This is a genomic window from Paenibacillus pinisoli, from assembly GCF_003605435.1.
In the GTDB taxonomy this organism is placed as follows: domain Bacteria; phylum Bacillota; class Bacilli; order Paenibacillales; family Paenibacillaceae; genus Pristimantibacillus; species Pristimantibacillus pinisoli.
Window position 1 is genome coordinate 173,015 of sequence record NZ_QXQB01000004.1, and the last position, 115,343, is coordinate 288,357.

Here is a 115,343-nt window from a genome sequence, read left to right on the forward strand (position 1 = left end):
TAATAAGCCCAGGCCAAGCGTTGCGCCATACGTATATTCCATGGCTTTTTTTGACCCAAAGCGATGGACAGTAGACAGGATGACGATATTCGTAGGACCCGGTGTAATAGTAGCAATTATACAGTAAATCAAAAAAGATGTAAGACTCATGAGAACCCTTCTTTCTGGTATTCTCACATCCTACATCTATAAATAGAAAAGCTATAGTATATTATTGCAGATTCAGCGCATCACGGCCTTAATAATGTGTATATTGGTGCATGTTTCTTTCAAGATGAACCAATAGGAGTGAAATTTTTAACAAAAAAAGGGTTTCGAGTTTAAGCTGCAGAAAAGTATTCTATACGCCAAATTATGCAGTGTATGAATGAATAATATTGTCGTTATCGGAATGTATCGTCGTTACCGGAGTGTGTTGCTCTGGCGACGCACATCTTATGGTTGGGGGAATTGCATATGCATCAATGGAAAAGAAGGAGGATACTGAGCGGTTTTATAGCGTTATTGCTTGTGCTCAGCATATCTCCAGTTCAATCAGCAAGCGCAGGCGCGCTTAATCCGCTTGGTCCGAATTATGAAATGACGGCCTATCCGGATTGGCCTAGCGGAATGGCCATGAACTATTCTCTCTTTGGCGGTGGAGTTTTTGACGGTCAAGATATATGGATGATTCCTGCGGAAACGGATAGAGTGGTGAAGCTTAATCCCGAGACAGGGGTGATGACAGGTTATTTGAACTGGCCTGCCGGGTTTACGAAGAGCAACGGAGCTTTCAGCGGAGGCGTATTTGACGGTCAGCACATATGGATGGTCCCAAGCCTTGCGGACAGGGTAATCAAGTTGGATCCAGCAACGGGAATCATGACAGGATATAACGATTGGCCAGCTGGCTATCAGAGTCAAAGTGCGGCATTTTCCAAAGGAGTTTTTGATGGGACTTATATCTGGCTAATTCCAGTCAATGCCAATCAAGTGATTCGAATCGATCCGGCAACAGGCGAGATGACGGGTTATGATCAGTGGCCGGCCGGGTTCCAAAAGGAAAACTATGCTTTCGCCGAGGGCGTGTTCGATGGCACCTCAATTTGGATGATTCCGTCAAGAGCGGACCGGGTAATCCAATTGAATCCGGCAACCGGTGAAATGACAGGATATAGCGACTGGCCTTCAGGATTCAATAGCACAGGCTATGCGTTTAAGGGCGCTGTATTTGATGGGAATTCGATATGGATGCTTCCATATAGCGCTAATCAGATTGTGAAATTGGATACGGCCACGGGCGATATGACTGGATTTGACCAATGGCCTAGCGGGTTCGATAAGAGCCAAAACCTGTTCACGAATGGCGCGTTTGACGGCGAGCATATTTGGATGAAGCCATCCAGGGATTCGCGTATTTTGAAGATTAATCCGGCAACTGGAGCTATAACAGGATTAGAGCCATGGCCAGTTGGTTTCAATGGAGAGTCTAAATCCTTTAATGATGCCGTCTATGATGGGCTCAGCGTCTGGTTTATTCCTTCCAATGCGGACCGGGTTTTTCGTTTGACAAGCGTTCCAGAACTCAGCGCGGTTACAGGGGGAGATGGCCAAGCGACAATCTCGTGGCAGCCTGTACATGGAGCGACGGGTTACCATGTCTATCAAAGCCTGACGCCTGGAGGCAGCGGAATAGAGATTGCCGCGGTAAGCGGAACGGAGAGTTCTCATGCGGCAACGGGTTTATCGAATGGAGTGACCTACTATTTTACGGTAAAAGCTGAATATGCTTGGGGAGAAAGCGCGGCGTCCAATGAGATGAGCGCCACGCCAATGAGCAGAACGATCCCGGTCTCGGTGCCATCCAAGCCTTACATTGACAATAACGGCATATGGGTAGACCCCGATTCGCTGGATAGCGCAAAACCATCTATCGTGCTGGAATCGGATCCAGGCGGCAAGGGCAGCATCTATGTCACTCTTCCAGCTAGTGTGCTGGAGAGCTATAGGAGCAAGAACGACAGTCTAATCATTGAGGTCAAAGCAACCTTTGGCCGCATTCATGTCCCGGTTCAACTGGCATCCCTGCTGCCGAAGATGAATGAACAGTTAGCTTCAAGCCATACGAATGTCGGCGATGCAGGCTTTAAGATCACGTTGACTGACAAGTCGGGGGATCAGAACATTCGTACAGCCTTATCCGGCCAGTATCCGCAAGTCCAGCTATGGGATGCGATGGCTGATTTTCAGATAGAGATCATGAACCTTGCAACGGGGCAAAGGATCGGGAAAGCTGAATCAACCAGTCTAGCGCTCACCAAGCTTGTTCCAATTCCCAATGAGTATACGGCTATACCGGTATTATGGGGCGCATTCCGTTATGAGGAATCGACCAAGACCTTTGCTTATGCGCCTGCGCGAATCATAACGATTGACAGCAAGCCTTATGCGGAGATACGCTCCTATGCCAATACGACATATGCAGCAGGCAAGCATGAGGTCAGCTTTGCCGATGCGCAATCCCATTGGAGCGAGCCGTATGTCGAGCTGGCAGCTGCGAAAGGACTGGTGGAAGGCAATGGAGAAGGCCGATATTATCCTGATCAAGCTGTAACTCGTGCCCAATTTGCTGCGATGCTGGTGCGTGCGTTGGGACGTAGTACGACTGTGGATAGCATCGATTTGCCTTATCAAGACGTTCGCGCTGACTCATGGTATTTCAGCGCAGTGGCAGAGGCGAAGAAGCTAGGGCTTTTGGGCTTCGCCGGCAATCAGCAATTCCAGCCGGGTCAGGCACTTTCCCGCGAGGAGATGGCCGGTATGCTTGCGGCAGCGTTGAAGCTGGAAGGAATAAGCGGATCTAGCGCTGACTTAGCAGCATTAAACCATTATCAGGACGTAAAGCACATCGATCCCGCAAGGCTGCAGGATGTACGAATGATGGCGGAGCTCCAGATTATGAACGGAACAAGCGAGGAATGGTTTAGTCCGAAAAGCGACATTACACGGGCGCAAGCGGCCACGGCGCTGATTCGTGCGCTGCAAGTGTTGGGCTGGATCAATAAATAAGGCCTTGCAGGTGCGTGGACGGCTGATTGCCGTCCATGCGCCTTTTCTTTTTTTTCAAGGGACGTACAGGCATACGAATGATTATATTTATTCGATTGGAGAAATAAGGTATGATCTAGCTAATCAGCAGGATTGCAAGAGATGGTGGTGAAATGGATGTACGAGGAACAGACGTTGCGTTATAAGGACCTGCTTATTCTGAAGACAATCGCGGAAACCTTGAACCGGAACCATGATATGAGGCTCATGCTTCAAAGCACGTTGGAGAAGCTGCTGGAACTGACCGGGCTGAAGACAGGCTGGATCTTTCTGGCGGATGATGAGCCTATCTATCATCATGCAGCAGATCATAATCTGCCGGCAGCGCTCGCGAGGAATGACAAGGAGCCTTTGCGGGGCGAAGCCTGCTTCTGCCTTCGGCTCTATTGGAGAGATTCGCTCAATCAAGCAGTGAACATCATTGAATGCGAGCGTCTCCATGATACCGCCACGCAGTCGCTTGGCGATATGAATAATCTTACCCATCACGCCACGGTGCCGCTCACGATATGCGGGGAGCGATTCGGGCTGCTGAATGTAGGATCGCCTGGCAAAGAACATTTCAGCGACGAAGAGCTTGCCCTTCTTGAAGGAGTGGCCTATCAGATTGGTACAGCGGTGGAGCGTACCCGGCTGCTTGAACAAAAGGAGAAGCTCGCCGTTGACAATATCGCGCGCTATATCGTGGATTATTATAACAGCACCAATGAAGTAACGCGGCATATCTGGACGATCAATAACTTGAGAGAGCTGCTGCTAACGGTTGTGTTGAATATTGGCACGTATTTCGAATGGCCGACGGTAGCTATTGCCGTTCATCAAGGCAACCGGCTGATGCTTAGAGCACTCTATGACAACGAGAATGCACGAATCTTGAATGAATCCAGGCTGCATCTGGAGGAAGGAACTTCAGACATTATTCATCAAGCTTACAGAGAACAATCCGTATGCCAGAGCAGGGGTACCCCCTTTGCCTTTGCCGCCCTTCAGTCAAGCCAAAACATGTATTCGATCGCAATTCCGCTGCAAAAACAACAGCCGTTGCTAGAAAACGAACCGTTCGGTGTGCTGCTTATCGGCAGAGAGTTGTCCACATTCAGCGAGCTGGAAATCAAAATTTTAACGACGCTGGCGGATCATATTTCACTGGCTATGGAAAGAATCCGCTTATACGACGAATGGCAGGATCTGCTGTTATCGGAAGAGAGGAACAGGCTCGCGCTCGACTTGCATGATTCTGTCAATCAGAAGCTGTTTTCGCTGTCGCTGACTGCACAGGGCATCAAGGAGCTGCTAAGGGACGAGAACCCGCTCGTCGCAGACGGAATTGGCGATATTCAGAAGCTGTCGCAAGAGACATTGTCCGAGATGCGCACCTTGATCTGGCAGCTTCGCCCTTATAGTGCCGAGAAGGGAATGCTTGTTTCTTTGAAGGAATACGCTTCAAAAATCGGCATCCATGTTACCTTGCAGATGAAGGATGATGTGCAATTCACCGAGAAGGTAGAAAAAACCTTGTGGAGGATCGGTCAGGAAGCGATCAATAATGTGAGCAAGCATGCGCGTACGAATCGCGCTACGATCACTATTAAGTCGATTGAAGACCAAATTCAAATGAGCATCATCGACCATGGCTGCGGGTTCGTACTGGAGCAAGCAGAGACGAAGCTCGCGACTCTGGGGATCAGCAGCATGAGTGAAAGAGCGGCGCAAGTCAATGGAAGGTTGAAAATCAACAGTACGGAAGGCAAAGGAACGATCGTTACCGTTATGGTGCCGCGTTTAAGGGAGAATTGACATGAAGACGATAAAAGTGCTGATCGTAGACGATCATTTGGTTGTGTTAAGGGGACTTCGCTTCTTCTTGCAAACCCAGTCCGCAATTGAAATTGTCGGCCAAGCCCAGAATGGCGAAGAGGCTCTCCGGCAGGTGCAAGAGCTGAATCCCGATATTGTGCTCATGGATCTCATTATGCCGGGAATGAGCGGGATTGAGGCCACAAGGAGAATAAAGGAGCAGCATCCGAAGGTGAAAGTTATCATTCTCTCGAGCTATTCAGACCGCGAGTCCGTGCTGCAAGCAATCAAGGCAGGCGCCATCGGCTACCAATTAAAAGATGTTAGACCGGAAGCGCTGATCGAATCCATACAGGCAGCTATGGATGGCAGGAAGACGCTGCATCCCGAAGCAACTCATCAGCTGATGTCCCACGTAGTCATGGAGAATGAAGAGGAGAAGCGAATTGACGTTCTTACTGCGAAGGAGCGCGTAGTCTTGCAGCATATCACGCTTGGCCAGAGCAACAAGGAAATTGCGGCAGATCTTCATATTTCCGAGAAAACAGTAAAGACCCATATCACGCATATTTTGGCCAAGCTTGAAATGCAGGATCGTACACAAGCTGCGCTGCTTGCGACCAAAAACAATTGGTTCGGCTAATGGGAAGGTCTTAGTCCAAGGTCTTATCTTCGGATAAGACCTTTTTCTTATGTGTTTATTAGACGAACGCAGGACGCTATGACTTGGGAATTGATGTAAATTTAGAGATGTTCCATAAACCAATTAGCGATTCGGAGGAGGATGTATACAGTTGACTATTCTAGTAACAGGCGCAACCGGGAATGTTGGACGGCATGTCGTTGATCAGCTTGTCCGTTCGGGTGCTCGCGTCAGGGCTCTTACGCGCAATCCTGCAACTGCCAATCTGCCGCAGTCCGTGGAGGTCGTATACGGAGAGCTAACCGATCCTCAGAGCCTTGTTCCGGCACTGGAAGGAGTAACCGCCATGCATTTAATTACATTTAATGGCGCCGACTCCGCTCCGCTGCAGACCGGGGCTGAAATTATAGCGCTGGCCGAAAAAGCCGGCGTACGAAAAGTGACGCTATTGTGGAGCGGCGAGAGAGGTCCGGTAGAGGCGGCGGCAGAAGAAAGCGGATTGGAATGGACCCATCTCCAGCCGCCTGTTGAATTTATGTCCAATGCACGGGAATGGGCGGAATCTATTCGATCTGAAGGTGTAATCAGAGGACTGAACCGCGAGGTATTAAGCGCCATGATTCATGAAGCGGATATTGGCAGCGTCGCTGCAACGGTGCTTATGGAGGATGGCCATGCTTTTAAAAGCTATACGTTGACCGGGCCTGAAGTGCTGTCCGTATCCGATAAGCTGCGTCACATTAGTGCCGAGATCGGCCGGGAGCTTGAATTTATCGAATTAACGGAAGCTGAAGAGCGGGCCAAGATGCGCCAAGCCGGCATTCAGGAAGACGTCATCGATTATGTCGTCGGCTGGCATGCCAATCCGCCCAAGGAGTCCTATCAGGTATGGCCGACTGTTGAGCAGATTACGGGTCGTCCCGCTCGCACATTCGCGCAATGGGTAGCGGAAAACAGAGAGAAATTTATATAAAAACGGAGATGAAACAAATGAACGAGCAGCTTAAGATCGGCATTATATTGGGGAGCACCCGTCAAGGAAGGGTGAGCCCGCAAGTCGGCGAGTGGATTAAAGGCATAGCAGACGGGCGCGGGGATGGACACTATGAGATCATTGATATAGCCGAATATAAACTTCCCTTTATGGGAGAAGGCGATCCGGAAGATGCGGGCGTAAAGTCATGGGCGCAAAAAATCGATGAAATGGATGGATATGTATTCATCGTTGCTGAATACAATCATAGCATAACAGGGGCTCTGAAAAATGCGCTCGATTCAGCCTATCATGAATGGAACAACAAGGCAGCGGGAATGGTGAGCTACGGCTCGACAGGAGGCGCCCGTGCAGCCGAGCATTTGCGGGGCATATTAGGCGAACTGCTGGTAGCGGATGTACGCGTTCATCCTACCTTGTCCATCTTCACGGATTTCGAACAATTCCATACCTTTAAGCCTGCGGAGCTGCATACGAAAACCGTTCAGGATATGTTGGATCAAGTGACAGCTTGGAGCGGCGCATTGAAAGGATTGCGATAATTCCGGGCAGCAAGGGGATAGCGTATGATGAAACAACAGAGCAAGGACAGTGGGAGCTATTGGTCGGCCGCATTTCTTAGCATCTGTATAAGCAATATGTTCGTATTTTTGTCTTTTCAGATGATGCTGCCCACGCTTCCCGTCTATCTGACGGACAGCGGTGTAGAACGGTCTGCCGTAGGGCTTGTGGTCGCTATTATTACAGTTGCAGCAGTCCTTGTACGATTATGGACGGGATATGCGCTGGATCATTGGAATCGCCAACGGATCGTTCTCGCGGGATTACTGGCATTTATAATCGCATCACTTGCTTACATGGCATGGCCATCGTTAGGCTGGATTATCTGCTGCAGCATCGTACTCGGCATCGGTTGGGGCATCTTGACTGCCGCTTACGCAACTCTCGTGTCCGATCTGATTCCACCGGGCCGGCAAGGAGCGGGCATCGGCACATATATGTTGTTCAGCTTGGCCAGCATGGCGGTCGGTCCGTACGCGGGCGGATGGATATACGGACAATTCGGTGCATTGGCATTGTTCATGACGGCTTCTGCAGTCGCCGTGCTTCCGCTGACGCTGTCCTTAAAGGGACGGTATGCAGGGACGGCCTCGTCCCAAGAGGCTGCTTCGTCCGGACACCGTTCACATGCTTTGCTGCCCAGCATGTTTGAGCGCTCCGCCTTGCTTCCGGCCGCGCTGTTGATGTTATTCACATGCTGTTATGGAGGCATTCTGACTTATGTTGTATTGTACGGGCAGCAGCTAGGCATCGCGAATGGCGGAATATTCTTCCTGCTGTCTAGCGGCGCCTCGATTCTAGTAAGGCCGCTGGCAGGAAAGCTGTTCGACAGGAGAGGGCCGGCGTATGTTCTTGTACCCGGCATTATGCTTGGCATTGCTGCTTTATCTATGCTGTCGGCAGCAACAGGCTTCTTGTTATTTGCGCTATCAGCCTTTGTTTATGGCTTGTCGTTCGGAGCCGTCCAGCCTTATATGCTGGCATGGACGATTCAACGGGCGTTGCCTGAGAGACGCGGTGCAGCCAACAGCACTTTTTTGATCGGGATGGATATCGGTATCGCAGCAGGCTCGGCTTTGCTTGGTCTAGGGGTCAAGAATGGCGAATATGCCTCCATGTTTGGCCTTTCTGCCGGTATTCTTGGCGTGCTTCTCCTTCTGTATATCGCCAGTCTCGTCTATGTGAGGCGGAGTCCTCGTTAAGACGCAAGAAGGGAGTCCCTTAGTTATCTAGCGTACCTGTTGGGACGCTCTCATGTGATCCGCGAGATAAGCTGAGCTGTAAGCCGAGAAACTCGGCATAGAGAGTGCGAGCGAGCGGAAAGTGGAGCTGCAAGCTGAGAAACTCGGTCTAGGGCGTGCGAGCGAGCGGAAAGTGGATCTGTAGTCCGAGAAACTCGGCCTAGGGCGTGCAAGCGAGCGGATAGTGGAGTTGCAAGCCGAGAAACTCGGCATAGAGAATGTGAGTGAGCGGAAAGTGTAACTGCAAGCCGAGAAACCCGGCCTAGGGCGTGCGAGCGAGCGGAAAGTAAAGCTGCAAGCCGAGAAACTCGGCCTAGGGTGTGCAAGCGAGCGGAAAGTGGAGCTGTAAGCCGAGAAACTCGGCATAGAAAGTGTGAGTGAGCGGAAAGTGGAGCTGTAAGCCGAGAAACTCGGCATAGAGAGTGTGAGTGAGCGGAAAGTGGAGCTGTAAGCCGAGAAACTCGGCATAGAGAGTGTGAGTGAGCGGAATGTGGATCTGTAGTCCGAGAAACTCGGCTTAGAGCGTGCGAGCGAGCGGAAGGTGGATCTTTAGGCCGAGAAACTCGGCTTAGGGCATGTGGGGCGAGCGGAAAGTGGAGCTGCAAGCCGAGAAACTCGGCCTACGGCCTAGGCAGCCAGTAATGCTGCAAGGCGTGAAACACGGCTTAGAACTGCCATGAAAGAAGCCTTCAAACCCACTTTGTGGTGGTTTTGAAGGCTTTTTGTTTGGGAGATGAATTAACAGGTTGTTTCCCTTTTGGGACAGCGACGTTTTTTGCCTGCTACGCAGGGTCCTGCTTCTGGCACATTAGAAGCCGATTAGCTTCTAACCAGGCTTGCCGCATGAGTGGCCTGATTCCTCCCGCTGCTCTTCGAAGCATACAGAGCCAGATCAGCTTGATTCAGCAGCGATTGATCAGTATCTCCATATGTTGCGGTAGCAACGCCGATGCTGATCGTAATCTGGTATTCGCCCAGCATGGTCGATGCAGCAGTGGCGCAGTATCGGTCTGCGATGGACAGACCCGTCTCTTGGTCCGTATCCGGCAGGATAGCTACGAACTCCTCGCCGCCGTAACGGGCGACGATGTCATTCTCCCGAGTCATGGATTGGAGCAAGCGGGCCAGATTGGTCAGCACCTGATCACCGACTGGATGACCATACGTGTCGTTGATATTTTTGAAATGGTCGATATCGATAATGAACAATGAAAACGGCACGTTATTCTCCCGATAGGAGGCGAGAGCGGCCAGCAGCTTTTCCTGAAAATACCGCCGGTTCCCAAGCCCGGTTAATGTATCCGTCCAAGCCATTGCCTCCAGCTGATGATTGATCCGCAGAAGCTCCTGCTGCTTGGTCTCATACTCCGCATGAAGCAGCTCCAGCTTCCGGTTCGCTTCGTTCGTCTTCTGATACAGCTCCTCGAGCCTTGCTTTGCTTTGAAGCACGTCCTTCTCATGCTCGATTCGCTTGCGCATCGCAAGCACGACGCAGTCGATAAAGGTCTCGCTGTCCCGCTGCTGGCGAACGCCGTTCAGCAAGACGGGCACATCCTGCCCCGTGCTGGTCCGGAAGGAGACATACATCTCATTCACATGCCCGTGCAGCTGAATATAAGGATAGAAATAGGTGTGAAAAAACAGCTTGTTCGTCACGGACATCGCGGATTCAATATGCCGTCCCAATAGCTCGCCGCGCTCATAGTCCAGCATGCTCAGCAGAGTCCCATTCACAGACTGGATGATGCCTTCGCTTGAGATGGAGAAGTAGCCGCATGGCGCCGTATCTAATTGTATATTCATTTTCCTACCGACTGCCTTTCTTCATGAGTTAGCCGTTTGCCGCCAAATATTCCTTGATCAGCACCGTCGTTTCCGCCGGATGGCTTAAGTGCGGATAATGGCCTTTGGCCGTCATTTGCCGGAGCGTGCTGTTTTTCAGGTGGCTATGCAGATAATGCCCGACTTCGACGGGCGCGATGCTGTCTTCCGAGCATTGAAGAATCAGCGTCGGGATCGAGGCTGAGTCCAAGTCCTCGCGGCAATCGGAGTAGAAGGTCACTTCGGCGAATTGTCTGGCGATATGCGGATCTCTGGAGCAGAAGCTCTTCTCCAGCTCCTCTGTCAGCTCGCGCCGGTCCGAATTCATGACGATGGGCGCCAGGTAGCTGGCCCAGCCGATGAAATTCATTTGCATCATCTGCAGCAGCTCGTCAATATCGGTGCGCTCGAATCCGCCGTAATAATTCGGCATATCGTTGACATAACATGGGGAAGGTCCCAACATGACGATACGGCTGAAGTGATGGGGCGCGCGAATGGATGCCAGCATGCCGATCATGCTGCTGACGGAATGGCCGACGAATATGGCGTCCCGCACATCCAGCGCCTCCATAATATCCAGCACATCTTGGGCATATCCTTGCAGGTCATTATATTTGTGAGAATCATAGCAATCAAGTTGAGAGTTGCCCGAGCCTACGTAATCGAATAAGACAATGCGATAGTCGTCCGCAAAGCCCGGCACAATAAAGCGCCACATATCCTGATCGCAGCCGAACCCGTGAGCGAGCACCATGGTCCGGCTTCCTGTGCCAAGCACCTTGACATTATTGCGTTTCAATACATTAACGGTCATAGGGAATCCCCTCCGGGAAATAGATGATCAATGACGGGGAGAAGCTTATTCCTATTATAACGAATATACAATTGAAATGAAGGACAAAAAATTACAAAATTCGCCATAGAGGTTGTTTTTTTGCCTACGTTATGCCATATCGTTCTAATTTTATTTTAAGCTTCCTCGCTTATACTTTAAGCATTCTCAGACTCGGAAAGGTTGGAAGGGTATGCAGGTGCTGGTAATAGAAGACGATGTGTCATTAATGCATGCCGTCTCCAGCGTATTTCGTGAAGAAGGCTTCAATGTGCACGAATCGTTGTGCGGTGACGAAGGTCTATTCATGGCAGAGCAAGATATATACGATCTGATCATATTGGATGTAATGCTGCCGGGGATGAGCGGCATTGCGCTTATTCATCATCTCAGGGCGCAAGGCATTATGACGCCAATTCTGCTGCTTTCGGCAGTGGATGTGATTGAACGCAGGGTGCAGGGGCTCGACGCGGGTGCGGATGATTATGTGGTCAAGCCCGTTGCCTTCCCTGAACTGCTGGCCCGTTCAAGAGCGATTCTGCGCAGGCATGGCAAGCTGGGCGAGACTGGTGACATTAGAGTCGGAGGCGTGATCCTCCGGCCCAGAATTCAAGAAGGCTTCGTCAGCGAAGTTTCGCTGAAGCTCTCGGCCAAAGAATATGAGCTGCTGGAGTTTCTGCTTATTAACCGGAATCAGATTCTGACCCGCGAGCAGATTTTGGACCGTATATGGGGATTTGATACAGATTCGGGGGCAGGCATCGTAGATTTGTACATTCATTATTTGAGGAAGAAGCTGACGGCCAATGGTTGTTCTGATCTGATCCAAACGGTTCGTGGCATAGGTTACATGGTAAAGGGGAAAGCCGATGTTCCGAAAAACGAAAACTAGGCTGACGCTGCTGAACGCTTCCGTCATGTTCCTTATTCTCGCTTTGCTGGGGTCGAGCATGTATGTGTACTTGCGCACCGCCATTATAGGGCAGATCGATCATGCCCTGCAAACGCGGGCAGCTGAATATACATTTCAGAGACCGCAGACGGCGGTGCTCTTCAGTGAGGGAGTTGCCGCCGGCATTGCCTCCATCGGGACCTTTAACGTGACGTCGCGCGCTTATGAACGTTCCATTAATACGATTGTGTGGGATGAGGAGCTTACCCCCTTAACCACGCTTATACCGGAGAGGTATCCCGTCCAGCTAGTAGAGAAGCTGAAACGCTCTATTCATCTGACGGACCAGTTCAATATTCGGCATGACGGATTGGTCTATCGGGTTATGAATATCAAGATTACGGAAGATAATGCAAAGGCGCTCAGCTATATTTCCATAATGGATCATGATGGCTACATACAATTAATTAGCGATATCAGCACGGAGACAGGCATGCTGAATGTGGTGATGGGACTTATCGTCATAGGCATCGTATTCGGCGGCGGGTTATCGATCTTTGCCGGCCTGTATCTGGCTGAGCGCGCGCTGGTGCCTATCCGGCTGTCGTGGGAGAAGCAGCAGCAATTTGTAGCGGACGCTTCGCATGAGCTGCGGACTCCGCTCGCCGTCCTGCATACACATACCGAGCTGCTGCTTCGCCATCCAGACCATACGATCGAGCAGGACAGCCGTGAAATCTCGACAATCCTTAATGAAATACGGCGAATGAAGAAGATGGTCAACGGGCTGCTGACATTGTCGCAGACCGATGCGGACAAGCTTGAGCTTCATATGAAGCCGGTTCTGTTGGGGCGTCTATCGGAGCAAGTGTTAAAGCAAGTCATGCCGCTTGCTTCTCTTAAGGATATCGATTTATCCTGGCAAGTGAAACCTGATATCGTGGTGCATGGGGATGAGGAACGGCTTCAGCAATTGCTCATGATTGTATTGGATAATGCGATCAAATATACACCTATAAACGGAACCGTCCATCTCACATGCAAGGCTTCCTCCGGATATGCCGCCTTGACAGTCACTGATAACGGAAACGGAGTTGACGCCGTGGATTTGCCGTATATCTTTGACCGGTTTTATCGGGGAGACAAAGGCCGTACCCGCACGGAAGGAGGGGCTGGACTTGGCTTATCCATTGCCAAATGGATCGTTACGAGACACAACGGCAGGATTGAGGCATCCAGCGTCCAGTATCAGGGGACGAAGATTACGATTGCACTGCCAGCCTTATAGTTATTCATTTTGCCTATTGTCGCAGCGCCTTTATATTTTTTGAGTTTATGCCTCCATTCGTGGAGGCTTTTTTTGTTTGTTTGCCGCTACCATTGAATTGCCATCGTCTTTTAAGCTTCGTTTAAACTTCTCTAAGACAATTCTAAGAGAACTCCTTCATGCTGACCAATGGATAACCATTAAAAGCTTGAAAGGGGAAAGAAACGAATGAAGTATACGCTGCGGAGAGGGTTTATCTATTGGATGCTGCTCTTAATATTTTTAGCCGGTTGCAGTTCGAAGAATGGAGACGGACAATCGCAGGCCATCGACCCGGACAAACCGGTAACGTTAAAGGTTGCTTTTATTAATGAACAGATGTTCTACCAAAGCTACGGCAATGTGTTCAGCGCCAAATATCCGAATGTGCAATTCGAGGTCATCTCGACGATGGATGCAGCCATGAGCAAGGATCCTGCGCAAGCGATGATCGACCTGGTTGACGAGACCCAGCCGGATGTCGTGATGCTGACCATGGCGCAATATGAAGCGATGGCTGCGGACGGCCGATTATATGAATTGGATTCGATGGTCACGCAAAGCGGATTCCAGTTGGAGCAAATGGTAGAAGGAGTGGTTCAACTGCTGCGCGATGCAGGAGGAGGCAAGCTCTACGGACTTGCACCTACCTTCAATACCAACGCACTGTACTACAACAAAGATTTATTCGCGAAATACGGTGTGCCGGAGCCTACGGATTTCATGACCTGGGAAGAAGTGCTCAAGCTGGCTGCGCGTTTCCCGACGGACGGGGATGACAACTCAAGGATTTATGGCCTTGCAAGCTCCATGTTTGCCCAAGACCCGTTCCAACTCATAAAGGACATGGCGGCTGCCAAAGGCTTGAATTATTTGAATGCGGATGCGACAGAGCTGACTATGTCGGAGCCGGAATGGAGAGAGATCTTCCGTGAGGTTGTGGAGGGCTATCAGTCCAAAACCGTTCATCAGCCTGTACCGCCGCAAGGAGACGGGGGGATGATGTTCTCAGCGGACAGCATGCTCTTCAACAACGGACGGGCAGCGATGGTTATCGATAACTCCAGCATGATTAATTTCATGGGCGGAGGCATGGCGATGGTCAGTTCGACAGACGGCTCCGACACGTCCAGCAGCCAGCCGGAGAAAGTGAACATGGGGATCGTGACAGCGCCGGTTGATGCTGCTACGCCGGATATGACAAGCGCTTATACGGTATCGCAAATTTTCTCCATCAACGCCGCATCGTCCCAGACGGATATCGCGTGGGCCTTCATCCAGTATGTTCATGGGGATGAAGCCGCCAAAATCAGGTCGAATACAGCAATCGATTTGCAATCGCGCCTCGGATACGAGACGAATGCCGATGGCGTTAATCTGGAGCCGTTTTACAAGCTTAAGCCTCTGCCGATGGAGACGACAAGCTGGTATCCTAAGGGCTTCCGCAGCAGCTTCGGCAAAATTGCGAGTGAAGAGATCAGCGCAGCATCAAGCGGAAGCAAAAGTGCGGATGAAGCTTTCGATTCGATTATTAGCAGAGGAGCGGAAGCGTTAGCGGAAGCTAATCTGAGCGGGGAGAAGGAGCAAGGAGGCGGAGGTGGCGGATTTGGAGCAAGCGTCATGTTCGCAGGATAGCCTCGAGGAGAATAGTCAAGAACGCGAAAAGAGTGCTTCGTATCCAGAGCCTATTGTCAGCTTATCTGGCATTTGCAAAACATTCGGGTCCGGTACTACGAAGATTCATGTGCTGAAGGGGGTCGATATGCGCTTGAACATGGGCCAGCTTGCCATACTGAAGGGAAGATCGGGTTCTGGCAAAACAACGCTGCTGAACATAATTGGCGGGCTCGATATGCCGACCGAAGGGGATGTTCAGGTCGGAGGCCACCACTTTCACCGCATGGGAGACAAAGAGCGCACCCGTGTCCGCAAGTGCGAAATCGGGTTCATCTTCCAAGCCTTTGCGCTTCACCCCTTGATGTCGGCTTGGGAGAATGTTGAATTGGGACTGCGGCTATCCGGGGTTTCATCTGCTCAATGGACGGACCGCATTGCCGATTGCTTGGAGCAGGTTGGCATGACGGGGAGAGCGCAGCATCGTCCGTATGAGCTGTCAGGAGGAGAACAGCAGCGGGTGGCAATCGCCAAGGCGATCGCCCCCCGGCCTAAGCTGCTGCTTGCGGACGAGCCAACTGCCGAGCTAGATACCCGCATGTCGGAGCGGATTATGGGACTATTCGAAAGGCTGCGTTCGGAGGAGAGGATGACGATATGTATGACAACACATGACCAAACGATGCTGGAGGTGGCAGACCATGTCTACGAAATGGCGGATGGAAGATTGGTTTAAGCGCCAGAGCCGCGTGTTGCTGATCGGTGTATGCTGTGCGGGGCTCATCGTGTCGATGTCTGCTTGCAGCTTCTCTTCGCAGTCGGAGGAAGCAGAGCTGATTGAGCTGATCCAGTCTCCCAAAATTTCCAAGAAGCCGGAATACAAAGTAGCCAAATCGACGATAGAGCTCAAAGTGAATGCGACCGGCAAGCTGATGTCGAAGAGGCAAGAAAGTTTGCATTTCCTTTCTAATAGCGGACAAATAGTTGAAGTGCTGGTAGAGCCCGGAGAGAAAGTGTCGAAAGGCCAGCTGCTTGCAGTCATCGATACCGGCAATCTGGAGAATCAGATCAAACGCAAGGAGATTGAAATCAGGCAAGCCGAGCTTAATATGACCGAAAAGATTAGAGCGAATACCCGCACCGAGGTTGACGACTTGAACTTTGAGCTGCTGAAGAGCGAGATGGAGGAGTTGAAGGCGCAGCGAGAAGCCTCTCGGCTAACCGCGCCATTCAGCGGCACGCTTGTTTCCTTCAATAAGAAAATTGGCGATGCCATCAAGGCGTATGAGCCGGTGGGGGTATTATCGGACATGAGCGCGCTAACTGTAGCAGCCAAGTTTTCTGCCTCTGATCTGGAGAAGATCGCTATAGGCATGGAGGCAACCGTCAACATCAATACAGCTGGCACCCATTCCGGCAAAGTCGCCCGATTGCCCCTCTCCAGCGAATCCAGCGGAAAGGATGATTCTTTGGATTTGTATGTGCTGATCGAGCTGAATCCTTTTCCGGCTGATGTACAGGCGGGCACTCCGCTAAGCATATCTGTCGTAACTGAACGCAAGCAAGATGCGGTGCTGATCCCTCCTTCCGCGCTGAAGAAGGCATCCGGCAGAAATTATGTGCAGGTTGTGGATGAGAACGGAAATAAACGGGAAGTGGATGTTGAAGTGGGCCTGACAACCGCTACTGAAGTAGAAATCGTCAAGGGGCTTGAACCGGGTCAGAGGGTGATCGGTCAATGAAGCCGCTGCTTCGATTTCTTCGGCGTAAAATGTGGAACAACCGCCCGCTGACGGTCAGTTCTTTTATTGGGCTGCTGCTTGCCGTTTCGTTTACTAGCAGCATTCCCTTTTATACGGACCACGCATTGTCCAGGATCATCTCCGCAACGCTCCATGAAGAGAGAGCGGGCTCGCCGCCGGGCTCGCTGCTGACCAGGTATCAGCCTGCGCGCAACGATCCTGCCGAGCCAGAGTCGCTAGCTGCGCTGCACGACTATATGATGAACAAGCTTCCAGAGCGAATCGGCTATCCGCTACTGCAATCCATTGCCACTTATTCCGTTGCGCAATCACAGCTTCGGCAAGACGCGGCGGCGGGCGGCGGGGATAATCGCCGAAGGCAAATGTCGCTTATGGCTCAATCGGGTTTAGCGGAAGAAATAGAGATAATCGATGGGGCGATGTACGGAAATTCATCAGACAGCGACGGCATTATTGAAGCGGTTGTCTGGGAGAATGCGCGGAGCCGGAACTATCTGGAGGTCGGGGACGTGTATCAATACACGCTGCCAACAGCCAAAGGCAATAAAGTCTTGAAGATTAAGGTCGTAGGAGTGTTCCAGCCGAAGGATGCGAATTCGGATTATTGGTATCAGGGGCTGGATGTTTTCTCCGGCGTACTGATGATCAACCCGGATATGTTCGCGGAAGAGGTGATGAAGGGCCTGTCAGCTTCGGTCAATACAGTGAATTGGTACGGGCTTTACGATCTGCAGGAACTGCAAAGCAGCGACTTGGGCAGACTGGAGAAGCTCTTGCAGAGGCTGGAGCCGGATATGTTCCAGATGCTGCGCAATAGCCGGGTCGATCTAAGCTTCCTGGATCTGATTAGAACATTCAAGAAGGAAAGCCAGCAGGTCCAAATGACATTATTTACGCTTGCTGCGCCGATGCTTGCATTATGTTTTTATTTTATCTACATCAATGCCAGACAATCTCTTGAGCGTCAGCGCAATGATATTGCGGTGCTGCGCAGCCGAGGGGCGGAGATGCGGCTCATCTTTGCCATCTTCCTGCTGGAGGGGGCGCTGCTCGGTGCAGCCGCATGGCTTCTTGGCATGTTAGGCGCAGCGGGAATGGCCCGGCTTATGGTAACTACGGATGGATTCATGCAATTTTCGATTGGCAAGGATGCGGCTATCGGTTGGAATAATGCCGCCGGTGCCTATGGACTCGCTGCCGTTGCGGCGGCCATTCTTGCCGGACTGCTGCCTGTTGCAGGTTATGGCAAGAATTCGATCGTCGGGCATAAGCAGGAGCTGGCAAGAGCCGATCGTAAGCCTTTTTGGCAACGCTGGTATATCGATATTGTTCTGCTCCTTGCTTCTGGCGCAGGCTGGTATCTCTTCCAAAGCGGCCAGTTGAATGCAGGCCAGCAGTCCGACTCCGGCAGCCTTCAGGTTCATCCGGCGTTTTTCTTCGTCCCGGCTGTTGCGGTCTTCTCCGCCGGGCTCGTCAGCCTGCGGTTGTTCCCTTTGCTGCTGAAGCTGCTTCATAGGATGCTGCGGAGATGGCTGCCGGTTACGTTCCACCTTGCGCTCGTCCAATTGTCCCGTTCCCAAAAAAGCTATTTCCCATTAATGCTCCTGCTTGTTATGACGATGGGATTAGGCATCTATCATGCTTCGGCGGCGCGAACGATCGACAGGAATGAGGGAGAGAGAATCATGTACAGCAACGGAACAGATGTCGTGATTCAGCCTGTATGGGAAGGCAAGCTTCAGCTGTATGACGAGAATGGCAATTATATACCAGACGATCAGCCGAGAGAGACGATCTATACGGAGCCGCCGCTCGCCCCTTTTGAAGAGATGCCGGGTGTGAAGTCGCATGTCCGTGTGCTTCAAGCCGAGGGCGACTTAACTGTGGCGGGCAAGTCGCTTGGGAAAGGGCTGCTGATGGGCATTGATAATGTCGCCTTTGCTTCCAGCGCTTGGTGGAGGCATGATCTGTACAAGGGGGCGCATCCCTTTCAACTGCTGCGCTGGATGGGGGATTACGAGCAAGGAGTCATTGTGTCAAAAGCTTTTGCGGACCGGAATGCTTTGAAGCAGGGCGATCTGATTCAGATGACGGTACAAAAGGTTCCGATCGAATTCGTCGTTGTCGGCATATCGGAATATTGGCCGTCGCTGTCCCCGCAGCAGTCCTTTGTTATTGCCAATCTCGATTATGTATATGACCTTATTCCGCTAATGCCTTATGGGCTCTGGCTGGATATGGAGGATGGCGCCAAAGTAATGCCGGTTGTAGGCCATTTGCGCGAGCATGGCATTGAGACCGCCAGCTTGCGGGATGCCCGCAATGAACGGATTCTCCAGAAGCTGCTTCCTTCCAGAGAGGGGACGTATGGCATTCTGACGCTTGGCTTTATCGTATCGGTCGCTGTATCTTTTATTGGCTATTTGCTCTTCTGGATCTACAGTCTGGCGAGAAGGACGGTGCAGATGGGCATATTGCGCGCTACGGGTTTGGCGCGGGGCCAGCTGACCTTCATCCTGCTGCTGGAGCAGCTGCTTACAACAGGGCTCGCCATTGGGCTTGGACTTGGGATCGGCCGGCTGGTCAGCAAGCTGTTCCTGCCGCTGCTGCAGACTAGCGGAGGAGCGCAAGTGCCGCCGTTTATGATTGTTTTCGAATGGAGGGACACCGTACAGCTGCTTGTTATTGTACTTGCCATGCTGTCCGTCGGAGCATGCGTATTGACCGTTCAGATATGGCGTCTGCGCGTCCATCAAGCTGTGAAGCTGGGAGAAGAAAGGTAGGGATCGCATGATCGACTGCGAAGGACTGGTGAAGATCTACAAGTCGGACGATGTGGAGGTCGTGGCTCTCCAGGGGTTGAATTTGAAGGTTGCGAGCAAAGAGATGATCGCCATCATCGGCAACAGTGGCAGCGGAAAGTCGACGCTGCTTAATATATTGGGCGGTCTGGATCGTCCGTCCGCAGGCAAAGCCGTCGTAGGAGAATGGGATCTGCTGCAGATTAATGAGAAGGAGCGGGTCGCCTACAAGCGGAATACGGTCGGTTTTATATGGCAGAACAATTCGCGAAATCTGCTTCCTTATTTGACTGTGCTGGAGAATGTGGAGACGGCTATGATGGTTGCCGGGAAAGTCGACGGCGCGTATGCCAGGCAATTGATTGAGTGGGTAGGGTTGACGCATCGCATTAACAATAAGCTGGTTCAGCTGTCCGGCGGGGAGCAGCAGCGAACGGCGATTGCCATCTCGCTCGCCAACCGGCCTTCCCTGTTGCTGGCGGATGAACCGACAGGCTCAGTCGACGCCCAAACCTCCGATCAGATTATGAATATATTCCGCAGCTTGAACAGCGAGACTGGAGCGACGATTGTCATCGTAACACATGATCTGTCCTTGGCGCGCAAGGTTGACCGTGTCGTGGCGATCAGGGACGGGATGACGAGCTCGGAGATGATCAAGCGTTCTGCATCGGAGCAGGAACAGTCGGCGCTGGCAAAGGAAGAGCACGAGGAATATGCGGTTGTAGACCGGTTCGGCAGGCTGCAAATTCCAGAAGAGCTGAGGCAAAGGCTGGGCATTCAAAATAAAGTAAAGCTATCCGTAGACGACGCCAGATTAATGCTGGAAGTGCCGCATACGAAATAGAAAGGAGACTTGCATAATGTCCTCCTCCCATTTTGAAACGCTCGTACAGTCGCATTTGCCAGAATTGCGCAGGTACTGCTACTACTTGTCAGGCTCCGTATGGGATGGCGAGGACCTGTATCAGGAGACGCTGGCCAAGTCATTCAGCTATTACGCTAGAAAGGGCGACATCAAGGAGGTAAGACCTTTCTTGTACCGGGTAGCCAAAAACCGGTGGCATGATGAATACCGGCGAAGCGGGCCGGGGGAGCGGGAGCTGGCTGCGGCAGAGGCAGGCAGTGCCGCCGATGCGGACTATGCAGAAGTGCTGGGCTGGATGGAGTGGGTAGCCCGATGTATGCCGCCCAGACAAATCATAGTATGGCTCTTGGCCGATTATTTCGGCTATACGATGAAAGAAATCGCAAGCGGTCTGCGTACGACCATGTCGGCGGTCCGCTCCATCTTGTTCCGTGCAAGGCTAAGGCTGCGTGAATGTCACGCAGCTCAGCCCAATGCAGCATTCGCGGCAGACCGTAAATCTATGAAGGAGCTTTGCTTTCTGGTGGAGCGATTGGTCTATTGCATAATCCGGGACAATCCGGAGCCGTTGTTTCGGTCAAGGGTCGGTTGGGGAACGCGGCTAAAGTAAGACGCAGATGGAGAGAGTCGGTGCTGCTGCTATGAGCAGCTTTATTGTTTTGGCAAGGGAGCTGACCCAAAAGGTGAAGTAGTAGTGCAACACACCGCTAAGCAAGCCAAAATGGCGGAATCGTGCAGATAGAGTTGCAGAGAAACGTTAAAGCTTGGAGTCGTCCCAAGAGCGGCGCGGGCTGCAAGCCGTAAAAAACGGCTTAGAGCGTGGAAAGTTACTGCGGCGAGCTGTAGAAGACGGCTTACAGCGTAAAAAGTAGCGATGGCGGGGGTTGTAGGCCGAAAAAATCGGCGGAAAGAGCGATATAGCGCCGCGAGGCACCGCTGCAGGTGCAAAATCGGCGAATAGAGCGAAATAGCGCCGCGAGGCACCGCTACAGGTGCAAAATCGGCGAATAGAGCGAAATAGCGCCGCAAGGCACCGCTGCAGGTGCAAAATCAGCAAATGGAGCGAAATAGCGCCGCGAGGCACCGCTGCAGGAGCAAAATCGGCGGATGGAGCGAAATAGCGCCGCGAGGCACCGCTACAGGTGCAAAATCGGCGAATAGAGCGAAATAGCACCGCGAGGCACCGCTACAGGTGCAAAATCGGCGAATAGAGCGAAATAGCGCCGCAAGGCACCGCTGCAGGTGCAAAATCAGCAAATGGAGCGAAATAGCGCCGCGAGGCACCGCTGCAGGAGCAAAATCGGCGGATGGAGCGAAATAGCGCCGCGAGGCACCGCTACAGGTGCAAAATCGGCGAATAGAGCGAAATAGCACCGCGAGGCACCGCTACAGGTGCAAAATCGGCGAATAGAGCGAAATAGCGCCGCAAGGCACCGCTGCAGGTGCAAAATCAGCAAATGGAGCGAAATAGCGCCGCGAGGCACCGCTGCAGGAGCAAAATCGGCGGAAAGAGCGAAATAGCGCCGCGAGGCACCGCTGCAGGTGCGAAATCGGCGAATGGAGCGATATAGTACCGCGAGGCACCGCTACAGGTGCAAAATCGGCGAATAGAGCGAAATAGCACCGCGAGGCACCGCTACAGGTGCAAAATCGGCGAATAGAGCGAAATAGCGCCGCAAGGCACCGCTACAGGTGCAACATCGGCGGATGGAGCGAAATAGCGCCGCGAAGCAGGTGGGGGAAAAGTCGTTGAATTCGACTGAAATGCAGTTTGCACTGCAACTAAATTGTAGAACTACCCGAAAGCCAAAGATGGCGGTGCCGGGACTGCGTCCTGGCGCGGCCATTCTTCATTTTCGCTGGTCGTTTTCACAACATAAAGCGTATTGTGGCAGCCTCTGAGGCTGCTTATTTATTTTGACACTACAAGAAAATATTGTGTATTCTTGATGGACAGCGGTATAGGAGATCGGTTGGTCCGAGGGGGAGAAAATATTGTTAGCGGCACTTAGGGATTATCCGATGGTGAGTATTGCAGCAGGAGAGGTCGCCTTAAGGGATGACCGGAAAAAGACGCAATGGACGGAGCGGGTGGATGCCTTTATGCTCGCACCCATTCCGGTTACGAATGAGTTATATGCTGCTGTTGTGCAACAGCCGATTGAACCGGATGCGCTTCTTCATGCTCCGGTCGTAGAAGTGTCATGGGATGAGGCCATCCTTTTTTGCAATTTATTATCTCGGCATTCGGGTTTGCAAGAATATTACGTGATAAGCCAAGATGGCGGGCAAATCGAATGTCTCCGTGGAGCTAATGGCTATCGCCTGCCGACGGAAGCGGAATGGCAGTATGCGTGCAAAGCCGGTGCAGACGGGTATCGCTATGGGGATCTAGATGCGATAGCATGGTACCGGGACAATGCGGAGGGCAAAGTGCAGGAGGCAGGCAGGAAGCAGCCCAATGCTTGGGGGCTTTACGATATGCTGGGCAACGTGTGGGAGTGGTGCTGGGATCTATATGATGTGAATGTATACGGCACCTATAGGGTATTCCGCGGAGGGAGCTGGGCGGAAGAAGCCAGAGGCTGCGGAGCGACATGCCGCCGGCGCAGCCATCCGACGTTCCGCATAGATGACCTCGGCTTTCGACTTGCGAGATCCATATAGAAATGAAGGTGATTCTATGAGGAAGATATTCATCATAGGAATCGTAGCCAGCGGAAAAACGACGTTAGCCAAGCAATTGTCCCAAACGTTACATATCCCATGGCATGAACTGGATTGCGTGGTATACCATCAGACGCCAGAAGGGCGGGTTAAGCGTACAGCAGCAGAGCAGCTTGAGGTCATTGAAGAAATTGACAGCAGTGAAGCTTGGATATTCGAAGGTGTAGACCGCGATTCCTATCAATGCCTGTTCGAGATGGCGGACACGATTATTTTTGTGGATCCGCCCTTGTGGAAACGCAGGGTCAGGATTGTGAAGCGGTTCGTGAAGCAAAAGCTTGGCATTGAGGCATGCCACTACCAGCCGGATTTGAAAATGCTGTATATGATGTACGTATGGACCCGGGACTTCGAGCGGGGGCGGGCGAGCTTTGAAGACAAGCTGCAAGGCTATTCATCCAAGCTGGTCAGGCTGTCCAATCATAACGACTTGCAGAAGCTGCTGAAGCAATAGATCGGCGGCTTTTTTTATGATGATCCAATTGATTGCAGGAATGACGAGATTATATATACCTTTTCCATACATCGGGATGGTACTATTTAACTAATTATATGAAACGGATTACAAAAATGATAAATTTTCGCCGCCAGTGGCATCAGTAGTTGAGAGGGTCAATTTCATAGCAGCCAAGAAGGAGTGGGATGGAATGGAAACAAGCCATGCAAACCCGATAATAGAGGTTTTTCGCGAGGCGCTTGAGAGATTTGTAGAGAAGATTAAAAGCGATGACCAAGTGATTGCCGCGATTCTCCTCGGAAGCATGTCCTACGATCAAGTATGGGAGAAGTCGGATATCGATATCAAGCTGATCGTCCATGATCAGAAGCTGGAGATTGGCTATACCTGTTTTGTCGAAAATGATATTCCGATCAATGCAAGCATTCAGACGCGCAATGAGTTCAAGCGGTGGATAGAGCGCTCGATGCAAAGCGCCTTCAGCCACTCTATGCTGGTGCGGAGCACGCTGCTGTTCACAAAGGATGATTCGATAGCCGAATATATGGACCAAATCCGCCATGTCGGCAAGCGGGACCGCGAGCTGCATCTCGTCATGCTAGGCTGCCATGCCTTGGGGCTGCTCGCCAAAGCGGAGAAGTGGCTGTACGTTAAGGACGATATGATCTATAGCGCCGCATGGATAATCAAGATGGCCGATGTGCTGGCCCAGATCGAAGTGGTCCTACAAGGTGAGGTTCCTATGCGCGAGGTCGTTCAACAGGCGCTCCGCTGCAATCCGGATTTTTTCAATGTTGTCTATACGGAGATGATAGGCGGCGATGTGAATCGAGACAAGGTAGAGTCGGCCTTGCTGGGGATTGACGATTACTTGAAGCAGCGGTCCGAAGCAATGTTCCAGCCTATAATCGCTTACTTGAAGGAAGAAGCGGACATCCGCACCGTAACGAATCTGGTTATGAGATTCCGCATGCTTATCCCGGTAGAGGCAGGCCCTATGGCATCTGCTTGTGACTTGCTGGCGGAGCAAGGCCTGATTACAAAGTGGGAATCGGAGACGAAGGCAACGCCGAAGAGCAGGGTGCCGCTGCTTGAGCCTGCTTATGCGTGCGATAATGACGAAATGGAGATGTGGGGGAACGGATGAAGACATTCATTGAGGTGCGCGGAGCAAGGCAAAACAATCTGAAAAATATCGATGTCAATATCCCGAGAGACAAACTCACGGTCATTACGGGCGTCAGCGGCTCCGGCAAATCGTCGCTTGCCTTCGATGTTATCTATGGCGAAGGACAGCGGCGGTTTCTGGACTCGCTGTCCACGTATGCCAAGAGCAGAATGAGCCAAGTGAAGAAGCCGGAAGTCGACTTTGTATTCGGTCTCTCACCGGTTATTGCCATCGAGCAGAAGAAAGGCATTCTCAATCCGCGCTCTACAGTGGGAACGATGACGGATATTTATGATTTCTTGCGGCTGCTGTTCGCCTCGGCAGGCGAAGCGAGCTGTCCGCTGTGCGATCATCCGATTCCAGTTCGTTCTTCCTTGCAGATGATTGAGCATATTCAGAAGCTCCCAGAAGGGACGGAGCTGGAGGTGCTGGCGCCGGTATACAAGCTATATGGCGAGACGTATGAAACGACTTTTGATGAGATTCGTGCCAAAGGGTTTCGAACGCTCCATATTGACGGCGTACGCACCAATCTGACCGATCACGTCGAGCTGGAGGAGGAAACGGATTGCCGAATTGACATTGTAGTCGATAAGGTTATCGTGAAACCGGATATTTACAAGGTGCTGACCAAAACGATTGAAAACAGTTTGAGCCTAGTCGGCGAAGGCTTCATCCGCTTCGAAATTGTATCGGTTCCAGACGGCGCTGTGTTCGATAAGGAGAAGTTTTACCGCCAATTTGCCTGTCCGGAGCATCATCTGACGATGGGTGAGCTTCAGCCCCATTACTTCTCCTTCAATGATAGCGACAGCGCATGCCGAACCTGCGGCGGCCTTGGCACCTTTATGAGAGCGGAAGCAAGGTTCCTGGTTCGGGATAGGAACAAGAGCCTGCTGGCTGGCGCCATTGAGCCCAAATTGCTAAGTACGGGCACCAAAGGCACATGGATCTGGGGACTTGTAAAGAGCATGGCGAAGCATTACGGCTTCGATCTGACTGTGCCTTTGGATGACATGCCCGAACCTGTGCAGGAGATGCTGTTTTATGGCACCAAAGGAGAGAAGTTTCCGTTCATCCCCGACGAGAGCTCAGGCAAGTCGCAGCACAGGCATGCGGGCAAGCTGATGACCTTTGCTGGATTTGTACATATCATCAATTGGTGGTACAAGCTGTTCCTGAAGCGGCAAGGCAGTCAGGGCGAAGCGGATTTCTACAAAAAAGTGATGATCGAGCATACCTGCCCGGATTGCGAAGGGAAGAAGCTGAGGCCGCAGCGGCTATGCGTCCGCGTAGGCGGGACCGATATTCATCAGATGAGCGTAATGCCGCTTAGCGAGCTGAAGCTATTCCTGGAGCATTTGACCTTTAGCGATACGAAAGCCAATGTGGGCGGACAGATTACGAAGGAGATTCTGACGCGTCTGGACTTGCTGCTCGATATCGGGCTGCATTACCTGAGCTTGGGCCGTCGCTCCGATACGATATCGGGCGGAGAAGCGCAGCGAATTCGGCTATCCACGCAGATCAGCTCGGGGCTGATGGGAATGCTGTATGTGCTCGATGAGCCCAGCATTGGACTTCATGCGAGAGACAGCGGCCGGATGATCAATACGCTGAAGAAGCTGCGCGATCTGGGCAACACCATTATTGTTGTTGAACATGATATAGATACGATACTTAGCGCGGACCATATTATCGAGATCGGTCCGGGGCCGGGAAGGGAGGGCGGAGGGCTGATTGCAGAGGGCAAGGCAGAGCAGCTGGCGGCATCGCCAGAATCGGTCACAGGCGCATTCCTCTCCGGTGCGCGCATGATTGGGGTTCCAGCCGAACGACGGCCCTTGACGGGGAAAGTCATTCAAATTCGTGGTGCGCGAGCGAACAATCTGCAGCGGGTGGATGTCGATATCCCTCTCGGTGTTCTCGCCTGCATTACGGGCGTGTCGGGGTCAGGCAAGAGTACGCTCGTGAACGAAGTGATGTGCAAGCAGCTGTTCTCCATCTTCCACGATGCCAGAATCAAGCCGGGCGAGCATGACTCGCTGACAGGGCACGAGCATTTGACAGGTATTATTACAATTGATCAATCTCCTATCGGCCGGAGCACACGCTCTAATCCGGCGACCTATGTCGGGTTGTTCGACCGGATACGCGAGCTGTACGCCGAGGCTGCTGCGGCGGCAGGCAGCAGATTGTCCAAAAACGATTTCAGCTTCAATCAGAAGAACGGCGGACGCTGCGAGAATTGCCAAGGCGAAGGCATCGTTGTGACCCAATTGCAGTTCATGCCGGATGTCGAGGCGATCTGTCCGGTGTGCAAAGGAACCAGATTCACGGATGAAGTGCTGGAGATCAAGCTGAAGGACAAGCATATCGCCGAGGTGCTTGATATGAGCATTGAAGAAGCGGTGGTCTTCTTCGAGGGGCAGACCTATGTTCAGCATAAGCTGAAGGTGCTGCATCAGCTAGGCCTAGGCTACTTGAGACTGGGGCAATCCTCGACGACGTTATCCGGCGGCGAAGCGCAGAGGATCAAGCTGGCCTACGAGCTGGGCAAGCTGAAGCGGGGCAGCCATAATCTGTACGTGCTGGACGAGCCAACGACCGGCCTGCATCATAGCGACATTCAGAAGCTGGTCGATTGCCTACAGCAGCTCGTCGATGCCGGACATTCCGTTCTGGTCATTGAGCACCATCTGGATTTGATCAAGGTTGCAGATTATGTAATCGATATGGGGCCTGACGGCGGAAGCAACGGAGGCCAGGTTGTGGCAGCGGGCACGCCGGAGGAGGTAGCCGGTGCGGAGCGATCGCTGACGGGCAAGTTTTTGGCGAAGCTGTTGGCGCCGCAGGAGAGGAGCGGTGCCGCGCAAGCCGGCCTGCTCATCCATTAGCAGACATATTCCAGAACGGAGGCGTCCTACATGCCAGCCAAAAGAAAGGAAGCCGGTTCACCCGGCGGAAGCAAATCGAGGTTGTCCGGTACGGAGCTAGTGGAAGCGTATATGAGGGAGCTGGAGCATCCCCTCAAGCTTGAGGCAGAGGCTGTCCGCAGCATCATATTGAACGCGCGCCCGGGAATCGGGGAGCATATCAAATGGAATGCGCCGAGCTTTCATATAGAAGGCGAGGACCGAATTACGTTCAACTTGCGGAAGCAAGATTGTCTGCTATTGGTGTTTCATACTGGAGCGAAAGGAAAGGACAGAGCGGGAGGCCGGCCGATTATTGAGGACACCACGGGGCTGCTCGAATGGGCTTCCCCCGACCGGGCGCTGGTTAAGCTGGGGAATATGGATGAGATCCGCGCGAAGGAAGCGCAACTGGTTGAAGTCATTCATAAGTGGCTGGATGTGAATCTATAGACAGTCTCGTGAGCGTGTACAAAAATCGATCCGCCAAGGATCGATTTTTTGTTATATGATGAATGCAAAAAAATATTTTGACTGTTTGTCGATTTCATCGTCAATCATTCGTCGTGTACATAGAAGCAGTACTTTAGCTCAGATTTGGGGAGGAATACACATGCATTATGCTATATCGAAGGACGGAACCAGGATTGCTTATGATCAGACAGGCCAGGGGCCGGCACTTATTCTGGTATCAGGCGCGTTCGGATACCGCAAGTTTGCCGGCGTAACCCAGCTTGCAGCCTTATTGTCAAAGCGATTCACCGTCTACAACTATGACCGCAGAGGCCGCGGCGACAGCGGCGATACGAAGCCTTATGCCATTGAGCGTGAAATCGAAGACTTGGAAGCTATGATTCAAGGGGCTGGCGGAGCGGCTTATGTATGGGGGCTGTCCTCCGGCGCTGTTCTATGTATGCTGGCTGCAGCAAGAGGCGTGCGGATGAAGAAGGTAGTCTTGCACGAACCGCCGTTTGTCGTAGAGAAGGCTGACAGGATCGTGCCTGAGCGCTTCGCCAGCCGCCTGACGGAGATGATTGACGAGGGGAAGCGGGGAGAAGCGGTCAAATATTTTATGACCAAGGGGATGGGTGCGCCTTCTTTCATCGTTGGCATGATGCGGCTGATGCCGGGCGTCTGGTCTTCGCTGACGGGTCTGGCCCATACGCTTCCGTATGATGCGGCATTGCTGGATGGTTATATGGAGGGCAAGCCGCTGTCGCCTGCGATGTGGCAAGGGATTGCGATGCCGGCTCTGGTGCTGGAGGGGACGGAAAGCCCTGCCGGCTTGCGCCATGCCGCCAAAGCGGTGGCAGACGTTCTGCCGAATGCGCAGCTCGTCAGCAAGAAGGGGCTTGGCCATACCAAAAAGCTGAATGCTGCGATGATTGCTTCGGAGCTGGAGGCATTTTTGCTGGCCTAATAGATTCGCAGAGCTGAAAGCTAGATACAAGAGCTGAAAGACATAGTAACATAATGGTAGAAAAAAACTTTTTGAATCTGTCGATTCGGTCGAACTTGATTCGTTGTGTAGATAGAAGCGCGGTTGATCGCCAGATGCAACAATCTGGCTCAGGCGATGCTGATCCCATTTTAGGAGGAATAAAGACATGAGATTTATGATGATTGTGAAGGCGACATCGGATTCGGAAGCAGGCGCAATGCCAAGCCAGGAGCTTATCGACGCTATGCAAAAGTACAATGAGGAGCTGGTGAAGGCCGGGGTGCTGCTGGCGGCAGACGGCTTGCAGCCTAGCTCGAACGGGATCCGCATCTCGTACCCTGAGCCAGGCGGGAAGCCGAAGGTGATCGACGGTCCTTTCACCGAAGCGAAGGAGTTAATCGCGGGTTATACGCTGATTGAGGTGAAATCGCGCGAAGAGGCGGTCGAGTGGGCGCTGCGCATGCCGGACCCGCATGGATTCGGGCAGGGAGAGATTGAGCTGAGACAGGTGTTCGATGTGGAGGACTTGATGGAGGACCCTGATACATTGGCGAAAGAGGCAGCGCTTCGGAAGCAAGTGGAGCAGCAAAGGAAAGCGTGAGCCGCGCATCCGCACACCGCACGGCCGATGCGATCTGGCGCATGGAATCGCCTAAGCTGATAGCGAGTCTGACGCGAATGGTACGCGATGTCGGGTTGGCGGAGGACCTCGCTCAGGACGCTCTGGTTATTGCGCTTGAGCGGTGGCCGGTGACCGGCATTCCGGATAATCCGGGAGCCTGGCTGATGACGACAGCCAAGCGGCGCGCCATCGATCTGCTGCGCAGGAACAAGGTTGGCGAGCGAAAGCATGAGGAGCTTGCCCGTCATGCGGCTCTATATACAGAGGCGGATATCGATGGCGCGATAGACGGGGAGGTCGGCGATGATCTCCTGCGTCTGATCTTCCTCACCTGCCATCCCGCGCTATCGGCCGAGGCTCGCGTTGCGTTGACGCTGCGGCTGCTTTGCGGGCTTACGACGGATGAGATCGCCCGTTCTTATCTTGTGGCTGAGCCGACCATTGCGCAGCGCATCGTTCGGGCCAAGCGGACGCTTAATGCCAAGGGCGTCCCGTTCGAGGTGCCGGAGGGCAAAGAGCTTAAGGAAAGGCTTGCCGCTGTGCTGGAAGTGATCTATCTCATGTTCAATGAGGGGTATTCGGCAACGTCGGGGGAGAATTGGACAAGGCCCCTCCTCTGCCAGGAAGCGTTAAGGCTGGGGCGTGTCTTGGCCGAGATTGCGCAGGATGAGCCGGAGGTGCACGGACTCGTCGCTCTCATGGAGATTCAAGCCTCGCGTTTGAAGACCAGAATAGGCGCGGGCGGAGCACCGATTCTTCTCAAGGATCAGAATCGCGCATTATGGGATCGCCTGCTGATCCGCCGCGGATTTGCGGCACTGGAGCGCAGCCGCAGGCTTGGCAGAGCGCTGGGGCCCTATTCTCTGCAGGCGGCGATTGCCGCATGCCATGCTGAGGCCACATCGGTGGAGGATACGAATTGGGTCCGCATTGCAGCACTCTATGAAGCGTTGTCGACCCTCTCGTATTCGCCGATTGTAGAGCTGAACCGCGCAGTTGCGGTATCCATGGCTTTTGGCCCCGCATTCGGACTGCAGATTGTCGATGCGCTTCATGGCGAGCCGTCGCTGCTCAGCTATCATCTGCTGCCAAGCGTTCGCGGCGATCTGCTGATGAAGCTGGGGCGGTATGGGGAGGCTGCAGGCGAGCTAGAGCGCGCAGCGGACATGACGAGGAATGAGCGGGAACGGGAGCTGCTCTTGGGCAGGGCAGCCGAATGCAAGGAGAAGTTAAAGCCAAGCACGGAATAAAGGCGGTGATGAAATGCGGTTTATGTTAATGGTGAAAGCGACGGGCTATTATGAGGCAGGCATAGATGGCGGCAAGGAGCTATACGCAGCGAGAGCCGCCTTCCAAGATCATATGCGGGCAGCAGGCATCCTCCAGTCAAGCGAAGAGCTTCTGCCTAGCGCCAGCGGCATCCGAGTTGTATTCCCGCCGGGCGGCGAAGCGCCGGCGATGCTGCCGGGTCCTTTTTCGCCGGAGCAAGAATGGATTGCCGCTTATACGGTTATTGATGTAGAGACGGAGGAAGACGCGCTGAAGTGGGCGCTTCGCATGCCTCTACCTCCGGGGCAGGGCGAACATATCGTTGAGGTGCGCAGGCTGGCATCCACGGTGGCAGATACAGCTCTTGATGCGAGAACTAAGGCGCTCAGCGCCGATCTGCAAGATCATTTAAGCCTGCTGAATTCATAATAGCTAAGGAGAGAGAATAGATGAATCAAGAGATTAAAGATTTGATTGACGGACTGAAGGAAGCCTGGCAGCAGGAGCTGTGCGCTCAATTGCGCGACGTTGTATATGAAGCGATACCGGAAGCGCAAGAGAGATTGCAGTATAAGAAGCCGCATTTTCTGAAAAACGGAAAATACGCCGCTGTGATCTCGACCTCCAAGGACGCTGTAAGCTTCACCATTTTCCATGCCGCTGAGCTGGAGCTACCGGAAGGCGAGTGGGACGGGCCGGCTGAGCGGAAGACGCGGAAATTCCGCAAAGGGGACGCGGTTGAAGCGAAGCAGCTCGCCGCATGGCTCGCGCAAACTTCCTCTTCTATTTAAGAGGCAGCGCAAATGGCTGGATGCTTTCCTTGAGCGGAGTAGCAGGGCGCTCCATCAGCCGTACCAGATCGCCGGTTGTGGAAGCCGTATTGATGCTGCGGAGGAAACCGAACATCCAGTGCTGAAGCTCAGTATCCTGGATCAAAGAGACCGGTTTGCCCGCAAGCTCAGACAATGCGCCAGCAAGCTCCTCGAAGGTCCATGCTTTCGGCGCGGTCAGCTCATAGGTTTGCTGCTCATGGCCTGGACTAGTCAGAGCTGCGGCAATGGCGACGGCGAGATCGGGGCGGATAACGGAATTAAAACGCCAATGGCCGGGCTGAACCCGCAGCTCGCCCTTCGCAACAGCTGAACGGAGATCTAGAACCTCTACAAAGTCGGAATAGATCGCATGGCGGAATATCGTGTAGGGAACGCCAGAGGCATGAATGGCTTTTTCGGTTGCGGCATGCAGCCGGGTTAAGGATATGGCGCCGTCTTCGGGAAACGCAAAGCTCGTATAGAAAAGCTGTCCAATCTTTGATTGCTTGGCGGCTTCGATTACGCTCGAATGCTGGAGCAGGCGCAGGCCATCATCATGATGCGGGCTGGAGATGAACAGCAGGCGCGATGCGCCATGAAAGGCTTGCTCCAGCGTCTCTGGCCGGTCATAGTCGCAGTGGCGAACGGCAATCCCCAGTTTCTCGAAATCATGCCGATGCTCCGTATTGCGTATGCAAGCCACAAGCTCAGCCGCTGGCACGCGTTGCAGCAGCTCCTGAATGACAAGACGGCCGAGCTTTCCGCTCGCTCCTGTAATTGCGATAGGCATAGTGAATCTTCCTTTCCATGCGATAATAGAATTTAGTTAAGGACTTAACCAGTTGGATAAAAAAGAGCTAAGCTCTTTTCAGCTTCTGCAGCAGCGCCTGGAGCTGGTTCAACTCGGCCTCATCCAGCACGCTCATCCTTTCGGCGATTCGTTCCCGATTGCGGGGCAGATGCTGAAGCAGCAAACTTTGCCCTTGCCCGGTAATCGTTATGACCGATTTGCGCCCATCCCTCAGATGCGGCTCCCGCCGGATAAGGCCGTCCTTCTCTAACGGTCCGAGCAACAGGCTGATATTGGCCTTCGTGACCCCGATTTTTTGCGCCAGCTTCGAAGGAAGCAAGGTGCCCCCGTCCTTCATCAGCTCCACTAATATCCGTATGCGGGCTCCGTTCACGCCTTGCGCCTGCCAATACGATTCGGATACGTCGACAAGCTGCGCCGTCGTTTCGACCAGAGCAAAGAAAACCTGATTATGCAGAGGCAAATCGATGACGTATTGCTGCAGATCCTTCAAGCGAAACTCTCCTTCTTCAAGGCATTTGGTTAAGTGCTTAACTATAATAAATGTAAAGCGTGCCAGGGCGGCTGTCAATATCGGATTCTCGAGCCTGCTAGAGCACAACGGAGCATAAGAGGTCGTCTCCTTGGCTAAAGTAATCGTTATACTGGCAACGAAGAGATAATCCTGTCCTATCAAAAGCTGTTTGAAATTTGGTAACAGTACCAAATCGGTGATAATTAAGTAAAAAGGAAGCAAGATTAGCTCGCAATCTAAGTAAACACTTTTAAGGAAACAGCAGTGGCATGGAGTGCGATAATTGCGAGGGAATCCAGATTCTATAAGGAACAATCGTGTTGCCGTTGACACAATCGCATCCATTTGTTATGCTCCAATTAGTAGACATCAGTTATAGCATTGAATTTTGGTAACGTTACCAAATTGACATCCGAGTGTCAGGGGGAATGGCAAGTGGCATCCAAACCGTTGGAGAAAGAAATTTTGCTGTCGAATATCATTCATAAGCCGCTTAAGATTGACGAGAGAGCATCCCTTGAAGCGGACAGCCTGAAGAAGAAGGTGCTGGAACGTGTTGTCATATTGGACTCGGAACAAGGCGCCGATCAGTGGCGGCATAGAGGCGATGGCGAGTCCCGTTTTATCGATGGCATGCTGGAGCTGTCCTCACCGAATCTGATGGATCATTGGCCGGAAGGCTCGCCAAGCGATGGCGATTACAGCACATATGGGCCTGTAGCGGCATACCGTTCCTTCGACCATGAGAGCTGGGAGAGCTACAACCGCATATCCTTCGAGATTTACCCCGATTGCAGCGGCATGGCGAATCCGCATATTAAGGTAGCTATTCGCAATGACGGCAAAATCAAGATTCCGGATATGTATTTTCGTGAAGGCTTTAACGTCATTAATCTGAAAAACAAACAATGGAATCAGTGCTCGATGGAAATCCCTGATCTGCCGAGGGATGAAATTACGGAACTGAGCTTCAAATACGATATGTACGGCAAGGACCGGGCAACTGGAGATACCGTAAAATATTTCATCAAAAACGTGCATTTGGAGAAAGTAGAGTACCCGAATATCTCCAAAGGGTGGCAGCCGCGCCACAAGGATGTGATCTTCTCGCATAACGGCTATCATCCTGACCATGCCAAAACGGTTCTAATCGCTGGCAAGCGCGAGGCTTCCTTCAGCGTCATGCTGCTGGAGACCGGGGAGGAGAAGTTCAGCGGCCAGGTGCAAGCGGCTGAGACGACGATCGGCTCCTTCTCGGTTGCTGACTTCACACCGCTTGCGGAAGAAGGAACCTATGTCATCCGCATAGGCGACCTGATCTCGAAGCCGTTCCGGATCGGCTGCAGCGTCGACCGCTGGGAGGATTCGATCTGGAAGTCGCTCAACTTCATCTATTGCGAGCGGTGCGGCTGCCCGGTTCACGGCATTCACGGGTCTTGCCACGCGGATATTACCGCGAAGCATGATGGCGGCATGATTATTTTCAACGGCGGCTGGCACGATGCCGGCGACGTCTCTCAGCAGCTGGTGCAGACGGCTGAAGTGGCATTGTCGCTGTATGAGATGGCGGAGCAGGTGAAAGAGCATAATTTGCCGCTGTATCTGCGTCTCGTAGAAGAAGGGGAGTGGGGTGTCGACTTCCTGCTTAAGACAAGGTTCGGAGACGGCTACCGGGCGACAAGCGCCGGCATCCGCATCTGGTCCGACGGCATTATCGGCAATATGGACGACATGTATGCCCGTGTGCATAACAATCCTTATGAGAACTTTATCTGCTCCGGTATCGAAGCGAAGATCTCCATGCTGATGGAGGAAGGCAATATTCTGAAGGACAAGCTGGCGCAGGTTGCCTTGCAGGACTTTCAATATGCCGTTGAAGAGTTCGAGAAGGACGGCTTCTCCAGGCAGCCGATTTTCTGGGAGCATACTTATATGACGTCTGAGAGCTTATTCCTGGCTACGGCATCATGGGCGGCATCCTTAATGTACAACCTGACCGGCGAAGAGGAATATGCCCGCAAGGCTGAACGCTACCTGGACGATGTCATCGCCTCTCAAGAGGCGGAAGGCATCCGTACCGATGCGGGAGAGATGGTGGCAGGCTTCTTCTATCGCAATCCAGAACGGAAAGTAGCCATGCACTTCAACCATCAGGCCAGAGAGCATCTGTATCTGATGGCGTTCAGCGAGATCCTCGGGACGCAGCCGGATCATCCGAAGAAGGCGCGCTGGATGGAAGCCGTAGAACGATACGGTTCTTATATCAAGTTCCTGACCGCTTATACAGCGCCTTATCCGATGCTTTCGAGCGGCATCTATCATATTGACGAGCATAAGGACCAAGCGAGCTTCGACGTTCAGCATTTGCTTGTCGGCGACAAAGCGAAGGAGCAATATGGCGAGCAGCTTCGGCAGGGCGTTCGATTGAACAACGAGTATTATTTGAAGCGGTTTCCGGTCTGGTTCTCCTTCAAAGGGAATAACGCGATCGTGCTGTCCACAGGCAAGGCGGCGGCGCTGGCCGGTCTTCTCCTGAATGATCGGAAGCTGATCGAGATTGCGGAGGAGCAGCTGCACTGGATTGTAGGCAAAAATCCGTTCAACCAATCTCTGATGTATGGAGAGGGCTACAACTTTGCCCAGCAATATACTGTACTCAGCGGCGAGATGGTCGGCGAGATTCCGGTAGGCATACAAACCTTCGAGAATGAGGACGTTCCGTATTGGCCGCAGATGAACAGTGCTACTTATAAGGAAGTATGGGTTGGACTGGCGGGCAAGTGGATGACGCTTGCGGCCGATCTCTATGCTTACGACAAGCAGCAGGGCAAGTTCCCTAACGTATAGCTTTTGCAGCCTCAGTCCAGTCATCCGCTGGCTGAGGCTGTTTTAGATAGCGCGTTTTAAGAGAATGTAAAAAGGCTGCTCCAGGTGTAAGAGAAGGCAATTTAGGGAAGGATAGTTCATTGGCAACCTAGAATAAGATATAGACGCGAACGAGAATGAAAATTATTGTCGAACAGCTCTCAAAACACTTGACAAGCTGTCGCCTAGTAATTAATATTAGTTTATAATCATTACAAACAATAAACGATTCTCAGGAGGAACTAAACATGTCTCTAATTGGAACAGAAGTACTACCGTTTAAAGCATCCGCATACCACAATGGTCAATTCATCGAAGTATCCGAAGCTGACTTCAAAGGCAAGTGGAGCGTAGTATGCTTCTACCCTGCTGACTTTACTTTCGTATGTCCAACTGAGCTGGGCGATCTTCAAGATCAATACGAGACGCTGAAATCCCTTGGCGTTGAAGTGTACTCCGTATCGACTGATACTCACTTTACTCACAAAGCTTGGCATGACAGCTCCGAGACTATCGGCAAAATCACATATATCATGATCGGCGACCCGTCGCACACGATCTCCCGCAACTTCGACGTTCTGATCGAAGCTGACGGTCTGGCTGACCGCGGCACTTTCATTATCGATCCAGACGGCGTTATCCAAACGGTTGAGATCAACGCTGGCGGCATCGGCCGTGACGCAAGCACGCTGGTAAGCAAGATCAAAGCGGCTCAATACGTACGCAACAACCCAGGTGAAGTATGCCCTGCGAAATGGCAAGAAGGCGGCTCCACTTTGAAGCCAAGCCTTGACTTGGTAGGCAAAATCTAAGGAGCTGTTCCTATGGTACTAGACGGAGATATTAAGGCACAACTAAACCAATACCTTCAGCTTATGGAAGGCGATGTGTTGATCAAGGTCAGCGCGGCATCCGATCCCGTGTCGAGCGACATGCTGGAGCTGATGGATGAACTCGTCGGCATGACATCCAGAATTACGGTCGAGAAAGTTGAACTGGCGAGAACGCCAAGCTTCAGCGTGAACCGTGTCGGTGAAGACACAGGTGTGGTTTTTGCCGGTATCCCGCTCGGACATGAGTTTACATCCTTCGTGCTGGCTTTGCTGCAAGTAAGCGGCAGAGCCCCGAAGGTCGACCAAAGCGTTATTGATCAAATTAAAGGCATCAAAGGCGAATATCAATTCGAATCGTTCGTGAGCCTGAGCTGTCACAATTGTCCTGATGTCGTCCAGGCGCTCAACTTGATGAGCGTACTGAATCCTGGCATCACACATACGATGATTGACGGCGCAGTATTCAAGGAAGAAGCGGAAAGCAGAGATGTTATGGCTGTTCCTTCCGTATTCCTGAACGGCGAATTCTTCGGCAGCGGACGCATGTCCATCGAGGAGATTCTCTCCAAGATCGTCGAAGCGCCTGACGCTTCTGAATTTGACAACAAAGAGCCTTTCGATGTGCTCGTCGTAGGCGGTGGCCCAGCCGGCGCTAGCGCGGCAATCTATGCCGCTCGCAAAGGCATCCGTACAGGTATCGTGGCTGAGCGCTTCGGCGGTCAAGTGATGGATACGGTCGGCATCGAGAACTTCATTAGCGTGAAGTATACCGAAGGTCCGAAGCTGGCGGCCAGCCTGGAAGAGCATGTGAAGGAATACAATGTAGACGTCATGAAGCTTCAGCGCGCCAAGCGTCTGGAGAAACGCGACTACATTGAGCTTGAGCTTGAGAACGGCGCTGTGCTGAAGAGCAAGACTGTGATCTTGTCCACAGGCGCCCGCTGGCGCAATGTCGGCGTGCCGGGCGAGGAAGAGTTCAAGAACAAAGGCGTAGCTTATTGCCCGCACTGTGACGGTCCGCTGTTCGCAGGCAAGAACGTCGCGGTTATTGGCGGCGGCAACTCCGGCATCGAAGCTGCGATTGATCTCGCCGGTATCGTCAGTCATGTGACGGTTCTGGAATTCAATGCAGAGCTGAAAGCGGACGGCGTGCTGCAGGATCGCCTGTACAGCCTGCCTAACGTAACCGTCCTGAAGAACGTTCAGACGAAGGAGTTCACCGGTACAGACAAGCTGAACGGTGTCACTTACATTGAGCGCGACACAGGTGCGGAGAAGCATATTGAGCTGCAAGGCGTATTCGTACAGATTGGCTTGGTGCCGAATACGGATTGGCTGGGCGATGCTGTTGAGCGTACGCGCATGGGCGAGATCGTCGTGAACAATCACGGCGCGACAAGCCTGCCGGGCGTATTCGCTGCCGGCGATTGCACGAACAGCCCGTACAAGCAGATCATTATCTCTATGGGATCCGGCGCTAATGCCGCCCTGGGCGCATTTGATTATCTGATCCGCAATTAAACGGTCATTATAGAGCCGTCCGACTGTCATGTTGACAGTCGGACGGTTTTTTTCGTTGTATCAGGAAATGATGCAATGATAGAAATGTGGATAAATTCGTCGAAAGGGGATCTCTATGCAGCAAAAACCAGCTTACGTTAGCTAAACAGCCCTTGAGGTTAGCTGAAGCGGAGCCCTTGAAGTTAGCTGAAGCAACCCTTGAAGTTAGCTGAAGCAGAGCCCTTGAAGTTAGCTGCAGCAGTCCTTGAGGTTGGGCAAGCCATTTTTTGAAATTCGTAAGGGAACTACGAGACTCTATTTGCCCGTTTGTGTATCATTTTTAAACAGTAAAGGAACTGAGAATCCATATTTGTCCTAAATGAACCGAAATACGGGTCGGATGATGCAAATAAGGCATCTTAGTTCCGTTAGCCGTATAAACGTATAAAAAATCGAAGCATAGAGTCTCTTAGTTCCGTTAGAAGGCAAGGCAAGATCAGAATTGAGAGAGCTCAAAACTTGCGCCTCTGAAAAGGCATCCCTTGGCCTTCCTCGCAATACAGCTTCAGGCTATAGAGAAACATTGCCCAATTATAATTGCAGGAACGATAAAAGTCGGTAACCTTTGCCCAGTTCGTTTGGCGGAATGTGACATAGGTTTTTCCCTTTTTCTCTTCAAGCTCGAACGACAGCGAGGTACCTACCCACTCAGGATCCGATTCCACGCATAACCATTCGATGCGCTCCCCCGGAATCAGCTCCACGATTTGCATTTTAGTCAGATCGTCGGATCCGAATTGAAATTCGTTGACTGCTCCAACCAGTTCATGCACGGTCAATTCATTCGTCCAGACCTCGGACAGACCCTTTGCGGTCGTCAGTGCGAAGTATACGTCTGCGGCAGAGGCTTTCACAATTTGCAGATGCTCGATATCAGCCATCTCTTTCAATCCCTTCTTTACTGGTCTTATACACAGTATAACAACAAGATTGGCAACGCATTTCTTGCATCTTGCTATCCATATCAATGGATGAAATGCTATAATTTGATAATATTCAATTAGGATGCGGGTTGAACGGCAGCTTCATATACGAAGGAGTGCATTCGGGGATGATTCGTGATTTGCAAGGCGATTCCGCTATGACGCCTATTGTGGGTATGCTTTATGCGGCTGTACGGGAAAACAATGAGCGGTTGAAGGCCATTACGGACGGCATGTCTCAGGGTGAAGTGGATTATAGAGGGCCGGATAACAGCTTTAACAGCACGGCACAGCTCATCCGACATCTTCTTTTCGTGGACCTGAACTGGGTGTACCGGATTCAGGGGCAGCAGCTGCCGCAGGCATTAATGGAGCAATACGGACCTATGATTGACGAGAGCAACAGGCTTCCTATGATCTCTGGCGTTCCTCTGAACACATTGATTTCCCAGTACGAACATGTCTTGCATTTGCTGCAAGAGGCTTGCGTTCGCTTGAAGGATACCGACCTGGACCGCGTCGTTGCTTTTGGGCATGAGAACGAGAAGCGGGCTACCATTCGCTGGGGATTGTGGCATATCGCCGACCACAGCCGCTATCATCAGGCACACATCCATTTACTTCGAAAGTGGTATCGAACGGAACGAGCGTGAAGCATACTGCGCCAGAATAAAATCATCTCCATCGCCAGTTGACATTAGTTCATGATTTCACTATACTAACTCTTAATCTTATATGCGATATACGTTGAAAGAGCCCAGTAGCAGCTTCTTCCCTGTTCTAGAAAGCCGGGGGTCGATGGAACCCGGTACACAAGAAGACATGCGAATTACACTCTGGAGTATCCCGGGTAATGCCGGGCGGATACGGCGAACGATAACTCGCCAAGAGCGGTATCAACAGCATGCGCCTGGCGTATAGCTTCGTTGGTGCAATCTGGGTGGTAACACGGTTATTCAATCGTCCCTATGTCTACAATAGACAAGGGGCGATTTTTTGTTTTTCAACGCGGATTCATCATTCGTATAAGAACTAATAGGACATTGAAGGAGTGTATCGCTGTGAATATTATCGACGAACTCGAATGGCGCGACGCCATTAACCAGCAGACGGATGCCGAGGGGCTCCGCGAATTGACGAATCAGAAGGCGCTGTCTCTGTACTGCGGCGTAGACCCGACAGGCGACAGCATGCATATCGGCCATTTGATTCCGTTTATGGTGCTGAAGAGATTCCAGCTGGCAGGACACCGACCGGTCATTCTAATCGGCGGTGCAACCGGCACAATCGGCGATCCGAGCGGGCGCCAGACGGAGCGCTCCCTGCAGACGCTGGAGCAAGTCCAGGCGAATGTAGAAGCTCTTACCGCGCAATTGAAGAAGCTGTTCATCACTGACGGGGACAATGAGATTCGTATGGTGAACAACTACGACTGGACGCATAAAATCAATATCATTGAATTTCTGCGCGACTACGGCAAGAACTTCAGCATCAATTCAATGCTGGCCAAAGATGTGGTATCGAGCAGGCTGGACAGCGGCATCTCCTTCACAGAGTTCTCCTACCAGATTCTGCAGTCGCTTGATTACCTGCATCTGTACCAGCATGAAGATGTTCAGCTTCAAATCGGCGGCTCCGATCAATGGGGCAATATTACAAGCGGCCTTGACCTGATTCGCAGAAAAGAAGGCTCCGAGGCAAAAGCGTTCGGACTTACCATTCCGCTGATGCTGAAGGCTGACGGCACGAAATTCGGCAAAACGGCTGGCGGATCGATCTGGCTTGACCCGAACAAGACAACGCCGTTCGAATTCTACCAGTTCTGGACCAACACCGACGACCGCGATGTCGTCAAATACTTGAAGTACTTCACATTCCTGTCCAAAGAAGAAATCGAATCGCTGGCCGCCAAGGTGGAATCCGAGCCTCATAAGCGCGAAGCGCAAAAGACGCTGGCGGAAGAAATGACTAGATTCGTTCATGGCGAGGAAATGTTGGAGCAAGCGAAGCGGATTACGGCAGCCTTGTTCACCGGCGATATCAAGTCGCTTACAGCGGACGAAATCGAGCAAGGCTTCAAGGATATGCCTACGTTCGAAGCTTCGCAGGAAACCAAAAACATCGTAGAGTGGCTGGTCGATCTGGGAATTGAGCCTTCCAGGCGTCAAGCGCGCGAGGATATTACGTATGGCGCTATCTCCATGAACGGGGAGAAAGTAAGCGATTTGGAGCTGGCGGTAACGCCGGACCAAGCAATTGGCGGCCGGTTCATCATTATCCGCAAAGGCAAAAAGAATTACAGTCTGGTCAAGTTATCCCAATAGGCCATATAACGAGAAGCTGTCCTTCCATTGTGAAGGATGGCTTCTTTTTTTGTGCATGCAAATCGCCGGGTTGCGGCGCCTATTTCGAGTTGGATCGAAGGAATGAGCCGTTGCTTGTTTATTATTTGTTTATTGGCAATTGGTATGATTTTGTCGCCATTCCGACTGCTGTGATTCGGGAATGCTTGCGCTCCAGGAAAAACTTCTTTACTCCTATTCATAGACTAATATAATTACGATAGTGGCAGTGATAGCAATGACAAGGCCGGGCTGCCCCATACCTGCACTGGCCGTAAGCCGAATACCTGGTGAGCCTGTCGTCGAAAGGGGCAACAGCGGTGTTGAGAAGGATTTTAATTATTAGCTTTATTGGCATTCTAACCATTTCATTAATACCACTATCGATATACATGGATAAAGGCAACCGGGCGGAGGATCCGAAGGTTCGCCAAGGCGTTATGGATTTATCGGACTGGTCCTATAAGGACATCGGCAGAATCAGACTGGATGGCGAATGGGAGTTCTATTGGGATCAGCTGCTTGAGCCTGCGGATTTCGAGACTTCTTCTGCAGAAGCGCTGCCGGACTTTATCTATATGAAGGTGCCTTCCACTTGGAACGGCACGGCATATGACGGCAGCCACCTGCCTGCATACGGCTCCGCTACCTACCGGGCTGTGTTGAGGAATGTGCCTGAGTCGGGAATCTATGCGATCAAGAAGACGAATATCCGGTTTTCCAGCGTAGTCTATGTTAATGGAAAGCGCTTATTGGAGGACGGCGTTACGGCAAGCAAGCAAGAAGAGTACAGTGCGGGCAACGTTCCGAAGTTTGGGCTGTTCGCATCCGAGCAAGGGGCAATAGAGATAATCGTTCAAGTCTCCAACTATGATTATATTAATGGAGGTATTCCGCTCTCGATTTACTTCGGCGAGCAGACAGCGATGGTAGGGCATGAAGAGAAGACGCTTATGCGGGAGTTCAGCATACTTGCCATATTGGGCACGCTTGCGCTCATCTATCTCATTTGCTATTTTGCAGCGTTTATTTTTCATAGGCGGGATTATTCGTTGCTGGCCTTTTCGCTTATATGCCTCCTGTTTGCCGCCTACCACGGCTTGATCGGGGAGAGGTCGCTTCTGCAATTTTTGCCGGACCTGCCGTTTCAGTTGCTCTATAAATGGAAGGACATCATATCTACCGCATGCTTTATTATACTGGCCATCATCTTCTATCAGCTGCAGAAAAGCATCGCTTCCTTGAAGTTTACACGAGCGATTACGGCAGTGTTGGGCTTCTTTATCGTTTTGATTGCGATATTGCCGATTCATACCTACACGCCAATTCAGGTATATGTCGTCATCATCTATGAATTCATGCTGATCTGGATGCTGGTGAAGGTAGCGGGACTGTATATCGGAGGCGAGCCGAGAGACCGTCTCAAGTCCTTGCTGTGGTATGTTGCGATATTAACGATCAACCTCTATTCGCTGGACATTATATTGCAAGCGGTCTCCTGGAAGGAAAGTCTGTGGCTAGGCCAGTTCTACATTGTATTTTTCAACCTCATTATGATAGGGCTTATCGTGCTTAGATTTTTCGAGGCGTATCATACGATTAACGCGATGAAAAATCAATTGGTGCAGCTGGATAAAATCAAAGATGACTTCCTGTCCGATACATCCCATGAGCTGAAGACGCCGTTGAATGCGATCGTGAGCATCACTGACACGCTCCTCAAGGGGGCAGAGGGCCCGATGAACGAGGGGCAAGCCCGCAATCTCGCCATCGTGATGGGCAGCGGCCGCAGATTAACCCTGATGGTTAACGAATTGCTCGATTATTCCAAGCTGAAGCATGGAGACATTGTGCTGTACCGCAGTCCAATTGATCTGGCTGCAGCTGTCGATTCAGTCATCCGCATTCATTCCTTCCTGCTTGCCGGCAAAACAATTGCGCTCGTGAATCGGGTGGATGCAGCGATGCCGCCAGTCTATGCGGACGGGAACCGGCTGCAGCAAATCATGCACAATCTGATCGGCAACGCCATCAAATTTACGAATCAGGGCTATGTGGAAATAAGCGCAGTCATGAATGGCAATCAAGTTGAAGTTCTGGTGCGCGACTCTGGAATTGGCATTGCCGAGCATATGCAGAGCAGAATATTCCAGGCCTTCGAGCAAGCGTCCGACGCAATTCCATCGCCGGAAACAGGAACAGGCCTCGGACTTAGCATTACGAAGAAGCTGGTCGAACTGCATGGCGGAACGATCGGTGTCGAATCCGCTCCAGGCGAGGGATCGTTGTTCAACTTCACCTTGCCGCTGGCAACAGCCAAGACGATTAGAAGCTACTCGGAGACGGCGGCAGCAGCGGAATCGGATACCGAGATCCGCCAGCCGGATTACCCGCTCTATGTGAAGGGAGACATCGATGAAACGATTCTGGTGGTGGACGATGATTTCGCCAATCTGCAATCGATGATCAATCTATTGCGGCTTGAGGGTTATTCCTTCGTTGTCGTCAATCGAGGGGAGCTGGCGCTTCAGGAGATTGCGAGGCGTCCGGAATTTTTCCTCGTGCTGCTTGATATCTCGATGCCGGATATGACGGGATATGAGGTGCTTCAACGAATCAGAGAACGGTTCTCGATCTTCGAGCTGCCTGTCCTTATGCTTACCGCCAAGAACAGGGTGAACGACATGAAGCTGTCGATGGACAACGGAGCCAATGATTTTGTCGGAAAGCCATTCGAAGCAGAAGAGCTGATGGCCCGAGTCAGGAGCTTGACTCGATTGAAGGCCTCGATGAAAAACGCCAAGGATGCAGAGATGGCTTTCCTGCGCTCCCAGATCAAGCCGCATTTTTTGTACAATGCATTGAATTCCATTGCCGAGCTGTGTGTGGACGAGCCGGAGCGGGCGGAGCAGCTGACGCTTCATCTCTCGCAATATTTGCGTAGCAGCTTCGACTTCAAACAATTGGACTCCTTAACCACGCTGGATAGCGAGCTGAAGCTGGTGGAGGCTTATGTGCATATCGAGCAAGCCCGGTTCGGGGATAGGCTGCAAGTGGTCTATGAGGTGAAAGCGAATATGATGATACTGATTCCCCCGCTGATCCTGCAGCCCCTGGTGGAGAATGCGATTCGCCACGGGCTGATGTCCAATCTGGCCGGAGGCAGGGTTATCGTCGCCATAACAGAACAGAATGGGATCGTAACCTTCAAGGTAGAGGACGACGGCTGCGGAATGAGCGAGCAGAAGCTCGAGCAGACGCTTAGAAAAGACGTAGAACGCAGAGGCGTCGGATTATGGAATATTGACAGGCGCATTAAGCTCATCTATGGGCAACAGATTCATATCAGCAGCCGCGAAGGGGCGGGAACGGTTGTATCGTTCCAGATTCCGGTGCAGCTGCGCAGGCAGATCGGAGAGATGAGGCATGCTGAGAGCGATTATAGTAGATGATGAGCCGTTGTCGGTCAAACGGTTGAATAGAATTTTATCGGAAAGCGGAACGGTTGAAGTATGCGGCGCGTTTCTCAGTCCTCTGGAAGCTTGCCAGTATGCCGAAGAGAATCCGTTTGATGTTGCTTTTCTCGATATTTCGATGCCGGAGATTGACGGCATGTCCTTATCCGAGAGGCTGACGGAGCTTCACCCGTCCATCCATATCGTATTTGTTACGGGCTATGATGAGTATGCGGTACAAGCTTTCGAGATGAATGCGCTGGATTATTTGATGAAGCCGGTCACGGCAGAGCGTGTTGCGCGCACTTTGGATCGCATCCGAAGCAGGCCAGCCGCCCCGGCTCCGGAGCCGCTCTTCGCTGTCCGCTTGTTCGACGGACTTAGGCTGTTCCGTCAGGACGAAGAACGTATCCTGCTCAAGATGAGAAGTCCCAAGACGGAGGAATTGCTCGCCTTTCTGATCTATAGGAGGAAAGTAAGCCGCGAAGAAATTATCGATACGCTGTGGGGCGGGCTAGAACCGGAGAAAGCCCATAAAAATCTCAACTCCACCCTGTATTATATACGGAAGGCGATTAGCGGCGCCCAGCTCGACAATCCCATTAAAACCTACCGGAAGGAGATCTGGATTGAAGAGAAGCATATCGTCTGCGATCTGTACCGGTTCGGCCGGCTCGTCAAGCAGATCAGACAGGGACAAGGCACAGCAGTGCTGCCCTTAATTGAACAAGCGGTGGAATGGTATACCGGGCCGCTGCTGAACGGAAAGGGCTATGAGTGGGCAGACGCATACAGAAGACAGCTGGAGCGCGAATACACTCAGCTGCTGGAGCTCGCGGGGAAAATCCAGCTGGAGCGCGGCGAGCGGGAGTCAGCTTTGCATTATTTTGAAGCGATTCTGAAGCTCGATCCGCTGCGGGAGGATGTCAGCCTGGAAGCGATTAAGATCTACATTGCGGTAGGCAGAATGAATGAGGCAATTCGCCATTACTATCAATTAGAGCAGCTTCTTCAACAGGAGCTTGGCACACAGCCTGATCCCCGAATGGCAGAGATGATCCGTATTGCCATTCGATGAAAAGGTTGTATAACGAAGAAGACGGGGCTGTCTCAAAAGGGAAGAACGGATAAATCAATCCAAACGTAGAATTTAAAAGCCTTCAAAACCACCGCGAAAGTGGGTTTGAAGGCTTTTTGCTTGCTTGAAATCTTTTTTGGCAACTGCGGAATAGCTCTAAGCCAAGTTTCTCGGCATGCAGCTTGTTTTCTGCTGGGCGACACGCCTCTAGGCCGAGTTTCTCGGCATGCAGCTTTGTTTTCTGCTGGGTGGCACGCTCTAGGCCGAGTTTCTCGGCATGCAGCATGGTTTTCCGTTCGACGGTACGTTCTAAGCCGAGTTTCTCGGCATGCAGCTCTGTATTCCGCTCGGTGGCACGCTCTATGCCGAGTTTCTCGGCATGCAGCTTTGTGCTCCGCTGGGCGACACGCTCTAGGCCGAGTTTCTAGGCATGCAGCTTTGTGCTCCGCTGGGCGGCACGCTCTAGGCCGAGTTTCTCGGCATGCAGCTTTGTTTTCTGCTGGGTGACACGCTCTAGGCCGAGTTTCTCGGCATGCAGCTTTGTTTTCTGCTGGGTGGCACGCTCTAGGCCGAGTTTCTCGGCATGCAGCTTTGTTTTCCGCTGGTGGCACGCTCTAGCCGAGTTTCTCGGCATGCAGCTTTGTTTTCTGCTGGGTGGCACGCTCTAGGCCGAGTTTCTCGGCATGCAGCTTTGTGCTCCGCTGGGCGGCACGCTCTAGGCCGAGTTTCTCGGCAAGCAGCTTTGTGCTCCGCTGGGCGGCACGCTCTAGGCCGAGTTTCTCGGCATGCAGCATTGTTTTCCGCTGGGCGGCACGCTCTAAGCCGAGTTTCTCGGCAAGCAGCTCAGCTTTCCTCTCGCTCGCACGGGGTAGTCCCGTCTTGCAAGTTCGTCTTATTGGCTCACTGCTTGTTCTTTGCGTCTGCTGACCAATACGATAGCGGCGAAGCAGAGCAGCACCGCGCCAGTGAAGAGGAAGCCTTCGCTCTCATCGAACGGCAGCCAGCCCAGCAGCGAGGATCCGGCAACTACGCCCAGCGAGAAAAAGGCGTAAAAGTAGCCGTATGCCTTGCCCCGCAGCTCTGCCGGAGTCGCTCGAATTAGCATAGTGTTGATCGACGGGAACAGGAAGGCGAAGCCGACTCCGTAGAGTCCCAGCACGGAGTAAAGCGCCCAGGTCGTATCGGATTGGCTGATCAGCAGCTGGCTTATGCCCATTAGGCCGATGCCCAGCGCCATCGTAATGGACGGAGCAACCTTATCGAATATGCGGTTCGTTGGAAGCACGAAGATAAGAACCGCAATGATGCCGAAGGCGCTCATGAGCGTGCCGCTCAGTCTGGAATCATAACCTAGCGACTGGACATGGAGCGGCAGCAAGTAGGCAATGACGCCCTGCGAGAACATCAGGAAAAACGCGCCGCCGTAAGCTTTCAAGACTGCTGTATTAAGGAACGGTCCTGCCTGGGTATTCTCGTCCTTCTCCTTCTTGGCGATCTTGTACTTGCCAAGGAAGATCGCGGACAAGACAGCAAGCGCGAGCCCCATCATCGATACACAGGTGAAGACGAAGGGTACGGATGTTTTGCTGGCCATGATACCGCTGAACGCGGGACCTATAATCGCGGCAAGTCCGACGAACGTGCCGGTAAAAGCCACCTTTTTCCCTTGTTCGTTCTGCACGGTCGTGTTGGCAGAGAAGGTGAAGGCAGCCGGCACGATCAAGCCCGCGACAAAGCCGTGAATAAGCCGAACGACGATCAGCCAGGCCGGCTGATCGACGAATTGATAGAGCAGCAGCGCGCCGCTTGACAGAACCAGTCCAGCCATCAGGATTTTGAACGGGCCGATTTTGTCGGTCATAATGCCGGATAGAATATTGCCGAGCGTATTGGACAGCGAGTACAGTCCGATGACGAATCCGACTATGAACGAGCTGGCGCCGATCGAGGAGGCGAAGGTGCTCATGACCGGCAGCTGCGAGAACAGATCGAAGAAAGAGAAGAAGACGATGCTGTATACAAGCAGCGCGTAATTGAACGGCTTCACCGAATATTTGGCCTGGGCTTTCTTCAGCTGCCAGTCCAGCACAAAGTTGCCGAACGGAACAAATGCCGCGAGCACTGCTGCGCCTGACCAGAGCAGATTCCATCTGATTCGGAGCGCTGCGTACAGAATAGCGAGAGCGTAGAGGCTGAATATGCCTCCGTGGAGGCTGCCGACGATCGTGACGGCGTTGTCCATCCCCCATATATATTTGAGCGGCATCGCGATGCCGAGCAAGACTAAGAGCGACAGGCCGTCGAATAGTCCGGTAATGCGCAATAGTCGTATTGGATGTGCTTTCACTTGGGTTGGCTCCTAATATCATGATGTGCATCGATTCATGCTGACTCTATTCTATCACTTTATGGCGGCAGGATTGCATGGAAAGATGAACAAATAGGTAGAATTGAAGAGCATGGCATTCATAAATCAGTCAAATCATACCACTGACTCGCTGTTAGGGTTGTTTTACAATGAATAAATGCGGCCTCCAAAAATTTTTTATAATAAAATCGAACATTTTGCCTATCTCGATTGTGTTAATAGTAAAGGGGGGACAGCAGCATGGAGGATGCCTTGCAGCGTACGGGCAAGGATATCACTCACATCTACAATAGTCATGCAGATACGATATACAAGGTCTGTTTCATGATGTTAAAAAATGTGGTTGATGCGGAGGAAGCAACGCAGACGGTCTTCTTGAAGCTCATGAGATCAGGCCCGACGTTTCGAGACACCGAGCATGAGAAGGCTTGGCTTATTGTGACTGCCCGCAATCATTGCAAAAATATGCTTAGACATTGGTGGAGACGGCTGCGCGTCACACTGGAAGAAAGCGATCAGAAGCAGTTATCCGAAGAAATCAGGCACGACGATCTGTTAGATGAAGTGCTATCCCTTCCTGAGAAATACCGTTTGCCGATTTACTTGCATTATTACGAAGGATACAGCACGAAGGAAATAGCAGATATGCTTTCTATTAAAGAACCGACCATTCGCACACGGCTACATACGGGAAGGAAACTACTGAAGCTGTCGATAGGTGGTGAGCGATATGAATGAGAAGGAACTGATCGCCCGCATGTCGAAGCTTGGCCCGTCCAAGAAGCAGAAGGAGCGGATGCTAAGCCGCATTCTCAGCCAAGAAGCGAGAAAGAAGCCTCCATTGAGAAGGAGCGTTAAAATCGCCATTCCTGCAATCGGCTGCGCTGTGCTGTCTATGGCACTTGTCTTTCCTGTCTTCTTTAAAGCTGATCCGGCCATTCCGTCGCTTACAGCGCTTCAGCAAGTCCAGCCGACGACATTTACCGTGACCCCGCGGAGTATGCCGCTATCGGTATCGCTAGGCCCGCTGAAGATGCTGAATTACAATGGATACCGTTATACGTTCTTGAATGATGGGGCTCCATTCGATCTTACGGATAGGACGCCGAGGGCCGGGGATAAGCTCGGAACCTTGCAATACGATCTGAAATCGGATATGGAGAACGGCGGCAAGAACGGGTACGCCGTATTGGATTATGCGACGACCTACTTGCTTGGGGGCACGATCTATCAGCTTCAGGGCTATGATCCCGCCTTCCGGCTGGCGGTGGAGCATGAGGGACGTTATTATATTGTCCAACTATCCGGCAGAACGGATAATAGCGTTATCCCGGCCGGCGATTATGCGGAGGCAGCGGAGCTGGCACGGCTGACCAAAGAAATTGACATCATGAATCACAGCGGCAGCGTGCAGCTTCATGTCCTCCACCGGAAGAAGGATATTCGGGAGTGGATCGGGATGTTTAGCCAAAGTGAAACGGCGGTTAATAGAGATAGAGAAGCTGATGAGCAGTGGGCCAAAGCCCAGTCCGAAGGAAAATCCTATCTGGCCAAGCTTCGACTGAAGGACGGAACGGCGATTGACATGTTTGTTGTACCGGAGCTGGGCATGGCCGCAATCGGCGACAATCGTTATATCCTGCCGGAATCGTTCAGTGAAGCTTACGCCGATTTATTCCATAATCCATAATGAGAGGGAGAATGACGATGAAGAGATATGTGAAACATACCATTTGCGCATTGACAGCAGTAGCTTGTCTGACAGGAGGAGCTTCGGCATTCGCAAGCGAGGCGCCGCAACAGGCTGTTCCAATCAGCGCGCCGATTGTGCCGATAAGCGCCCCGGCTTATGAAATCATGCAGCAGAACTGGCTGGATTCTATTATGGTGTACGGTACGGTTTCGTTTTTGGAAGACGGCCGCATCATGCTGGAGAACAACAACGAGAATGCCCAGTTTGACAAAATCATTCTGAACGTTAGCGAAGATACGCTGATCCTGGACGCGGTGAGCGGATTGCCGAAGTCGATCAAGGATATTCGCGAGGACGAGATCATCTATGCTTATGTAGGCCCTGCGATGACGATGAGCCTGCCGCCGATGACACACGCTGAGCTGCTGCTCACGTCGATTCCGGCTGACTTTGCCGTACCGACTTATGAAGAGATCGATAACGTGAAGCAAGAAGAGAATGGCAATGTTATCGTCCATACGAACCGTGATGCGACTTACACCGTAACGGATGACACGGAGCTGTTCCCTTACCTGACGAAAAACATCGTGACCAAGCATAATCTGAAGCCGGGCACCAAGCTGCTGGTATGGAAGCAGATTGTACAGGGCGAAGGAGCCGAGGAAGCGGCTGAATCGACTAAAATGATGGTGTTCCCATACTCCTATAACGGTTATGTGCAAGCAGGCCTGGAGAACTTGTACGTGAATGACGAGAAGCTTGAGCTTGCGGCAAGCGAGCAGCCATACGTTTCGAACGGCCGTCTGATGCTTCCTTTCCGTCAAGTCGTGGAGTCGCTTGGCTACACAATCGAATGGAATGCGGAGACTAGCAGCATTAAAGTGCTGAAAGGCGACCAGGAGCAGTACAGCTTTGCTGCCCGCGGCACCGAGTTTTTGAAGGGCGAAGACACGTATACGCTGACCGAAGCGGCTGCTTTGAAGAACGGTGTAACGTTCATGGCGGCGGATGACCTGCTTCTGCTTAGCGGCGCGAAGCTGGTAGAGTAGTTATCAACAAGCATAAGCTAATATAGCTTTATGTTAAGGAGCTGTCCTGGAGGCCAATTGGCCTTGGGACAGCTCCTTTTAAGTTTCAGTAACCATTCATTACTTGCTGAAAAAATCAATCAGCCACTTCGTCAGCTGGCGATGGGCTTCGCTGATATAACGCTCCGAGCCGTAGATAAGCTCCAGATGGCGCATCGGCGCATGATCCGAGATCGGGATGGCGACTATCTCATGGCGCATGGATTCTTGTTTGAGCAGGTTCAAGGGCTGAATCGTCGCGCCAACACCGGCGCGCACCAACTGCAGGAGAGAGATGGCCGTGCTGGTTTCCATGACGGTCGAAAGCTGGAAGCCGCCTTTCTCCCGGCATACCGTCTCCACCAGATCGCGGCCAATGAAGCCGCGCGGGTACATGACAATCGGAATTTGCTCCAGTTCCCGCAGCTTAATGGAAGCTCTGCCGGCAAGCTCGCTTCCGGAATGGACAAGCAGGTAGTAAGGCTCAGAGCGGAGCGGGATTTGCACCAGCCGTTTGTCGGGCGGAGTTCTGAGCGCTATTCCGATATCGGCCCGATTGCTTAGCACCTCCTCCAGGATTTGAATGGTGGAGAAGGCCTGCAGCTGTATGTCGGGGTATTCGGAATGGAAGTGGATAAAGAGAGGCACCAGTTGGAAGTCTAAGTCTGAGGGCAATACGCTAAGACGGACGGTGCCCCGAGCCGACGACATCAGCTCCTTTATCGCGATCTTGGCATCCTGCTCTGCCAAGAGCATGCGCCCTCCGTGGAGGTGCAGCAGCTTGCCGGCTTCGGTCGCCACCACTTGCTTGCCGATCCGATCGAATAGCGGCATCCCAAGCTCTGCTTCCAGCACGCGGATCTGCTGGCTAAGTGTAGGCTGGGAAATGCCCAGCGATTCAGCCGCTTTCGTGAAGTGCAGATGCTCATAGACGGCCATAAAATATTGGATATGCCGAGTGTCCATCGCTTGCTCCTTGGATGATAGTTTTTTACTATTATAATAATAGAAATTATAGGATTGATCAATGGATTTGGAGTCTCTATACTTGTGTACACAGATATAGAGGGAGTGACCATATATGAAGAAACTATTTTGGCTGCTGGCGATTTTTATCGCAGCGCTTAACCTAAGACCGATCATCTCGTCCGTCGCGCCTCTGCTTGGGAACATGCAAGCAAGCCTTGGCATGAACGCGCTGACGGCCAGCTTGCTTACGACGCTGCCAGTACTGTGCATGGGCCTCTTTGCCCCTGCGGCGACTGCGCTGCGTGATCGGTGGGGGCTGGAGCGCACCATTTTTGCCGCGTTGGTGCTCATTACAGGCGCAACAGCGCTTCGAGGCGTAATCACCTCCGTCGGCGTGCTTGTCATTACAGCTATTGTCGGCGGAATCGGCATAAGCCTCGCTGGGCCGCTGCTGTCCGGATTTATCAAAAAATATTTTCCGACCAAGCCGGGCATTGTGAGCGTATATTCCGTATCCTTGACCGTAGGCGCAAGCGCCGCATCTGCGCTGTCGATTCCGGTATTTAATCGCCATAATCAAAGCTTATCCTTTACGCTTGCGATCTGGGCTATTCTGGGCATCCTCGCTTTGCTGATCTGGCTTCCGTTTATCGGGAAGAAGGATCAAGCGGCAAGCGCGGTACGTTCCAAGCTGCCGCTGACCAATAAGCGTGCCATTCTGCTGACCTTGTTTTTCGGCTTGATGTCCAGCATGTTCTATTCGCTAACCGCATGGGTTTCGCCTATCGCACAGAGCCTCGGCTACAGCAAGTCAAGCGCAGCCATGCTGCTCACCGTATTTACGATCATCCAAATTCCGGTGTCCATGACGCTTCCAAGTCTGGTAGCCAAATACGGCAAACGCGGGTTTTTCCTCGTCGCATGCAGCATCTCTGAGCTGATCGGCATCATCATGCTGCTGCTCCATATGCCGATGCTGCCTGCCGTAGTCTTCTTGGGCATAGGAGCAGGAGGATTGTTCCCGCTGGCGCTTATGCTGCCGATTGTGGAGACGAATACGGCGCAGGAAGCGGGCGCGTGGTCGGCCATGTCCCAATGCGGCGGATATCTGATTGCGGCAATGGGACCGCTACTAATCGGCGGATTGTATGATTATTACGGCAACTTCACAGTTGCTCTTGTCGCCATGCTCGTTATTATCATGGTTATGATTGTCGTCCAGCTGCTCCTGTCCAAAAGCCCGGACAGTGTCAGGGTGGCGGAAGGCCGGGGATTAGTCTAATAATGTTTTTGAGGAAGGGACTATTCTGACGGAAGCAGCGGATAAGCTATTTCCATATGTTGATGAAAAAGCCATCAAACCCATCACAAAAGCGGGTTTGATGGCTTTTCTCTTGGGAGCTCTAAGCCGAGTTTCTCGGCCAGCAGCCCTGTTTTCCGCACGACGATGCGCTCTAAGCCGAGTTTCTCGGCCAGCAGCCCTGTTTTCCGCACGACGATGCGCTCTAAGCCGGGATTCTCGTCCAGCAGCCCTGTTTTTCGCTCGACGATGCGCTCTAAGCCGAGTTTCTCGTCCAGCAGCCCTGTTTTTCGCTCGGCAACCCGCTCTAAGCCGTGTTTCACGGCCAGCAGCCCTGTTTTTCGCTCGACGATGCGCTCTAAGCCGAGTTTCTCGTCCAGCAGCTCAGCTTTCTTCTCGGCTGTCCCAAAAGTATCGATAGATGTCTGAGAAACGCCCCTTCTAACGATTAACCGTGTATGGCACAACTGTTTGCTTTTGGAACAGCTCCTCTTTTTTATCGTTCCGTAGTTTTGTTTAAATTCCGTTTAAATAAGATCGTTAAGATCGCTATAGATCAGATACAGAGGAGGAAATGCAATGATGGATAGGAGTGAATGGGCCGTTGAGGCCCGAGGGCTTGTGAAAGTTTTCGGAGACCATCGTGCGGTGGATGGGGTGGATCTGAACGTTCGCGCAGGCACGATCTACGGTGTACTGGGGCCGAACGGCGCCGGAAAGACAACGACGATCCGCATGCTGGCAACCTTGCTTAGACCGGACGGGGGTTCGGCCCGCATATTCGGACATGACGTGACGAAGGAATCTCAAATTGTGAGGCAGCTTATTGGCGTAACGGGGCAGTATGCTTCAGTCGACGAATCGTTAAGCGCCATGGAGAACCTCATTATATTCTCGCGGCTGCTTGGGCTTAGCCGCTCGGAAGCGAAGCGCAAGGCGGAATCGCTGCTGGAGGAATTCAGCTTGACCGAAGCGGCGAAGCGCCCGCTGAAGAACTTCTCCGGCGGCATGCGGCGCCGGCTTGATCTGGCAGCCAGCCTGATCGCGCAGCCGCCGCTTATCTTCCTGGATGAGCCGACGACTGGACTGGATCCGCGCACGCGCGCCCAGATGTGGGAGACGATCCAGCGGCTTGTGAAGACGGGATCGACCGTGCTGCTGACGACCCAATATCTGGATGAGGCCGACCAGCTGGCGGACCGGATCGCGGTTATCGACCACGGGCGGGTCGTAGCGGAAGGTACGGTAGATGAGCTCAAAGGCTCCGTCGGAACTTCGTCTCTGCATCTCAGCGTTCAGCATCCGGGCCAAATCGAAAGCGCGCGCCAGATGGTGGAGCGGGTGCTGAACGTCCTACCCAGCGTCGCGTACGATTCCGGCAAAATTACGGCGCCGATGGCGAATGCCGATGGCGTGACCGATCTTCTGATTGCGCTTCGCGAGGCGGGAATCCCGCTCGCCGAGATGAGCGTGCAGAAGCCAACGCTGGATGAAGTGTTCTTGACGATTACAGGCAGCGCTGCCTCGAAGCAATCGGACTCGCCGCCGCAGCAACAAACCAAAAAAGCGGAGGTGGCTAACGTATGAGCCAGACGACGATGAACACAAAGGCGCATCGCGGGCTGAAAAACCGGACCGGCTTTCTCCAGTCGGTGCGCCATTCCCTGACGATGGCATATAGAGGGCTGCTGAAGCTGCGCCGCACGCCGGAGCAATTGTTCGATGTGACGCTTCAGCCGATTATTTTTACCCTAATGTTTACTTATATATTCGGAGGCGCCATCTCAGGCGATGTGCAGAGCTACTTGCCTGTCATCATTCCGGGAATTTTGGTTCAGACGGTCATTACGACGTCTATCGTGACCGGCGTCCAACTGCGGGAGGACATGGACAAAGGCGTATTCGACCGGTTCAAGTCGCTGCCGATCGCGCGGATCGCCCCGCTGGCGGGGGCGCTGCTGGCTGACACGGTACGTTATACGATTGCAACGGTGCTTACGTTTGCGATGGGTTATGTGATGGGGTATCGTCCTGAGGGAGGGCTAGCGTACGTAGCGCTGGCGGCGGTCATTGTCATTTTCTGCTCGTGGGCAATCAGCTGGATCTTTGCTTTCTTCGGCGTCATCGCCCGTACCGCATCCAGCGTACAGGGCATTTCGATGATCGTATTGTTCCCCTTGACCTTCCTCTCCAATGCCTTCGTGCCGGTGGAGACGATGCCGAACTGGCTGCAATGGTTTGTGAATATCAATCCGATCTCCCATCTCGTCACAGCCGTGCGGGATATGACCAATTCGGGCACGGTCGGCTGGGATCTCGCCATCTCGTTAATCGGCGCAGCGGTTATCGTTGCGGTATTCGCGCCGATTACGGTGCGCGCTTATATGCGGCGGACATAAGCAAGAATAAGGCTTAAGTAGCCGCATGCTCCATGCAATATTGGCGAATGGAATCGGTAAGCTGATACGTCAGCTTGCCGATTTGCTCTGCCGACTGAGCATAGTGCTGAAGGCTCCATTCAATGAGAATGCCGTGCAGGGAGGAGGAGAGGGAGCGGAAGACATAATAATGCATGTCGCCGATCGACGCCTGTGGACTCATGAAATAAGGGGTGTATTTCTCCTGAACGTAATACTCCAGGCTTCGATATATGATTTGCCTGATCTTGCGATCGGACAATTGAATGTTGTACAGCAGGGAAGCGGGAAGGAACTCCCTCCACATCTCAAAAAAAGCGACCAGCACGTCTGCGCCAGCCAACTGCCGTCCTTTGATCCGGTCGTCGAAGAAGTCGAATTGATGACAGAGGTAGTCGTACAAGATGTCGTCTTTATCCCCGTAGTTGCGGTAGATGGTTTGTCTGGCCAGTCCTGACTTCTTGGCAATCTCCGTCACTTTGATATCGGAGTAGGCCTTCGTCTCCATTAGGTAGAGCAAGGAGAGCGTAATCCATTCCTTCGATTGCTGCTGGCCTTCAATGAAATTGTGGTCGATGTGTTACACTTCCTTTGTTTTGTCCATTTTGGAGCCCGATCTATTGAAAAGGGTTAGCAACTATATTAGTGTTGTTATTGTAACATTTACTGAACCGCATGCGCATCGGTTGCAAGAGAGTGTTCTTTTTTTTCAACATCAAATGATAATGATACTCATTATTGAGATACGGGAGCGTAAAAAAGTGAAAAAACATAATACAACGATGAAAATGATGACAGCCGCTATGCTGGTCATTGTAATGGCTATGCTTGCGGGATGCGGCAGCAGCAAAGAAGCGAACACGGGGAACCAGGGCAGCGCCCCGGAATCTGCGACAACGCCGGAAGTGGAAGAAACGAGAACAATCGCGCATGCGATGGGCAATACAGACATTAAGGGCACGCCTGCAAGAGTGGTTGTCTTGACGACTCAAGGCACAGAAACCTTATTGGAACTTGGCATCAAACCGGTAGGAGCCGTCCAGTCCTGGATCGGCGACCCTTGGTATGACCATATAGCGGACCAAATGGAAGGGGTAGAGATTGTCGGCGACGAGACGCAGCCGAATATGGAGCTGATCGCCAGCCTTCAGCCGGACCTTATTCTCGGCACGAAGGTCAGACAAGAGAAGATCTACAGCCAGCTTAGCGCAATTGCCCCTACTGTGTTCACAGAAAATCTGGGCGACAGCATGATCGAGAACTTCACATTGTTCGCAAGCGCGCTTAACAAGGAAGAAGAAGGCGCGAAGGCGCTTGCTGGCTTCGAGAAGCTGGTAGAGGAGACGGCGGCCAAATTGGGCGACAAAACTCAGGCGGAAGTATCGCTTGCACGCTTCCAGGCGGGCAAAGCCAGAGTGTACTATAAGCAGAACTTCGCAGGCGTAGTTCTGGATAAGCTGGGCATTGCAAGAACGGAAGCGCAAAACAAACCGGAATTCGCCGAGGAAATTACGAAAGAGCAGATTAGCGTTCTGGATGGCGACGCGTTGTTCTACTTCGCATCAGACCGCGACGGCGAGACAGCAGCTGCCGATACCGCCAAGGAATGGCTGGCCGATCCGATCGCCCGGAATATGAAAGTGAATGGGAACGGGCAAATCTATCAGGTTGACGAAGCGATCTGGAACTCTGCCGGCGGCATCCTTGCTGCGAAGCTGCTGGTAGCGGACATCGAGAAGTATTTTACGAATATTCAACGTTAGCATCATGCGTTAACGGCATAGAAGGGAACTAAGGACATGAACTCTCTTTTGTCGACCGACAAAGGAAAAGCTGCCGGCTTTGCCGGCGCGCTGGCGCTGCTGATCCTCTCAGCCGCGGCCAGCGTCTTGTTCGGGCTGAGAAATTTTAGTCTGGATACCGTCATCCAGGCTTATACCTCGTATACGGGAAGCGATGAGCAGCTGATTATCCGCACCTCCCGTGTGCCGCGCGCCTTGACTGCCGCCGTTATCGGCTGCAGTCTTGCCGTTAGCGGCGTATTGCTGCAGGCGATGACGCGCAATCCGCTTGCATCGCCCTCGATTCTGGGCATCAACGCGGGTGCGGCTCTGGCGATTGTGTCGATGCTGTATTGGTATGGCGCGGTGTTTACGTTTGGCGATTTGATATGGGTGGCTTTTATTGGCGCTGGCATTTCCGCAGGGGCGATCTTTCTGATTGCGACAGCGGGCAAAGGAGGCATGACGCCGATCAAGCTGATCCTGACGGGATCGGCGCTTGCGTCCTTCGCCACTTCCATCAACTCGCTGTTCATGCTGATCAGCAATGAGACGCTGGAGGGTGCGCTTTACTGGCTGACCGGCTCGGTGTCGAACAGCAATCTGAATCATACGCTTCAATTGCTGCCGTATATGGCAGCAGGGTGGGTCATCGCGCTGCTCATGACACGCTCTCTCAATGTGATGGCGATGGGAGACGACGTTGCGATAGGGCTGGGCCAACGAATGGTCTGGGTTAAGCTGTTGACCTTGCTTGTCGTTGTGCTTCTCGCTGGAGGCAGTGTAGCGCTAGCCGGGCCGATTGCCTTTGTCGGCATTATGATCCCCCATATTTCGCGCTGGCTCATCGGCAATGACCACCGTTGGGTGCTGCCGTACAGCGCTGTGCTGGGCGCCGCTTTTTTGCTGCTGGCCGATACGTTGTCGCGGTTCTTGATCCATGGCAAAGAAGTGCCGGTAGGCGTGACTACAGCCGTACTTGGCGTCCCTTTTGTGGTGGCGCTCGTAAGGAGGAAGGCGCTTGGGCAGATTTAGACAATCTTACCGGAGGTTGACGGAGCGGCATCGCAAGCCGCTTGTTATGGTCCGGCTGCTGCTGCTTGCGGTAGTATTGCTTGCCGCCGTCATTGTGAGCATTGGACTCGGCAGTCTCCGTGTGCCGGTATCGGACGTGCTGCGTACGCTCGTGGGGCTTGGCGAGCAGAAGTACGAGCTGATTGTATACCAGCTTCGAATGCCGCGTATTGCGGCTTCTATTCTGGTAGGCGCCGCGATGGCGATCTCGGGTACGATCCTGCAAGCTTTGATCCGCAACCCGCTTGCTTCCCCTGACCTGCTCGGGACAACCTCGGGCGCGACAGCGGCGGTTGTCGCTTTTATCACGATTATGAACGGTCAAGTTGCCGTCGGCTGGATGCCGGTCGTGGCGATGGCTGGCGGCTGCATCGCGTCGGCGATTACATATTTGCTCGCTTGGAGAGGAGGCAGCTCGCCGCTTCGGATGGCGATGATCGGCGTATCCGTATCCTCTGCGATGGGGGCGCTGACCATTTATTTCACCCTTGCCGGACCGATTTATCTCGTCTCGCAGGCGCTTGGCTGGATGGCTGGAACGGTGTACGGCACGTCTTGGACTCATGTGCTTTATTTGGCTCCCTGGGTCGTAGTCGGCGGGGCGCTGGCGCTGTTCCAATCCAGAAGCCTCAACGTGCTGGAGCTGGGCGACCGGATTGCGATTGGCGTCGGGATGAGGGTGGAGCGGAACCGGTTCCTGTTCATCATTCTGGCTGTCGTTCTCGCCAGCGCTGCGGTCGGCATTGCTGGAGGAATCAGCTTTGTCGGCCTGATGGCGCCGCATATGGCCCGCAAGCTGGTGGGCAATCATAATGGCGCCATCGTGACGGCTTCCGCCTTGCTGGGCGCGCTGTTCCTCCTGCTCGCCGACCTTGTCGGTCGAACCGTCTTTGTTCCGCTGGATATTCCGGCCGGGATATTCACCGCGATTTTGGGCGCGCCTTTCTTTATCTACTTAATGTACAGGCATCGCCATGGATAGAAGAGGCTGACCTCTATTGCGCAATAGTTGCGCCACACACCGTTACATGCTCGAAAAGGGCGGGATCCCGTAAATAGCGTTGTCTAGCACCGTTGCATGCCTGGTTTCGCCCGAAAAGGCGAAATAGCAACGCCACCAAAACGTTAATCGCACTAAAAGTGCGTAGTCAAAATGAATGGCTAGATAACTAATAACGAACTAATTGTATGACACACCAAAAGCCAAAGATGGCGGTGCTGGGATATATCCTGGCATCGCCATCTATTGTTTTTTGCCGGTTCATTCATCAAGCGAGATGTGCTTCGAGTTAGCTTGCTTTTGAGACCCCCAAATTTTTATTACTCGGACTAGCCGACCATTTATAGTAAGATGAGGATACAATCAGAAGCAAGCGCGAGGAGGCAATACCGATGTCAAAAGCGGACAATATGCTCGCTATACTATGGCTGCTCAAGTCGCGGCGAAGAATGACGGCGAGGCAGCTGTCAGATGAGCTGGAGATCCATATCCGTACGGTCTATCGTTGCATCGACGCCTTATGTATATCCGGCGTGCCGATTGTAGCCGAGGTTGGACGGGAGGGCGGCTATACGATTCCCGATTCCTTGAAGCTGGAGCCGCTGTTCTTCGACGAGGAGGAGCAGAAGGCGCTCCTGCAGGCGGCGGCATTCGCCAGAGAAACGGGTTATCCGTCCGAAGAAGCGCTTAATCGGGCTATAGCAAAAATGAAGCGCTACACAAACCCGCAGCAGCTTGAGGCGATGGAGCGGCGCGAGACTCATATTGAAGTCATTCAGCCGCCTGAAGGCTCTGCTTTGACGGCAATTCTTGCAGAGCTGGAGGCTAGCATAGACGGGCAGGTCAGCCTGGATATGGCCTATACGAGCGCTTATGACTCCGGCGCTGCGAAGCGAAGAATCGATCCATACGGGCTTGTCCATTGGAGGGGCAAATGGTATGTCGTCGGTTACTGCCATCTGCGCGAAGAGATAAGAAGCTTCCGGGCAGATCGGATCGACCGGATTGCCAATACTTCGGAGCGTTTCGAACGGCCTGCTGCGTTCTCAGCACGGCAGCATTTGCTGGGGAGTCTGCTTGCCGGGCAAGGAGAAGATGATGCTTCAGATGATTCCCTAATCTCAGTGTTCATTCAAGGAACGCCGCAGGCGATCCAAGAGTTATGCGGACATTGGCTGCTCGGTCATGCCTTAATCAAGCGAACGGCGAGCGAAGCCAGCTTCCGGGTGGATGAACTGTCGCTGTATACACAGATAGCGTATTATCTCTTGTCCTTCGGCGGTAAGCTTAAGGTCGTCGAGCCGGAAGAGCTGAGAGAGCATATGATCGATATTACTGAAGATTTGCTGGATTATTATCGATCCTGAATTAAATACTGACCGTCCTTGTCAGTATTAACGTTCTATAATGAAGCATATCAATCGTCAGGAGGGTGCTGGATGCCGGGCTCCATTTTCAGACAAGAGGTTAAGCAAGCCACGGGAAAGACATGGGAAGAGTGGGTCGTTAGCCTTCAGCAATCCGTGGACCCTCAGTGGTCACATGAAGGAATCGCTTCGCATATCAGGGAACAATATGAGGCTTCGGAAGAATGGAGCGAGTGGATCGCTGTTATGTATGGCCAAGTTCTGGGCCGTATACCAGTCGGCGTAACGAAGGATGCAGGCGTGCAGATCGGTGTCAGAATAACAGTAGCGGTGCCGAAGGAACGGGTGTGGGATTATCTTGTATCTGAGGAAGGGTTGAAGCTGTGGATCGGCGAAGTGCCGTCAATTAAACTCAATCAAGGTGAGACCTATCAATCCGATGAAGGGGTATTCGGTAAGCTGACTGTCGTGAAGCCTTACCATAAGCTGCGGCTAACCTGGCAGCGCCCGGAATGGGACAACCCTTCCCGTCTGCAAATCTACGTGCTGTCCGCAAAAGGAGACAAGGCAACAATCGCCATCCATCAGGAGATGCTGGATGATGTTTATATGCGGGATATCATGAAGCTCTTCTGGGAGAAACAGCTGGATGAGTTGATAAGGGGGCTATAAGATGAACAGATTCAGCCATATCGATCTGAGAGTCAATGCGTGGGAACAGGTATGCGAGTTCTATGAGGGGCTGCTGCCCGAGCTGGGGTTCGTCAACACCTATCATTCCAGGGACTGGTACGTATTCGCCGCAGAGGGCGAGCTGCCGAGCGTTCCTTATTTCGCGATAACAGTAGACGCTAACCATAAGCCCAATAGTAATTTGATCGGATTCTGGGCTGTCGATCGTGCGGAGGTTGACCGGATTGCCGAGACGGTAAAGCGGCTGGGCGGGACGATCACCACCGGCCCGGGATTGCTGCCGATCAGCCCGACCTATTATGCTGTGTATTTCGAAGATCCTTGCGGCAACAAATATGAGATGATGCATCGCTTGAATTAGTATAAGAAGCAGAAAGCCGTTCGAGAGATCGAACGGCTTTCTTGCATTATACGCAAGATCCATCATAGATGTATGAAATAAATCCGTCTTCATCAGGCTCAGCCTTGTCAGCAGTAAATTGCAAGGCGCGGAAGCAAGCTATGCTCGCCTGATTATCCGCCTCGATGCCAGCCTCCCACCGCTGCAGATGACTTAAGCCGGGATGATTCATCGCTTCCTTCAGCAGCCGCTTGCCGAATCCGCGGTTGCGGAGGGCCGGATTGACCATCATAGCAATGTACCCAGCTTCTTCCTCAGTCTCTACGATGATCATACCGATCGGCTGCTCCTGCGCATATCCGATCCAAGCGAAGATACGGCCTTGTGACGAGTCATAATAACCGAACCATTGGGAGAGCGGCTGCAAGCCGTCCATCCTCAGACGGGTATCATGATCGTTCAGCCAATGCTCCAGAAGGGGCAAGTCGCTTTGCCGAACAGCCCTAAGCATTAGTCCAGCTTTATTCCAATCCGAGGTCATGATTATTCTCCCCTCCAAATTCAATCGATCTGCTTTGTTGCAGAATAACTAGAGGGGACCTGGCGCGGGCAGGGCGTTATACGCTGACAGCCGTACCGCTGACGGCTACCATCAGCATGCCGTCGCGAATGACCTCATAATCGATATCGACACCGATGACAGCGTTGGCTCCCATACGCGAAGCCTTCTGGCACATTTCTGCGAATGCCGCGTCTCTCGCTTCCTGAAGCTTGCTCTCATAAGCTCCGGAGCGACCCCCGACGATATCCGTGATAGATGCCATAAAGTCTCTGAATACATTGGCGCCCATAATGACTTCGCCGGTCACGATACCGACATATTGTCTTATTGGCATGCCCTCAATTGTAGATGTTGTGGTCAAGATCATAAGTGATTCCTCCTGGAATTCAAGTCTAGTGCTAAGCGTTATTACGAGGGACCGGCAAGGCGGTTCCAAATTTGCGAGCCATATTTTTGGCGCTATTGATTAGCATGTGCAAATCTTGGCCGGACGAATCGAATCTGCCGCTTAAGCATCTTTCAGGGCCATATTCGGCTTCAATAAAAACCTTAAAGTACTTGACGCTTCATGCGGGTAAAATGGGTGTTTTCATTCGTTAAAGAAACAGAAACATTATCGTTTGCATCAATGAAGTACACTGGAGTAGAAGTATTAAAATTCCAATAAAAAGGATGGATGGATGAATGAACCAAAACGATACTCGCCTTGGCAGCATGCTGGAAGAGGGCGCGGGGAACGCCCTTTACCAGATTTACAAGATTGGACATTTCATTGATACGCATATTCAATCGAACTGGCAGGGCGTCTTGAGCAACCATGCCGATAAGCTTAAGCGCGCATACGAGGAAGCGGGCGATATGGCGTATGGCACGTACTTGAATCTGCTGCTGAATCCTGTTCTTAAAGAGATGAAGGAACTTGGGCTGCGAGCAGAGCCGCGACTGCCTGGCGACTTCGATATTTCGCGTGAATGGGGAAACGAGGACGAAACGGACCAGCAGCGCTGGATGTGGAGCGCGATCTACGGTAAGGACGGCGAGCCGCTTGGAACCATTGTTATTCAGGTGTATCACGATCATACGCAGTTCCGCTTACCGCGCAAGCCGGGTGTTCTCGCATTGACGATGACTGCAAAGGAAGAGGTGGCGGAGGCATTGAGCGCGCTCTCCGAATCTTTTGCGCAAGCACTGGAATTTACGGAGGAATATAAGCTTTATCTGGCGAGCCTGAATGACGAGCAATCCGGCAAGAACTAGCGTTATGTCCGCTTGTATCCCGCCTTTTGGGAGCTGATCTGGCAGCAGCGGCTTTTGGTTGACTGACGGGAGCAACGATTATTATACTGGCTACATGAAGATGCCTATACTGACCACGAAATTATATATACCGCCGCCTCGTTCCGGTTATGTCTTACGCTCCCGCCTGACAGGAATGCTTCATGAGGGCCTTAATCGGAAGCTGTCTCTTATCTTGGCTCCAGCGGGCTATGGCAAGACGACGCTGGCCAGCGAGTGGCTGGCCGGCAGTCCTGCTCCGTCCGCTTGGTTATCCCTGGATGAAGGAGATAATGATGTCGCACGCTTTCTCTCCTATCTGATCGCCGCACTTCGCAAGCTGGCGCCAGAGCTCGGGGAAAGCGTGCTTGGCGTGCTTCAAACCCCGCAGACGCCTCCCGTCGAGTGGATAATGGCGCATATTCTCAACGAGCTTGACGGGATGCTCACTGAGCGCTGCGTGATTGTGCTGGACGATTACCACGTCATTGATTCCCCGGACGTGATCGGGGCTGTTGGCTTGCTGCTGGAGCGGCTGCCGAGTCAGCTTCATCTTGTTATGACGACACGTACGGAGCCGAAGCTTCCATTGTCCCGACTGCGCGCCAGAGATCAGCTGACAGAGGTGAGGACGGCGGATTTGCGCTTCCGATCTGATGAAGCAGCGGAATTCATAAACAGAGCTATGGAGCTGCAGCTGGACGGTAAAGAGCTGGAGCTGCTTGGAGCCCGCACAGAAGGCTGGATTGCAGGGCTGCAGTTAGCTGCCTTGTTAATTAAGGGACAGCCTAATGCCCTTCAAGCGCTGGATGCATTCGGCGGCAATCATCCCTATGTGCTGGATTATTTGGCCGAAGAGGCGCTGAATGGGCAAGATCCAGGAGTGAGATCATTCCTGCTTCGCACCGCTATTCTTGATCGGATGAGCGGATCGTTATGCGATTCGTTGCTTGACTGGGAGCGAGAATCGTCCCTTAGCGGCTCTGGTCAGGCAATGCTGGAGCAGCTTGAGCGAATCAATCTGTTCATCGTACCTCTGGATGCGGAGAGGCGCTGGTTCCGTTATCATCATTTGTTCGGGGAGGTGCTTAGGCAGCGGCTTCTGGCGGAAGAGGGCAAGCACGCTGCCGCTGAACTGCATATTCGCGCAAGCCGATGGTATGAGGAGAACGGCTGCGAGCTGGAAGCCTTCCAGCATGCAGCCAAAGCCGGGGACGTGGATCGGACGGCATGCTTGGCCGAGGCAGGCGGCATGCCCTTATTGTTCCGCGGAGCGGTTGCACCCGTGCTGGCATGGCTGGGCTCGCTGCCTGACCGGGAGCTCCATGCGCGTCCTTCGTTAGAGGTCATGTATGCGTCGGCGCTATTGATGAAAGGCGATTTGATGAAAGCTGTGCTGCATCTGGAGAGTGCGGAGAAAGCATTGCAGGCCATGCCGCAAGACGTGCGGACTTCGGATATAATCGGCCATGCCGCTTCGATCCGGGCTACGCTTGCTGTCAGCCGGCATGATGCGGAGACGATTTTGTCCCAGGCCCGGCGGACGCTGGCGCACTTGCATCCCCGCAACCAGGCGGTACGCACAGCAACGGTATGGACGCTAGGCTACGCGTATCAGCTGCAAGGGGACCGCGCTGCCGCGGAGGAAGCCTATTCGGAGGCATTGGCAGTCAGCCAGACAATCGGTCACGGAATGATTGCCCTGATGTCCATGCTTGGACTTGGCTTGGTACGCCAGTCGGACAATCAGTTGCGTGCTGCAGGGGACTGGTATCGGCGCGTGCTGGAGTTAGCTGGCGATCCGCCGCTTCCTGTCGCTTGCGAGGCTCATCTTGGTTTGGGCGCCATCTATTATGAGCGGAATGATATGGCGGCTGCGGAACAGCATGCGGCAGAGGCGGCGCGGCTTGCCCCGTTGCTTCAGCATACGGATCGGATTGTCGCTTGCAAGCTGCTCCAAGCTAAGGTGAAGCTTGCCAATAATGAGGCAAAGGAAGCAGCGGCACTTTGGACCGAGGCTGAAGGGCTTGCCAAGAACTATCGCTTCACGCACCAGAAGAAGGGGCTGGCAGCTATGCGTACCGCTCTGCTGCTCAGCAAGCAACAGCATGATCAAGCTGCCGGGCTGCTAAAGCATGATGAACCTACGATCAGCTTGGCGAAGGTGTTTCTGGCAAATAGTGATGCCTCGGCTGCGCTTAGCATGTTAGTTGACCTTCGTCATGATGCAGAAGAGAACGGCCGATCAGATGAGCTGCTCCAACTAAAAGCAATCCAAGCGATTGCGCTGCATATGCAAGGCAATAAGGACGAAGCGGTCAGTCTTTTGCTTGAGGTACTGACTGAAGCGGAGGGCGAAGGTTTTGTCCGGTTGTTTCTCGATGAGGGACCGCCAATGGAGGAGCTTCTTCTGGAAACGGCGAAACGACGACAATTACCGGATTATATCGGAACACTATTGGCGTATTTCCGCCAGTCGGCGGAGTGTGCGCATAATTCTCAAGTACGGCGGGCTGCAGGCAAGCAGCTTCTAATTGAACCGCTGAGCAGCAGGGAGCTGGAGGTTCTTCGGCTGATTGCCGAAGGATTATCGAATACCGAAATCGCGTCGAGGCTGTTTCTGGCACTCAGTACGGTAAAGGGGCATAACCGCATTATTTTTGACAAGCTGCAGGTGAGCAGAAGAACGGAGGCCGTCGCACGCGCTCGCGAGCTGGGGCTGCTGTAATTTTGGGTTCGGCAAAGGTTTGTACGCTTCTCTCTCAGAACCATACTAAAGTATCTATAGCGCCTCCTATCGGGGCGCTATACTTATGGGCAAAAGGGTCATGAGGAGGAAGTGCAGATGAAAGCAATCGTATGTCCAAAGTACGGCGCGCCTGATGTGCTGCAGATTAGAGAGGTAGATATGCCGCTGCCCAAGCCTGACGAAATCCGGGTAAAAGTGCATGCGACAACGGTAACGACGGGGGACTGCAGAGTCCGAGCCTTTAATAGCCCGCTCTCCTTCTGGATTCCGATGCGCTTGTTCCTGGGCATCCGGAGGCCTAGACAGCCGATTCTCGGCGTAGAGCTGGCGGGTGAAGTGGAGTCGGCAGGCCGGAATGTGCGCGAATTCAAGAAGGGTGACCGGGTATTTGCGCTAACCGGCATGCGTTTCGGCGCTTATGCCGAATATGCGTGCCTTCCCGAAAAAAGTCTGGTCGCGCACATGCCTGACCATGTTTCTTTTGAGGACGCGGCCGCTGTTGCTTTCGGTGGAACCACTGCGTTGCATTTTTACAGAAAAGGGAATGTTCATCGCGGGCAAAAGGTTCTCATTTATGGCGCATCGGGCGCGGTGGGTACATCCGCGATTCAGCTTGCGAAGCATTTTGGTGCGGAAGTGACTGCGGTGTGCAGCGCGGCTAATGCTGGACTCGTCAGATCGCTGGGCGCCGACCATGTGATCGACTATACGAAAGAAAACTTTTGGGAGCGGGAAGAGCGGTATGACATCGTATTTGATGCAGTCGGAAAAAGCACAAAATCCGCTTGTACCAGAGCGCTTGCGCCAGGCGGCCGTTATTTGACGGTAGACGGACAGGGCGTAGCGGCGGAACGCCGCGAGGACATGTATCTGCTGAAGGAGCTAATGGAGAACGGTTCGCTTAAGGCCGTCATTGACCGGCGTTATCGCATGGAGCAGATTGTGGAGGCGCATTGCTATGTCGAGAGCGGACGCAAGAAGGGCAATGTTGTTGTCGCCATTCCGTAAAGCTTGCGCCGCGCGCCGCTTCCTGTCCGGGTTGGCGGTTTGTGTGAAAATATAGGTATAACCGTTCAGTAGATAGCCATACCATTCCTCATCCAGTATAATATAAGGATGTTAATGGGAGGTGGCACATATGGCAAAACAATTTGCCGGGACTCGAATCGGCTCATGCAAAGCCAATAATTAGAGGCGATACTTTGCATGGGCGTACCTTATCCGGTCGCCTGAAATAATAATTTATCGTTTCTAATTTAGAGGGCTTTGCGCTTATTTTTGTAATTATCCACCAAAAAATAAGGAGCTGGAAGCCTTGAATACCTTTATTAGAAACCATCAGTACAATTTGATTAAGAAACAAGCCGGAATGGTGCAGCATGCCTACACATCCGTGTCCGACCGGAGAGTAGCGGAGTCGGTTAGACTCGGAGCATGCGCTGCGATTGCAGAAGCGTTCCCCGATGCGACGAAGGAGCAGCTGGATCTGCTGGGCAGGCTGGCGGATTTGGGGACAACAGAGGAAATCGACAAATATTTGTTGTCGCTTGAGCCTTATTTGGAGCTATTCCCTCTGCTTACGCCCAAGGAAGTGTCGCGATTGTTCCCGAAGGTGAAGAAGCTGAAGTCGCCGGATTTGGCGGCGGTCGACCGTCGCTTCCTTACCTATGCGGGCTGGACGGATATCGGAACGGGGCGGATGTTCCTCGTCTATGATCTGGATGGCAAGCCCGCCGGACTCGAAGGCAGATTTACGCCAGCGAAGAAGGGAGTATGCTTCCTCTGCAATCGGCACCAGGAAGTCGCGTTGTTCAGCGCCGTCTCCAAAGTGAAGCCGGCGAACGCGTCACCGGATTACTATAAAGCATTCGGCCAATATATTTGTTCCGACAGCGATGCGTGCAACCGCCACATTAAGGACATCACGCCGCTGGAGAAGTTTTTCCATTTGGTGCTTGGCTAACTCGCAGTTTGCGCTGATTTGCGCATTCGATAGCTTGAGCGTTCAGGTGGGAAATTCATAGTTGTACAGGAGAGCTGTCCCCATGTCTGAAGCGGCATGTGGGGACAGCTTTCTTTTTTGTGAAGCGGCGAATGCAGGTTGAGTGTACATGTCGTAATTACGTCCGCCTCCTCTCCACATTCAGGAAACATTCAGGCGGGACTAATCTTCCTTTTAGTTTCTCTTCACTTTCGCTTAAGCGGACCTGTCCATAATAGGTATTATCCCAGCTTGGCAGGAACAGGGAGCGGGACGAGAGCTGATTAAGCTCGAATATCCGTTAAGGAGGAAGATGACATGAACAGGTATGTGAAAACATTGGGTATTACGGCGGCACTGGCGGCTATGATTCCGCTTAGCGCGTATGCGGCGTCTGCGGTTCCGGGCAAATCGGGTGCGTCAACAGGAAGCGCAGTTGTGCAATCCGACTCGACAGATGCGGCGAAGGACTTCGGGAAGGCAAGAGGCGGCAAGTGGGGAGGCGGTCATGGACTCGGGGCTTCCTATGTGAATGAGGATGTGCTGGCACTGCTGAATTTGGACCGTGATGCGCTGCAGGAGAAGGTGGAAGCCGGCAGCACGCTTGAAGAAATCGCAACATCGCAAGGTGTATCGAAAGAGCAGTTGAAAACGGCTCTGACAGCTGCCTTTGAGAAGCAGCAATCCGAGATGAAGCAGCAGTTCGAATCGAATCTGGATACACTCATCAGCACAAAGCAGGATTTCAAAGGGGCGCGTCCAGGAGGGCACATGGGCCTGGAATCTGTTGCTGAAGCTCTCGGCATGACGGAAGATGCGCTCAAAAAAGCGCTGCAAGCGGATGGCGCTACCATCGCTTCTGTCGCGAAGGAGCAAGGAATTACGACCGATACTCTTATTGCTAAGATCAAAGAGGCAATTACTGCACAAATCGACCAAGCCGTCACAGACGGCAAGCTGACCGCCGAGAAAGCTGCCGAAGCTAAGGGAAGAGCGCAGGAGCAAGCGGAAGGGATCGTAAACGGGAAAGGCTTCGGGCCTAAAGGTATGGAAGGCGGCAAAGGCGGCTTCCATGGCGGCAAAGGCGAGCGGAAAGACAGCAGCGCATCCGCCGATTCGGCAGAAACCTCAGCTTAATTAATAGAAGTATAATCTTAATAGAATGTTGAACCAAAGCCGTGTCTTCTTCGGAAGACATGGTTCTTTGGCGTGTGTTGCAGGAAATCCGTGGCCAAACATTCGATCTGCAACTTATTTGGAGCTATTTCCGTTTTCTGTAATAAGAGAAACGGGAAGGGGCATCAATGTGCGGGGGAATAACGGGGGAAAGATGGCATTGATCAAATTCAGCGCATTAGCGCTAAGCTTAATGCTGGCCGCTTCATGCGGAGGAGAGCTCAGAGGGAATGAGTGCATGACTTCCACTGTCCGATGCAGCGAAGATAACGACAACGGAGGCGAAAGGATTGAGGCTGCCGCTTCAACCGCACCAGACGTGGAGCCGTATTTGGATTTTCTTCCCGATGGCAAAACGCTTGCCGAACTGCCTGAGCATGACATTGCTCTAACCGCAGTTGAGAACGGGGTGATTCTTAGAGCGGGCGAGCGGCAACAGGCTTTTGACTGGCTCTATATGACTCCGCGGGCAATCATGCCGAACATGATGCTTCGGGACTGGGATGGCGACGGCAAGAACGAGCTGGCCATTATTCTGTATATTGGATCAGGAACCGGTGTGTCCGTAAGCGATTTGCGAATCATTGAGATCGAGGAAGCCGGATTTAAAGATACTTATTTTGACCCGGATGATTATGTTCAGCAGGTCTTGAATGTTGCAGGATTTTCAGCGTTCAAAGAGAACGAAGAGCTGAAAGGAAAGCTGACACTCGGTGATTCAGCCCATATCGTTAGCTTAAAAGAGTACGATGAAAACGAAATTGGCAAGGTCATGGACAAACTTGTGATTGGTTCTATTTCAGATTTTTCGTTTGAGGCGGACCGGATCGTCGCCAGTTTCGGAGCTGGCATCGCGGTAGAAAAATTCGCGACGCCGATCTATGTTGGCAATATAGAAGCTGATGTTGCATACGAATCAGGCACATACCAGTTGGCTGATTTCCGGTTTGTGCCAAATCCGGAGCAAGAATAACAAGGAATTTTCCAAAGAAGATGGTCCGCTTGTCATGGAGACAGCGTGAGCATCTTCTTTTTATATGCAGAAAAGGACAGGCAGTTTTTGACAACTTTATGACTATTAAACGCATCGGATAACTTTTGCGATATTTTCATCTTTTTTCGACAGCCTTCACAAGAGACAGGTTGTATATTTTATTGGCGGTATATTTCCATTTTTGAGAATGATAGGATTCCGCGGAGAGGAGGGGCGGCTTTTATTTTTGGACTTGCCAGCAAACTTATAAATAGAGAGTAGGAGAGATGAAGATGTTTAACAGAAAAATATTAAGCTTGGTTTTATCCGCTATTTTATTTTTATCATTAGCAGTTGCCTTCACTCCTGTCCAAGCGGCGGACGGGCAATCGGCAAATATCGGGAAGGCGGCGCAGCAGCCGTCAGGGGAAATCGTAATCAAATTCAAGGAAGAGACGGGGCTGCCTTATCAGGACGGAGCCGAGAAGGCGCTCAAGGCATCGAGAAATGCCGCTCATGCCAATCTGCTGGCTGATCTGAACGGTTTGGAGCTTAACCGTTTGTTCTCTTCGCTTAATGCCAAGACGCAGCTGTCGAGCAACAGCCAAACCTCAGTCTTCCATCAATATTTTACCGCGGCTGTTCCGAAGGGAACGGATGTGAAGGCACTCCTGGCAAAGCTGAACAAGTCTCCGTTAGTGGAGGCGGCTTATGAAGCGCCGGCGAATATTTCGGACCCGACGTTGCCGTATGCGCCGAATTCAACGCCGGTACAGCCGGATGATGATCCGCTGTATCCGAATCAGACTTATGGACAAGCTGCGCCCCTTGGTATCGATGCGCCGTATGCCTGGCAGTTCGAAGGCGGTGACGGCAAAGGCATCTCGTACGTTGATGTCGAACAGGGCTGGGCGCTCAATCACGAGGATCTGGCGGCACACAACATCCTGGCACTGCCGGGCATTCTGATGCCGACTTCCGCTTCTCACGGCACTGCGGTGCTTGGCGTCATCTCTGCCGTCGACAATGCGATCGGGCATGTCGGGCTGGCGAATAAAGCGAAGCCGATCATCAATTCCTGGAGACGGCTCGACGGCACCAGCAATATCGCCGAGGCGATTCTTACATCCGTACCTGCGCTGAACAAGGGCGATGTAATTTTGATAGAGGTGCAATCCACGTCCAGTACGTCCAATGGGGCATATGTGCCGATGGAGGTGTTTCCTGCCGAGTTTGATGCCATTCGGTATGCTACGGATCAAGGCATCGTCGTAGTCGAAGCGGGGGCTAACGGCTCCGTCAATCTGGACACCTATCAGGATTGGAACGGCAAATATATTTTGAACAAAAACAGTGCCGACTTCAAGGATTCAGGCGCGATTCTGGTCGGCGCAGGATCGGCGGATGTCCCGCACGAACGACTGTATTTCTCCAGCTATGGCAATCGCATTGACAGCTTCGGCTTCGGGCATAGCGTGCATACCCTTAGCGCGACAGACCTTTCCTCCACTACAGGCTATACGACTTCCTTCAGCGGCACATCTTCGGCATCTCCTATCGTCACCGCTGCGGTCATTTCATTGCAAGGCATCGCAAAGGCGAAATACGGCGTAACCTTCTCGCCCCACGAGGTGCGCGAGCTTCTCAGAAACCCGGCATACAACACGGCTTCGGCGAATCCAGCGGCTGACCAGATCGGACATCTGCCGAATCTCAAAAATATAATCGACAACATGCCCGCGCCGTCGGCTTTATCGGATACGGAAGCGCCTAGCGCACCAGTCCAGCTGGCAGCGGCGAATGTTACAGCTTCCAGTGTAGACCTGACCTGGTCTTCATCTACGGACAATGTGGGCGTTACAGGCTACGACATCTATCAGGACGGAGTGAAGGTCGCGGTCACGCCTAATACGTCATATACCGTTACCGGTTTAACGGCATCAACCACGTATTCCTTTACAGTCAAAGCCAGGGATGCGGCAGGGCATGTTTCCTCCGCCAGCGCAGCGCTTGCGGTGACGACGACCGCCCCGCCTTTGCAAGGTCAAACCTTCGTGGTTACTGTTCCTGCCAATACGCCGCTTAACGCTGACATTTATATGTATGTACATGGTCTGAACAACAGCTGGTCGGTTAACGACTCTGCCTATAAATTGACGAAAAATACGAATGGGACTTATAGCATTACACTGAATGTTCCGATTGGAACTACATTCCACTTCAACTTGTCCAGAGGCACATGGGGCTCGATGGAGACCTCAAGCGGCGGAGGTTATGTGGGTCCGCGTGCCCATACCGTTACAAGCAGCACACAACTGACGCAAGTTTCAGTGGCGCGCTGGGGTGATTTGTAGGAGCTTGGTGGGCGGAGTGAGTTGAAGCGTTGAAGCCTCGACTGGCACGACTAATGGCGCGAATGAGAGAAATCTCGAAATAGCGCCGCCGCGCAACACAATATCGAAATGGACCAAAAAAATGACGGTACAGGGACCCAAGCTAGATTCAAGCTCCCTGATACCGCCATTTTTTTGTTGCCTATGGGCATAAAGCTTGGTCGGCGTACGCTGAACAAGCCATGTCTTCCCTATTCTTACCTAACAAAAATTGCTATTGAAGCTAGACTTAAGTCGAGCCTTGATTGGGACTTCGGCTAGGTTTCGATCCTATTCCATTGCGCTATGCTGTATGAATAACGGGCGGACGGGATGTCTCAAGCGTTTTGAAAATCTGGATCCCATTTAAATTTTTCTTCGTATATCCGCATAACCTCATCGTATAGCGGTCCTGACCGGGCGGACTTAGCGAATTTGTATAACCGCAGGAAGCGGTCCTTCGGAAGCAGGCGCGCATACCGGATGAGCAAATAAGGATACATCGTCATATACCGGCTTTTGCGCACGGCTGCGCCGGCGACAGCTGCCAGTACCGTTTCTCCGTTTGGCATGTTCAGAATGTACATTTCATGCTGCAGCATATAGCGGAACGTATTTTCCTTAATCAGATCCCGTCTGATCTTGGCCATCTCTCCGATGTAGGCGACCAGATCGGGGCTGAAGCTGTCCATCAGCAGAGGCTCGAGCATCAGATCCATGTCCTTGCGCAGCTGGAAGGTTTGCAGCAGCATGATCTGCTCCAGCTTCAGCTGGTCGTTATGCACCAGCGAGCCGATCTCACGCAGCATCTCATAAGTTCGCGGTTTGTCGCCTTCCTGGAATACGCGAATGGCTGCCTGGTGGTCGATGGCAAGGCCGGAAGCAAGCTCGTAGCTGTATTGCTGAAACATTTTTTGCAGTTGTATGCGTCTAAGTGCAGGGGTGAACCGTTTGGAAAGCGTCCATAATAAAGCGGCTGCCGCCGCTCCAGCAGCAATTAGCAGCACAGTCTGCAAAGCGGATGCGCTGAATAAGAGTCCAATTACGATAAGCAGCAGCAAGATCAGACCGGTGAGCCATTGGTCCCTGCGGACAATGCCAGCCGCCCTCTTCTCGACAGGCTGCAGGCCGCCTGTCTTCCCGCAGGACATGCAATCTCGCTCGCCCAGGACGGTGAAATGGCGGCAATTGCGACAAATTTTGAGCTTTTGATAGACAAAGGGCACACGGTTATAGGGCTTCAGGGTTACCGCTATTTTTTTTATCATTCGCGGTCACTCTGCCCGCGTCTCAAGGTAGATAGCACAAGCTTGCTCAGCTGCTTCTGCGATGGAGCCCTTTTGATTTGATAATAGTAGTGAAAAGCTTTTATACTTGCTAATATAGCCAATAGTCCGATCGCAACGTATGTAACCATGTAAAGCGCCTCCCGTATATGACAAAAAAAGTGATTTATGGGTGTCCTTCAGTTATACTTGTTTTTAGTATAGCATCATAGCGGCACTCGTGACTAACGATGACTTTTGTACTATTCTCTCCCGGATGAACGGGCGAGTACTTCGCGGTCTGGCGAACGACCAGCCTCGGTGCTGGAAACCCGAATATTTGAACACGCACTAATAGAGACAGCTTATTCAAGCAATATGGTTAAGGGGGACTATCATGAGTCTGCTAAAAAGAGGATTTCAATATACAATTCTGCTTACAATGCTTCTATCGCTTCTGCTAGGTTTGCATCTGCCGGCGGCGGCCGCGGCCGCGGGCGGCGCTGCGCCGATTGACGCCGTATTGGTGCTTGATGTGAGCTACTCGATGGACAGCAGCGACCGGGAGAAGATCGGCAATGAGGCGATGAAGATGTTCATCGATATGCTGTCCGAGAAGGGAGACCGGGTCAGCATCGTAGCGTATACGGATAAGATTCAGCGAGAGAAGGCGCTGCTGGAGATCCGCTCGCCGGAGGATAAAGGAAACTTAAAATCTTTTATCGACCAATTGAATCGCGGCTCTTATACGGATGTATCCGTAGGCCTGAAGGAAGCGGTCCAGATCCTGAAGGATGGAGCGGCAGCGAACCGCGAGCCGATAATCATCCTGCTGGCGGACGGCAACAACGAGCTTGATCCGAAGTCCGGACGCACGGAAGCGCAATCGAACGAAGAGCGGGAGCAGGCGGTGCGCACGGCCAATGACAGCGGCATCCCGATCTACACGATCGGCCTGAACGCTGACGGAAAGCTGAACAAGGCGGCTCTGGAGGAATTGTCGGAGCAGACGGGCGGCAAGTCGTTCGTTACCGACTCGGCGGATGACCTGCCCCAGATTCTAAGTGAAATATTCGCCAGCCACCTGGAACTGAATATCGTGCCGGTCAATTCATTTACGGCGAACGGGGATTTCCAGGATGTGAAGATTACCGTTCCGAACAGCAATGTGCTTGAAGCGAATATCTCGATCATGTCTTCCAAGCCGGTCGAAGCGAAGCTTGTCGATCCGTCGGGCAATGCCGTTGCGATACCGTCGGACGAGGTCGTGCTGGCTACATCGAAGAGCTACACGCTGCTTAAGCTGATCAAGCCGGTTCAAGGCGATTGGACCTTGAAAATCAAAGGCGTTAACCAGGATAAGATCGATATTAATCTGATCTTTAACTATGATTTGACGCTGGAGCTGGAGCCGCTGGCGGCGGCGGGCTATTCGAAGGGCGACAAGGTAAAGCTGAATGCTTATCTGGCCAGCAAGGGCCAGCGCCTTAGCGATGCGGAGCAATACCGCAACATGAATGCGGTTATGTTCGTCAAAGACTTAACGACCGGCAATACCGAAGAGGTAGCGATGAAGCTGGACGGCGATCACTTTGCCGGCGAATACAAGTTACCGGAGTCCCGGGACTATGAAATTATAGTCAGGGCGGAGGAGCAAAGCTTCTTCCGGGAGAGCGAGCCGGTTACGATCTCGGCATCATCCGGCAGCCCAGGCGGCACGACGAATCCGGCGGAAGTAGCGGACGACAAGCCGTTCCCGATATGGACGGTGGTCATCATTGCAGTTGCGGTCTTAGCGCTGCTGGGCGCAGGATATTGGTTCTTGGGAGTGATGAAGGAGCGCAACCGCGGTTTTGTGGGACAGCTCATTATTGAAGTCCGGGATGAAAATACAGGAGACAAAACTCCGCCGCAATACAAACGGCTAAGCCAGTTCAAAGGAAAGTTCCTGCTGCACCAGCTGCTTCAGCTCGCGCCAGAGCTGAAGGAGACGGAGAAAATCGTATTTAAGCCGGCGAACAAGGACCGGATTGCATTGCTCAACGGTTCCTTGTGCAGAGTGGAGAAGTCCGGACGGGCGGTTGGAGACGGACGCCAGCTGGAACTGCAGAGCGGCGACCGCATTACCATATCATTGACACAAGTAGACAAGACGATCTATATCGAATATCTCGTATAACCAATCGGGGAGGATCACTATGAAACCAATCGTAAGAGAGCATATTCAACAGCTCGACGTCTCGCTCGGCGGAGGGATCGTCAGTGAGAAGATAAGAGTAGATACGATCGACAATCCGATTCTTATCATCGGACTGGGAGGCACAGGCATTGATGCGCTGCTGCGCCTCAAATACCAGATTAACCGCCGCTTCAAGCTGCCGGAAGACCCGATCTCGAAGCGCAAGCGCGACAAGCCGGACAATGTGGAGTTTCTTGCGTTCGAGACGAACGAACAGGACCGCAACAAGAAGTACAAAGGCATCGGCCTTGATCCGATCAACGAATTTGTGCTGCTCTCCAATGCCGAGGTTGGGGGCTTGCTGCAAAACCGCAGCATTCTGGAGCCTTACATTACGGATTGGCTGTCACCTGAGCTCAGCATTACGGATGGGATGAACGGCGCGGCAGGCGTGCGTCAAGCAGGCCGGCTGCTGTTGTTCACCAAGATCAATCAAGTTGTCCAGAGCATCGACAAGAAGATCAAGACGCTATCCGTCGGCACGAACAAAAAGCTGATGGTATTCCTGCTGACGGGTCTTTCCGGCGGTACGGGCAGCGGCACGTTCCTCGATATTTCCTATATCGTAAGAGGCATTATCGAGCGCGATCACGGCTCTGCCGGCGTCGACCGTGTCAATACGCTCGGCTACTTGTTCACGCCGGATATCAACCTCGCGAACAAGAGCCTAAGCGACCATACGCGGGAATACATTAAGAAGAACGGCTATGCGGCTCTGAAAGAATTGGATTACTGGATGAATGTCGATGCGCGAGGCGAACGCTTCAAGCAGCAGTACGGCAACATTCTATCGGTTAACTCACCGCTGCCTCCGTTTAATCTATGCCATTTGATTTCGGCGACGAATACGGAAGGCAAGCTGCTCGACAATGCGTACGATTATTGCATGAATGTCACAGCGGAGAATATCACCAACTTTATCTCCAGCGAAGAGAAGCAATCGGGCGAGGAATTCGCGATTCATGACTATATCAGCAATATCCGGACGAATATTGCGCAGATGAACAAGATTTATCCGGCGAATTACGATTACAATATTATCGGGGCTTCTTCGGCGGTTCTGCCGATCGAAGAGATGACGACCTATCTGGCCTACCGCCTGTTCCAGAAGATGGAGGGCATGTTCCGGAAGGCGCCGACCCAGGAGGATGTCGAGAAGTTCGTACATAAGCTCGGCATCGACCTCGATTCGATGATGCGGAACTTTGATTCCCGCGTTCCTGAGCCGCTGCCGGGTTTCGAGCATAGCGAACGCCTCAATTACAACAATGTGATCAAGATGCAAGCGGTCAATATGGATACGGAGCTGGAACAAAATTTCCTGGCGCGCGCAAGAGAGGAATATATTAAAGCGAAGAAGCAGCTGCCGGGCGAGGTTGCAAGCAGCTTCACCGAGCAGATTCGCCGCATCTTCCTCCACCCGGAGCAAGGGCCGTTCTATGTATCGCGTCTTCTGTACACAGATAAGGGCTTCTGCCTGCTGAAGATGCTGCTGTCCTATATCGAATCGCTGCGCGAGAATTTGCAAAGGCTGCCGCGCGAGATCGAATCGGCGCGCGAGCAGGCTGAAGAGCGGATGGGCGATGCAAAAAGCGCGTTCGTGTCGAAGGACAAGAAGAAAAACAACTATATTGAAGCCAAAATCAACGAATATTGGCTCCGCGCGGATGTCGAGCGGATGGAGCAGCTGATCGAGTTCTATGAGGATCTGCATGAGCTGCTGAACGCCGAGAACAACCGGATTTATAACGTATATACCGAAATTTTGAATGTGCTGAATACGATATTCGCCAAAAACGGCGAGATTCTGACGAGCGGCGACGAGCAAGGCGACCATAAGGGCAACAAAACCTACTATTGGAACATCGTCAGCGTGCCGGATATTTCCCACGTCATTAGCCGCGTTATGGACAGTAAGGACGGGGACGACCTGATCCGCGACTTTACGCGCGAGCTGCTGGAATCTTCGAACCAGTGGGTGAAGGAGCAGGATATTGATATCGTGGGCTCCATCTCGGAGTTTCTCACCGATAAGTTCGGCGACTTGATCACGAAGTCGATGGAAGAATTCCTGGTTATGAAATATGGCGACGACGAAGCGATTGAGAAGTTCGTAGAGCGCCATATTGCGAGCAAGCTGGACGAGGAAGCGATTCCGGTCTTCCATTTGAGCAACAGCTCGGGCAATCTGCATGTGCCTTCATGGGGCTTCGTGTCCGTGCCAGTGCAGGCGCCGAGCATTCTGCGCGGCATTCGCAATTACCAGAACAGCTCGATCGGCAAGTCGCATTTCACCATCAAGGAAAGCGAAGTGCGCAACCGGATATTCTGGCTGAACACGCGCAACGGCGTGCCGCTCTTCGTCTATACCCCGCTGAAGGTGTACGAGGAGAGCTACGAGCGCACGATTCTGGACAAAGAAGGAATCGGACGCCATCTGGTGCAAAGCGACAAGGAGAACTGGACGTACCTGCCTTCGCCGATTCCGGAGAAGTCATGGGGCGAGACCTATACCAACCGCCGGGTGCAGGATTACAATGCCAGAATCCGCGAGGAATTTGCCAAGGCTGTCGGCTTCGGCATCATCGTGGAGAAGGGCATCGACAATCCGCTCAGCAACCGCTACAGCGTAAGATACACGAAGCCGTTCCAAGTGTCGGACGCGCTGCAAGGCTTTGCGATGCAACTGGACAGCGGGAAGCCGAATTTGGGCGAAGTGAAGCGTGCGTCGCAAGAGCTGAAGCGTCTTCTCGCTGGCGGCCTGGAGCTGGAGTCGACCAAGGATATATTCGGCAGCTACTCGGAAGAGCTGGCGCAGGAGAATCTGATCCGTTCGCCGCTGCAGCTGCGCCGCGTGCGCGAGGAGCTGGCGAAGATGGAGGCGATCGCAGCCGAGATCAAGAAGTTCGACGAGCTGCTGGTCCAGCAGGAAAGCGAAGACAAGTGGCTGCAGCAGTTTATCGAGGCGCTGTACACCGAGACCATCTGCAAGCGCGGCGCTTTGTATGTATACGACCGCGATGCCGAGGAAGAGGCATGGGAGCCGTTCGCCAACTTGATGAAGGGCAGCAACTATATCGAATACGAGGTATTCGAGCATTTCCGCAGCCTGAATGAGAAGAGCCTCGCGACCTTGCTCCGCAAAGCAGGCCGCAGAGTGAACGAGTTAACGGCAAATGAGGATACCTCCGCATTGGTCGCCAAGCTGGATGAGCTGTTCAATGTATTCCTGGATGCGCGCGAGCGGCTGGAATACGAGAAGATCGAGCTGGCCAACGGCGAGGAGCTTCATCAGTTCTATAAAGGCATGGCTTCCAAACTACATGATATTCGCAGAAAGCTGAAGTAAGGATGAGGGAAATGGTAGAGCAATTCGCGGCCGAATATTCGGCAGCCGAGCAGAGCTTGAAGGGGACGGAAGACGATCAGAGCAGCATTCATTACCCGACGGTGTTCCTGTTTATCGGGGATGAGACAGAGCAAGCCATAGAGCCAGTGATGAAGTCCAATGCGCTGAGATGGGCGAATCACGCCGGCGTCGTGTACGGCCATGTATCGGGCGGATCAAGCGCCCGCGAGGGGGCGGCTGCGAATCTATTTACCATCCCGCTGGCAGAGCTGGTGCCGCAAGGAAGGGAGAAGCGGACCATCCGGCAAGGGATCGGCAGCGGCTTCCATGATGCAGCCGAAGGTCTGGGACTGCTGAATCGCGCCCTGCGTCAAATGAATGATACGATTGGCGATTACGGCCGCATGTACGCTTCGTTCGACCGCCTTCACCTGGCGGTCATCGTACGGGCAGACGATCCTATGAACATATTGGTGCCGGATATTACGCTTCTGGCGCAATCGATATTCGGCTCGCTATTCAAGTCCGTCCAGATGGATCTGTTCGTGCTGCTGCAGGAGCGGGAGCAGTCCGATGCGTACGGCTACGCCGCCGCAACGGGCATCAGCTTCCTGCGCGAGGTTGAGCGGTTCCAAAGTCCGGACTACTCCTATCATGCGCCGCTGATGCAAGCAGGCGACGGCCTGAGCATTCCGGTGGTTCACCAGTCAGCGCCTCTATTTGATCTGGTCTATCTGCTGTCGGACCGGAATGAGAAAGGGATGTCTCCCTTTAACGGGATGGAGCAAAATTATGAAATCATCTGCCGGATCATGCTGCTCAAAAACCGCGGCCAGCGGGAAGCGGAGATGCATGTCAGCGGCGAGAGCTACAACAATACGTCATTCAAGCATAGCTTGATGTCGGAGTCCGGCAGAGTAGGCCTGGTCTCCGCAGGTCTCGCGAAGGTGCAGCGGCCGTCTTATGCCATCGCGCTAACGGTGCTGTACCATTTGTTCGATCAGGTCATTGTACGTTTGCAATCGGGACCGGAGCTGAGCTCGGCGGATAAGCTGAGGTTTTTCGGAGTAGATGCGGCTACGCTGGCGGCCCGAAGCAAAGAAAGGGTTCCTTTGCCCGACCGGCTGGCGGATATGAAAGGGCTTATCACAAGCGGCGTGCGTTACGAGGAACTGAAGGGCATGACGCTGTCCCAGGCGGAGCATGCGTTATACGGCAGCAGCTGCGAAAGCTTCTTCAACCAGCATTTCGTACAGAACGCCAAGCAGCAGCTGGAAGGGATCGATGTAGCCGCCGCCTTGAGACGCACGCTTTCCCGCAGCATGGCGGAAGAGCCACGAATTTCGTTCTATCATCTGTACAAGTGGACTGACGAGAGCCTCAGCAGAGGAGAAGTTATTGGCGCGGTGCAAGAGAAGATTCGCGAGTTGACCAGAGCGATCGAAGACATTCAGGAAGAGCTAATCCAGCTTTATGACAGCCGCGTGGAAGATTTGAAGTTTCAGCGGGTGCCGTTCATGGACAAACGCAATGTACGCTCCTTTATCCATGCGTTTCTGGACGAGGTGTACGGCTTGAGATACGAACGGCTGAAGCTGGAGACGGAGCTTGTTGTCTATCGCCGTTATGCCGCGGAGCTGGAGCAGTTGAACCAATGGTACCGGGTTCGGATCGAACGGCTTCATGATCTTCGGTCACAGCTGAAGACCAAAGCGAAGCAGAGCATCTCCTTAGGCGACGATTACATCGGGCAAAATGTATTCGACTACTATGAGCGGGTTACAGCCGAGGCGCTCCGCGAGCTGGAGGAGAAGCGGGGAGAGTCGATCCTGTTCGAGGAACGGTATATCGGCAACGTGGCGGAGCTGCTGGAACAGGAAGAGCCGGTCTTTATCGAGCGGCTCATTGCAGTTTGCCGGAGGGATATTTTGACCGCAAGCGGATTCGCCATGTCATTCGAGGAAGAGCTGCTGCAGCGCGCGAACGTGTCGGTTTCCTACACGAACCGGCAGGCTTTGCCGAAGGAGGAGCTATTCGAGCGGCTGTACCGGATGCTGGAGGAGCATGCGGCCATCCATATCCGGCTGTTCGATTATACGCACAAGCATCGGTATGAGGAGAAGTATTTCTTCGGCGACCGGAGCAGCGAGTTCATTCGGTATGCGTTCGGCATGGATGAAGCGTCGCGGCTTCATAAGCTTGGCTGTCTGCATGAGAATCGAAGCAGCGGCGTGGAGAAGCTTCATTTGATGGGCGGCTTCCATGTGGAGGATATGATGTATTACCGCAATGCGAAGGCGTTCTATGACGCGTATGTGCAGGATGGCCACCAATTCCATGCCATTGAGGAATCCGAGCTGCCTGCCCTTCGATAGCCGGGTAAAAATGTTGTGTATTGTTAAGGTGAGAGGGTGCTGTCCGTATGCAACGGAAAATAAATATGCTGCTTCTGCTGTTCAGCTTGATCGGCGCGGCGGTTGGTTTTGCATTAGGCGAGGCTGTGCTTCGCGTTTTGCCGGAGTCATGGCCAAGTTATGTTGTGATTGGCTTGTACTTTGGCATTCTGGCCCTGTGCGTCGGCTTGTTTTGCCTCATTGCTGAGCTGATGTCGCCGGTCTTGAACGGACATTCCTGGAGGCAGCGCTACACCGATTTATCCTGGAAGCTGATCGTTCCGGCAACGCTTGTGCTGCTTTTTGTAGTCGGCGGGGCGCTCCAGTTCGTCTATGGCCTCGAATTCGGCGGGACGAAGAAGATTCGCGATATCGTGCTGGTCATCGACAACTCGGGGAGCATGAAGGAAACCGATCCCAACAATGATCGCTACAAGGCTGCCAAAAGTCTCATTGACGAGATGGAAAAAGACAAGCGTGTAGCTATTGTTTCCTTCGCGAATTCGGCAGAGCTGATTCAGCCGATGGCGAACGTTGGATCGAATGCGCAGAAGACGGCAGTCTATAGCGTTCTTGATGCGATCGAACCGACAGAGGACGGAACGAATTTCTTTAGCGCCTTATCAGAGACGCTGCGGGTCATTGAGGCCGACCGGGGAACCATGGTCATCTTTATGTCTGACGGCTTCAGCGACTCCAACATTTCCGCGCAATTGGAGGAGCTGAGAAGCAAAGGCATCGCTATGCATACCATCGGCCTCAAGATCGGCTATGACCAGGGCACGTTGCTGCTTAGGGACATGGCGGAGTCGACAGGCGGCAAATATTATGACGTAGAGCAAGCGGACGGCTTGTCGACGGCGTTCCGGTCGATCTACTTGACTATCGACAACCGCTCGCTGCTTTCGATTAATCCGAATGCGCCGGAAGAGCCGACGATTTACAAAGGCATCCGCCTATTGTCATTTGTGCTCATTGGCCTTGCACTGGGCATCGCACTGGGCATTATGTTCGACAACCGCTTCCTGGCGCTGAGCTTCGGAGCGGGCGGCGTGGTCGGAGGCCTGGCGTCAGGCCTCATTCTGAATGCCGGCTTGTCCGGCGAGGCCTTTACCGATGGTCTATTCCGATTCATCGCGCTGCTTGTTCTGGCTGCGGTCATTGCTCTGTTCACGCTGGTCATTCCGATTGGCGAGAAGACGAATGCCCGCCGCGGGAGGGAGCGGACCGCTAGCCCGAGGGAGGGAAGCGGAAGAAGCCGGAACAGCCGCAGCAGCGGATTTTAGTTAAAACGAGGGGATGAGAACATTGCAATACAACGTCGCAGAAGAAGGCTCGCCCCTCATTACGGGACTTGCGAGATCGATTGAGGAAGACCGCTGCACGCTTCGCTGGATATGGCCTGCGGGAGTAGAGGCGGTCTATATTAGCCAGAGGCTGATTGAAGATGGGGATGAGCCGGAGGAAGACGAGATGGACAGCCTCCGTTTGTATACGAAGTCGGAGTACAAAGCCAATAACGGATATGTATGCCGGCTTGACCGGGCAAGAATGTACCGTTTCACGGTGTACAGCCTGTTGGAGCGGGAAGAAGGAGCTGTTCTTCTGCAGCAGCGGAATAAGGAGAACCGGATTGAAGTCAGCGCGAGCCGGGCGAAAATCTATTATTCCGTCTTAGAGAAATCCGGTCTATTCCGCAAGAATAAGAGCATCCAGATTGAAGTGAGGACGGAGGTTGCGCTGGGCAGCGACGTCTTGTGCTATGTGAAGAAGCAAGGCGGGTTTCCCGCGGACCGGGAGGACGGTCTCATGTACCCGTTCGTTGCGCCGTTCGCGGCCGGGAGGAATGTGCTGCCACCGATCGAAGTCGACAAGCAGGATCATATCCGATTGTTTCTGGCCGATATCCGGAGGCATGGACATCTGTACGAGCTGATTGCGACATCATAATATTCCGGCAAGTTAGAAGCAGGTTTGCGTTGCAAACCTAAGCTTATGCTTACGATGCCAGGTTTGCTTCGCAAACCTTAGCTTATGCTTACGAAGTAGGTTTGCTCCGCAAACCTTAAGCTTATGCTTACGATGCAAGGTTTGCTCCGCAAACCTTTTAGGAGGGAAGCGTCATGGGCCTATTGGATCTATTTAAGAAAAAAACCGAAAGCAAGCCGAAGCCGTTATTTTATGACATTGTATGTCCCTATTGCTTCAGCAAGTTCGCGCCCGACCAGGTCGTGTTCCGCGCAACTCATTCCCGTGAGGACGATGAGGACTACGCGCTGGGCGAGGACGAGGAGCTGAACAAGTATCGGGAGCGCTTCGGCCTTGACTCTGTGTATGATATTGAAGCAGTTATTCATCCAGTGGACGTGCCTGAGGAGTCCCACGTCTATTCCGATCATGTCCTGATCGGGCTGCGTGACCGGTACGGGGAGCTGACGCGCAGAAGGCTGTGTCCCAAGTGCCATAACGAGCTGCCGGTAACGGCAGGGAAGGTGCCGAGCAACATTATATCGATAATTGGCGCGTCCCAGGTCGGCAAGTCCGTCTACATGACGTCGCTTATTCATACGCTGCAGAATACGACTGCGGATCATTTCCATGCAGCGTGCATGCCGCTGAATGCGGAGATTAGCCGCAAGTTCCGCACGAATTACGAGGAGCCCCTGTTCGGGCGCGGTGATCTGCTGGCGTCTACCCAGAAGGAGAAGATGCAGGAGCCGTTCATCTTCCAGTTTGTGTTCAAGGATGAAGAGAAACCGCCGCTTACGCTTGTATTCTTTGATGTCGCTGGCGAGGGCATGGTCGAGCAGGATTACCTCGGCTTGCATGGCCAGCATATCAAAAACTCGGCCGGCATCCTGTTCATGGTCGATCCGCTGCAAATCCGCTCTATCCGGGAGAAAATCCGCATCAAGCATGGCGACAAGCCTGGCGAGTGGGTATCGCAATATGATGAGCCGCGCGATGTGGTGCTGACGATGTTCGGCGACTTTATTGCGTATCAGGACAGCGGCAAGACGGACATTCCGACCGCTGTCGTGCTGACGAAGAGCGACATGCTCCATTCGCTCAAGGATGAAGACGGCGAGTATATTAAGACGAACAGCAATATTTTCAAAAACATGGTGCACCGCGATTATTTCAACCTGACCGAATTCGAAAATATTGACGGAGAGATTCGCCGCTTTATTGAGAAGGTAGACCGTCCGTTCAAAGGGACGATGGATGTCTATTTCAAGGAAACGGCGTATTACGCCGTCTCTGCGCTTGGCAGCAATCCGGTCGACCAGAAGATGCAGACGGTTGTAAGCCCGATCCGGGTTGACGAGCCGTTCATCTGGCTGCTGTACAAGCTGAATTATATTGAGGGGAGAAGAGAATAGTGACTGAACATACGCCCCGCTTATCGATTCAGCAGCAGATGTACACCCGGGAGCGGCGCGGCATATTCCGTACAACAGAGGGGTATGACACGATCGCGAAGTCCGGCGGTCTGGACCCAGCTTTCGTGAAGAAAACGCTGCATCCGCTATGCGTATACGACTCTCCTGCAGAGCTGACCGCAAGCGGCGAAAAAAACAGCAGCGCTTATCCCGAAGCGATGCACTTGCTGCATCTGGAGCAAGGGGAGACTGTCATTGGCCGAAGCGTGTTCCGGGAGGCTGACTTTACCGGACTTAGGAGCACTTTCTTCACCCACCATTATGTCATTCCCGCGGGATACCCAACAGACCCAGAGCAGGATTACCGGAGCTGGCTGTCCGCTTTGTTCGAGGACAGCTATTCGCTGGAGAATGCTGCGGAGCTGAACGAGCTCTCGAGGCTTCCTCTTGCCGCACCAGCAGCACGCAAATCCGCACGCGGGCTTCTGAAGGAGCTAGGCATAGAAGAGAAGGAATTCAAGGCGCTGCTGCATGCGGTCATGATATCGCTGGGCAGCAAGAAGAAAGTATATATGGCGCTTCCTGTGCCAATCAGCCAGCTTGCCGACCGGGCGAAGCAATTGCTCGCCGTGCTCTACAGCTGCTTGCCGTATGCCTATCGGAAAACGCTTGGCTTTCTGACGTATGCGAAGGAGCCGGCAAGCCGCAAAGGCATTCATCTGACCTTTGTGGAATCGGGCAGCTTGCGTGGGGGCGACCGCGAGATTGAGAAGGAGTTTGTATTCGACCTGCCGAACGGGCGGATTATGAATGTGGATATGGAAGGGCTGGATCAGCCGTATTTGAATGCGGCATGGTCCCATCTGGACGACAGTGACGCGCTGGAGCGATTTTTCCGGTTCGCCGATGTCATGCTGAAGGATATGGATGCCGATAAAGCGCTCGCTGTCGCAACCTATCATGAATTATGGGTTTTGCATGATGCGGCTGAAGGCAATGAGGGGTTGCTGGATCAGCATCTCATTCCGGTATTAACCAGCGCGCTGCAGTACCTGGGTACCCCGAATGCGCTGGATACGAAGATGGAGCTTAGCGACTTGCTGTTGTCGAGATTCGATCTTGAATACGATAAGGTGACCCAAGGCGAAATTCCCGATGAGACGACATTATCCATTTTCATGAATTATTACGGACTGGTCGGCAAGCTGATCGAAAACAAGCTGGTCGGTTATTTGGTTTATGCGATTTCCAATGCCAATAATAAGGGCGATCAGGAAGCGGCGGCTTCCTTATATAGCAGGATCGAACGTGATCCTGCGCTTGGCAAAGCCTTTTTTCATAAAATAATAGCGGGACCGCGTTTTGCGGAAAGCTTGTTTTTCCCATATCTGCAATCTACGCTGAAGTCTGTGCCGCTGCGCAATATTATTCCTACTATCGTGATCTGGGGCGACGCTTATCCGAAGGTATACGAATATGACCAGGTCTACTCGATTGTAATAGACCTCGTACACGAGAAGCTGTCCAGAGAACGATATGCGCTGGGGGCTGTCAATGCCCTGTTTGAACAGACCAATCAATTGGCTGCTGGGGCAGGGCAAGGCGCACAAAGCCTTGGCAGGAAGCTGGAGCGTGAAGTCTATCAGACCATTCTGAAGAGAATTGAACCTGAGAGGCTGACGCGGAGCGAGCTTATGCAAGCCAAGTTTCTAAGCGACTCGCGCAAGATGCAGCGATGGAATCATGAGCTTATCGATTCGAATCAATCCGCTACGGCACGAATTATACATGTCCTCTTCCAATGGCTGATTGTGAGAGATCCGAATGAAGAGGTTTGGGACAGCTTGTCGGCTCAGGAACTGGCAAGGGTGCAGTCAATCGGTCGAGGCATTCTAGCGGAAGGCTTGAAGGAAACGGACTTTTCGGAGCTTGTGACAGCTTTCCTGGGAGGCTCCCAGTTCGATATGGTTGACTATGACGGATTGATTGATTTCTTGCATCATCAATGTCCGCTCAAGGAGACGATCTATCGCTTCTTCCTATGGTCGGAGACGAATCCGTATTTTACGGGAGGAAGAGGCCTTATCGCTGCCTATCGGGCTGCGATCATTCGTTACTTTAAGGATTACGATCCTGCTGCGCTCAGATCGAGAGAGAATTGGAAGCATTTCTTCGACCAAAGCGGGGACAAGCTGCTGGCCGTTCTGAAGCAAGCGCAGTCTGAGGTGTCTTCGCCGCTTTCGCGATTGTTTCGCCGCAATCGGAAGGGAACGCTGATCCTGTCCATCGTGGGGCTCGGCATTATTTTGGTGGTGTCGGGCATTCTGCTGTCGTCCGGCGGCAAGGGAAGCGCGGATCCAGAGAAGGCGGAATTGCCTGAGACCTCATCGACCCCGACTCCCGATCCTACGATTGAGCCTGGCGTTATCGAAGAGCCGGAAATGATCGTATCGATCGAACAGGTGGGCGCAGAAGAGGGGCAGCCGGCATCCACAGCGGTCAAGTTCCTGTTCAAGGATGCGGCAGCCTGCTCCGGGTTCGCGCCGAAGTCATTGAAGATTCAGGCGCCACTCTCGGATGCCGTTACCTATTCGGAGCTGGAGCTAATGCCGTCATGTGCCGGTGCGCCTTCCTCCACTACAGGCGGCGCAAATCTTCCGGCTGGATCGAATGATACTCCTCCGGCTTCAGATGAACTGGACGAGGCGGTCTCAACCTCCAATCCGGATTCACCCGTTTCCTCCGATGGTGGAGGGGCAACTGGAGCTCCGGCAGATACGGGAGCAGATGAGGCGTATCCTTATCATGTGTCTATATCCTTAGGTAAGCAAGTGGATATTCCCGTTAGCAGCACGATCTGGGTCGATGATTCCGAAGTCGCCCTAGTTGTGAAGTAATGACAGGGGAAGCAGTTAATAAAGAAAAATTTTGAATAGAAATGATGGAGAATAGCCGGCTATGGTCAATTGACCAGGCCGGCTATTTCTTCTGGGCTGAATGAGTACGTTTGCCCGCATGCATGGCAGACGAACTCGATCGACTGATCGTTCGCGGCGGCCTGCTTCAGTTCAATCATGCCAAGCGAATACAACACCGCTAATGAAGCCCCAGGCAGTAATTGAGCCGCAATGCCTATGCTCCTCGCCACCTCATTTTCTTCATTAAATAGAATGGATGGCGGGCTGTACGCCTATATCAAGAAAGCCGTTTCTTTGTTATAAAAAGCAATGATAAAGCGAAAGGACCTCAAAGCCCGCTAGCCGGGCGTGAGGTCCTTTTTAGTCATAGGGTTAAGCCGCTACATCGCGTTTGGTGAACAGAAGCCATGCGATGATCTGGAATGCCACATAATAAGCGGCAAGCATCAAGATGGAGAAGCCCATCGTCATCTCCGGACGAAGCGGGGTTCCGCCTTCGAGATATTGCGTCAGGTCGATATTGGAGAAGAGCAGGTACTTCGACCAGCTGTAGCCGCTTAAGAGAGCCGACAGCGTATTGCCGAGCAGCATGAACAGCAGCGAGAACGCTATAGCCATGGACGAGCTGCGGAACGCGGACGAGATCATAAAGGCCATCGTCACATACATGATCAGCGAGACTACGGAGAATCCGTATGTCTTCAGTGTATCGATGATCATCGAGCCTTCGTGGACTACACCGTTTTGAACAGTCAACAGAGGCTGATTGACACCTTCAAAGCCTGCCAATAAGCCGCCTGCCGCGAACGAAGCGGCGAAGCATAGAATAAGCAGCAGAAGCGCGAATCCAAGCGTGGCGATATATTTGCTCAGCATAATTTTCGAACGGGAAGCGGGACCTACAAGCAGCAGCTTGATTGTGCCCCATGAAAATTCAGCGGCAATCATATCCGCAGCGATCACGACCGTTAATATGGTGACGAGCATGATTAGGTTGGAGGAACTGCTGACATAACTCCAAAGAGACAGCTGATGGGGATTAATGCCATGCTCCAAATAATATTCGTTCAGCTTGATTTGCTCTGTCAGATAGGCTTTGTATTCCTCGTCTATCTCCCCGCTTTCAGTCAGCTGCTGCTGCAAGCCGGCATTCTGCCCCTCCAGCAGCTGCTCCCAGTTGGAATGGTCTACACGGGATTCATCCCATTTCATAATGCCGCTGAGCAGGGCAATGGCCAGCAGGAGAAAGCCGATCATAATCCAAGTGCGGGAACGGCGATAGATTTTCATGTTTTCATTGCGAGTGAGCTTGGACAGGCTAGACAATCATCTCACCTCCCGTTATTTCAAGGAACTGATCTTCAAGCGACTTCTGTACGGCATGAATGCCGAACACCTCTATCTCCGATGCTACGAGCAGCTTCGTAATATGGGGAATAGCGGATTTGTCCCCGATGAGCTCAATCTGGTTGCCGGACACCGTCAAGCGGGAGCCGTCCATAGCGGCTGCAAGCAGCTGCTCGGCGGCTGCCGGATCGTCAACCTCGATGACGATTTTCGTCTGAGCCTGGCTGCGGGCTTCCTGCAGCGATCGAATATCGACCAGCTTGCCCCCTTGAATGATGGCGACGCGATCGCACATCAGCTCCATCTCGGCGAGGAGATGGGAGGAGACAATAACGGAGATGCCTTCCTCCTTCGTCAGCTTGCGCAAATAATCGCGAAGCTCGCGAATGCCGGCAGGATCCAGCCCATTGGTCGGCTCGTCCAGAATGAGCAGAGAAGGACGATGCAGAATCGCCTGTGCGACGCCCAGCCGCTGCCGCATACCGAGGGAATAGCGCTTCACCTTTTCATGTATCCGGTTCTGCAGCCCTAGCAGCGTCACGACTTCATTGATCCGTTCCTTCGTAATGCCGTTATGGCGGCGCGCATAATGCACCAGATTTTGATAGCCCGTCAGAAATTTATACATTTCCGGGTTCTCGACGATGGCTCCCACATGCGTCATCGCAAGCTCGAAGTGCGAGCGGACCGATACGCCTTTGATAAGCGCTTCGCCCTTGGACATCGAGATGAGCCCGACGATCATTCGAATCGTTGTTGTTTTGCCGGCGCCGTTAGGCCCGAGAAATCCGAATATTTCCCCCGCGGGAACATCGAATGTAAGATTATCGACTATTTTTCGCATGCCGATCGTTTTGGTCAAATTGCGAAGCTGCAGTACGGCTTCAGACATACGTGTAAACCCCCTAATTATGTTCTTCCGTCATTCACTATACCGGATTGCGGTCCACTTGCGTAATAGACCTTTGATCAGGTTTTCCCCCTGCTTAAGTCGGGGTTCAGGCCAGCAGGCTAACTCGCATAGTTGAAAATACAGCCTCTTGGATGTATGTTAAGCGGTTGATTTGCTCAAATTACCAATCAGGAGGTGATGAGGGTGCCATTAAATCCTTATCTGAATTTTGACGGCAATACAAGAGAGGTTGTACTATATTACGCCAGCGTATTCGGATTGGAGGAGCCGAAGATTATGACGTTCGGCTCGAATCCGCAATCCAATATTCCGCCGGGGACGGAGGATCTGGTTATGCATGCTCAACTTGAAATCGCGGGCGGCAAGCTGATGTTCTCGGACAACTTCCCGGGCAGGCCGTTCCAGCAAGGCAATAATTTCTCGCTTGCTTATGTCAGCTCTGACAAGGAAGCGATCAAGACTGCGTTCGACAAGCTGAAGCAAGGCGGCAAGGTTGAACTGGAGCTGCAAGAGACAAGTTGGAGTCCCTACTACGGTTATTTGACCGACAAATTCGGCATCGGCTGGCAATTCAATTACGAAAGCTAACAGCTTCCGCCGTATTAATCCAACACCCCGGGCTGCTTGCCCGGGGTGTTTGGCGTCCTTCTATGATTTGTCGGCATAAAACACATGCCTGATCGGCTGTACATTGTCGTTAAAATCGATGATGCCGAACGAATACAGCGGCTGCCGTCTTTTGTCCGTAGGCGAGCCGGGATTGAATATAATCATATTGTCCACCCGTTTCAGTACGGGAATATGGGAATGGCCGTAGATGACGATATGCACCGGCGTATCCTTGAAGGCTGAGATTGCGTGAGACTCGGTTGAGGCTCGCTTCGTGGCGCCATGACCATGAACAAGGCCGATCCGCCATGATCCGAATTGAAGCAGCCGGCTCGTGCCGAATTTGGCTTGCAGCTCTGCTCCGTCATTATTGCCAGCTACCCCATAGGTGGGAGCGAACGCTGACAGCTGCTCATACACCTCCATACGAGACCAGTCTCCCGCATGGATGACCGCATCGGCATGCTTCAGCTCCGCCAGCAATCGGTCCGGCAGCTTCTTGGCCATTCTGGGCATATGCGTATCGGCTAAGACGATGATTCTCAGGTCGTAACAGCTCCTTTACATGGGCATTTGCTTTTATTATAACAATGGGAAAGAGCCGTTGCTTGCCGGTGATGACAGATGTGCTTTTTTTCGAAAAGCGCAGGTCCGGTATGTAATCGGGCAGCATGCCATTGTTTTCGATAGAAATCGCTCAGATAGAGGGGCGAAGCATGTATAGAATGCCCGCCCTTTGTGTCAGTCAGCTTAGCGGTGCCGACCAGGTGTCACGTTTCCGTCATGATGCCGCCATTGACATGAAGGACTTGGCCGGTGACGAATGAGGAATCGTCCGAGGCCAGATAGATATAGGCCGGAGCCAGCTCGAACGGCTGTCCGGCCCGTTTCATGGGCGTCTCCAGCCCGAAGGTTTTGACATAATCCGCCGAATAGCTGGAGACGATGAGCGGTGTCCAGATCGGCCCCGGGGCAACTGCATTGACCCGAATGCCCCTGTCCACAAGCTGAAGCGCAAGGGAGCGCGTAAAGGATACCATCGCGCCTTTGGTAGAGGAGTAGTCGACGAGCAGCGGGGCTCCAGCGTATGCCGTGACCGATGCGGTATTGATGATGGTGCTCCCCGGCTGGAGATGGGAGAGCGCGGCCTGCACCATATAGAAATGCGGAAATATATTCGTGCGATAAGTATCCTCCAGCTGGGCATGGGAAATATCGGCGATGGATTTTTGGGGAAACTGGACAGCTTGGTTCAGTACAAGCGTATCAAGCCTGCCATAATGGGCCAGCGTCAGCCGGATCACTTCCGGAGAGAATGCGGGCTGTCTAAGATCGCCTTCAATAAGCAGGCAGCGCCTTCCATACTGCGCAACCATCTGCGCCGTAGCCTGAGCGTCTCCCCGCTCATACAAATAGACAATCGCGATGTCTGCGCCTTCCTTGGCGAAGCCGATTGCCACTGCCCGGCCGATTCCGCTGTCTCCGCCTGTAATGACGGCAATCTTGCCGGCCAGCTTGCCGCTGCCTTTGTAGCTTGGATTGTCGGATATCGGAGCGGGCACCATGATCGACTCGATGCCGGGCTGCTTCTCCTGATGCTGGGGCGGGAACGTAATCGGCACTTCCTTGCACTGGGTTTCGTGACCGAAGTACGGGTATTTTGGAATCAACGCACAAACCTCCATTCCTGTTCTAATCAAGGATATTCACCTATCCAGCTAAAGGTGTAAATCGCCTTGACTAGCTTGGACTTACAATAAGGAGGCCAGTCTCAGAAAGGGCTTTACTTATGCGCCTGAGTCCGGATCGCGGCCTGTGATTGGCAAGATGGAAGCGGATCTTCTGACCCTGTTATAGCTCTGCATAACACCGGATTGTTCCGTTGTTATGTTTGTTTATAGATTTTTCAAACGTTTCATGGCAATATTGTAAACTTGTCGATATAAGTATCGCATTTGTTGACGCATTGAGAAGAACTCTGTTATATTATTTCTAAATTCGCACGAATCTACTAAATTTACTTTTATCGGAATCTATTGCATACTGTGAAGTCGAATGGACGCGCAATGTGACAGTTACCGGTATTCCCACCACGACAACGACTCGCAACACCCAGATTGTACCCGACCATCACCACGACAACTGCCCGCAACAACCAGATTGAGCTCCCTCGCCATCACGACCATTACCCGCATCACCCAGATGAAGCCTGCATGACCACATGACCGCGACATACATCCACCTTGAATCGGCCCGCAATCAGCCAGAATCGTTCAGCACCCAGCAAAGCAATACCGCAACGAGATTTGCTCCCGTACATTGGACAAGTGATCCCGTCCGCCTATTGGCGTATGGGAACGAATATCGCAGACAGCATGAATCGGCCCGCGTTCACGTTCCGTTACACATCAACCCGGAGGTGATTCGGATGTCTTTGGCGCCAGACGTTTCCCGTAACGTCTATGATTCTGTGCCGCTTTCTCATCCGCAGAAGCGAATCTGGTATTTAGAGAAGATTTTCCCTGATACGTCCCTGTCCAATATCGGCGGACCTGTAAAAATCAAGGGCCGCACGGACTTTCAATTGCTGGAGAAGGCAATAGGACATTTCATTGCCAGCCATGAAGGCATTCGTCTGCAGCTGGACGAGTCCGATGGCGAGGCAAGGCAGTACGTAACGGATTTTAGCCATCAGCAGCTTGAGCTCTTCGACTTTTCGTCAGAGCCCGACCCTGAAGCGGCGTTCTGGAATTGGGTCAATCAAGAGGCGGGCGCTCCGTTCAAGCTCATCCATTCACCGCTCTATTATTTTGCCATGTTCCGCATACATGAGGATGACTGCGGCTACTTGTTCAAGTGCCACCATATCATATGCGACGGCTGGTCCACCGGGATCATGACCTCGCAAATCGCGGAATACTATACGCTGCTAGCTCAAGAAGGCATGGCTGAGACTGATGTGCAATTTCCCTCCTACCTCGACTATTTGAATAGCGAGCAAAGCTACTTGCAATCGAAGCGTTATGAGAAAAACAAGCTGTATTGGTCTCGTCAATTCGATAGATTGCCAGAGGGACTGGCCGTGGGGGATTCCTTCCTGACAGACGGCAGAAGGACCACTATCGAGCTGGATCAGCACCTGTCCTCGCGAATTCGCGATAAGGCGGTACAGGCTGGCGTGTCGCTGAATACGTTTTTCCTGCTCGTCTACTTTACGTATGCCTACAAGCGGAGCGGCCAGATTGACCTGGTGGCAGGCACCCCGGTATTGAACCGGTCAGGCAAGAGGGAGAAAGCGATGTTCGGCATGTTCACGAGCACAATGCCGTTTCGCTTCCTGGTCAATCCAGATGCCTCGGTAACGGAATCGCTGGTCAGGCTCCAAAGAGAGCTTGTGGATAACTACTATCATCAGCGATATCCCTACGATCTGCTCGTCAGGGATCTGGATCTCAAGAAGAAGGGATATGACCAGCTCTTTCACGCGTGCGTCAACTATTACAATACAAGGCTAACCACCAGCATGAACGGAACGCCTGTAGAAAATATCGAGTTTTATAACGGCCATCAAGCGTACGAGCTTCAATGGATCGTTAAGAATTGGTCCGATTCAGGAGCTTTGACGCTTGACCTGGATTATCGAACGGATGTGTATTCGGAAGAGCAGATCAGCGAAATGGCAGAAGGATTGCTTGCGTTGATCGACGGAATGCTGGGCTCACCGGATTCGGCCCTCGGAAGTCTCTCGCTGCTGTCGGAGCAAGAGCGGCATAGGCAGCTTATGGAGCTTAACGATACGGCAGCCGAATATCCGCACGACAAGACGGTCGTACAGCTATTCGAGGAGCAGGTTCAACTGACGCCTGAACGCATTGCCGTTCAACATGACGGAGGGGCGCTCACTTACCGCGAGCTGAACGCAGCGGCCAACCGGCTGGCCCGCCGGCTGATCGGGGCTGGCGTCAGCAAAGAAACTACGGTCGCCATATGGACCCATCATGCAGCAGAGACGGTCATTGCCATATGGGGAGTGCTGAAGGCTGGAGGCGCATATGTGCCGGTGGATCCTGCTTATCCGGAGGAACGCATCCGCTACATGCTGGAGGACTCCGGAGCGAAGCTTGTGCTGACGAATATAGACGGCATTGAAGGCCAGTATCCGGTGCCTTTCCTGGATCTAAGAGCGGCGTCAAGCTTTGATGATGAGAGCATCAACCCGGAGGTTCGGCTTGAACCGGATGACTTGGCTTACATCATCTACACGTCAGGTTCGACGGGACAGCCCAAAGGGGCAATGATCGAGCATCGCGGGCTGACCAACTACATCTGGTGGGCGAAGCTCATGTATGCGAAGGAAGAGCCTGCCATATTCCCGCTCTATTCCTCGCTGGCATTCGATTTGACGGTGACATCCGTATTTACGCCGCTTATCTGCGGGGGCATGATTGTGGTGTACCGGGATAACGGCGAGCAATTTATCCTTTATCGCATTCTTCAAGACAACCAGTGTACGGTAGTCAAGCTGACGCCGGCGCATCTGTCCCTGCTGCAAAATATCGACTGCCGCCATTCATCCGTAAGGCGGTTTATCGTTGGAGGTGAGGATCTAAAGACGAGCTTGGCTCGCAACATATATGACAATTGGGGAGGCCATATTGACGTTCTGAATGAATACGGCCCGACGGAGACGGTCGTCGGCTGCATGATCCATCGGTTTGATCCGAATGAAGATACGCGGGCATCGGTGCCTATCGGCATACCTGCGCATAATGTGATGATCTATTTGCTTGATCCGCATTTGAATCCTGTGCCGGACGGCACGCTGGGCGAGATGTATATTTCCGGGGACGGGGTGGCGCGAGGCTACCGGAACCGGACTGATCTGACCAATGAACGGTTTGTAGACAATCCATTCCTTCCGGGCAAGCGCATGTACCGTACAGGCGATCTTGCGAAGAGGCTTCGGAATGGCAAGATTGAATATGCTGGCCGCACGGATCATCAAGTGAAGATTCGTGGGCATCGAATAGAATTAGCCGAGATTGAGAAGACGCTGCTGCAGGATGCGCGGGTGCGCGATGCGGTTGTCATTGATAGGGAGCATGCCGACCACAGCAAGTATCTATGCGCCTATATTGTCAGCGCCGGTGAGCTCAGTCATGCGGAGCTAAGGCAGAGCCTGTCGGCGCAGCTGCCGGCTTACATGGTTCCGTCTTATTTCATAACGATGGACGAGATACCGCTTAGTGTGAACGGGAAAGTCAACCGCAAGCTGCTGCCGGAACCGGAGCCGGCTTCGAATATCGATGTGCCGTACCAGGGGGGACGGAACGATGCAGAGCATGCGCTGCTGGAAGTGCTGAGCGAGCTGCTTGGCATTCATCCGGTTGGAATCCGGGATAACTTCTATCATCTCGGAGGCGATTCCATCAAGGCCATTCAGGCCGCATCCAGGTTGAACGGACTTGGTTACAGCATCAAAGTCAAGGAGATATTGGGATCTCCTGTTATAGAGGATATGGCCGGATTGATGCAGCCTATGAGCGAGAGTGCGCATTATCCGCAGACACAAGCAGCAGGCCCAATCCGCCCATGGCCGATCGCTTCCTGGTTTCTCCGCCAGAACTTCCGGGAGCGGAATCATTATCATCAATCCGTCCTGCTGGCCCTAAAGCAAGAAGCGACGCTTGCCGAGCTGGAGCAAGTGCTGCAGAAGCTGGTTGAGCATCACGACTCTCTCAGGATTGGAATTGATTCTGACCTTGATGCATTCGTGTATGTGAACGATCCGGAATATCAGGTTAAGATCGGCTTTCATTCTTTAGCGGACTGCTCGGATGAAGAGCAGTTGCTCAGCATGTCACGTATCGGTGAAGCCGTAAAAGGCGCATGCGACCTGCGGGCAGGACGGCTGCTTCAAGCCTGCTTGTTCGATCTGGGGCGCAATGGCAGACGATTGCTGCTGGCCGCCCATCATATCGCCGTAGATGGCGTCACTTGGCGAATTCTACTGGAGGACCTGGCTGCCGGCTTGCAGGGGCTCCGTTCAGGACAACCCGTAAAGCTTCAGGATAAGACGGCATCCGTGCAGGAATGGTCCGAGCAATGGCATCAGCACCGGCTGTCAGATCAGGAATCATTGTATTGGCAGTCGGCCGCAAGCGGTCTAAGGACGATTCCGTTCGATATGGAAGACGGCATCGACGATATGGAGAGTGCAAGAGAAGCGGTATTCGAATTTACGGAGGAGGAGACTGCGCGCCTGCTAAGAGATGCCCACTTCGCATACGGTACGAAGCCGATGGATATCTTGATCGCGGCGCTGGGTCAATCGCTATTTGAACATTTTTCGCTGGAGCAAGTCGGTATTGAGCTGGAGGGGCACGGAAGAGAGGCGGTTGGCCATTCCGCCGATATTACCCGCACGGCAGGGTGGTTCACCTCGCTGTATCCGCTCAAGCTGTCGAATACGGCAAGCGGCCTCCAGGCATGGATCAAGACAGTGAAGGAGCAGTTGAGAGGGGTGCCGGGCAACGGTACCGGATTCGGCTTGCTGCAGCAGCGGGGAGACATTCCTGTAGAATATGCCGCGGACAAGCTGGTGCGCTTCAATTTCATGGGCGGCTTTGACAGCGAGTTCCGCAATGACTGGTTCGACTTGGCTGAGGAGTCCAGCGGCGCGGAGTCTGGAAGGCGCAATGAGCTTACGGCACTGATTGATATTCATGCCATCGTCGTCCGCAGCAAGCTGCGGGTCCATGCCGCCTATAGCGCCAACCGGTTTCTGAGCTCGACTGTGGAGTCGTGGATGCAAGCCTATAAGAATAAGCTCGCGGCAGTCGTCAATCATTGCTGCGGCAAAGAGACAACAGAATATACACCGTCGGATTTCGAAACGGTCAAGCTGTCTCAAGATGAGCTGGATAGCCTCTTGATGTAACAAGCGAATGGGAAGGAGGAATCTGATGTCTAAAGTCGTGTTTTTCGGCGTGGATTTGCATGGGCACGTCAACCCGACGCTGGGACTGGTCTCCAAGCTGATCGAGCGCGGGGAGGAGGTTGTATATTATTGCAGCGACGCCTTCCGCGATAAGATCGAAGGGACAGGCGCATCGTTCCGCAGCTACCGGGGGCTGCTTGGCTTCAGCACTCATAAGGGAAGCGGGATTGACACCTTTCTTGTATTTGCCGATTTTCTCATGGACCGGAGCCGGATTTTGACGTCCGCCTTGTTCGATGAAGTGGCTAAGCTTAGCCCTGATTATATCATCCATGACGCTTTCGGTTTATGGGGGAAGGATATGGCCGCAAAGCTGGATGTGCCGGGCATCGCTTTTTTTGCCAATTTCCCGTTTATTGACGAGATGGCGGACAGAGACCCCCAGTTTTTTATGGAATACGTCCTGAGGGCGCAAGGCGATCCGCTGTACGAGCGGAACAGAGGCAAGCACGATATATACCGGAAGCTGCTGGACCGCCTCTCCGGGATGATAGCGCTCAGATACAACCTGCCGCCTATGAATGTGATCAATGATGTGTTTTGCAGCAAGCAGCCGCTTAATCTGCTTTTCACATCCAGGGAATTTCAAATCTACGAAGATGCCTTCGATGACACTCATCTGTTCGCGGGCTACAGCTTGCATCCGCGCCGGGAGGCGGTTGAGTTTCCATATGAGCTGCTGGATGGAAGGCCGCTGGTCTATATTGCGTTCGGCACCATTCTGAATGAGTTAAGGGATGCCTATGAAGCGTGCTTCGCCGCACTTGGAGATGGCCGGTACCAGGTTGTCATGTCGGTCGGCAGCACAGATCTTGCCGGGCTTCGCGAATTGATTCCGGATAACTTTATCGTCCGCTCTTACGTACCGCAGCTGGACATACTGAGCCGTGCAGCACTCTTTATTACCCACGGAGGCGCCAACAGCATTTATGAATCACTATGCAGCGAAGTGCCCATGGTCGTTCTGCCGCAGGTATTCGACGAGTATATGGGGGCGCTGATGGTCGAACGGGCAGGGGCAGGAATTTATATTCGCGATTCGCGGGCCGCGCCGGACCAATTGAAGCAGGCGGTAGATCGGGCAGTTTCGCTGCCGGAATTCAAGGCGAGCTGTGCGAGGGTCCGCGAATCGTTCGAGCGGACGGGCGGCCTGGACCGCGCTGTAGAAGAAATTCTCAAATATACGAAGCAGAAGGTGTACGATGATGCCTATTAGACGTTGGTTGTTGTTCATTGCCAGTATCGTAATTCTATTATCGGTAAGCCAGCCGGGAGCTGCTTACGCCGCCGACTTGTCCGGCAAGGAAGCGGAGATCGAGCAGTTTATCGAGAAGAGCTGGGACAAGTCGAATATACCGGGCATGTCCGTCGTTATCGTCAACGGGGGACAGACGGTATACCAGAAGGGATTCGGCCATGCCGACGTAAGCCGCGACGTGCCTGTGACGCCAGAGACGCTATTCGAGCTGGGTTCGACCAGCAAGGCGTTTACAGCGCTGGCCGTGCTGCAGCTGGAGGAAGAAGGCAAGCTGAATCTGGATAATAAGGTGACGTCGTATCTGCCTTGGCTGGAGCTGACCTACAAAGGAATGCCTGCCGACGTCACACTCCGGCAATTCCTGCATCATACAAGCGGCGTGCCGTTCAAGACAATCGGCGATATTCCAGCGGCAGATGGCGAGGGCGCGCTTGAGGAGACGGTGCGCACGCTCGTGGGGCTTGAGCTCGAGCGGCAGCCCGGTGAAAGCTATGAATACGCAACGATCAACTATGACGTGCTTGGATTGATTATTCAGAATGTATCCGGGCTGACCTATGAGCAATATGTGCAGGAGCAGGTGCTTGCGCCGCTGGGCTTGACCTCGACGTTCATGTTCCGGCAGGAAGCGGCGCAGCACCAATTCTCCAAAGGCTATAAGGTCAAAATGCTTAGGACGGCTGAATACGACGCGCCGATGTACCGGGGCAATACTCCGGCAGGCTATATCATTTCGAATGCGACGGATATGGCCAGATGGCTAAAAATTCAGCTTGGCGCCGAAGCGGTCGCGGGCTCCTTCGCCGATCTGCTGGCAAAGTCGCATCTTCCGGACCGGACGGTACCTCCCGGCGGCGACGGCTCCTCGTATGCGGCAGGCTGGAGCGTCTACCAGGATGGATCGGGCGAAATCTCGCATGCCGGAGGCAACCCGAACTATTCGTCCTACTTCGTATTCCGTCCCGAAGACGGTGTAGGCGTGGCGGTGCTCGCCAACCTGAACTCGCCGTATTCGGGAACGATTGCCCAAGGCATTATGAATATCATTGTCGGCAAGGATACGCCTGACCCGGTAAGCGACCAGTACAAAGGAATCGATAATATGGCGACCTTTATCCTGTTCGTGCTCATACCGGTGGCGATGCTTGTGCTATGGAAGACGGGCACGGTCGTTGCGCAAGCGGCGGGCGGGTCGCGCAGATTCCAGGGCAAGCCGCTATCAGTTCTCATGCAGCTGATGATGCTGGCTGTATTCCTCGGCGGAATGGCCTATGCTCTGTACCGTATCCCGGACATCTTGTTCTGGGGACTGAATTGGGACTTCGTTCTGGTCTGGGCGCCCGACACTCTTCTGTACGCAGTGATTATGCTGCTGGCGACTGTCGTATTGTTCGGTCTGTACATGATGGCTTCGAGCATGTTCCCGAAGCCGGGCGACCGCTCGATGTTTGCCCTGGTGCTGCTCAGTATCGCCAGCGGCTTCGGCAACGCCATGATTATATTCATCGTTAATGAAACGCTGAACCGCGGCGTGGATGACTTCCAAGGCGGGCTGTTCCTTTATTTTGCATTCGGCATAGCCGTCTATGTCGTAGGACAGAAGCTGGTGCGGACGAGACTAGTGAAGATAGCCAACGACATGGTGTACGAGACGCGGATGGAGCTGCTGGGGAAAATACTGAAAACCTCCTATCAGCGCATCGAAAACGTAGAGGACGGCAAAATCCAGGCTTCGCTCAATAACGATACCGAACGGATCAGCGGCTTCTCCAATGTGGTCATCACAGGAGCGACAGCTTTGGTCACGCTTATCTGCTGCTTTGTCTATATGGGCATTATCAGCTTGCAAGGATTGCTGATCGCTATGGTCTTTATCGTATTGGCTGCCGGGCTTCACTATGTGACGGGCATTAAGGCGAACCGGATATGGGGAGAGACCCGCGATATTCAAAATGTGTTTTTCCGCTTCATTAACGATTTGATGCACGGCTTCAAGGAGCTCAGCTTGAATAGACGCAAGCGCGCAGGCTTTCAGAGCGATATGGAAGAGAGCTGCAATACGTACCGGGACAAGCGGATCAAAGGCGATCTTCAGTACGCCAATGTCAATGTCATCGGCGAATTGCTATTCACATTTGTCATCGGTTCGGTTGTGTTCCTGTTCCCGCTGCTGTTCAGCGAGCTGAAGGAGCACACGCTTCGCAATTATGTGTTCGTATTGCTCTATATGACAGGCCCGATTCATGGCATTCTCAATACCATCCCCAATGCGATCCAGATTCGGATCAGCTGGAATCGCATCAAGCAGCTGTCGGCGGAGCTGGATACGATACACGAGGAGAACGAACGCAAGAAATCGGAGCCGCTTCCCGCGCTGCTGGAGCTTCGATCGGTCGCATTCCATTACAGCAACAAGGAAGGCGAGACGTTCTCGGTCGGCCCGATTAATTGCGAATTCCGCCCGGGCGAAATAACGTTCATCACCGGCGGCAACGGCAGCGGCAAATCGACCTTGGCGAAGCTGATTACCGGCTTGTACGCCCCTGCGGAGGGAGAGGTGCGGCTTGACGGCGAGGGGACGGATTCCAGAAGGCTGGGCGAGCAGTTCTCCGCTATATTCAGCGACTTCTATCTGTTCCAGAAGCTGTACGGCATCGACTACTCGACGAAAGGGCTGGAGATTGAGCGGCATCTTCGGGAGCTGCAGTTGACGGATAAGGTAGGGATTGAGAACGGCTCGTTCAATACGACCAAGCTTTCGACCGGTCAGCGAAAGCGGCTTGCGCTGTTAATCAGCTATCTGGATGATCGGCCATTCTGTCTGTTCGACGAATGGGCAGCCGATCAGGATCCGGAATACCGCGCTTATTTCTACCATCAGTTGCTGCCTGATTTGAAAAACCGGGGCAAATGCGTCATAGCCATTACACATGATGACCGCTACTTCGATCTGGCAGACCAGACCATCAAGATGGAGATGGGACAGGTCGTGGAAGTGAAGTCCCGGGAGCTCGCAAGCAATGCGGTCTTATCCTAATCGAAGTTTCTAGCTATAGCAGGGAGGGCGGGGAAGCATGACGGAGAAAAAGCTGGATCGGGCGAATGTCGAGGATATGCTGGCGCTGACGCCTACACAGGAAGGGCTCCTGTTTCATTACGCGAGCGGCCGCCATCAGGAGGAATATGTCCAGCAGCTGACGGTCAGGTTCACCGGCGAATGCCGGATGGACCTGCTGCAGGCTGCTTGGGAAGAAGTGATCCGCCGCAATGAAATGCTGCGCACCGTATACCGGTTCGAGTTGCTGGAGCGGCCAGTTCAAATTGTATTAAAGCAGGCAGGGACGCCGATACGAGTCGCAGATCTGTCAGACTTGCAGCATGAGGAGAGAAAAGAAGCCATACAGGCTGAGCGCGAGCGCGAACGGAGGAATGTGCCGGACCTAGAGACGGCGCCGCTTCGCGTAGTATTATGCAAGCTCTCAGACAGTGAAGGCGAGATGATCGTGACCTGGCATCATATTCTGTTCGACGGCTGGAGCAACGGCATTCTATTGAAGGAGCTGCTGCAAGCCTATCGGGCATTGTCTATGGGCGCATCCTCTCACGAAGCGGCCGGCAAAACGAGATTCAAAGAGTTTGTAAGATGGCATCAGAGCCGCGATCCCGAAGCGCAGCGGCTATATTGGCAGCGCGAGCTGGCGGATTGGACGGAACGGACGGCAATCCCGGAGCAATCTGGCGGCCGTGCTGTGCGTTCTGCAGAGGGGCCGTACAGGCGGAGGCTGCCGCAAGCTGAGGCGGATGCGGCCATGCAGTTGGCGCAAAGCCGGGAGGTGACGCTTGCGGCGTTAATGTACGGAGCGTGGGGACTGCTGCTCTCCCGCTACTGCCGGACGGACGATGTCGTATTCGGCACGACGGTATCCGGGCGGGTACCTCATATTCGCGGAATAGAAGAGATGGTAGGGCTATTCATTAATACGATTCCGCTTCGTACGCAGCTTGGCGCAGACATGCCGGTGGAGCAATATATTCAGACTGTCAATGAAGGGCTGAAGCGCAGAGAGGATTATGAGCATACCGCTCTGGTCGATATCGCTTCTTACAGCGGGTTCAACCAGAGAGAGCCGCTGTTCGACACGATCGTGGTGCTGGAGAATTATCCGCTTGATTTGAAGCTGATGCAGGACGATCTGCTGAGAATTGAGCATTATGAAATGACAGAGTCGACTCACTACGGCATCACGGTCGGCATCCAGGCCTTCGAAGGCATAGAGCTGGAGATCGCATACGATGAGAATCGGTATTCCCGGTCTTTCATTGAACGAATGGCTGGACATTACCGCGGGATTATCCGGGCCATGACAGAGACGCCAGAGTGCCCCCTCGGCATGGTCGATTTGATAACGGAAGAGGAGCGAGACGAGATTGTGCATCGCTTTAATCAAGCGATTGTCCCTGCTTCGGGAGAGCCGGTCCATCGCTTGTTCGAGAAGCAAGCCTGTCTGGCTCCCGGCCGGGTCGCGGTGCTATGCGGCGGAAAAGAGCTGACTTACGGAGAACTGAATGAACGCGCTGACCGCATCGCCTCAGAATTGAGAAGAAAAGGAGCGGCGGCGGGCGATCATGTGGCGATCCTGATGGAGCGCGACGAGCATCTCATCGCTGCGATGCTGGGCGTATTGAAGTCCGGCGCGGCTTATGTGCCGATTGATAACGGATATGCGCCAGAGCGCATTGCGCAAATATTGGAGGATAGCGGCCCAAAGCTGCTGCTCGCAGAGCCGGATGCCGCGGAGCGGTACGGATACCTCGGCAAGCATGTGAATCCGGCAGAGCAATCCTTCCATGAGGAAGCAAGCTGCTCGGCGGAGCCAATGCAAGCTTCTACCGATGCGGCTTACATTCTATACACTTCCGGTTCCACCGGCAAGCCAAAAGGCGTTGTTGTCGAGCATGGCAATCTGGCCGCATATGTGAAGGCCTTCCAGCATGAGTTCATGCTGACGGAAGAAGACGGATTCCTCCAGCAGGCGTCCTGCTCTTTCGATCAATTCGTCGAAGAGATGTATCCGGTCTTGCTGGCGGGCGGCAGACTCGTCATCGCAGACAAGATGGATGTGCTGGATCAGTCCAGGCTGAGCCGCCTCATTCATGGCAGCGGGGTAACGGTTGTGTCCTGCTCGCCTCTGCTTCTGAATGAGCTGAACAAGCAAGAGGGCTGGGAAGGCGTTCGTATCTTTATAAGCGGCGGGGATGTGCTTAAGCCGGAATATTACGACAAGCTGCTTGTTGGCGCAGCGGTATACAACACGTATGGACCTACCGAAGCGACGGTATGCGCGACGTATCATCGCTGTCTCCCTGGCGAGACAGGCTCCGTCCCGATCGGCAAGCCGATTTGGAACTACAGGGCCTATGTGCTGAACGCGGCCGGTCAATTGCAGCCGCTGGGCATCCCAGGCGAGATTTGCATAGGCGGCGAAGGGGTTGCCCGGGGGTACTTGAACCGTCCGGAATTGACGGCTGGAAGCTTCGTGCAAGACCCGTTTCTATCAGGCGGACGACTATACCGGACTGGCGACGTAGGAAGGTGGCTTCCGGACGGCAGCATTCAATTTCTAGGCAGAGCGGACGAGCAGATCAAAATCCGCGGCTACCGCGTAGAGCCCGGCGATGTCGAGCATCATCTGCAGACGCATCCTTCCGTTGAAGCTGCCGTTGTGCTGGCGGCAGACGATGCATACGGCCAGAAGGCGCTGGCTGCTTATATCCAAGCAGCCGGGGGACTCGTGCTGTATACCGAGGAGATCCGCGAATATTTGGAGGGCAGATTGCCTTTATATATGGTGCCGTCGCACTTCTATGCCATTCCGGAAGTGCCGCGCACGGCCAATGGGAAGACGGATAAGAGAGCGCTTGGCAGCATCGCGCAGCCGCTGGCACGCCGTTCCCGGGAGGATGCAGCGATGAGCGGGACGGAGGCGGACATTCGCCGAGCCTGGCAAGCGGTGCTGAAGCTGGAGGACGTAGGCCTGCATGATCACTTCTTCGATCTTGGCGGCAATTCCATATTGCTGATGCAGCTGCACGGCAAGCTGGAGAAGGAGCACGGATGGGGACTTGGCATTGTCGACTTGTTCACTTATTCCACTGTTCACAAGCTGGCCCGCTGGATCGAGAGCCGGTATACCGCTTACGACGAGACTGTGTTCGGAGGCTATCAGACGATGACGGAGCGCAGCTTTGCCCGCAATCCTCTGGCGAGCGGCATTGGCTCCGTCCGCTATCATGTGCAGAGCGAGCTCTACCGGCATATGCAGTCGATTGCAGAGGAGCACGAGATTGCGGCGGCAGATGTGGTCGCGTCTGTATACGCCTATCTATTCGGCGTCAGAAGCGGGAAGAACGAAGCTGTCGTTCAAATGCTGATGGATGACGGGGAGGAAGCGTCGCCGTGGCATGTGAAGCTGGACGCCATATCCGGCTTCCCGGATTTGTTCGCTGCCATTGCCAAGCTTCGGTCGGCTTCCGATTCCACGCGCTATCTCTATCGCAAAGCGCTAGAGGTACCGTCTGTGAAAGGCGACTTGGAGATATTGCCGTTGATCGGAAGCGGCGAGCTTCATGCGGATGCGGCTATGCTGGAGACCTATGAGCTTGTCGTTGCCATCGAAGAGGCGGGAGCTGCAGGCCAACTGACTGTTCATATGAAATTCAACGATCGGCGGCTGCGGAGGGAAGCTATGGAAGAGCTTGCAAGCCAGAGCGCCGACGTGCTCCGCCAATTGGCGGAAAGCCGAATTTTATCATAAGGGGGAATGGAGGATGAGAAAGCTGGCATTGGTTTTTCCGGGACAGGGCTCCCAATATGTCGGCATGGGAAAATCGCTGTTCGACCGCTATCCGTCCGCCAGAGCGGCCATTGAGGAAGGCAGCGACGTGCTTGGGTTCGACTTGCGCAAGCTGATGCAAGAAGGCCATCCCGATGAGCTTACCCGCACGGAAAATGCGCAGCCTGCGCTGCTGGCGGCAAGCGTCGCGGCATTCCGGGTGTACATGGAAGAGATCGGCGTCGCCCCCCTCTACATGGCCGGCCATAGCTTGGGAGAGTTTACTGCGCTCACTTGCGCAGGAGCGATCGCCTATGCCGATGCGCTTCGCCTCGTCAGGCGGCGCGGAGCGCTTATGCAGGAGGCAGCAGCCGAGGGTACGGGCACAATGTGCGCGATTATCGGGTTAAGCGCCTCAGCGGTGAAAGCGGCATGTCTGGAAGCGGAGGGGAATACGCGGCAAAGCGTCGCGATCTCCAATCTGAACTCGCCGGAGCAGATTGTCATATCCGGACATGGCCCGGCTGTCGAGCGGGCTGCGAGCCGATTGGAACAGGAGGGCGGCAGAATCGCTTACTTGAATGTGAGCGCGCCGTTCCACAGCGCGCTCATGAAGCCTGCGGCCGTTCAATTCGGGCAGGAGCTGCAAGCCATACGCTTCGGGCGTTTCAAATGGCCGGTCATCTCCAACGTGACGGCGAAGCCCTATGAAAACCCCGAGGAGATTGCAGGCTGTTTGTCGGCTCAATTAACAGCGCCGGTCAGATGGTCGGAGTCCTTGCAATATTTGTCTCGAATGGGCGTATCGGCAGCGGTCGAGCTTGGCGCCAAAAATGTGTTGACTAGGCTGATGAAGCCTAATGTGCCGACCATCGAGTGTTATACCTTGGATACGGGGGGAGATGTCGAATCAGTCCGAGAGGGGCTGGCGGCCGAGATGGCGCTTCAGCAGCGTACGAATGCCAGACAAAATGTAGTCACTCTATGCGTGGCTGCGGCAGTCTGCACCCGCAATCGCAACGACAGTCTATCGGAATACGAGCAAGGCTTTGTGGAGCCTTACCGCCAGTTGCAGCGGCTGCAAGAGCAGCTGGATGAAGCGGGTGAAGGCGCCATGCCGTCTCCGCAGCAAGCGGAGGAAGCCTTGAACCTGCTTAGAGGAATGCTGGAGACGAAGAAGGTGCCGGAGGCTGAGCGAAGGGAGAGATTCCGCTCGATTCTGGAGAAGTCGGGAACGGAAGCGCAATACCCCCAATTTGCTAACGTCTAAATCGCAAAGCAAGCCACAACATGCGGAGGTGTAGGGAAATGGATTTCGGTTCGATCAAGCTAAGCGACACCTCTTTGCAATCATCCGGCGACGTCACCTTCGATGACGTATCGCAATCGGACATTGCGATTATCGGCATTGCGCTGAAGCTCCCGCTGGCGGATTCGGCCGCTCAGTTCGCAGACAATCTGCGCGCCGGCCTGGACTGTGTCCGGCCGATTCCCGCCTCGCGCCGAACGGATACGGATCGCTATTTCCGCTGGATCGGCAAGGCGGAGAACGAGGTGCCGTACGGAGAAGCGGCTTTTTTGGACGAGGTGGACAAGTTCGATTACCGGTTCTTCAAGCTGTCGCCCAAGGAAGCGAGCCTGCTTGACCCTAACCAGCGGCTGTTCCTCCAGACGGCATGGAGCGCGATTGAAGATGCGGGCTACAGCGGCGAGAAGCTGAAGGAAAGCCGTACCGGCGTCTATGTCGGCTACGGTTCGGATTCCGACTACAAAAAAATGATTCAGGATGTGGAGCCGGGCAACATGGCGCTTGCGATGACCGGCAATGTGCGATCCATTATCGCCAGCCGCTTGTCTTATTTGCTTGACCTGAGGGGGCCGAGCCTGCTTGTCGATACGACATGCTCATCGTCGCTGGTTGCGGTGCATCTTGCCTGCCAAGCTATTCGCAACGGGGAATGCGATCTTGTTATTGCGGGCGGCATTCAGCTTCATCTCATTCCGCTGAGGGAAGCGGAGGTTGGCATAGAATCGACAACAGCGCGAGCCAGAACGTTCGACGACAGCTCCGACGGGACGGGGACGGGTGAAGGAGTTGTAGCAATCGTTTTGAAATCGCTGGAGAGGGCGAAGGATGATCGGGATTCGATCTATGCCGTCATCAAATCCAGCGCCATGAATCAGGATGGCAGCTCGGTAGGCATTACCGCGCCGAATGTTCAGGCGCAAGAGGCTGTTATTGTGGAGGCGTGGAAGAAAGCAGGCATTGATCCCGCGACAATCGGATATATCGAGACGCACGGCACGGGAACAAAGCTAGGCGATCCGATTGAGATAGAGGCGATTGAGCGGGCATTCCGGAGATACACCGATCAGCGGCAATTTTGTGCCGTAGCGTCGCTCAAGAGCAACGTCGGCCATCTTGACAATACGGCCGGAATCGCCGGGCTCGTCAAGGCGGCTCTCTCTCTTCACGAGAAGCGGATTTATCCGTCGCTTCACTTTGAGAGGCCGAATCGCGAGATTGATTTTGCGCAATCGCCGGTTTATGTCAATGACCGCGCCATCGACTGGGAACGCGGGAATGACCCGCGCAGATGCGGAGTCAGCTCCTTCGGCATGAGCGGCACCAATTGCCATGTGGTGCTGGAGGAAGCGCCGGAATATGGCATTCCTCCATTGCCGGCAGCAAGCCGTCCGCCAAGCCTGCTCGTCTGGTCTGCCCAGACGAAGACATCATTGAACATGCTTGCAGGCAGCTTTCTGGACTGCTTCGAGCGCGATCAGGGGCTTGATTTGGAGGATGTCGCCTATACGCTAAGCGTTGGAAGGGCGCATTACAAGCACCGCATTGCCCTGCTTGCTTCTACGATTGAAGAAGCTGCCGCGCTTCTTCGCGAAGCAGTCTTAGCGGACGGAAATACGGAGCAAGACGGGTTGTTCGCTAAAGTGCTGTCGTCAGCAGCAATCCATGGGGAAGGAAGCTGGGATGCCGAATCGGCGGCGGAGCTGCTGCGCCGTTATCGTACGCAGGCAAGCCAGCACGACGAGAGTCTGCTGCGGGAGCTGGGAGCGGCTTATGTCGCGGGGGCGTCACTGCCCTGGGAGTCGCTGTATGCAGGAATGAAGAGAAGGCGGGTCCATTTGCCGGCCTATGCCTTTGATCGTGAGCGCTGTTGGCTCGACATTCCAGAGCCGCCGCAGTCACAAGCAGTCGATGCGGCTGGTCGGCAGCTGTTCCATCGCCGTGTATGGAGCGAGCAGCCGATCGCGGCAGCTCATGGCTCCGTCTTGCCGCAGACGATTCTGGTATTCAAGGATAAGGGAGATGCAGGCATACAGCTCGTCGAAATCGGCAGAGCGGCAGGATGCCGCGTCATCGAAGTGGGTGCAGGGGAGAGCTATGCAGCGATTAGCGGCACATCCTATCTCATTCGCGATAATGATGCCGACTATGCCCAGCTGTTCCGGGACTTACAGAATGAGCGAATTGACCGGATTCTCTATCTTCGTTCTCTAGGAGAGCACGGGGAAGCGGAATCGCTGGCTGAGCTGGATGGGCAGTTGGAGCCAAGCGTCTACGGCTTGTTCTTCTTAGCGCAGGCGCTCGCTCGCGGACCGAATACGGGGCCAATAGAAATGATCGCAGCCGCTATGCGAGCGGACTCGGTGCTTCCATCAGATGAAGGGCGGGTTTTCCCTCAATCCCAGGCGATGTTCGGCCTAGGCAAAACGGTCGGTTGGGAAAACCGGCAAGTAAAGCTGACGTGTATCGATCTGGATGAATATGCGGATGCAGCCAAGACGATATGGAATGAATCTATCTTGCAAAAATACGACAGTTACGCGATTGCTTATCGGAACGGGAAGCGGTATGCGGACCGGATTCATCCCATTGACCCGACAGAGCTGCCGAACACCCGCATCAAGCTATCGAAGGAAGGCATCTATGTGATCACCGGAGGCATGGGCGGTATCGGCCTTCATATTGCGAGGCTGCTCTCTGCCGAAGGCGCCGGACGGATTGGGCTTATCGGCCGCAGCGCCTTGCCGCCGCGCGAGAGCTGGGAAGCGATATTGCGGGAGAGAACGGATGCCAAGCTTGCTGCTTGCATCGGGGCCATTCAAGAAATTGAACTGACGGGCACGCAAGTGACCACGATTGAAGCGGATGTCGCAGATTGCGGTCAGTTGACGGCTGCGCTGGAGAGCTTGCGGGGACATTATGGCCGTATTGCAGGGGTTGTCCATGCAGCGGGAATCTCGGCAGGGAACTTGATCGGCAAGCTTGAGCTGAGTGAGTTCAAGGAAATTACAGCCCCGAAGATGAAAGGCACATGGCTGCTGGACCGGCTGACGAGGCAGGATGCTCCAGATTTCTTTGTCCTTTTCTCCTCCGCCATCACATTAATTGGCGGTGTCGGATCGGGACCTTACACAGCGGGCAATGCTTATCTGGATGGCTATGCTTCTTATCGGAGCCGATTCGGAAGAACGCTGGTCCTGAACTGGCCGGCCTGGGAAGGAACTGGAATGGCGGCAAACTCCGAGACGGATGAGGACAAGGAGATGTTCCGCTCCCTTGCCCCGCACGAAGGAGTGGAGGCTTTCCGCCAACTGCTCGCTTTTGAGTGCAATCAGGTCTATGTCGGAGAATGGAATGAAGGATCCGGCATGTTCGCACTGGGAGAGCTGCTGCCATTCCGCCGTGTAGAGACCAGTCATCCAGCCGTACGGCCAGGCAAGGCTGGACCGCCGGGAAGGCAGGCGGCCGCGGCCGTTCCGATCCGGCTGAAGGGCAAGTCTGCTGGAAGCTACAGCGTGATTGAACAGCATGTTGCCGGGGCGTGGAAGGAAGTGCTTGGTTATGACGAGCTGGATGTTCACGCCAACTTCTTCGAGATCGGCGGAGATTCCATCCTGATTACGAAGATTCATACGCTGATTGAGGAGAACTACCGGGGCATGACGACGATCGCCGATATGTTCTCCTACCCAACCATTGCCCGAATTACCGAATATCTTCGGCAGAAGACGGCAAACGAAGTAACGGATAGCACAGACTCAGATGGCGGGAATGATGAGTTCGATCAGGAAATGATGCATCTATTGGAGCAGATTGAACGAGGCGAGCTATCCATTGATGAAGCGGTAAGCAGGTATCATACGCTGGAGGTGGCCAATGGATAACGTCATACGCACGATATTCGAAAGCGTCGGGGCAGGCAAGCTGGACGCCGCAACCGGCCTGAAGCTGCTGCAATCGGTGAAGAAGCAAGGGCCGAAGCCTTCCAAGGACATTGCTGTGATCGGCCTGGCGCTGAAGATGCCCGGCGCGGACAATCTGGAGCAATTCTGGCGCCATATTGTACAAGGAATAGATCTGATCCAGCCGTATCCGGCAGCGAGACAATCGGATTCGGAGGGCTTCATTCGCACCTTCACCCATTTGCGAAAGGAAGAAATCCGTTACAGCTATGGCGGTTATTTGGACCGGGTCGACGGCTTTGACTACAGCTTCTTTAACCTGTCGCCGAAGGAAGCGTCGCTCATGGACCCTAATCAGCGTTTGTTTCTTCAGACGGCTTGGGAAGCGATAGAGGACGCGGGTTATGGGGGCCAACGAATAAAGGGAAGCCGTACCGGCATTTACATCGGATTCGCCGATTGGCCGGTCTACGGACAGTATGTGTCCAAAAACTTCCCGCAGCAGATCGGCGCCGCCAGCGCAGGCAATACGCCTTCCATAATGGCAGGAAGAATTGCCCATATGCTGGATTTGAAGGGCCCTGCGATGCTCGTGGATACCGCCTGCTCGTCATCTCTGGTTGCCGTTCATCTGGCCTGTACCGCGATTCGCAACGGGGAATGCGAGATGGCGGTCGCTGGCGGCGTCAAGGTATGCCTGCTGCCGGTGGAGGGGCTGTACGAGATAGGCATCGAGTCTTCTGCAAGACGGACAAGCGCCTTCGACGATGACTCTGACGGTACGGTATGGGGCGAGGGTACGGCCGCATTCCTGCTGAAGCCGCTTGCTGCAGCCATGAGGGACGGGGATCCCATCCATGCGGTCATTAAGGGCAGCGCCATGAATCAGGACGGCGCGTCGGCGGGCCTGACGGCGCCGAATGCGGCAGCCCAGGAGAAGCTTCTCGTCCAGGCCTGGCGGGATGCGGATATTGATCCGGAGTCGATCGCATACATGGAAGCGCATGGAACGGGAACCAGATTGGGCGATCCCATTGAAGCCGACGGCATTCGCCGCGCTTTCCGCGCTTTCACCGGCAAAAGCCAGTTCTGCGCAATCGGCTCTGTAAAGAGCAACATCGGCCATCTGGACGCAGCGGCCGGAGTTGCCGGATTAGCCAAGGCGATAGCGGCCTTGAAATACAAGACGCTGCCGCCGACTCTCCACTTCGCAAGGCCGAACCGGAACATTCCGTTCCACCAATCTCCGCTCTACGTGAATGATCGGGCGCAGGAGTGGGAGGCGGGGAACGATCCGAGACGCTGCGGCGTCAGCTCCTTTGGCTTCAGCGGCACGAACTGCCACATCGTGCTGGAAGAGGCTCCGGCTGCGGCAGCGTCAGCGGAAGACACCGGCCGGCATGAGAACGGAACACCGCAGCTGATGGTGCTGTCGGCCAAGAACAAGACCGCGCTGGAGGAGTTGATCGCTTCCTGTGCGGAGTCGCTAATCAAGCAGGCCGCAAGCATTGGCGACATATGCTATACCGCTGCAGCAGGCAGAGGCCATTACAGCAGCCGGCTCGCGGTTATCGCCCGAAGCCTTCCGGAGCTTCAGGACAAGCTCGCAAGGCTGGCCCGTCACGGTTTGGCAAGCGATGAGGGGAGCGGAGTGTATTACGGCGAGCATAAGCTGGCGAGCGCCCACCGCGAGACGCGGGTGCCAGGGGAGCTGACTGCTGAAGGGCTGCAGCGATTGAACGACGAGGCAGCGCAGTGTGCCGATCGGCTTGAAGAATGCCAACCATTCGATATCGAGGAACTGAAGCGGCTTAGCGAATGTTATTGCCTCGGCGCGGAAGTGGACTGGAGCCGAGTATATGGCAGTGAAATTCGCAAGAAGGCCAGGCTGCCGACCTATCCGTTCCAAGCGGCTAGATGCTGGGTTGAACCGCTGGCTCCGTCTGCAGAGGAAGAATCGCTGGCGATCTCGCGGGAGAAGCCGGTGTCCGGGGCTGTACAGAAACAGCGGGCAGCTGTGAGGCTGCAGGGCAAGACCAGCGGCGAATATACCGGTTTGGAGCTTCAGCTTGCGCAAGCTTGGAGCAGGCTGCTGGGCGTCGAGGAGATGGATGTCGACGATACGTTTTTTGCCCTTGGCGGCAATTCCATTCTAGCCATTCAGCTTGAAGTGGAGCTGGAGAAGGAAGGAATAACCCTGCAGTCGGATGATCTTTATCGTTTCCCGACGATTCGCAGAGCTGCTGAGTGGCTGGAGCAGGGAGCTGTACTGCCGCAAAGCTTAGCCGGACTTGCGCATGACGATGCTATGCTGGCTGTAGCAAGCTCAGCGGAGCCATTAAGCGGAGACGGCTGGACAGCATCCGGGGCGCGCATCATTTTGCCGGATATCGAGCCATTCAACGATTTGTATTACCGGAATTGCTTCTACAATTCGCTGTTTCCGGCTGTCCGGCATTTCGAACGCAGCATTCTGCCGTTTATGCTTAATGATCTGATCGTCTACGGGCAGCCTGGCAGCGGCAGCCGGCCGTATGGAATCGACTATGTCCCTGTCCTGCCGCTTGATGAACTATTTCGTTTGCAAGGCATGCAAGTGACGATGCGCCATGATCATGAGCTAATCTTGTCCGAGACGGTAGAGGCCCTCCGGGCTGGCAAACCGGTTATTGCATGGATAGACAGCTATTACGAGCCGATTCGCAAGGATACGTACGGGAAGCGGCATGTGGACCATACTCTGCTCGTATTCGGCTTTGATGACCAGCTTCGCCAGTTTCATATTATGGAGCACGACCGGCAAGAAAACTTATCCTATGCGGCTCGCACCATCGAATACGAGGACTATGTCCGAGCCTCATTGGGCTTTGCCGAGAACTTCATGGACGAGTTGAATCGCCCCAGCCATTACATTCTGGAGAAGGCTCAGGCTGGCAGCCCTGATTCTGACATCGCCTCTGATTTCAAATCGTTTTTTGCAAGAAGCCAGCTTGAAGGCCGAGAGCGTCTGGAGAACAGTCAGCGCGTACTGGCGGAGATAGCCCGGTGGGTACGGGACATCGTCTCGGAAGAGGATGCTTTTGACAGGGAAGCGGACAGCCTGGTCGATTGGTTGAATGAAGTGATTAATGCGAAGCAGGTGGAGCGGTACCGGCTTGCTCATGCGTTCGGCGAGAACGATGAGCTGACTCTTCTGTTCTGGGGCATTGTGGGCAGTTGGGAGACGGTGCGCAAGAGCGCCGCCCGGTATATGTACATGCGCAAGTATGAGGCTGCCGCCGCGGAGGCTATTGCGGCAAGAATGATCGAGATTGCCTCAAGCGAGCGAGATTTCCAAGTACGTTTGTTTGCTAGGCTAGGCACAGTGCTTGATAAAGTCAACTTATAGGAGGAAACAGATATGGTGATCCATACGGAAGAGGAATTGAGAGAAAAGGTAATCAATCTGTTAAGAGA

Annotated in this window: 87 protein-coding genes and 1 other annotated feature (2 of these 88 running past the window's edge); of the genes, 66 read left to right on the forward strand and 21 right to left on the reverse strand. The window is 53.3% G+C overall.

Going from position 1 to position 115,343, the window contains the following annotated elements; translation table 11 throughout:
• Nucleotides 1–150, reverse strand: the 5' portion of a protein-coding gene (locus tag D3P09_RS17985) for a LysE family translocator (protein ID WP_120112784.1). 426 nt of this gene lie to the left of the window's left edge; 150 of the gene's 576 nt are visible here — the first part of the coding sequence; the start codon lies at nucleotides 148–150; the stop codon falls past the left edge of the window.
• Between the two features lie 306 nt (nucleotides 151–456).
• On the opposite strand from D3P09_RS17985, the gene D3P09_RS17990 reads away from it, so the two are divergent.
• The 6 genes from D3P09_RS17990 to D3P09_RS18015 all read left to right on the forward strand — a co-directional run bounded on the left by D3P09_RS17990 (nucleotide 457) and on the right by D3P09_RS18015 (nucleotide 8,284).
• Nucleotides 457–3,048 (forward strand): S-layer homology domain-containing protein, encoded by a 2,592-nt coding sequence (locus D3P09_RS17990; RefSeq protein ID WP_120112785.1) that lies wholly within the window; start codon nucleotides 457–459, stop codon nucleotides 3,046–3,048.
• 141 nt (nucleotides 3,049–3,189) lie between these two features.
• Nucleotides 3,190–4,884, forward strand: coding sequence for a sensor histidine kinase (locus tag D3P09_RS17995; protein WP_243644292.1), 1,695 nt, complete (start codon nucleotides 3,190–3,192; stop codon nucleotides 4,882–4,884).
• A 1-nt stretch (nucleotide 4,885) separates the two neighbouring features.
• Nucleotides 4,886–5,527, forward strand: coding sequence for a response regulator (locus D3P09_RS18000; protein ID WP_120112787.1), 642 nt, complete (start codon nucleotides 4,886–4,888; stop codon nucleotides 5,525–5,527).
• A 151-nt stretch (nucleotides 5,528–5,678) separates the two neighbouring features.
• A complete protein-coding gene (locus D3P09_RS18005; RefSeq protein WP_120112789.1) occupies nucleotides 5,679–6,500 on the forward strand; it encodes an NmrA family NAD(P)-binding protein in 822 nt (273 codons plus the stop codon).
• 17 nt (nucleotides 6,501–6,517) lie between these two features.
• Nucleotides 6,518–7,063 (forward strand): NADPH-dependent FMN reductase, encoded by a 546-nt coding sequence (locus D3P09_RS18010; RefSeq protein ID WP_120112790.1) that lies wholly within the window; start codon nucleotides 6,518–6,520, stop codon nucleotides 7,061–7,063.
• Nucleotides 7,064–7,087: 24 nt separating this feature from the next.
• Nucleotides 7,088–8,284, forward strand: coding sequence for an MFS transporter (locus tag D3P09_RS18015; RefSeq protein ID WP_120112792.1), 1,197 nt, complete (start codon nucleotides 7,088–7,090; stop codon nucleotides 8,282–8,284).
• Between the two features lie 858 nt (nucleotides 8,285–9,142).
• Here D3P09_RS18015 and D3P09_RS18020 read toward each other — a convergent pair.
• A complete protein-coding gene (locus D3P09_RS18020; protein WP_120112793.1) occupies nucleotides 9,143–10,126 on the reverse strand; it encodes a sensor domain-containing diguanylate cyclase in 984 nt (327 codons plus the stop codon).
• Nucleotides 10,127–10,154: 28 nt separating this feature from the next.
• Nucleotides 10,155–10,961, reverse strand: a complete 807-nt coding sequence (locus tag D3P09_RS18025) for an alpha/beta fold hydrolase (RefSeq protein ID WP_120112795.1) — start codon at nucleotides 10,959–10,961, stop codon at nucleotides 10,155–10,157.
• Nucleotides 10,962–11,172: 211 nt separating this feature from the next.
• Here D3P09_RS18025 and D3P09_RS18030 point away from each other — a divergent pair, with 211 nt between their 5' ends.
• The 18 genes from D3P09_RS18030 (at nucleotide 11,173) to D3P09_RS18115 (ending at nucleotide 31,613) form a co-directional block, all read left to right on the forward strand.
• A complete protein-coding gene (locus D3P09_RS18030) occupies nucleotides 11,173–11,871 on the forward strand; it encodes a response regulator transcription factor (RefSeq protein WP_120112797.1) in 699 nt (232 codons plus the stop codon).
• Nucleotides 11,849–13,159, forward strand: a complete 1,311-nt coding sequence (locus tag D3P09_RS18035; RefSeq protein WP_120112798.1) for a sensor histidine kinase — start codon at nucleotides 11,849–11,851, stop codon at nucleotides 13,157–13,159. The genes D3P09_RS18030 and D3P09_RS18035 overlap by 23 nt, the downstream gene beginning before the upstream one ends.
• A gap of 207 nt (nucleotides 13,160–13,366) precedes the next feature.
• Nucleotides 13,367–14,812, forward strand: coding sequence for an ABC transporter substrate-binding protein (locus D3P09_RS18040; protein ID WP_120112799.1), 1,446 nt, complete (start codon nucleotides 13,367–13,369; stop codon nucleotides 14,810–14,812).
• 109 nt (nucleotides 14,813–14,921) lie between these two features.
• The gene (locus tag D3P09_RS18045) at nucleotides 14,922–15,527 is read left to right on the forward strand and encodes an ABC transporter ATP-binding protein (RefSeq protein WP_279387138.1); all 606 of its coding nucleotides are present in this window, start codon (nucleotides 14,922–14,924) and stop codon (nucleotides 15,525–15,527) included.
• The gene (locus tag D3P09_RS18050) at nucleotides 15,493–16,533 is read left to right on the forward strand and encodes an efflux RND transporter periplasmic adaptor subunit (RefSeq protein WP_165867492.1); all 1,041 of its coding nucleotides are present in this window, start codon (nucleotides 15,493–15,495) and stop codon (nucleotides 16,531–16,533) included. Before D3P09_RS18045 ends, D3P09_RS18050 begins: the two co-directional genes overlap by 35 nt.
• The gene (locus D3P09_RS18055) at nucleotides 16,530–19,337 is read left to right on the forward strand and encodes an ABC transporter permease (RefSeq protein WP_120112801.1); all 2,808 of its coding nucleotides are present in this window, start codon (nucleotides 16,530–16,532) and stop codon (nucleotides 19,335–19,337) included. Before D3P09_RS18050 ends, D3P09_RS18055 begins: the two co-directional genes overlap by 4 nt.
• Nucleotides 19,338–19,344: 7 nt before the next feature.
• A complete protein-coding gene (locus D3P09_RS18060) occupies nucleotides 19,345–20,202 on the forward strand; it encodes an ABC transporter ATP-binding protein (RefSeq protein WP_120112802.1) in 858 nt (285 codons plus the stop codon).
• 16 nt (nucleotides 20,203–20,218) lie between these two features.
• Nucleotides 20,219–20,833: an RNA polymerase sigma factor gene (locus D3P09_RS18065; protein ID WP_120112803.1), complete on the forward strand. Its 615-nt coding sequence runs from the start codon at nucleotides 20,219–20,221 to the stop codon at nucleotides 20,831–20,833.
• 1,412 nt (nucleotides 20,834–22,245) lie between these two features.
• Nucleotides 22,246–22,890 (forward strand): formylglycine-generating enzyme family protein, encoded by a 645-nt coding sequence (locus D3P09_RS18070; protein ID WP_120113334.1) that lies wholly within the window; start codon nucleotides 22,246–22,248, stop codon nucleotides 22,888–22,890.
• Nucleotides 22,891–22,906: 16 nt separating this feature from the next.
• Nucleotides 22,907–23,404, forward strand: a complete 498-nt coding sequence (locus D3P09_RS18075) for a P-loop NTPase family protein (RefSeq protein WP_120112804.1) — start codon at nucleotides 22,907–22,909, stop codon at nucleotides 23,402–23,404.
• Between the two features lie 193 nt (nucleotides 23,405–23,597).
• On the forward strand, nucleotides 23,598–24,554 hold the full coding sequence (locus tag D3P09_RS18080; protein ID WP_120112805.1) for a nucleotidyltransferase domain-containing protein: 957 nt from the start codon (nucleotides 23,598–23,600) through the stop codon (nucleotides 24,552–24,554).
• Nucleotides 24,551–27,472 carry an excinuclease ABC subunit UvrA gene (gene uvrA, locus D3P09_RS18085; protein ID WP_120112806.1) on the forward strand — a complete coding sequence of 974 codons (2,922 nt, stop codon included), beginning with the start codon at nucleotides 24,551–24,553 and terminating at the stop codon, nucleotides 27,470–27,472. The genes D3P09_RS18080 and uvrA overlap by 4 nt, the downstream gene beginning before the upstream one ends.
• Nucleotides 27,473–27,502: 30 nt before the next feature.
• Entirely contained in the window at nucleotides 27,503–27,943 is a 441-nt protein-coding gene (locus tag D3P09_RS18090) for a DUF1801 domain-containing protein (RefSeq protein ID WP_120112807.1), read from the forward strand.
• A 160-nt stretch (nucleotides 27,944–28,103) separates the two neighbouring features.
• Complete coding sequence (locus D3P09_RS18095; RefSeq protein ID WP_120112808.1) at nucleotides 28,104–28,910, forward strand: alpha/beta fold hydrolase; 807 nt, start codon at nucleotides 28,104–28,106, stop codon at nucleotides 28,908–28,910.
• Between the two features lie 187 nt (nucleotides 28,911–29,097).
• Nucleotides 29,098–29,532 carry a YciI family protein gene (locus D3P09_RS18100; protein ID WP_120112809.1) on the forward strand — a complete coding sequence of 145 codons (435 nt, stop codon included), beginning with the start codon at nucleotides 29,098–29,100 and terminating at the stop codon, nucleotides 29,530–29,532.
• Entirely contained in the window at nucleotides 29,529–30,803 is a 1,275-nt protein-coding gene (locus D3P09_RS18105) for an RNA polymerase sigma factor (protein WP_120112810.1), read from the forward strand. The genes D3P09_RS18100 and D3P09_RS18105 overlap by 4 nt, the downstream gene beginning before the upstream one ends.
• A gap of 13 nt (nucleotides 30,804–30,816) precedes the next feature.
• Entirely contained in the window at nucleotides 30,817–31,251 is a 435-nt protein-coding gene (locus D3P09_RS18110; RefSeq protein ID WP_120112811.1) for a YciI family protein, read from the forward strand.
• A 20-nt stretch (nucleotides 31,252–31,271) separates the two neighbouring features.
• Nucleotides 31,272–31,613 (forward strand): DUF1801 domain-containing protein, encoded by a 342-nt coding sequence (locus D3P09_RS18115; RefSeq protein ID WP_120112812.1) that lies wholly within the window; start codon nucleotides 31,272–31,274, stop codon nucleotides 31,611–31,613.
• On the opposite strand, the gene D3P09_RS18120 is transcribed toward D3P09_RS18115, so the two are convergent.
• Nucleotides 31,606–32,424: an NAD(P)H-binding protein gene (locus D3P09_RS18120; protein WP_120112813.1), complete on the reverse strand. Its 819-nt coding sequence runs from the start codon at nucleotides 32,422–32,424 to the stop codon at nucleotides 31,606–31,608. The two genes, D3P09_RS18115 and D3P09_RS18120, sit on opposite strands and share 8 nt — an antisense overlap.
• Nucleotides 32,425–32,491: 67 nt before the next feature.
• Nucleotides 32,492–32,938, reverse strand: coding sequence for a MarR family winged helix-turn-helix transcriptional regulator (locus D3P09_RS28200; protein ID WP_243644293.1), 447 nt, complete (start codon nucleotides 32,936–32,938; stop codon nucleotides 32,492–32,494).
• Nucleotides 32,939–33,394: 456 nt separating this feature from the next.
• Between D3P09_RS28200 and D3P09_RS18130 the strand changes: the two genes are divergently transcribed.
• The 3 genes from D3P09_RS18130 (at nucleotide 33,395) to ahpF (ending at nucleotide 38,178) form a co-directional block, all read left to right on the forward strand.
• Nucleotides 33,395–35,806: a glycoside hydrolase family 9 protein gene (locus tag D3P09_RS18130; RefSeq protein ID WP_120112815.1), complete on the forward strand. Its 2,412-nt coding sequence runs from the start codon at nucleotides 33,395–33,397 to the stop codon at nucleotides 35,804–35,806.
• Nucleotides 35,807–36,072: 266 nt separating this feature from the next.
• Nucleotides 36,073–36,636, forward strand: a complete 564-nt coding sequence (ahpC, locus tag D3P09_RS18135) for an alkyl hydroperoxide reductase subunit C (protein WP_120112816.1) — start codon at nucleotides 36,073–36,075, stop codon at nucleotides 36,634–36,636.
• 12 nt (nucleotides 36,637–36,648) lie between these two features.
• Nucleotides 36,649–38,178: an alkyl hydroperoxide reductase subunit F gene (gene ahpF, locus D3P09_RS18140; RefSeq protein ID WP_120112817.1), complete on the forward strand. Its 1,530-nt coding sequence runs from the start codon at nucleotides 36,649–36,651 to the stop codon at nucleotides 38,176–38,178.
• A 491-nt stretch (nucleotides 38,179–38,669) separates the two neighbouring features.
• Here the strand turns inward: ahpF and D3P09_RS18145 are convergent, their stop codons facing one another.
• Nucleotides 38,670–39,098, reverse strand: a complete 429-nt coding sequence (locus tag D3P09_RS18145; protein WP_120112818.1) for an SRPBCC family protein — start codon at nucleotides 39,096–39,098, stop codon at nucleotides 38,670–38,672.
• A 170-nt stretch (nucleotides 39,099–39,268) separates the two neighbouring features.
• On the opposite strand from D3P09_RS18145, the gene D3P09_RS18150 reads away from it, so the two are divergent.
• The 4 genes from D3P09_RS18150 to D3P09_RS18165 all read left to right on the forward strand — a co-directional run bounded on the left by D3P09_RS18150 (nucleotide 39,269) and on the right by D3P09_RS18165 (nucleotide 46,015).
• Entirely contained in the window at nucleotides 39,269–39,793 is a 525-nt protein-coding gene (locus D3P09_RS18150; protein WP_120112819.1) for a DinB family protein, read from the forward strand.
• Between the two features lie 85 nt (nucleotides 39,794–39,878).
• Nucleotides 39,879–40,111: a binding site (T-box leader), on the forward strand.
• A gap of 90 nt (nucleotides 40,112–40,201) precedes the next feature.
• Nucleotides 40,202–41,464: a tyrosine--tRNA ligase gene (gene tyrS, locus D3P09_RS18155; protein ID WP_120112820.1), complete on the forward strand. Its 1,263-nt coding sequence runs from the start codon at nucleotides 40,202–40,204 to the stop codon at nucleotides 41,462–41,464.
• Between the two features lie 338 nt (nucleotides 41,465–41,802).
• Nucleotides 41,803–44,934 carry an ATP-binding protein gene (locus D3P09_RS18160; RefSeq protein ID WP_120112821.1) on the forward strand — a complete coding sequence of 1,044 codons (3,132 nt, stop codon included), beginning with the start codon at nucleotides 41,803–41,805 and terminating at the stop codon, nucleotides 44,932–44,934.
• Nucleotides 44,909–46,015 carry a response regulator gene (locus D3P09_RS18165; protein WP_120112822.1) on the forward strand — a complete coding sequence of 369 codons (1,107 nt, stop codon included), beginning with the start codon at nucleotides 44,909–44,911 and terminating at the stop codon, nucleotides 46,013–46,015. The genes D3P09_RS18160 and D3P09_RS18165 overlap by 26 nt, the downstream gene beginning before the upstream one ends.
• A gap of 424 nt (nucleotides 46,016–46,439) precedes the next feature.
• Here D3P09_RS18165 and D3P09_RS18170 read toward each other — a convergent pair whose 3' ends face one another.
• From D3P09_RS18170 to D3P09_RS18180, 3 genes are all read right to left on the reverse strand, one after another.
• The gene (locus tag D3P09_RS18170) at nucleotides 46,440–46,649 is read right to left on the reverse strand and encodes a hypothetical protein (RefSeq protein ID WP_120112823.1); all 210 of its coding nucleotides are present in this window, start codon (nucleotides 46,647–46,649) and stop codon (nucleotides 46,440–46,442) included.
• Complete coding sequence (locus D3P09_RS18175; protein WP_120112824.1) at nucleotides 46,630–46,809, reverse strand: hypothetical protein; 180 nt, start codon at nucleotides 46,807–46,809, stop codon at nucleotides 46,630–46,632. Before D3P09_RS18175 ends, D3P09_RS18170 begins: the two co-directional genes overlap by 20 nt.
• A 98-nt stretch (nucleotides 46,810–46,907) precedes the next feature.
• Nucleotides 46,908–48,362, reverse strand: a complete 1,455-nt coding sequence (locus D3P09_RS18180; protein WP_120112825.1) for an MFS transporter — start codon at nucleotides 48,360–48,362, stop codon at nucleotides 46,908–46,910.
• A 261-nt stretch (nucleotides 48,363–48,623) separates the two neighbouring features.
• Here D3P09_RS18180 and D3P09_RS18185 point away from each other — a divergent pair, with 261 nt between their 5' ends.
• The 3 genes from D3P09_RS18185 to D3P09_RS18195 are packed head-to-tail and all read left to right on the forward strand — an operon-like array spanning nucleotide 48,624 to nucleotide 51,125.
• Nucleotides 48,624–49,121 (forward strand): RNA polymerase sigma factor, encoded by a 498-nt coding sequence (locus tag D3P09_RS18185; RefSeq protein ID WP_120112826.1) that lies wholly within the window; start codon nucleotides 48,624–48,626, stop codon nucleotides 49,119–49,121.
• The gene (locus D3P09_RS18190) at nucleotides 49,114–50,073 is read left to right on the forward strand and encodes a hypothetical protein (protein WP_120112827.1); all 960 of its coding nucleotides are present in this window, start codon (nucleotides 49,114–49,116) and stop codon (nucleotides 50,071–50,073) included. Before D3P09_RS18185 ends, D3P09_RS18190 begins: the two co-directional genes overlap by 8 nt.
• A gap of 17 nt (nucleotides 50,074–50,090) precedes the next feature.
• A complete protein-coding gene (locus D3P09_RS18195; RefSeq protein WP_165867493.1) occupies nucleotides 50,091–51,125 on the forward strand; it encodes a copper amine oxidase N-terminal domain-containing protein in 1,035 nt (344 codons plus the stop codon).
• 99 nt (nucleotides 51,126–51,224) lie between these two features.
• Here D3P09_RS18195 and D3P09_RS18200 read toward each other — a convergent pair whose 3' ends face one another.
• Nucleotides 51,225–52,109, reverse strand: a complete 885-nt coding sequence (locus tag D3P09_RS18200; protein ID WP_120112829.1) for a LysR family transcriptional regulator — start codon at nucleotides 52,107–52,109, stop codon at nucleotides 51,225–51,227.
• 115 nt (nucleotides 52,110–52,224) lie between these two features.
• On the opposite strand from D3P09_RS18200, the gene D3P09_RS18205 reads away from it, so the two are divergent.
• Nucleotides 52,225–53,394, forward strand: a complete 1,170-nt coding sequence (locus tag D3P09_RS18205) for an MFS transporter (RefSeq protein ID WP_120112830.1) — start codon at nucleotides 52,225–52,227, stop codon at nucleotides 53,392–53,394.
• Between the two features lie 83 nt (nucleotides 53,395–53,477).
• Here D3P09_RS18205 and D3P09_RS18210 read toward each other — a convergent pair whose 3' ends face one another.
• On the reverse strand, nucleotides 53,478–53,879 hold the full coding sequence (locus D3P09_RS18210) for a hypothetical protein (RefSeq protein WP_120112831.1): 402 nt from the start codon (nucleotides 53,877–53,879) through the stop codon (nucleotides 53,478–53,480).
• Between the two features lie 112 nt (nucleotides 53,880–53,991).
• Here D3P09_RS18210 and D3P09_RS18215 point away from each other — a divergent pair, with 112 nt between their 5' ends.
• Complete coding sequence (locus tag D3P09_RS18215) at nucleotides 53,992–54,999, forward strand: ATP-binding cassette domain-containing protein (RefSeq protein ID WP_120112832.1); 1,008 nt, start codon at nucleotides 53,992–53,994, stop codon at nucleotides 54,997–54,999.
• On the forward strand, nucleotides 54,996–55,811 hold the full coding sequence (locus D3P09_RS18220; RefSeq protein ID WP_120112833.1) for an ABC transporter permease: 816 nt from the start codon (nucleotides 54,996–54,998) through the stop codon (nucleotides 55,809–55,811). The genes D3P09_RS18215 and D3P09_RS18220 overlap by 4 nt, the downstream gene beginning before the upstream one ends.
• A 13-nt stretch (nucleotides 55,812–55,824) precedes the next feature.
• On the opposite strand, the gene D3P09_RS18225 is transcribed toward D3P09_RS18220, so the two are convergent.
• The gene (locus D3P09_RS18225) at nucleotides 55,825–56,349 is read right to left on the reverse strand and encodes a TetR/AcrR family transcriptional regulator (RefSeq protein WP_207892514.1); all 525 of its coding nucleotides are present in this window, start codon (nucleotides 56,347–56,349) and stop codon (nucleotides 55,825–55,827) included.
• Nucleotides 56,350–56,590: 241 nt separating this feature from the next.
• Here D3P09_RS18225 and D3P09_RS18230 point away from each other — a divergent pair, with 241 nt between their 5' ends.
• The 6 genes from D3P09_RS18230 to D3P09_RS18255 all read left to right on the forward strand — a co-directional run bounded on the left by D3P09_RS18230 (nucleotide 56,591) and on the right by D3P09_RS18255 (nucleotide 62,105).
• On the forward strand, nucleotides 56,591–57,592 hold the full coding sequence (locus D3P09_RS18230) for an ABC transporter substrate-binding protein (RefSeq protein WP_341538298.1): 1,002 nt from the start codon (nucleotides 56,591–56,593) through the stop codon (nucleotides 57,590–57,592).
• Nucleotides 57,593–57,628: 36 nt separating this feature from the next.
• Complete coding sequence (locus D3P09_RS18235) at nucleotides 57,629–58,645, forward strand: FecCD family ABC transporter permease (RefSeq protein WP_120112835.1); 1,017 nt, start codon at nucleotides 57,629–57,631, stop codon at nucleotides 58,643–58,645.
• Entirely contained in the window at nucleotides 58,632–59,666 is a 1,035-nt protein-coding gene (locus D3P09_RS18240) for a FecCD family ABC transporter permease (RefSeq protein WP_243644294.1), read from the forward strand. Before D3P09_RS18235 ends, D3P09_RS18240 begins: the two co-directional genes overlap by 14 nt.
• 410 nt (nucleotides 59,667–60,076) lie before the next feature.
• Nucleotides 60,077–61,051 carry a helix-turn-helix transcriptional regulator gene (locus D3P09_RS18245; protein ID WP_120112836.1) on the forward strand — a complete coding sequence of 325 codons (975 nt, stop codon included), beginning with the start codon at nucleotides 60,077–60,079 and terminating at the stop codon, nucleotides 61,049–61,051.
• 72 nt (nucleotides 61,052–61,123) lie between these two features.
• Entirely contained in the window at nucleotides 61,124–61,723 is a 600-nt protein-coding gene (locus D3P09_RS18250; RefSeq protein ID WP_120112837.1) for an SRPBCC family protein, read from the forward strand.
• 1 nt (nucleotide 61,724) lies between these two features.
• Nucleotides 61,725–62,105, forward strand: coding sequence for a VOC family protein (locus tag D3P09_RS18255; RefSeq protein ID WP_120112838.1), 381 nt, complete (start codon nucleotides 61,725–61,727; stop codon nucleotides 62,103–62,105).
• A 46-nt stretch (nucleotides 62,106–62,151) separates the two neighbouring features.
• Here the strand turns inward: D3P09_RS18255 and D3P09_RS18260 are convergent, their stop codons facing one another.
• Nucleotides 62,152–62,625 (reverse strand): GNAT family N-acetyltransferase, encoded by a 474-nt coding sequence (locus D3P09_RS18260; RefSeq protein ID WP_120112839.1) that lies wholly within the window; start codon nucleotides 62,623–62,625, stop codon nucleotides 62,152–62,154.
• Nucleotides 62,626–62,701: 76 nt separating this feature from the next.
• Nucleotides 62,702–63,013, reverse strand: coding sequence for a YbjQ family protein (locus D3P09_RS18265; RefSeq protein ID WP_120112840.1), 312 nt, complete (start codon nucleotides 63,011–63,013; stop codon nucleotides 62,702–62,704).
• Between the two features lie 317 nt (nucleotides 63,014–63,330).
• Between D3P09_RS18265 and D3P09_RS18270 the strand changes: the two genes are divergently transcribed.
• From D3P09_RS18270 to D3P09_RS18300, 7 genes are all read left to right on the forward strand, one after another.
• Entirely contained in the window at nucleotides 63,331–63,903 is a 573-nt protein-coding gene (locus D3P09_RS18270; RefSeq protein WP_120112841.1) for a DUF6022 family protein, read from the forward strand.
• 58 nt (nucleotides 63,904–63,961) lie between these two features.
• Entirely contained in the window at nucleotides 63,962–66,649 is a 2,688-nt protein-coding gene (locus D3P09_RS18275) for a winged helix-turn-helix domain-containing protein (RefSeq protein ID WP_341538299.1), read from the forward strand.
• 117 nt (nucleotides 66,650–66,766) lie between these two features.
• On the forward strand, nucleotides 66,767–67,678 hold the full coding sequence (locus D3P09_RS18280) for an NAD(P)-dependent alcohol dehydrogenase (RefSeq protein ID WP_120112842.1): 912 nt from the start codon (nucleotides 66,767–66,769) through the stop codon (nucleotides 67,676–67,678).
• A gap of 307 nt (nucleotides 67,679–67,985) precedes the next feature.
• On the forward strand, nucleotides 67,986–68,633 hold the full coding sequence (locus D3P09_RS18285) for a FusB/FusC family EF-G-binding protein (RefSeq protein ID WP_120112843.1): 648 nt from the start codon (nucleotides 67,986–67,988) through the stop codon (nucleotides 68,631–68,633).
• A 336-nt stretch (nucleotides 68,634–68,969) separates the two neighbouring features.
• The gene (locus D3P09_RS18290) at nucleotides 68,970–69,788 is read left to right on the forward strand and encodes a hypothetical protein (RefSeq protein ID WP_120112844.1); all 819 of its coding nucleotides are present in this window, start codon (nucleotides 68,970–68,972) and stop codon (nucleotides 69,786–69,788) included.
• 193 nt (nucleotides 69,789–69,981) lie between these two features.
• A complete protein-coding gene (locus tag D3P09_RS18295; RefSeq protein ID WP_120112845.1) occupies nucleotides 69,982–70,800 on the forward strand; it encodes a hypothetical protein in 819 nt (272 codons plus the stop codon).
• A gap of 293 nt (nucleotides 70,801–71,093) precedes the next feature.
• Nucleotides 71,094–73,154 carry a S8 family serine peptidase gene (locus D3P09_RS18300; RefSeq protein WP_207892515.1) on the forward strand — a complete coding sequence of 687 codons (2,061 nt, stop codon included), beginning with the start codon at nucleotides 71,094–71,096 and terminating at the stop codon, nucleotides 73,152–73,154.
• A 356-nt stretch (nucleotides 73,155–73,510) separates the two neighbouring features.
• Here the strand turns inward: D3P09_RS18300 and D3P09_RS18305 are convergent, their stop codons facing one another.
• Nucleotides 73,511–74,440 carry a hypothetical protein gene (locus D3P09_RS18305; protein WP_133305025.1) on the reverse strand — a complete coding sequence of 310 codons (930 nt, stop codon included), beginning with the start codon at nucleotides 74,438–74,440 and terminating at the stop codon, nucleotides 73,511–73,513.
• On the reverse strand, nucleotides 74,437–74,589 hold the full coding sequence (locus D3P09_RS27750) for a hypothetical protein (RefSeq protein WP_165867494.1): 153 nt from the start codon (nucleotides 74,587–74,589) through the stop codon (nucleotides 74,437–74,439). The genes D3P09_RS18305 and D3P09_RS27750 overlap by 4 nt, the downstream gene beginning before the upstream one ends.
• A gap of 245 nt (nucleotides 74,590–74,834) precedes the next feature.
• Here D3P09_RS27750 and D3P09_RS18310 point away from each other — a divergent pair, with 245 nt between their 5' ends.
• The 7 genes from D3P09_RS18310 (at nucleotide 74,835) to D3P09_RS18340 (ending at nucleotide 88,698) form a co-directional block, all read left to right on the forward strand.
• On the forward strand, nucleotides 74,835–76,616 hold the full coding sequence (locus D3P09_RS18310) for a vWA domain-containing protein (RefSeq protein ID WP_120112848.1): 1,782 nt from the start codon (nucleotides 74,835–74,837) through the stop codon (nucleotides 76,614–76,616).
• Nucleotides 76,617–76,635: 19 nt separating this feature from the next.
• Nucleotides 76,636–80,025, forward strand: coding sequence for a tubulin-like doman-containing protein (locus D3P09_RS18315; protein ID WP_120112849.1), 3,390 nt, complete (start codon nucleotides 76,636–76,638; stop codon nucleotides 80,023–80,025).
• An 11-nt stretch (nucleotides 80,026–80,036) separates the two neighbouring features.
• Complete coding sequence (locus D3P09_RS18320; protein ID WP_243644295.1) at nucleotides 80,037–82,400, forward strand: transcription initiation factor TFIID; 2,364 nt, start codon at nucleotides 80,037–80,039, stop codon at nucleotides 82,398–82,400.
• A gap of 47 nt (nucleotides 82,401–82,447) precedes the next feature.
• Complete coding sequence (locus tag D3P09_RS18325; protein WP_120112851.1) at nucleotides 82,448–83,704, forward strand: vWA domain-containing protein; 1,257 nt, start codon at nucleotides 82,448–82,450, stop codon at nucleotides 83,702–83,704.
• Between the two features lie 22 nt (nucleotides 83,705–83,726).
• Nucleotides 83,727–84,368: a beta-mannanase gene (locus D3P09_RS18330; RefSeq protein ID WP_120112852.1), complete on the forward strand. Its 642-nt coding sequence runs from the start codon at nucleotides 83,727–83,729 to the stop codon at nucleotides 84,366–84,368.
• A gap of 173 nt (nucleotides 84,369–84,541) precedes the next feature.
• Complete coding sequence (locus tag D3P09_RS18335) at nucleotides 84,542–85,801, forward strand: TRAFAC clade GTPase domain-containing protein (protein WP_120112853.1); 1,260 nt, start codon at nucleotides 84,542–84,544, stop codon at nucleotides 85,799–85,801.
• Nucleotides 85,801–88,698 carry a GAP1-N2 domain-containing protein gene (locus D3P09_RS18340; protein ID WP_120112854.1) on the forward strand — a complete coding sequence of 966 codons (2,898 nt, stop codon included), beginning with the start codon at nucleotides 85,801–85,803 and terminating at the stop codon, nucleotides 88,696–88,698. Before D3P09_RS18335 ends, D3P09_RS18340 begins: the two co-directional genes overlap by 1 nt.
• 65 nt (nucleotides 88,699–88,763) lie before the next feature.
• On the opposite strand, the gene D3P09_RS18345 is transcribed toward D3P09_RS18340, so the two are convergent.
• From D3P09_RS18345 to D3P09_RS18355, 3 genes are all read right to left on the reverse strand, one after another.
• Nucleotides 88,764–88,949, reverse strand: coding sequence for an Hsp33 family molecular chaperone HslO (locus D3P09_RS18345; protein WP_120112855.1), 186 nt, complete (start codon nucleotides 88,947–88,949; stop codon nucleotides 88,764–88,766).
• Nucleotides 88,950–89,091: 142 nt separating this feature from the next.
• Entirely contained in the window at nucleotides 89,092–90,045 is a 954-nt protein-coding gene (locus tag D3P09_RS18350) for an ABC transporter permease (protein WP_120112856.1), read from the reverse strand.
• A complete protein-coding gene (locus tag D3P09_RS18355) occupies nucleotides 90,038–90,958 on the reverse strand; it encodes an ABC transporter ATP-binding protein (protein ID WP_120112857.1) in 921 nt (306 codons plus the stop codon). The genes D3P09_RS18350 and D3P09_RS18355 overlap by 8 nt, the downstream gene beginning before the upstream one ends.
• Nucleotides 90,959–91,156: 198 nt before the next feature.
• Here D3P09_RS18355 and D3P09_RS18360 point away from each other — a divergent pair, with 198 nt between their 5' ends.
• Nucleotides 91,157–91,567 carry a VOC family protein gene (locus tag D3P09_RS18360; RefSeq protein ID WP_424452456.1) on the forward strand — a complete coding sequence of 137 codons (411 nt, stop codon included), beginning with the start codon at nucleotides 91,157–91,159 and terminating at the stop codon, nucleotides 91,565–91,567.
• 60 nt (nucleotides 91,568–91,627) lie between these two features.
• Here D3P09_RS18360 and D3P09_RS18365 read toward each other — a convergent pair whose 3' ends face one another.
• Both D3P09_RS18365 and D3P09_RS18370 read right to left on the reverse strand, forming a co-directional pair.
• Complete coding sequence (locus tag D3P09_RS18365) at nucleotides 91,628–92,134, reverse strand: metallophosphoesterase family protein (protein WP_120112859.1); 507 nt, start codon at nucleotides 92,132–92,134, stop codon at nucleotides 91,628–91,630.
• 224 nt (nucleotides 92,135–92,358) lie between these two features.
• Nucleotides 92,359–93,258, reverse strand: coding sequence for an SDR family oxidoreductase (locus tag D3P09_RS18370; RefSeq protein WP_120112860.1), 900 nt, complete (start codon nucleotides 93,256–93,258; stop codon nucleotides 92,359–92,361).
• 758 nt (nucleotides 93,259–94,016) lie between these two features.
• Here D3P09_RS18370 and D3P09_RS18375 point away from each other — a divergent pair.
• The 8 genes in view from D3P09_RS18375 to D3P09_RS18410 are tightly spaced (at most 38 nt apart) and all read left to right on the forward strand, a layout consistent with a single transcriptional unit that may run on beyond the window.
• Nucleotides 94,017–98,528: a non-ribosomal peptide synthetase gene (locus tag D3P09_RS18375; RefSeq protein WP_165867495.1), complete on the forward strand. Its 4,512-nt coding sequence runs from the start codon at nucleotides 94,017–94,019 to the stop codon at nucleotides 98,526–98,528.
• A gap of 25 nt (nucleotides 98,529–98,553) precedes the next feature.
• On the forward strand, nucleotides 98,554–99,804 hold the full coding sequence (locus D3P09_RS18380; RefSeq protein WP_165867496.1) for a macrolide family glycosyltransferase: 1,251 nt from the start codon (nucleotides 98,554–98,556) through the stop codon (nucleotides 99,802–99,804).
• On the forward strand, nucleotides 99,791–102,883 hold the full coding sequence (locus tag D3P09_RS18385; protein ID WP_120112863.1) for a cyclic peptide export ABC transporter: 3,093 nt from the start codon (nucleotides 99,791–99,793) through the stop codon (nucleotides 102,881–102,883). The genes D3P09_RS18380 and D3P09_RS18385 overlap by 14 nt, the downstream gene beginning before the upstream one ends.
• Before the next feature lie 37 nt (nucleotides 102,884–102,920).
• On the forward strand, nucleotides 102,921–106,661 hold the full coding sequence (locus D3P09_RS18390; protein WP_120112864.1) for a non-ribosomal peptide synthetase: 3,741 nt from the start codon (nucleotides 102,921–102,923) through the stop codon (nucleotides 106,659–106,661).
• A 13-nt stretch (nucleotides 106,662–106,674) separates the two neighbouring features.
• Nucleotides 106,675–107,949, forward strand: a complete 1,275-nt coding sequence (fabD, locus tag D3P09_RS18395; protein WP_120112865.1) for an ACP S-malonyltransferase — start codon at nucleotides 106,675–106,677, stop codon at nucleotides 107,947–107,949.
• 38 nt (nucleotides 107,950–107,987) lie between these two features.
• Nucleotides 107,988–111,869 (forward strand): type I polyketide synthase, encoded by a 3,882-nt coding sequence (locus D3P09_RS18400; RefSeq protein ID WP_165867497.1) that lies wholly within the window; start codon nucleotides 107,988–107,990, stop codon nucleotides 111,867–111,869.
• Nucleotides 111,862–115,275 carry a beta-ketoacyl synthase N-terminal-like domain-containing protein gene (locus D3P09_RS18405; RefSeq protein ID WP_120112867.1) on the forward strand — a complete coding sequence of 1,138 codons (3,414 nt, stop codon included), beginning with the start codon at nucleotides 111,862–111,864 and terminating at the stop codon, nucleotides 115,273–115,275. Before D3P09_RS18400 ends, D3P09_RS18405 begins: the two co-directional genes overlap by 8 nt.
• A 12-nt stretch (nucleotides 115,276–115,287) precedes the next feature.
• Nucleotides 115,288–115,343 carry the 5' end (the start) of an acyl carrier protein gene (locus tag D3P09_RS18410; RefSeq protein WP_120112868.1) on the forward strand. The gene runs 208 nt beyond the window's last position, so 56 of the gene's 264 nt are visible here — the first part of the coding sequence; the start codon lies at nucleotides 115,288–115,290; its stop codon lies off the right edge, out of view.

Excerpts from the sequence above, each read along its gene's own strand:
- D3P09_RS17990 (WP_120112785.1), top strand. The coding sequence starts at position 457 with ATGCATCAATGGAAAAGAAGGAGGATACTGAGCGGTTTTATAGCGTTA.
- D3P09_RS17995 (WP_243644292.1), top strand. The coding sequence starts at position 3,190 with ATGGTGGTGAAATGGATGTACGAGGAACAGACGTTGCGTTATAAGGAC.
- D3P09_RS18000 (WP_120112787.1), top strand. The coding sequence starts at position 4,886 with ATGAAGACGATAAAAGTGCTGATCGTAGACGATCATTTGGTTGTGTTA.
- D3P09_RS18010 (WP_120112790.1), top strand. The coding sequence starts at position 6,518 with ATGAACGAGCAGCTTAAGATCGGCATTATATTGGGGAGCACCCGTCAA.
- D3P09_RS18015 (WP_120112792.1), top strand. The coding sequence starts at position 7,088 with ATGATGAAACAACAGAGCAAGGACAGTGGGAGCTATTGGTCGGCCGCA.
- D3P09_RS18020 (WP_120112793.1), bottom strand. The coding sequence starts at position 10,126 with ATGAATATACAATTAGATACGGCGCCATGCGGCTACTTCTCCATCTCA.
- D3P09_RS18025 (WP_120112795.1), bottom strand. The coding sequence starts at position 10,961 with ATGACCGTTAATGTATTGAAACGCAATAATGTCAAGGTGCTTGGCACA.
- D3P09_RS18030 (WP_120112797.1), top strand. The coding sequence starts at position 11,173 with ATGCAGGTGCTGGTAATAGAAGACGATGTGTCATTAATGCATGCCGTC.
- D3P09_RS18035 (WP_120112798.1), top strand. The coding sequence starts at position 11,849 with ATGTTCCGAAAAACGAAAACTAGGCTGACGCTGCTGAACGCTTCCGTC.
- D3P09_RS18040 (WP_120112799.1), top strand. The coding sequence starts at position 13,367 with ATGAAGTATACGCTGCGGAGAGGGTTTATCTATTGGATGCTGCTCTTA.
- D3P09_RS18050 (WP_165867492.1), top strand. The coding sequence starts at position 15,493 with ATGTCTACGAAATGGCGGATGGAAGATTGGTTTAAGCGCCAGAGCCGC.
- D3P09_RS18055 (WP_120112801.1), top strand. The coding sequence starts at position 16,530 with ATGAAGCCGCTGCTTCGATTTCTTCGGCGTAAAATGTGGAACAACCGC.
- D3P09_RS18060 (WP_120112802.1), top strand. The coding sequence starts at position 19,345 with ATGATCGACTGCGAAGGACTGGTGAAGATCTACAAGTCGGACGATGTG.
- D3P09_RS18065 (WP_120112803.1), top strand. The coding sequence starts at position 20,219 with ATGTCCTCCTCCCATTTTGAAACGCTCGTACAGTCGCATTTGCCAGAA.
- D3P09_RS18070 (WP_120113334.1), top strand. The coding sequence starts at position 22,246 with ATGGTGAGTATTGCAGCAGGAGAGGTCGCCTTAAGGGATGACCGGAAA.
- D3P09_RS18075 (WP_120112804.1), top strand. The coding sequence starts at position 22,907 with ATGAGGAAGATATTCATCATAGGAATCGTAGCCAGCGGAAAAACGACG.
- D3P09_RS18080 (WP_120112805.1), top strand. The coding sequence starts at position 23,598 with ATGGAAACAAGCCATGCAAACCCGATAATAGAGGTTTTTCGCGAGGCG.
- uvrA (WP_120112806.1), top strand. The coding sequence starts at position 24,551 with ATGAAGACATTCATTGAGGTGCGCGGAGCAAGGCAAAACAATCTGAAA.
- D3P09_RS18090 (WP_120112807.1), top strand. The coding sequence starts at position 27,503 with ATGCCAGCCAAAAGAAAGGAAGCCGGTTCACCCGGCGGAAGCAAATCG.
- D3P09_RS18095 (WP_120112808.1), top strand. The coding sequence starts at position 28,104 with ATGCATTATGCTATATCGAAGGACGGAACCAGGATTGCTTATGATCAG.
- D3P09_RS18100 (WP_120112809.1), top strand. The coding sequence starts at position 29,098 with ATGAGATTTATGATGATTGTGAAGGCGACATCGGATTCGGAAGCAGGC.
- D3P09_RS18110 (WP_120112811.1), top strand. The coding sequence starts at position 30,817 with ATGCGGTTTATGTTAATGGTGAAAGCGACGGGCTATTATGAGGCAGGC.
- D3P09_RS18115 (WP_120112812.1), top strand. The coding sequence starts at position 31,272 with ATGAATCAAGAGATTAAAGATTTGATTGACGGACTGAAGGAAGCCTGG.
- D3P09_RS18120 (WP_120112813.1), bottom strand. The coding sequence starts at position 32,424 with ATGCCTATCGCAATTACAGGAGCGAGCGGAAAGCTCGGCCGTCTTGTC.
- ahpC (WP_120112816.1), top strand. The coding sequence starts at position 36,073 with ATGTCTCTAATTGGAACAGAAGTACTACCGTTTAAAGCATCCGCATAC.
- ahpF (WP_120112817.1), top strand. The coding sequence starts at position 36,649 with ATGGTACTAGACGGAGATATTAAGGCACAACTAAACCAATACCTTCAG.
- D3P09_RS18145 (WP_120112818.1), bottom strand. The coding sequence starts at position 39,098 with ATGGCTGATATCGAGCATCTGCAAATTGTGAAAGCCTCTGCCGCAGAC.
- D3P09_RS18150 (WP_120112819.1), top strand. The coding sequence starts at position 39,269 with ATGATTCGTGATTTGCAAGGCGATTCCGCTATGACGCCTATTGTGGGT.
- D3P09_RS18165 (WP_120112822.1), top strand. The coding sequence starts at position 44,909 with ATGCTGAGAGCGATTATAGTAGATGATGAGCCGTTGTCGGTCAAACGG.
- D3P09_RS18170 (WP_120112823.1), bottom strand. The coding sequence starts at position 46,649 with ATGCCGAGAAACTCGGCTAGAGCGTGCCACCAGCGGAAAACAAAGCTG.
- D3P09_RS18175 (WP_120112824.1), bottom strand. The coding sequence starts at position 46,809 with ATGCTGCATGCCGAGAAACTCGGCCTAGAGCGTGCCGCCCAGCGGAGC.
- D3P09_RS18185 (WP_120112826.1), top strand. The coding sequence starts at position 48,624 with ATGGAGGATGCCTTGCAGCGTACGGGCAAGGATATCACTCACATCTAC.
- D3P09_RS18190 (WP_120112827.1), top strand. The coding sequence starts at position 49,114 with ATGAATGAGAAGGAACTGATCGCCCGCATGTCGAAGCTTGGCCCGTCC.
- D3P09_RS18195 (WP_165867493.1), top strand. The coding sequence starts at position 50,091 with ATGAAGAGATATGTGAAACATACCATTTGCGCATTGACAGCAGTAGCT.
- D3P09_RS18200 (WP_120112829.1), bottom strand. The coding sequence starts at position 52,109 with ATGGACACTCGGCATATCCAATATTTTATGGCCGTCTATGAGCATCTG.
- D3P09_RS18205 (WP_120112830.1), top strand. The coding sequence starts at position 52,225 with ATGAAGAAACTATTTTGGCTGCTGGCGATTTTTATCGCAGCGCTTAAC.
- D3P09_RS18215 (WP_120112832.1), top strand. The coding sequence starts at position 53,992 with ATGATGGATAGGAGTGAATGGGCCGTTGAGGCCCGAGGGCTTGTGAAA.
- D3P09_RS18220 (WP_120112833.1), top strand. The coding sequence starts at position 54,996 with ATGAGCCAGACGACGATGAACACAAAGGCGCATCGCGGGCTGAAAAAC.
- D3P09_RS18235 (WP_120112835.1), top strand. The coding sequence starts at position 57,629 with ATGAACTCTCTTTTGTCGACCGACAAAGGAAAAGCTGCCGGCTTTGCC.
- D3P09_RS18245 (WP_120112836.1), top strand. The coding sequence starts at position 60,077 with ATGTCAAAAGCGGACAATATGCTCGCTATACTATGGCTGCTCAAGTCG.
- D3P09_RS18250 (WP_120112837.1), top strand. The coding sequence starts at position 61,124 with ATGCCGGGCTCCATTTTCAGACAAGAGGTTAAGCAAGCCACGGGAAAG.
- D3P09_RS18255 (WP_120112838.1), top strand. The coding sequence starts at position 61,725 with ATGAACAGATTCAGCCATATCGATCTGAGAGTCAATGCGTGGGAACAG.
- D3P09_RS18260 (WP_120112839.1), bottom strand. The coding sequence starts at position 62,625 with ATGACCTCGGATTGGAATAAAGCTGGACTAATGCTTAGGGCTGTTCGG.
- D3P09_RS18265 (WP_120112840.1), bottom strand. The coding sequence starts at position 63,013 with ATGATCTTGACCACAACATCTACAATTGAGGGCATGCCAATAAGACAA.
- D3P09_RS18270 (WP_120112841.1), top strand. The coding sequence starts at position 63,331 with ATGAACCAAAACGATACTCGCCTTGGCAGCATGCTGGAAGAGGGCGCG.
- D3P09_RS18280 (WP_120112842.1), top strand. The coding sequence starts at position 66,767 with ATGAAAGCAATCGTATGTCCAAAGTACGGCGCGCCTGATGTGCTGCAG.
- D3P09_RS18290 (WP_120112844.1), top strand. The coding sequence starts at position 68,970 with ATGAACAGGTATGTGAAAACATTGGGTATTACGGCGGCACTGGCGGCT.
- D3P09_RS18295 (WP_120112845.1), top strand. The coding sequence starts at position 69,982 with ATGGCATTGATCAAATTCAGCGCATTAGCGCTAAGCTTAATGCTGGCC.
- D3P09_RS18300 (WP_207892515.1), top strand. The coding sequence starts at position 71,094 with ATGTTTAACAGAAAAATATTAAGCTTGGTTTTATCCGCTATTTTATTT.
- D3P09_RS18305 (WP_133305025.1), bottom strand. The coding sequence starts at position 74,440 with ATGATAAAAAAAATAGCGGTAACCCTGAAGCCCTATAACCGTGTGCCC.
- D3P09_RS27750 (WP_165867494.1), bottom strand. The coding sequence starts at position 74,589 with ATGGTTACATACGTTGCGATCGGACTATTGGCTATATTAGCAAGTATA.
- D3P09_RS18310 (WP_120112848.1), top strand. The coding sequence starts at position 74,835 with ATGAGTCTGCTAAAAAGAGGATTTCAATATACAATTCTGCTTACAATG.
- D3P09_RS18315 (WP_120112849.1), top strand. The coding sequence starts at position 76,636 with ATGAAACCAATCGTAAGAGAGCATATTCAACAGCTCGACGTCTCGCTC.
- D3P09_RS18320 (WP_243644295.1), top strand. The coding sequence starts at position 80,037 with ATGGTAGAGCAATTCGCGGCCGAATATTCGGCAGCCGAGCAGAGCTTG.
- D3P09_RS18325 (WP_120112851.1), top strand. The coding sequence starts at position 82,448 with ATGCAACGGAAAATAAATATGCTGCTTCTGCTGTTCAGCTTGATCGGC.
- D3P09_RS18335 (WP_120112853.1), top strand. The coding sequence starts at position 84,542 with ATGGGCCTATTGGATCTATTTAAGAAAAAAACCGAAAGCAAGCCGAAG.
- D3P09_RS18355 (WP_120112857.1), bottom strand. The coding sequence starts at position 90,958 with ATGTCTGAAGCCGTACTGCAGCTTCGCAATTTGACCAAAACGATCGGC.
- D3P09_RS18360 (WP_424452456.1), top strand. The coding sequence starts at position 91,157 with ATGAGGGTGCCATTAAATCCTTATCTGAATTTTGACGGCAATACAAGA.
- D3P09_RS18375 (WP_165867495.1), top strand. The coding sequence starts at position 94,017 with ATGTCTTTGGCGCCAGACGTTTCCCGTAACGTCTATGATTCTGTGCCG.
- D3P09_RS18380 (WP_165867496.1), top strand. The coding sequence starts at position 98,554 with ATGTCTAAAGTCGTGTTTTTCGGCGTGGATTTGCATGGGCACGTCAAC.
- D3P09_RS18385 (WP_120112863.1), top strand. The coding sequence starts at position 99,791 with ATGATGCCTATTAGACGTTGGTTGTTGTTCATTGCCAGTATCGTAATT.
- D3P09_RS18390 (WP_120112864.1), top strand. The coding sequence starts at position 102,921 with ATGACGGAGAAAAAGCTGGATCGGGCGAATGTCGAGGATATGCTGGCG.
- fabD (WP_120112865.1), top strand. The coding sequence starts at position 106,675 with ATGAGAAAGCTGGCATTGGTTTTTCCGGGACAGGGCTCCCAATATGTC.
- D3P09_RS18400 (WP_165867497.1), top strand. The coding sequence starts at position 107,988 with ATGGATTTCGGTTCGATCAAGCTAAGCGACACCTCTTTGCAATCATCC.
- D3P09_RS18405 (WP_120112867.1), top strand. The coding sequence starts at position 111,862 with ATGGATAACGTCATACGCACGATATTCGAAAGCGTCGGGGCAGGCAAG.